Origin of the sequence: Vreelandella zhaodongensis (genome assembly GCF_013415115.1) — a bacterium.
GTDB classification, from domain to species: Bacteria; Pseudomonadota; Gammaproteobacteria; order Pseudomonadales; family Halomonadaceae; genus Vreelandella; species Vreelandella zhaodongensis.
In genome coordinates, this window is sequence record NZ_JACCDD010000001.1 from 346029 (window position 1) to 461371 (window position 115343).

Annotated in this window: 101 protein-coding genes (2 of these 101 cut by a window edge); 75 read left to right on the forward strand and 26 right to left on the reverse strand. The window is 53.0% G+C overall.

Translation table 11 applies throughout. The features are described from left to right. From HZS79_RS01510 to HZS79_RS01530, 5 genes are all read left to right on the forward strand, one after another. Positions 1–114, forward strand: partial view of a DNA polymerase III subunit delta' gene (locus HZS79_RS01510; RefSeq protein WP_162217611.1) — the 3' end only. It extends 870 nt beyond the left edge of the window; only the last 114 of its 984 coding nucleotides appear in the window; its start codon lies beyond the left edge, outside the window; it ends in the stop codon at positions 112–114. A gap of 36 nt (positions 115–150) precedes the next feature. Continuing rightward, positions 151–486 (forward strand): PilZ domain-containing protein, encoded by a 336-nt coding sequence (locus tag HZS79_RS01515; RefSeq protein ID WP_179926877.1) that lies wholly within the window; start codon positions 151–153, stop codon positions 484–486. A gap of 96 nt (positions 487–582) precedes the next feature. Then, positions 583–1425, forward strand: a complete 843-nt coding sequence (locus tag HZS79_RS01520; protein WP_179926878.1) for a TatD family hydrolase — start codon at positions 583–585, stop codon at positions 1423–1425. A 30-nt stretch (positions 1426–1455) separates the two neighbouring features. Further along, positions 1456–2022 carry a DUF1285 domain-containing protein gene (locus HZS79_RS01525; RefSeq protein WP_179926879.1) on the forward strand — a complete coding sequence of 189 codons (567 nt, stop codon included), beginning with the start codon at positions 1456–1458 and terminating at the stop codon, positions 2020–2022. Further along, positions 2019–4226: a UvrD-helicase domain-containing protein gene (locus tag HZS79_RS01530; RefSeq protein WP_179926880.1), complete on the forward strand. Its 2208-nt coding sequence runs from the start codon at positions 2019–2021 to the stop codon at positions 4224–4226. Before HZS79_RS01525 ends, HZS79_RS01530 begins: the two co-directional genes overlap by 4 nt. A gap of 39 nt (positions 4227–4265) precedes the next feature. Here HZS79_RS01530 and HZS79_RS01535 read toward each other — a convergent pair whose 3' ends face one another. Then, positions 4266–5930, reverse strand: coding sequence for a 4Fe-4S dicluster domain-containing protein (locus HZS79_RS01535; RefSeq protein ID WP_179926881.1), 1665 nt, complete (start codon positions 5928–5930; stop codon positions 4266–4268). 421 nt (positions 5931–6351) lie between these two features. Here HZS79_RS01535 and HZS79_RS01540 point away from each other — a divergent pair, with 421 nt between their 5' ends. From HZS79_RS01540 to HZS79_RS01600, 13 genes are all read left to right on the forward strand, one after another. Further along, positions 6352–7101: an electron transfer flavoprotein subunit beta/FixA family protein gene (locus HZS79_RS01540; RefSeq protein ID WP_179926882.1), complete on the forward strand. Its 750-nt coding sequence runs from the start codon at positions 6352–6354 to the stop codon at positions 7099–7101. Positions 7102–7115: 14 nt separating this feature from the next. Beyond that, positions 7116–8042, forward strand: a complete 927-nt coding sequence (locus tag HZS79_RS01545; protein WP_162217618.1) for an electron transfer flavoprotein subunit alpha/FixB family protein — start codon at positions 7116–7118, stop codon at positions 8040–8042. A 231-nt stretch (positions 8043–8273) separates the two neighbouring features. Beyond that, entirely contained in the window at positions 8274–8885 is a 612-nt protein-coding gene (locus tag HZS79_RS01550) for a superoxide dismutase (protein ID WP_009722060.1), read from the forward strand. A 383-nt stretch (positions 8886–9268) separates the two neighbouring features. Further along, positions 9269–9490, forward strand: a complete 222-nt coding sequence (gene nrdH, locus HZS79_RS01555) for a glutaredoxin-like protein NrdH (protein WP_162217619.1) — start codon at positions 9269–9271, stop codon at positions 9488–9490. A 9-nt stretch (positions 9491–9499) separates the two neighbouring features. Next, positions 9500–9949: a class Ib ribonucleoside-diphosphate reductase assembly flavoprotein NrdI gene (gene nrdI / locus HZS79_RS01560; protein ID WP_162217620.1), complete on the forward strand. Its 450-nt coding sequence runs from the start codon at positions 9500–9502 to the stop codon at positions 9947–9949. Next, positions 9916–12129, forward strand: a complete 2214-nt coding sequence (gene nrdE / locus HZS79_RS01565; protein WP_179926883.1) for a class 1b ribonucleoside-diphosphate reductase subunit alpha — start codon at positions 9916–9918, stop codon at positions 12127–12129. Before nrdI ends, nrdE begins: the two co-directional genes overlap by 34 nt. 43 nt (positions 12130–12172) lie before the next feature. Beyond that, positions 12173–13144, forward strand: a complete 972-nt coding sequence (gene nrdF / locus HZS79_RS01570) for a class 1b ribonucleoside-diphosphate reductase subunit beta (protein ID WP_038485235.1) — start codon at positions 12173–12175, stop codon at positions 13142–13144. 354 nt (positions 13145–13498) lie between these two features. Beyond that, positions 13499–14281, forward strand: coding sequence for a DUF3450 family protein (locus HZS79_RS01575; RefSeq protein ID WP_162217622.1), 783 nt, complete (start codon positions 13499–13501; stop codon positions 14279–14281). Continuing rightward, entirely contained in the window at positions 14278–15648 is a 1371-nt protein-coding gene (locus HZS79_RS01580) for a MotA/TolQ/ExbB proton channel family protein (protein WP_179926884.1), read from the forward strand. Before HZS79_RS01575 ends, HZS79_RS01580 begins: the two co-directional genes overlap by 4 nt. Before the next feature lies 1 nt (position 15649). Further along, on the forward strand, positions 15650–16192 hold the full coding sequence (locus HZS79_RS01585; RefSeq protein ID WP_162217624.1) for a MotA/TolQ/ExbB proton channel family protein: 543 nt from the start codon (positions 15650–15652) through the stop codon (positions 16190–16192). Continuing rightward, positions 16185–16592 carry an ExbD/TolR family protein gene (locus HZS79_RS01590; protein ID WP_162217664.1) on the forward strand — a complete coding sequence of 136 codons (408 nt, stop codon included), beginning with the start codon at positions 16185–16187 and terminating at the stop codon, positions 16590–16592. Before HZS79_RS01585 ends, HZS79_RS01590 begins: the two co-directional genes overlap by 8 nt. Continuing rightward, the gene (locus HZS79_RS01595; protein ID WP_179926885.1) at positions 16589–17353 is read left to right on the forward strand and encodes an energy transducer TonB; all 765 of its coding nucleotides are present in this window, start codon (positions 16589–16591) and stop codon (positions 17351–17353) included. The genes HZS79_RS01590 and HZS79_RS01595 overlap by 4 nt, the downstream gene beginning before the upstream one ends. Before the next feature lie 67 nt (positions 17354–17420). Further along, the gene (locus tag HZS79_RS01600) at positions 17421–18515 is read left to right on the forward strand and encodes a heme biosynthesis protein HemY (protein WP_179926886.1); all 1095 of its coding nucleotides are present in this window, start codon (positions 17421–17423) and stop codon (positions 18513–18515) included. Between the two features lie 72 nt (positions 18516–18587). Here the strand turns inward: HZS79_RS01600 and xthA are convergent, their stop codons facing one another. Both xthA and HZS79_RS01610 read right to left on the reverse strand, forming a co-directional pair. After that, a complete protein-coding gene (gene xthA, locus HZS79_RS01605) occupies positions 18588–19421 on the reverse strand; it encodes an exodeoxyribonuclease III (protein ID WP_179926887.1) in 834 nt (277 codons plus the stop codon). Then, a complete protein-coding gene (locus tag HZS79_RS01610; protein ID WP_162217628.1) occupies positions 19421–19669 on the reverse strand; it encodes a hypothetical protein in 249 nt (82 codons plus the stop codon). The genes xthA and HZS79_RS01610 overlap by 1 nt, the downstream gene beginning before the upstream one ends. Positions 19670–19814: 145 nt before the next feature. On the opposite strand from HZS79_RS01610, the gene rhlB reads away from it, so the two are divergent. Continuing rightward, complete coding sequence (gene rhlB, locus HZS79_RS01615) at positions 19815–21089, forward strand: ATP-dependent RNA helicase RhlB (RefSeq protein WP_162217629.1); 1275 nt, start codon at positions 19815–19817, stop codon at positions 21087–21089. Between the two features lie 5 nt (positions 21090–21094). Further along, positions 21095–23224 (forward strand): ATP-dependent DNA helicase DinG, encoded by a 2130-nt coding sequence (dinG, locus tag HZS79_RS01620; protein ID WP_162217630.1) that lies wholly within the window; start codon positions 21095–21097, stop codon positions 23222–23224. Positions 23225–23319: 95 nt separating this feature from the next. Here the strand turns inward: dinG and HZS79_RS01625 are convergent, their stop codons facing one another. Beyond that, on the reverse strand, positions 23320–24393 hold the full coding sequence (locus HZS79_RS01625; RefSeq protein WP_162217631.1) for a 3-deoxy-7-phosphoheptulonate synthase: 1074 nt from the start codon (positions 24391–24393) through the stop codon (positions 23320–23322). 367 nt (positions 24394–24760) lie between these two features. Here HZS79_RS01625 and rpoE point away from each other — a divergent pair, with 367 nt between their 5' ends. The 12 genes from rpoE (at position 24761) to acpS (ending at position 35866) form a co-directional block, all read left to right on the forward strand. Further along, on the forward strand, positions 24761–25363 hold the full coding sequence (gene rpoE, locus HZS79_RS01630; RefSeq protein WP_162217632.1) for an RNA polymerase sigma factor RpoE: 603 nt from the start codon (positions 24761–24763) through the stop codon (positions 25361–25363). Between the two features lie 301 nt (positions 25364–25664). Continuing rightward, complete coding sequence (locus HZS79_RS01635; RefSeq protein ID WP_162217633.1) at positions 25665–26405, forward strand: sigma-E factor negative regulatory protein; 741 nt, start codon at positions 25665–25667, stop codon at positions 26403–26405. A 123-nt stretch (positions 26406–26528) separates the two neighbouring features. Continuing rightward, positions 26529–27416 carry a MucB/RseB C-terminal domain-containing protein gene (locus HZS79_RS01640; protein ID WP_238401371.1) on the forward strand — a complete coding sequence of 296 codons (888 nt, stop codon included), beginning with the start codon at positions 26529–26531 and terminating at the stop codon, positions 27414–27416. A 145-nt stretch (positions 27417–27561) separates the two neighbouring features. Further along, positions 27562–27966, forward strand: a complete 405-nt coding sequence (locus HZS79_RS16955; RefSeq protein WP_179926888.1) for a SoxR reducing system RseC family protein — start codon at positions 27562–27564, stop codon at positions 27964–27966. An 80-nt stretch (positions 27967–28046) separates the two neighbouring features. Further along, the gene (locus HZS79_RS01650; RefSeq protein WP_179926889.1) at positions 28047–29462 is read left to right on the forward strand and encodes a DegQ family serine endoprotease; all 1416 of its coding nucleotides are present in this window, start codon (positions 28047–28049) and stop codon (positions 29460–29462) included. 191 nt (positions 29463–29653) lie between these two features. Further along, entirely contained in the window at positions 29654–31471 is a 1818-nt protein-coding gene (lepA, locus tag HZS79_RS01655; RefSeq protein WP_162217637.1) for a translation elongation factor 4, read from the forward strand. A 15-nt stretch (positions 31472–31486) separates the two neighbouring features. Further along, on the forward strand, positions 31487–32290 hold the full coding sequence (gene lepB, locus HZS79_RS01660) for a signal peptidase I (protein ID WP_162217638.1): 804 nt from the start codon (positions 31487–31489) through the stop codon (positions 32288–32290). A 64-nt stretch (positions 32291–32354) separates the two neighbouring features. Beyond that, positions 32355–33047 (forward strand): ribonuclease III, encoded by a 693-nt coding sequence (rnc, locus tag HZS79_RS01665; protein WP_162217639.1) that lies wholly within the window; start codon positions 32355–32357, stop codon positions 33045–33047. Beyond that, positions 33044–33943, forward strand: coding sequence for a GTPase Era (era, locus tag HZS79_RS01670; RefSeq protein WP_162217640.1), 900 nt, complete (start codon positions 33044–33046; stop codon positions 33941–33943). Before rnc ends, era begins: the two co-directional genes overlap by 4 nt. An 8-nt stretch (positions 33944–33951) precedes the next feature. After that, a complete protein-coding gene (gene recO / locus HZS79_RS01675; protein ID WP_179926890.1) occupies positions 33952–34644 on the forward strand; it encodes a DNA repair protein RecO in 693 nt (230 codons plus the stop codon). 36 nt (positions 34645–34680) lie between these two features. Then, a complete protein-coding gene (gene pdxJ / locus HZS79_RS01680) occupies positions 34681–35487 on the forward strand; it encodes a pyridoxine 5'-phosphate synthase (RefSeq protein WP_179926891.1) in 807 nt (268 codons plus the stop codon). A gap of 1 nt (position 35488) precedes the next feature. Beyond that, the gene (acpS, locus tag HZS79_RS01685; protein WP_162217643.1) at positions 35489–35866 is read left to right on the forward strand and encodes a holo-ACP synthase; all 378 of its coding nucleotides are present in this window, start codon (positions 35489–35491) and stop codon (positions 35864–35866) included. 24 nt (positions 35867–35890) lie between these two features. Here acpS and HZS79_RS01690 read toward each other — a convergent pair whose 3' ends face one another. Continuing rightward, complete coding sequence (locus HZS79_RS01690) at positions 35891–38593, reverse strand: ATP-binding protein (RefSeq protein ID WP_179926892.1); 2703 nt, start codon at positions 38591–38593, stop codon at positions 35891–35893. A gap of 91 nt (positions 38594–38684) precedes the next feature. Between HZS79_RS01690 and cysM the strand changes: the two genes are divergently transcribed. The 7 genes from cysM (at position 38685) to rluF (ending at position 48666) form a co-directional block, all read left to right on the forward strand. Continuing rightward, positions 38685–39581, forward strand: coding sequence for a cysteine synthase CysM (gene cysM, locus HZS79_RS01695; protein ID WP_162217645.1), 897 nt, complete (start codon positions 38685–38687; stop codon positions 39579–39581). Between the two features lie 4 nt (positions 39582–39585). Further along, positions 39586–41052, forward strand: a complete 1467-nt coding sequence (gene rlmD / locus HZS79_RS01700) for a 23S rRNA (uracil(1939)-C(5))-methyltransferase RlmD (RefSeq protein ID WP_179926893.1) — start codon at positions 39586–39588, stop codon at positions 41050–41052. A 70-nt stretch (positions 41053–41122) separates the two neighbouring features. Further along, positions 41123–43399, forward strand: a complete 2277-nt coding sequence (gene relA, locus HZS79_RS01705) for a GTP diphosphokinase (protein ID WP_162217647.1) — start codon at positions 41123–41125, stop codon at positions 43397–43399. Next, positions 43399–44238, forward strand: coding sequence for a nucleoside triphosphate pyrophosphohydrolase (gene mazG / locus HZS79_RS01710; protein ID WP_179926894.1), 840 nt, complete (start codon positions 43399–43401; stop codon positions 44236–44238). The genes relA and mazG overlap by 1 nt, the downstream gene beginning before the upstream one ends. A 33-nt stretch (positions 44239–44271) precedes the next feature. Then, a complete protein-coding gene (gene ppc / locus HZS79_RS01715) occupies positions 44272–46920 on the forward strand; it encodes a phosphoenolpyruvate carboxylase (protein ID WP_179926895.1) in 2649 nt (882 codons plus the stop codon). A 65-nt stretch (positions 46921–46985) separates the two neighbouring features. Then, positions 46986–47531 (forward strand): DUF924 family protein, encoded by a 546-nt coding sequence (locus HZS79_RS01720; RefSeq protein WP_179926896.1) that lies wholly within the window; start codon positions 46986–46988, stop codon positions 47529–47531. Positions 47532–47616: 85 nt separating this feature from the next. Beyond that, the gene (rluF, locus tag HZS79_RS01725) at positions 47617–48666 is read left to right on the forward strand and encodes a 23S rRNA pseudouridine(2604) synthase RluF (protein WP_179926897.1); all 1050 of its coding nucleotides are present in this window, start codon (positions 47617–47619) and stop codon (positions 48664–48666) included. A 74-nt stretch (positions 48667–48740) separates the two neighbouring features. Here rluF and HZS79_RS01730 read toward each other — a convergent pair whose 3' ends face one another. The 3 genes from HZS79_RS01730 to HZS79_RS01740 are packed head-to-tail and all read right to left on the reverse strand — an operon-like array spanning position 48741 to position 51117. Next, entirely contained in the window at positions 48741–49400 is a 660-nt protein-coding gene (locus HZS79_RS01730; protein ID WP_179926898.1) for an anthranilate synthase component II, read from the reverse strand. Further along, positions 49397–50821, reverse strand: a complete 1425-nt coding sequence (locus tag HZS79_RS01735) for an anthranilate synthase component I family protein (protein WP_162217653.1) — start codon at positions 50819–50821, stop codon at positions 49397–49399. The genes HZS79_RS01730 and HZS79_RS01735 overlap by 4 nt, the downstream gene beginning before the upstream one ends. A gap of 2 nt (positions 50822–50823) precedes the next feature. Then, a complete protein-coding gene (locus HZS79_RS01740) occupies positions 50824–51117 on the reverse strand; it encodes a Trp family transcriptional regulator (RefSeq protein ID WP_162217654.1) in 294 nt (97 codons plus the stop codon). 107 nt (positions 51118–51224) lie between these two features. Here HZS79_RS01740 and HZS79_RS01745 point away from each other — a divergent pair, with 107 nt between their 5' ends. After that, positions 51225–53072, forward strand: a complete 1848-nt coding sequence (locus tag HZS79_RS01745) for a monovalent cation:proton antiporter-2 (CPA2) family protein (RefSeq protein ID WP_179926899.1) — start codon at positions 51225–51227, stop codon at positions 53070–53072. A 29-nt stretch (positions 53073–53101) separates the two neighbouring features. Here HZS79_RS01745 and HZS79_RS01750 read toward each other — a convergent pair whose 3' ends face one another. The 9 genes from HZS79_RS01750 to HZS79_RS01790 form a co-directional block, all read right to left on the reverse strand. After that, the gene (locus tag HZS79_RS01750) at positions 53102–53671 is read right to left on the reverse strand and encodes a hypothetical protein (RefSeq protein WP_162219969.1); all 570 of its coding nucleotides are present in this window, start codon (positions 53669–53671) and stop codon (positions 53102–53104) included. A gap of 43 nt (positions 53672–53714) precedes the next feature. After that, positions 53715–54539 carry a class I SAM-dependent methyltransferase gene (locus HZS79_RS01755; RefSeq protein ID WP_162219968.1) on the reverse strand — a complete coding sequence of 275 codons (825 nt, stop codon included), beginning with the start codon at positions 54537–54539 and terminating at the stop codon, positions 53715–53717. Positions 54540–54600: 61 nt separating this feature from the next. Continuing rightward, entirely contained in the window at positions 54601–56304 is a 1704-nt protein-coding gene (locus HZS79_RS01760) for an AMP-binding protein (RefSeq protein WP_162219967.1), read from the reverse strand. A gap of 58 nt (positions 56305–56362) precedes the next feature. After that, positions 56363–57271: a hydroxymethylglutaryl-CoA lyase gene (locus HZS79_RS01765; protein ID WP_179926900.1), complete on the reverse strand. Its 909-nt coding sequence runs from the start codon at positions 57269–57271 to the stop codon at positions 56363–56365. Positions 57272–57281: 10 nt separating this feature from the next. Beyond that, complete coding sequence (locus HZS79_RS01770; RefSeq protein WP_179926901.1) at positions 57282–59321, reverse strand: acetyl/propionyl/methylcrotonyl-CoA carboxylase subunit alpha; 2040 nt, start codon at positions 59319–59321, stop codon at positions 57282–57284. Beyond that, positions 59318–60151: an enoyl-CoA hydratase/isomerase family protein gene (locus HZS79_RS01775; protein ID WP_179926902.1), complete on the reverse strand. Its 834-nt coding sequence runs from the start codon at positions 60149–60151 to the stop codon at positions 59318–59320. Before HZS79_RS01775 ends, HZS79_RS01770 begins: the two co-directional genes overlap by 4 nt. A gap of 11 nt (positions 60152–60162) precedes the next feature. Further along, entirely contained in the window at positions 60163–61770 is a 1608-nt protein-coding gene (locus tag HZS79_RS01780; protein WP_162219963.1) for a carboxyl transferase domain-containing protein, read from the reverse strand. A 10-nt stretch (positions 61771–61780) separates the two neighbouring features. Next, positions 61781–62950: an isovaleryl-CoA dehydrogenase gene (locus HZS79_RS01785; RefSeq protein WP_162219962.1), complete on the reverse strand. Its 1170-nt coding sequence runs from the start codon at positions 62948–62950 to the stop codon at positions 61781–61783. 45 nt (positions 62951–62995) lie between these two features. Further along, on the reverse strand, positions 62996–63448 hold the full coding sequence (locus tag HZS79_RS01790; RefSeq protein ID WP_162219961.1) for a MerR family transcriptional regulator: 453 nt from the start codon (positions 63446–63448) through the stop codon (positions 62996–62998). A gap of 366 nt (positions 63449–63814) precedes the next feature. On the opposite strand from HZS79_RS01790, the gene HZS79_RS01795 reads away from it, so the two are divergent. The 8 genes from HZS79_RS01795 to mmsB all read left to right on the forward strand — a co-directional run bounded on the left by HZS79_RS01795 (position 63815) and on the right by mmsB (position 72126). Next, entirely contained in the window at positions 63815–64603 is a 789-nt protein-coding gene (locus HZS79_RS01795) for an ABC transporter ATP-binding protein (RefSeq protein ID WP_162219960.1), read from the forward strand. Further along, positions 64600–65349, forward strand: a complete 750-nt coding sequence (locus tag HZS79_RS01800) for an ABC transporter ATP-binding protein (protein WP_162219959.1) — start codon at positions 64600–64602, stop codon at positions 65347–65349. Before HZS79_RS01795 ends, HZS79_RS01800 begins: the two co-directional genes overlap by 4 nt. Before the next feature lie 125 nt (positions 65350–65474). Beyond that, positions 65475–66698: an ABC transporter substrate-binding protein gene (locus HZS79_RS01805; RefSeq protein ID WP_162219958.1), complete on the forward strand. Its 1224-nt coding sequence runs from the start codon at positions 65475–65477 to the stop codon at positions 66696–66698. Between the two features lie 89 nt (positions 66699–66787). Further along, on the forward strand, positions 66788–67675 hold the full coding sequence (locus HZS79_RS01810; RefSeq protein WP_162219957.1) for a branched-chain amino acid ABC transporter permease: 888 nt from the start codon (positions 66788–66790) through the stop codon (positions 67673–67675). Positions 67676–67677: 2 nt separating this feature from the next. Next, on the forward strand, positions 67678–68670 hold the full coding sequence (locus HZS79_RS01815; protein WP_162219956.1) for a branched-chain amino acid ABC transporter permease: 993 nt from the start codon (positions 67678–67680) through the stop codon (positions 68668–68670). A gap of 232 nt (positions 68671–68902) precedes the next feature. Beyond that, on the forward strand, positions 68903–70057 hold the full coding sequence (locus tag HZS79_RS01820; protein ID WP_179926903.1) for an acyl-CoA dehydrogenase family protein: 1155 nt from the start codon (positions 68903–68905) through the stop codon (positions 70055–70057). Positions 70058–70077: 20 nt separating this feature from the next. Further along, the gene (locus HZS79_RS01825; protein ID WP_179926904.1) at positions 70078–71193 is read left to right on the forward strand and encodes an enoyl-CoA hydratase/isomerase family protein; all 1116 of its coding nucleotides are present in this window, start codon (positions 70078–70080) and stop codon (positions 71191–71193) included. Positions 71194–71217: 24 nt separating this feature from the next. Beyond that, positions 71218–72126 (forward strand): 3-hydroxyisobutyrate dehydrogenase, encoded by a 909-nt coding sequence (gene mmsB / locus HZS79_RS01830; RefSeq protein WP_338017249.1) that lies wholly within the window; start codon positions 71218–71220, stop codon positions 72124–72126. Between the two features lie 148 nt (positions 72127–72274). On the opposite strand, the gene HZS79_RS01835 is transcribed toward mmsB, so the two are convergent. Beyond that, entirely contained in the window at positions 72275–73195 is a 921-nt protein-coding gene (locus tag HZS79_RS01835; RefSeq protein ID WP_179926905.1) for a ketopantoate reductase family protein, read from the reverse strand. 527 nt (positions 73196–73722) lie between these two features. On the opposite strand from HZS79_RS01835, the gene HZS79_RS01840 reads away from it, so the two are divergent. From HZS79_RS01840 to HZS79_RS01850, 3 genes are all read left to right on the forward strand, one after another. Next, positions 73723–74526, forward strand: coding sequence for a restriction endonuclease (locus HZS79_RS01840; RefSeq protein WP_179926906.1), 804 nt, complete (start codon positions 73723–73725; stop codon positions 74524–74526). A 178-nt stretch (positions 74527–74704) separates the two neighbouring features. Beyond that, on the forward strand, positions 74705–75232 hold the full coding sequence (locus HZS79_RS01845; RefSeq protein WP_179926907.1) for a GNAT family N-acetyltransferase: 528 nt from the start codon (positions 74705–74707) through the stop codon (positions 75230–75232). A 1114-nt stretch (positions 75233–76346) separates the two neighbouring features. Then, positions 76347–77249: an extracellular catalytic domain type 1 short-chain-length polyhydroxyalkanoate depolymerase gene (locus HZS79_RS01850; protein WP_179926908.1), complete on the forward strand. Its 903-nt coding sequence runs from the start codon at positions 76347–76349 to the stop codon at positions 77247–77249. Between the two features lie 116 nt (positions 77250–77365). On the opposite strand, the gene lhgD is transcribed toward HZS79_RS01850, so the two are convergent. After that, on the reverse strand, positions 77366–78580 hold the full coding sequence (gene lhgD / locus HZS79_RS01855) for an L-2-hydroxyglutarate dehydrogenase (protein ID WP_179926909.1): 1215 nt from the start codon (positions 78578–78580) through the stop codon (positions 77366–77368). A 64-nt stretch (positions 78581–78644) separates the two neighbouring features. Further along, the gene (glaH, locus tag HZS79_RS01860) at positions 78645–79607 is read right to left on the reverse strand and encodes a glutarate dioxygenase GlaH (RefSeq protein WP_179926910.1); all 963 of its coding nucleotides are present in this window, start codon (positions 79605–79607) and stop codon (positions 78645–78647) included. Positions 79608–79953: 346 nt separating this feature from the next. On the opposite strand from glaH, the gene proA reads away from it, so the two are divergent. From proA to HZS79_RS01920, 12 genes are all read left to right on the forward strand, one after another. Next, entirely contained in the window at positions 79954–85173 is a 5220-nt protein-coding gene (gene proA, locus HZS79_RS01865) for an anti-phage protein ProA (protein ID WP_179926911.1), read from the forward strand. A 96-nt stretch (positions 85174–85269) separates the two neighbouring features. Then, a complete protein-coding gene (locus HZS79_RS01870) occupies positions 85270–85896 on the forward strand; it encodes a LysE family translocator (protein ID WP_179926912.1) in 627 nt (208 codons plus the stop codon). A 63-nt stretch (positions 85897–85959) separates the two neighbouring features. Next, complete coding sequence (locus HZS79_RS01875; RefSeq protein ID WP_179926913.1) at positions 85960–86451, forward strand: GNAT family N-acetyltransferase; 492 nt, start codon at positions 85960–85962, stop codon at positions 86449–86451. Positions 86452–86853: 402 nt separating this feature from the next. Continuing rightward, entirely contained in the window at positions 86854–87765 is a 912-nt protein-coding gene (locus tag HZS79_RS01880) for a hypothetical protein (protein ID WP_179926914.1), read from the forward strand. A 269-nt stretch (positions 87766–88034) separates the two neighbouring features. Further along, on the forward strand, positions 88035–88625 hold the full coding sequence (locus tag HZS79_RS01885; RefSeq protein ID WP_179926915.1) for a class I SAM-dependent methyltransferase: 591 nt from the start codon (positions 88035–88037) through the stop codon (positions 88623–88625). A 52-nt stretch (positions 88626–88677) separates the two neighbouring features. Beyond that, positions 88678–89058: an NUDIX hydrolase gene (locus HZS79_RS01890; protein WP_179926916.1), complete on the forward strand. Its 381-nt coding sequence runs from the start codon at positions 88678–88680 to the stop codon at positions 89056–89058. 14 nt (positions 89059–89072) lie between these two features. After that, a complete protein-coding gene (locus HZS79_RS01895) occupies positions 89073–89618 on the forward strand; it encodes a DUF6624 domain-containing protein (protein WP_179926917.1) in 546 nt (181 codons plus the stop codon). Positions 89619–89968: 350 nt separating this feature from the next. After that, on the forward strand, positions 89969–91282 hold the full coding sequence (locus HZS79_RS01900) for a S8 family serine peptidase (RefSeq protein ID WP_179926918.1): 1314 nt from the start codon (positions 89969–89971) through the stop codon (positions 91280–91282). Between the two features lie 72 nt (positions 91283–91354). Continuing rightward, complete coding sequence (locus tag HZS79_RS01905) at positions 91355–91594, forward strand: hypothetical protein (protein ID WP_009724600.1); 240 nt, start codon at positions 91355–91357, stop codon at positions 91592–91594. A gap of 195 nt (positions 91595–91789) precedes the next feature. Beyond that, positions 91790–92194 carry a DUF2784 domain-containing protein gene (locus HZS79_RS01910; RefSeq protein WP_179926919.1) on the forward strand — a complete coding sequence of 135 codons (405 nt, stop codon included), beginning with the start codon at positions 91790–91792 and terminating at the stop codon, positions 92192–92194. Between the two features lie 66 nt (positions 92195–92260). Beyond that, the gene (locus tag HZS79_RS01915; protein ID WP_162219994.1) at positions 92261–92854 is read left to right on the forward strand and encodes a LemA family protein; all 594 of its coding nucleotides are present in this window, start codon (positions 92261–92263) and stop codon (positions 92852–92854) included. 25 nt (positions 92855–92879) lie between these two features. Continuing rightward, entirely contained in the window at positions 92880–94859 is a 1980-nt protein-coding gene (locus HZS79_RS01920; protein ID WP_179926920.1) for a M48 family metallopeptidase, read from the forward strand. 111 nt (positions 94860–94970) lie between these two features. Here the strand turns inward: HZS79_RS01920 and HZS79_RS01925 are convergent, their stop codons facing one another. Continuing rightward, complete coding sequence (locus HZS79_RS01925) at positions 94971–96884, reverse strand: DNA topoisomerase III (RefSeq protein WP_179926921.1); 1914 nt, start codon at positions 96882–96884, stop codon at positions 94971–94973. A 194-nt stretch (positions 96885–97078) separates the two neighbouring features. On the opposite strand from HZS79_RS01925, the gene HZS79_RS01930 reads away from it, so the two are divergent. Further along, complete coding sequence (locus tag HZS79_RS01930; RefSeq protein WP_179926922.1) at positions 97079–98326, forward strand: ABC1 kinase family protein; 1248 nt, start codon at positions 97079–97081, stop codon at positions 98324–98326. A gap of 82 nt (positions 98327–98408) precedes the next feature. Continuing rightward, the gene (locus HZS79_RS01935) at positions 98409–100229 is read left to right on the forward strand and encodes an SEC-C domain-containing protein (protein ID WP_162218492.1); all 1821 of its coding nucleotides are present in this window, start codon (positions 98409–98411) and stop codon (positions 100227–100229) included. 7 nt (positions 100230–100236) lie between these two features. On the opposite strand, the gene HZS79_RS01940 is transcribed toward HZS79_RS01935, so the two are convergent. Then, entirely contained in the window at positions 100237–101604 is a 1368-nt protein-coding gene (locus HZS79_RS01940; RefSeq protein WP_162218491.1) for an AmpG family muropeptide MFS transporter, read from the reverse strand. Between the two features lie 118 nt (positions 101605–101722). Between HZS79_RS01940 and HZS79_RS01945 the strand changes: the two genes are divergently transcribed. The 6 genes from HZS79_RS01945 to HZS79_RS01965 all read left to right on the forward strand — a co-directional run bounded on the left by HZS79_RS01945 (position 101723) and on the right by HZS79_RS01965 (position 106218). Continuing rightward, complete coding sequence (locus HZS79_RS01945) at positions 101723–102241, forward strand: FKBP-type peptidyl-prolyl cis-trans isomerase (RefSeq protein WP_162218490.1); 519 nt, start codon at positions 101723–101725, stop codon at positions 102239–102241. 180 nt (positions 102242–102421) lie between these two features. After that, positions 102422–102547: a cytochrome c oxidase subunit CcoM gene (gene ccoM, locus HZS79_RS16860; protein ID WP_274380163.1), complete on the forward strand. Its 126-nt coding sequence runs from the start codon at positions 102422–102424 to the stop codon at positions 102545–102547. A 340-nt stretch (positions 102548–102887) separates the two neighbouring features. Beyond that, positions 102888–103274: a hypothetical protein gene (locus HZS79_RS01950; RefSeq protein ID WP_238401433.1), complete on the forward strand. Its 387-nt coding sequence runs from the start codon at positions 102888–102890 to the stop codon at positions 103272–103274. Positions 103275–103387: 113 nt separating this feature from the next. Continuing rightward, positions 103388–104434, forward strand: coding sequence for a GGDEF domain-containing protein (locus HZS79_RS01955; protein ID WP_340159007.1), 1047 nt, complete (start codon positions 103388–103390; stop codon positions 104432–104434). Positions 104435–104755: 321 nt separating this feature from the next. Then, positions 104756–104938 (forward strand): hypothetical protein, encoded by a 183-nt coding sequence (locus tag HZS79_RS01960; RefSeq protein ID WP_179926923.1) that lies wholly within the window; start codon positions 104756–104758, stop codon positions 104936–104938. Positions 104939–104988: 50 nt separating this feature from the next. Beyond that, a complete protein-coding gene (locus HZS79_RS01965; RefSeq protein ID WP_218927910.1) occupies positions 104989–106218 on the forward strand; it encodes a PqqD family protein in 1230 nt (409 codons plus the stop codon). Positions 106219–106370: 152 nt separating this feature from the next. Here the strand turns inward: HZS79_RS01965 and HZS79_RS01970 are convergent, their stop codons facing one another. Beyond that, positions 106371–108101: a proline--tRNA ligase gene (locus HZS79_RS01970; RefSeq protein ID WP_179926925.1), complete on the reverse strand. Its 1731-nt coding sequence runs from the start codon at positions 108099–108101 to the stop codon at positions 106371–106373. Positions 108102–108348: 247 nt separating this feature from the next. Between HZS79_RS01970 and HZS79_RS01975 the strand changes: the two genes are divergently transcribed. Next, positions 108349–108783 carry a hypothetical protein gene (locus HZS79_RS01975; protein WP_162218486.1) on the forward strand — a complete coding sequence of 145 codons (435 nt, stop codon included), beginning with the start codon at positions 108349–108351 and terminating at the stop codon, positions 108781–108783. Positions 108784–108894: 111 nt separating this feature from the next. Here the strand turns inward: HZS79_RS01975 and HZS79_RS01980 are convergent, their stop codons facing one another. Beyond that, a complete protein-coding gene (locus HZS79_RS01980; protein WP_179926926.1) occupies positions 108895–110097 on the reverse strand; it encodes a benzoate/H(+) symporter BenE family transporter in 1203 nt (400 codons plus the stop codon). Positions 110098–110244: 147 nt separating this feature from the next. Between HZS79_RS01980 and HZS79_RS01985 the strand changes: the two genes are divergently transcribed. Further along, a complete protein-coding gene (locus tag HZS79_RS01985; protein WP_162218484.1) occupies positions 110245–110832 on the forward strand; it encodes a helix-turn-helix domain-containing protein in 588 nt (195 codons plus the stop codon). Here the strand turns inward: HZS79_RS01985 and nfo are convergent. Then, positions 110802–111677 (reverse strand): deoxyribonuclease IV, encoded by an 876-nt coding sequence (gene nfo, locus HZS79_RS01990; RefSeq protein ID WP_179926927.1) that lies wholly within the window; start codon positions 111675–111677, stop codon positions 110802–110804. The genes HZS79_RS01985 and nfo overlap by 31 nt on opposite strands. A gap of 36 nt (positions 111678–111713) precedes the next feature. After that, positions 111714–112481, reverse strand: coding sequence for a glycerophosphodiester phosphodiesterase family protein (locus HZS79_RS01995; RefSeq protein ID WP_179926928.1), 768 nt, complete (start codon positions 112479–112481; stop codon positions 111714–111716). 189 nt (positions 112482–112670) lie between these two features. Here HZS79_RS01995 and HZS79_RS02000 point away from each other — a divergent pair, with 189 nt between their 5' ends. Continuing rightward, positions 112671–113648 carry an NADPH:quinone reductase gene (locus tag HZS79_RS02000; RefSeq protein ID WP_179926929.1) on the forward strand — a complete coding sequence of 326 codons (978 nt, stop codon included), beginning with the start codon at positions 112671–112673 and terminating at the stop codon, positions 113646–113648. 233 nt (positions 113649–113881) lie between these two features. Further along, positions 113882–115343, forward strand: the 5' portion of a protein-coding gene (locus tag HZS79_RS02005) for an SLC13 family permease (RefSeq protein WP_179926930.1). It continues 389 nt past the right edge of the window; the window shows 1462 of its 1851 coding nt (coding positions 1–1462); it begins with the start codon at positions 113882–113884; its stop codon lies beyond the right edge, outside the window.

Sequence of the window (115343 nt, forward strand, 5' to 3'; positions counted from 1 at the left end):
CTGTTGGACTATGCCCGAGAGCAACGCCGCTTATTCGCCGTTGGTGCTAACCCGAACCCTCAGCTGGTGTTAGAAGCGTGGCTGGTGCGCTGGTCGACGCTGCTTCGTTCCTAGGGGCTTTGCCAACGGGCTTTTCGCAACGAGGCTGTTATGACGGTTCAAAAAGCACTTGCTTTGACAATACCGGATATACCGACGCTGCTTTCCGCGTATATGCCTTTTCTGGATAGGGGCGGTATTTTTGTTCCGACCAAAGCGCCCTATAAGCTTGGTCAGCAGGTTTATCTGTTGCTGGCATTACCAGGGGAGAGTGAGCGCCTCTCTATCACCGGGCATGTGGTGTGGGTGTCTCCTGAAGGTGTGAGTGGGCGACGAATGCCTGGTATTGGTGTTCATTTCAGTCAGCAGAACCACGCAGTACGCGATCGAATTGAGACGTTGCTGGCGGGGCAGTTAGATAAAGCACCTCCCTCTTTTACGCTTTGATAGAACTAATACACTTCGATGGTACCGAGTTAGCACCGCAATAGCACTGAACAAGGCCTACCCCTTTATCTGTTTACGAGAATTTAAGAGAGCTGCATGTTTGTCGATTCCCACTGTCATTTAGACCGTTTATCTGAGCAAACTCATGATGGCGATATTGCCGCAACGCTGGCGGCCGCTCGCGCAGCCAACGTGAGCCAATTCTTGGCCATTGCGGTGACACTTGAAGATATGCCTGAGTTGGCGGCGATTGCCCGAGAGCACCACGACGTGGTTATTTCGGCTGGGCTGCATCCGCTGCATCCGCTGCATCAGGCCCCGAAAGAGCCAAGCGTAAGCGATATTGTTGATGCTGCTGAGCAGTACGGTGCAGTCGCTATTGGTGAAACAGGTCTGGATTATCACTATCGGGATAACGTGCCTGTGGCGGTTCAGCACGAGCGCTTTAAACGCCACTTAATGGCGGCTAATGAGCTGGAATTGCCGGTTATTATTCATACTCGTGAAGCGAAAGAAGACACGTTAGCACTGCTGCGCGAGCACACTAATCCAGACGTAGGTGGTGTATTGCACTGCTTTACTGAGGATTTAGATATGGCTCGTGAAGCTGTACGGCTTGGGTTCTATATTTCGTTATCGGGTATTATTACGTTCCGCAATGCTGCGTCGCTTAGAGAGATAGCAAGAAAGCTACCTCTCGATCGGCTGCTTATTGAAACCGATAGCCCCTATCTGGCACCTGTTCCTTATCGCGGAAAGCCCAACGAGCCTGCCTGGGTGGTTGAAGTGGCAGAGTGTATCGCTAAGGAGCGGGGTATCAGCGTTGATGAAGTAGCGATGCAAACCACCGCCAACTTTTATCACCTATTCCGCGCTGCTGTGCCCGATGCGCCTGATAACGTAAAGGAAGCGTTAGCGCAGTCAGGTTTAGTGGTATAAGAGCTGAACGCACAGCCAGGGAGGTAAGCGATGAATATTGATCGGCTTATGCAGCAATTTAACGGTTCGGCGACGATTCCCCCCGTTGAACAGTGGCAGCCGGCCTTGAGTGGCGATATTGATATCGTTATCCAGGCTGATGGCACGTGGTTGCATGAAGGAAAGCCGTTTGCGCGCCTTGCCATACCGCGGTTGTTAGCGAGTCTATTACGACGTGATACCGATGGGTATTGCCTGGTAACGCCGGTTGAGCGCTGGCGTGTCACGGTGATTGATTGCCCATTCGTAGCGGTAGAAGCAGACTTCCACGATGATGCCTGGTGGTTAAAGACCCAGTTTGACGACGTCGTTCGTGTGGATGCAGAGCATCCCCTAAGTCTCTCCAAAACGCCAGAGGGCGACCTTGCGCCTGAGTGTACCGTTCGCTTTGGATTAGCGGCACGCTTGCATCGCAATGTGTATTACCGATTGGTAGAGCTGGCCACGCTGCACGAAGAAGAGAACGGAGAGTGCCAATGCCGACTCTATAGCGCGGGGTCTTGGCATGTATTAGGTCAGTTTACTGCCAATGGTGCGATGCCAGGCGAGGCCACGTGAAGTTAACCGCTGAACAGCAAGCCGTTGTCCATCATGGTGAAGGGCATGCACGCGTCGCCGCAGTTGCTGGTGCTGGCAAAACCACCACCATGGCAGCAAGGGTGCTTCACTTGCTGGCGTCCGGTGTCTCTCCGAAACGGATGCTAGTGCTGATGTTCAACCGCTCAGCCCGAGACGATTTTCAGCGCCGTTTGGTTAGTATGACTCCCAAAGGACAGCCATTGCCTGATGTGCGCACCTTTCACTCCCTTGGTCATCGGTTGACGCAGAGCCTTTGTCGCTGGGGCGCACTCGCGCCAAGACGTCTACTATCTGCCGACTGGCAGTTAGAGCGTCTTTTACGCCAAGCCAGCCTGAATGTACTTAGCGGTGAGGTCGAGCGGCGTGATGCCGCACTGGAAGGGGATCGGCTAGAAGCGCTTGCCCATTTCTGTGGGTTGGTAAAAGCGGAAATGCTATCTGCGGATGCGCTCTACAAACGACTTAATTACGAGCCGGATACTGACTACTTTCCCAGGGCGTTTGATGAGGCCGAACGGCTGCTGCATGCCGAAGGCGTCATGACCTATGCCGATTTGCTATATCGCCCCCTACAAGCTTTGGAAGCAGACCACTCGTTACGTGGTCGCGTTGAAGGCTTCCTTGATCATGTCATCATTGATGAATATCAGGATATTAATACTGCTCAGCAGCGGTTGCTCGCCGTGCTGGCGGGCTCCAATGCTAATGTGATGGCGGTTGGTGATGCGAATCAGTGCATCTACGAATGGCGTGGCGCGCGTCCTGATACCATGCTGGAAAACTTTACGGCGATGTTTGGCAGCGCTACTGACTATCCGCTTTCCATTACGTTTCGCCATGGCCACGCGCTAGCGCTAACCGCTAACCATGCCATTATGGCTAACCAGCGTCGTCCGGATCAGCTCTGTTTAGCGGATTCTAATAACCCTGAAACCCACATATCCGTCGGGCAGGGCAGCCGACTGCTGCTCGATGCCTTGGTCGATTGGCAGGCGCAGGGACGCGCACTGAGTGATGTTAGCTTGCTGGTACGTAGCTGGGCGCTTTCGGTGCCCTTTCAGCTGGCGCTGTTACAGGCGGGTATTCCGTTTCGTCTACAGCGAGAAGATCGTTTTGTTTTTCGACTCCCCCTAGTGCAGGCATTGGCAGGCTATTTGAAACTGTCTCGTCGCCCAGAGCTGTTGCGCGATCCCGAGCAACTGTTGTTGCTTCTGTCGCAGCCAACCCCTTTTGTCGCCCGCGAGGGGCTTCAGCGGTTAGCCTATCAGCTGGCCAGCACCCAGCGCTGGCCAGAGCGCCACGAACCGGTGCTAACCTCCCTCAAGCCGCTACAACGTCGCACGCTCAAAAAACGCTGGGCGCTGCTATGCGAACTCCCCAAATTGGGTGCCTGGCCGCCTGCGAAGCTGCTGAGCCATGTGGTGGAGACGATTGATGCGGAAAAAACCCTAAAACGAGCAGCCGCAAGGCGCGACAAGGGCGAAGAGGACGTTCGCCTACTGGACGTGCTGATTGAGCAGGCCGATAGCGTGAAAGATCCAGACGCGTTTATCGAGCTGCTGGAGCGTCCAGTAGAAAATCAAGCGGGCGGCGTTCTGATTAGCACGGTTCACGGAGCCAAAGGCCTAGAATGGCCGTTGGTCGCCGTCGCCGGGGTAAACGAAGAGGATTTTCCGCACTACAGCCGCGATAACCCGCTTAATGATGAGCGGCTAGAAGAAGAGCGGCGGCTGTTTTATGTCGCGATTACGCGCGCCCAAGAGCAGCTGCTGGTATTGCATGATGGTGGAGTTCACCGGCCTAGTCGCTTTATTGCGGAAAGTGCCTGGCAGGACAGCCTGCGTATGGCGTCATGTCTGTCGCGTCAAGATCCTCCCGAAACGGCTGTGCAAGTCACATCGCCGAGCTTGGTGAGACGCTATCTTGAGCGATTAGGGCGAACGGATATTGAGCTAGCAGCGCCACAGGTCAATGAAGCGGCGGCAGGCTATCAGGACGATACGCATTTTTATCCAGGGCAACGCTTGATGCATGCCGTGTTTGGAGAAGGGGAGGTGGCATCGGTGGAAGGCAACCCCTCCGACCCGGTCATCGATGTGCGCTTTGCTCAGGCAGGTCGGCGTCGTCTAATTGCCCGGCGTGCGCCGATCGAGCGAATAGAGCCGCCAGCGCAGCCAGCATAACTGGCCGCGCAGGATAACTATCTAGCAGAGCAGAGCGGTTTACATATTGGGATAGTTAGGCCCGCCGCCGCCTTCTGGTGCTACCCAGGTAATATTTTGGGCTGGGTCTTTAATATCGCAGGTTTTGCAGTGGACGCAGTTCTGGAAGTTTATCTGGAAGCGTGGCTTGCCTTGATCATCTTCCACCACTTCATAAACCCCCGCAGGGCAGTAGCGTTGGGCCGGTTCTGCATAGGTTGGCAGGTTGTCGCGAATTGGCAGCTCTGGGTCTGCAAGGCGCAGATGGCAGGGCTGGTCTTCTTCGTGGTTCGTGTTGGACAAGAAGACAGACGTCGATTTATCAAAGGAAAGCTTACCGTCGGGCTTCGGGTAATTAATTTTTTCGAACTCAGAGGCAGGCTTCAGTGCGCCGTGATCGGTGGTGGTGTCGTGAACATTAGGCAGCTTATTGCCCAGTAATTGATTGGCGAAGTTATAAGCACCGCCGCCTACCGTGCCATATTTATGGATAGCAGGGCCAAAGCTTGCGCTCTCTTTCAGCTCCTCATAGGCCCAGCTGGCTTCCCACTTCTCAGTGAAGCTAGCTAGCTCCTGAGCACCTTCATCGCCACCTTTAATGGCCTCAAAGACGCTCTCAGCAGCCACCATGCCGGATTTCATGGCGGTATGCAGTCCCTTGATTTTGGCAAAGTTCAGTGTGCCCGCATCGCAGCCAATCAATAGGCCACCAGGGAACGTCATTTTCGGTAGGCAATTAAAGCCGCCTTTCGTAATGGCGCGCGCGCCATAGGCAACTCGTTTGCCGCCTGCTAAATACTGGCTAAGCACCGGGTGATGCTTCATGCGCTGGAATTCGTCAAAAGGTGACAGCCAGGGGTTCTTATAGCCAAGATCCATAATAAGGCCAACGACGACCTGCTGGTTTTCCGCGTGATAAAGGAACCAACCGCCGTGAGTGTCTTTTTCAAGCGGCCAGCCCGAGCCGTGAAGCACAAGCCCTGGTTCATGTTTATCGGCGGGAACATCCCACAATTCTTTTAAGCCAATTCCGTAATGCTGTGGGTCGCGGCCGGCATCCAGCGAGAACTCTTTGATTAACCGTTTACCCAGGTGGCCGCGAGCACCTTCGGCAAATAGCGTGTACTTGGCACGTAGCTCCATACCTGGCATATGGCCATCTTTGGGTGTGCCGTCTGCGCTGACGCCCATGTCGCCAATGAGAATGCCACGTACTGCATCGTCTTCGATAATCACTTCCTGGGCAGCAAAGCCAGGGAAAATTTCCACCCCAAGGGCCTCGGCTTGCTCGGCCAGCCAGCGACACAGGTTGCCTGCGCTAATCACATAGCGGGTAAGTTCTCCGCCGGTGTTATGCATGCTTTTCGGTACAAGGGCATTAGGAATTTTTTGCGCTTTCTGCGCATCTTTCAGCAGATAAACATCGTCACGAACGGCCGGCGTGTTGAGCGGTGCGCCGCGCTCTTCCCAATCAGGAAATAGTTCTGCCAGTGCGCGAGGCTCAAAGACAGCGCCAGAAAGAATATGGGCGCCGACTTCGGAGCCTTTTTCTACCACACAAACCGTCAATTCTTGTTCCGCTTGGTTCGCCTGTTGCATTAGACGACAAGCGGAAGCTAGGCCAGAGGGGCCAGCACCAACAATGACTACATCGAAGTCCATGACATCGCGTTCAACATTTTCCACCCGGCTTCTCCTTATTCTCATAAGTGCCATTATTTACCAAAACTAGCCTGTGTGAACGTCAAATGAGCGTTATAAGAACTAGCTTATAAAAAGATGGCCTTAATTTTAAACGGTCGTTTGCTTCTGGTTATGCTCCATGATAGGCATAATACCCTGGTGAGGTCACCCCTACGATGGCAAAAGCACCATTTATCCATGGAGTTTGCATCACTGCTACGACCAAGGCCGTAGTTAATCGGTGTTGTCGCTAGTCACTAGGTTGTGGCAAATTGATAGGGTTTTTCATTTACAGACCTATCAAACGCTTGCATGAATTTTTAAGGTGTCGTTTTAAATTAACGTCGCCCCTATTGAAGCGGCATCAGTTGTTACGATGCCGGGACAGGCTAACGGCTTCCATCACAAGCCAAGCGAGGAATCTATGAAAGTACTCGTCGCGGTTAAACGCGTCATCGACTATAACGTCAAAATCCGCGTGAAAGCGGACAACTCTGACGTTGATCTTACCAACGTCAAAATGGCGATGAACCCCTTCTGCGAAATTGCTGTAGAAGAAGCGGTGCGCCTTAAAGAGAAGGGTGTTGCGACAGAAGTCGTGGCCGTTACCGTAGGCCCTAAGGCGGCGCAAGAGCAGTTACGAACCGCTCTGGCGCTTGGGGCAGACCGTGCTATTCATATTGAAACCGACGAGCGGGTTGAATCGCTTGCGGTGGCCAAGTTACTGGCTAAAGTTGTTGACGAAGAGCAGCCTGGTTTGGTGATTCTCGGTAAGCAGGCCATCGATACCGACAACAACCAAACGGGTCAGATGCTTGCTGCGTTGACCAACCTTCCTCAGGGTACTTTTGCCTCTGAGGTTGCTGTTGACGGTGACAAGGTGAATGTCACTCGGGAAATCGATGGTGGTCTGCAAACCGTTGCGCTTTCTCTGCCCGCTATCGTTACCACCGATTTGCGTTTGAACGAGCCGCGTTACGCGAAGTTACCCGACATCATGAAGGCCAAGAAGAAGCCTCTGGACGCCAAAACGCCCGCTGATTACGGCGTTGAAGTGGCCTCCAAGGTTAGCCTGCTCAAGGTGGAATCCCCGGCAGAGCGTAAGGGCGGTGTCAAAGTCGCCTCAGTAGATGAATTGATCGACAAACTGAAAAACGAAGCCAAAGTGCTTTAATAGGAGCTGATCTCATGAGCATTCTGGTACTTGCCGACCTCCATGAAGGTCAGTTGGCGGGCGCGACCGCCCATGTGGTGGCTGCTGCCAAAGCGATTGGTGGTGATATTGACGTGCTGGTTGCCGGTGAAGGCGTCCAGGCAGCCGCTGATGCTGCCGCAAAGCTTGATGGCGTAAGCAAAGTCCGCGTCGCTGATAACGCGGTATACGCCCATCAGCTGGCTGAGCCAATGGGAGCGTTGCTGGTAGAGCTGGCTGGCGATTACAGCCACGTACTGGCTAGCGCCTCTACCACAGGCAAAAACGTACTGCCGCGCTTGGCTGCCTTAAAAGATGTTAGCCAGCTGTCCGACGTGATTGGCGTTGAGAGCGCTGATACTTTCCTGCGTCCCATCTATGCGGGCAACGCCATCGCCACAGTAAAAAGCGACGATGCACTGAAAGTCATGACTGTGCGTACTACCGCGTTTGACGCGGTCGAGAGCACGGGCAGTGCCTCGGTAGAAGCGGTAGAGGTGGTGGTCGAAAATGGTCAGTCTAGCTTTGTTAAGCAAGAGCTGGCGCAATCCGATCGCCCAGAACTTGGTGGTGCCAAAGTCGTGGTTTCCGGTGGTCGCGGAATGGGCAACGGCGAAAACTTTAAGCTGCTCGACGGTATTGCTGACAAACTGGGTGCCGCCATTGGCGCATCACGAGCTGCCGTAGACGCAGGGTTTGTACCCAACGATATGCAGGTTGGCCAAACCGGTAAGATTGTAGCGCCTGAGCTGTATATTGCCGTGGGTATTTCCGGCGCGATTCAGCACTTGGCAGGCATGAAAGACTCTAAAGTGATCGTTGCGATCAACAAAGACGAAGAAGCACCTATCTTCCAAGTTGCTGACTATGGGTTGGTGGGCGATCTCTTCGAGATTCTTCCGGAGCTTGAAAGCAAGCTATAAACCACTGAATCTTAACTGGCTAAAAGCCGACTTCGCCAGAAGTCGGCTTTTTTATTGGCGATGAATTCGATAAACTGCCAATAGTTGACTAAGGTACTGGGGTATATGACGTACCGGATATAAATAATCGCTGTTCACGGTAATAAAAATGGCCGTGATGGTTGAAAAAGGTGGGGTAAGACCACACTTAGTTAAGTGAACGCAACAAAAGCCACTTAAGGAGAAGTTAGCATGGCACATACACTTCCAGAATTACCGTACGCCTATGATGCGCTTGAGCCGAACATTGATGCGATGACGATGGAGATTCACCACTCTCGTCACCACAACACTTACGTCACCAGCCTAAATGCTGCGCTTGAAGGCACGGGTCTTGAAGACGTGCCGGTAGAAGAGCTGGTTGCGAATCTTGACCGTGTACCTGAAGAGAAGCGTCAAGCTGTCATCAATCACGGTGGCGGCCATGCCAACCACTCTATGTTCTGGCAAATGATGTCACCGAATGGCGGCGGCCAGCCCCAGGGTGATGTGGCAAAAGCCATTGATGCTGAGCTAGGTGGCCTTGACGCCTTCAAGGAAGCTTTCAAGAAAGCGGCATTGGGTCGTTTCGGTAGCGGTTGGGCATGGCTCTCCGTTACACCTGAGAAAAAGCTGGTCGTTGAAAACACACTGAACCAAGACAGCCCGCTAATGCACGGCAACACGCCGGTATTAGGTCTGGATGTTTGGGAGCATGCTTACTATCTGAAGTTCCAAAACAAACGTCCTGATTACGTAGAAGCTTTCTTCAACGTAATTAACTGGGAAGATGTTGAGCGTCGTTACCAGGCTGCTATCGCCTAAATTCACGTGCTGTGAGAAAGGCGCCAAGCTAGTTGGCGTCTTGTATAAAAACCGCCTCCCTTTGGGAGGCGGTTTTTTTTTTGGAATGGGCATGTGAGAGGGCGTCTGAACGAGCGATTGGAAGGGGCTTGGGAAGGGGGATGAGAGGGTGCTTGGAAGGGTGCCTGAAGCCGTTCTTGGAACTGTTTTTTAAGCAGCTCCGCCGGTGCTGCTGGGTATGATATTGGGTAAGAGCTGTCAATAACCTGTGGATGAAAAATACCATATATGCTTGAATTGATTTTCTCATGGTCTATATATAGTATGCGTTGTGTCTTCCAGAGAGGGCGAGCACAAGATGTGCTCTACCCGAAAAACACCGCTATGAAAAGGAAAAAATAGCCATGGATATCCAAATTTATAGCAAGCCTGCTTGTGTTCAATGCACCGCTACCTACCGTGCGCTGGATAAGCAGGGTCTAGAATATACCGTTATCGATATTACTGCTGAAAGCGGTGCCCAAGAGCAAGTGGAAGCGCTGGGTTATCGCCAGTTACCGGTCGTCGTCGCGGGTGAAGATCATTGGTCCGGTTTCCGCCCTGACCGCATTCAAGCACTAGCGTAAAACGTCGCTATGCAAACCGCTGATGTGGAAGCTGAGCGTGCTGTTTCGTTGGTTTATTTTTCCACTAAGTCAGGCAATACCCACCGTTTTATACAAAAGCTTGGCTTAAGCGCCCAGCGGCTGCCGCTAAACCGCGAAGATCCAACGCCACGCGTAGAGCAGCCCTACATATTAGTGACACCTACCTATGGTGGCGGCTATGCCGAAGGGGCAGTGCCGGGGCAGGTGATCCGGTTTTTAAACGATGAGCACAATCGACACCTCATGCGGGGTGTTATTGCCGCTGGAAATACGAATTTTGGTGAAGCGTACGGGTTGGCAGGGCGAATCATTGCCCAAAAGTGCCAAGTGCCGCTGCTTTATCGATTTGAACTGTTTGGCACTGACGACGATGTCGCCAAGGTCCGCAAAGGAGTAGAAGAGTTTTGGAAACGTCAAGCTCAGTCTCTAACAACGTAGCCTCTAACAACGTCGCTACAAAAAACTCGGCAGAAACAAAACGGCCTACTGCGGGGGCATCCGAGGCGCGTACTTTGGACTACCATGCGCTCAACGCGATGCTGAACCTATACGGTGCCAACGGTGAATTGCAGCTCGATAAAGATCGCGAAGCCGCCCGTCAGTATTTCCTGCAGCACGTTAACCAAAACACCGTGTTCTTCCACTCGTTGGAAGAAAAGCTCGATTACCTAGTAGAAGAGCAGTACTACGAGGCAGACATGCTGGCTCAGTACAGCTTTGCCTTTATCAAAGCGCTGTTCGAGCAGGCATACGCCTATAAATTTCGTTTCCCGAGCTTCTTGGGTGCTTTCAAGTATTACACTAGCTACACGCTGAAAACGTTTGACGGTAAGCGTTACCTTGAGCGCTATGAAGACCGCGTTTGCATGGTGGCGTTGACGCTGGCGCGTGGCGATGAGGCATTGGCCAAGTCACTGGTTGATGAAGTGATTAGCGGTCGTTTTCAGCCAGCTACGCCGACTTTCCTGAACTGCGGTAAACAGCAGCGCGGCGAGCTGGTTTCCTGCTTCCTGCTGCGTATTGAAGACAACATGGAGTCGATTGGTCGCTCGATTAACTCAGCGCTCCAGCTCTCCAAGCGCGGCGGCGGCGTTGCCTTCTTGTTGACGAATATTCGTGAGTCCGGCGCGCCCATTAAGCGTATTGAGAACCAGTCGTCGGGCATTATCCCGATCATGAAGCTGTTGGAAGATGCCTTCTCTTATGCTAACCAGCTGGGCGCGCGCCAGGGTGCCGGTGCGGTCTATCTGAATGCTCACCACCCCGATATTCTGCGTTTTCTCGACACTAAGCGTGAAAATGCCGATGAAAAAATCCGTATTAAAACGTTGTCGCTGGGCGTGACGATTCCGGATATTACCTTCGAGCTAGCCAAGCGCAACGACGACATGTACCTGTTCTCTCCCTATGATGTTGAGCGGGTTTATGGCGTGCCGTTTGGTGATATCAGCGTGACCGAGAAGTACCATGAAATGGTTGCTGATGCGCGCATCCGTAAGCACAAAATTAATGCGCGTGCGTTCTTCCAAACCCTGGCTGAATTGCAGTTCGAATCGGGCTACCCGTATATCATGTTTGAAGATACGGTCAACCGTGCGAACCCGATTGCCGGTCGTATCAATATGAGCAACTTGTGCTCTGAAATTCTCCAGGTGAATACGCCCACCGAGTACGACGACGATCTTGGCTATCGTCAGATCGGTCAGGACATCTCCTGTAATCTTGGCTCGATGAACATCGCTAAAGTGATGGACTCAGGCGATATTGGCACCAGCGTTGAGATTGCCATTCGTGGCTTGACCGCGGTTTCTGAGATGAGCAACCTGCGCAGTGTACCTTCCATTGCGGAAGGTAACGCCAAGTCTCGAGCCATTGGCCTCGGGCAAATGAACCTGCACGGTTTCCTGGCGCGCGAACACATTTATTACGGTTCAGAAGAGGGCTTGGACTTTACCAATCTCTACTTCTACTGCGTGGCGTTCCATGCGATTCGTGCGTCTAACCAGCTGGCGATTGAGCACGGCGAAGCCTTTGCCGGGTTTGAGGACTCCACCTACGCATCGGGCACGTTCTTTGATAAGTACACCGATCAAGCATGGCTGCCGCGCACCGAGAAAGTGCGTCACCTGTTCGAGCGTAGTGGTATTGCACTACCTACCCAGGACGAGTGGCAGGCGCTAAAGGCCTCGGTGATGGCGCACGGGCTGTATAACCGTAACTTGCAGGCGGTGCCGCCCACGGGCTCTATCTCATACATCAATCACTCCACCTCCAGTATTCACCCGGTGGCAGCGAAAATTGAGATCCGTAAAGAGGGCAAGCTGGGGCGTGTGTACTATCCGGCGCCATTCTTGAATGAGGCGAACTTCGATTATTTCCAGGATGCCTATGAAATTGGCCCTGAGAAAATTATCGATACCTATGCGGAAGCGTCTAAACACGTTGATCAGGGGCTTTCGTTGACGCTGTTCTTCCCTGATACCGCCACCACGCGGGATATCAACAAAGCGCAAATTTACGCGTGGCGTAAGGGCATCAAGACGCTTTACTACATCCGTTTACGCCAGAGCGCGCTTGAAGGTACGGAAGTAGAAGGCTGCGTCTCCTGCTCGCTGTAATCGTATATCGCTTTTATTAGATCATGTTGGTGAGAGAATTCTGATGACCACTATGCAACGCTTATCGCGGGTCGATGCGATCAACTGGAACCGCCTTCAGGACGATAAAGACCTGGAAGTGTGGAACCGCCTGACCAGCAATTTCTGGCTGCCAGAAAAAGTGCCGCTCTCCAACGATATTCAGTCGTGGAATACGCTGACACAGCAGGAAAAACAGCTGACGATTCGCGTGTTCACTGGCCTGACGCTGCTCGATACGATCCAGAGCAGTGTGGGCGCGCCAGTATTAATGGAAGATGCACGCACACCCCATGAAGAGGCGGTTTACACCAATATCGCCTTTATGGAGTCGGTGCATGCGCGCTCTTACAGCTCGATTTTCTCGACACTGTGCGCGACGCGTGATGTAGATGATGCGTTTCGCTGGAGTGAGGAGAACCCGACACTGCAGGCGAAGTCTGAGTTGATCCTTGAGCGCTACCGCTCTGACGACCCGCTAATGCGTAAAGTAGCTAGCGTTTTCCTTGAGTCGTTTCTGTTCTACTCGGGTTTCTACCTGCCGATGTACTGGTCGAGCCACGCCAAGCTGACCAACACGGCTGATCTGATTCGTTTGATCATTCGTGATGAAGCCGTGCACGGCTACTACATTGGCTACAAGTTCCAGCAAGCGCTGGCAGAAGCCACGCCCGAGCGCCAGCAAGAAGTGAAAGACTACGCTTATGAGCTGCTGCTAGAACTTTACGACAACGAAGTGCGCTACACCGAATCTCTCTATGATGAGGTAGGCTTGACGGAAGACGTGAAGAAATTCCTTCACTACAACGCCAACAAAGCGCTGATGAACCTCGGGTTTGAGCCGCTATTCCCTAGTAGCGTCACCGACGTCGACCCGACCATTATGGCGGCACTTTCTCCGAGTGCTGATGAAAACCACGACTTCTTCTCCGGCTCCGGCTCTTCCTACGTGATCGGCAAGGCCGTCGCCACCGAGGACGACGACTGGGCGTTTTGAGCATATCGACGGCGGTTTCAGCTACATTATTAGCTTAATAAAGAAAGGAGGACGCGGTGCCGGAAGAGAGGCAAAAAAACTGCCATTGGCACCGCCAACCAAATAGCAGGTTGTGGTTGCTGCTTAGACACGTTTTCCCGATATCTTTACTTCAGGGCGCCACTAGGCGTCCTTTTTTATTGGGGGGGGGCGGTCGGCGTCGAAACACCATCAAATGCTAATGATAAAGATTGTCATTTATTCTATTAGTGTTAGGCTATGCACTGCTTAAACGAAACGCAAATCGTTCTTATGCATAATTTGTTTCTAGCGCGCCGTTAATGGCAGCGTGTTAATCAGTAACGGAGACGTAACGTGCTGAAAAGGCCTTTCTTCGCCTTGCATGGGGGCTGGCTTGCCGGGGTGCTGGTCAGCGGTACGCTAATGGCAAGCGATGAGACAGTGGATCAAGCGGCCCAGAGTGTCGAGGCCCAGCAAGCGCAGTCCGTAATTCAGCAGCAAATTGATGAGGCGGATGACGCCACGCGTTCAGCGATTGAAGAGCTGCGCCACCTAGAGCGGGAAACCCGCCAGATGGAAGCGTCCAACGCTGCTCTAAGCGGTCGCTTGGCCAGTGAGGCCGAGCGCCAGCAGCGCCTTGGCCAAGCACTTGATACGTTAAGTGACACCCGCGCCGCGCTGCCTGCGGTTGAGCAGGACATGACGGAGCAGCTGATCAGCTGGATTGAGTCTGACCTGCCATTTCTGAAGGCTGAGCGTTTGGCGCGTGTTAAGCCTGATCAACAACAGCCGTCTGAGAGTGCGGAGCGCATTGCTAATTTGCTGGAAGCGTGGCGAGCCGAGCTAGCATACGGCCGCGAGGTTGATAGCTGGCGTGGCCGTTTGCAATTGGCAGAGGGTAATCCGCGTGAGGTGGAATACCTGCGTGTTGGCCGAATCGGTTTTTACTACCTAACCCCTGACGGTCGAGAAGGAGGTGTGTGGGATAAAGCGAGCGGTGAGTGGCAGGGGCTTGATGAACGTGCTCGCCGTCAGGTGCGCAACGGTCTGCGTATTGCCGACGATCAGCGCACGCCAGAATTGCTGCGTTTACCGCTTTCTATTATTGCTAACGACCACGCAGGGGGCCAGCAATGAGTCTGTTGACACGCCAACGAGGTGCGCGCAGCACGGCTATCTGTTTAGCGCTACTGGCAAGCTTTCTGGGCAGTAGTGTGGCGCTGGCGCAAACTGACAGTGTTAGTTCGTTACGTGAAGCCCGCGAAGCCGCTGAGGCGCGTGATCAATCGCGCTTACAGTCGTTTCTTAATAATCAAGAGGCGCTGGATGAAGCGTTAACAGAGGCTCGGGCTGCGCATCAAGCTGCAGCAGAGCAGCAGGCAGCGTTAGCCGAACAACAGCAGGAACAAGTGCAACAGGCTCAAGCGTTGGCTGAGCGACAGGAAGAGCAGGGCGAAGCACTTACCTCGCTGTTGGCGGATTTGTCACGGCACAGTGAAGAATTACGCAACGAGCTAGGCGGTGACAGCTGGTTAACGCTAGATGCTAATGCCTTACCGCCGCGCCTCAATGAGGTCGAAGTGCTGGAGCGCCAGCAGATCGAAGCCGTTGTAGATAGCTTAGCGATACTTACACGGAACACCGGGCGTGCCGAACGTTTTGAGTCGCCGGTGGCCGATGCCAGTGGCGAAATTGAGCTGCGCAGTGTCGTACGCCTGGGCGATTTTGCGGCGTTTACCGAAACAGCGCTGCTCAGAAAAGGCCAGGATGATGGAGGTTTGGCCGAAGTGCCGCGTACTCCTGCCGAAATTAGCGATGTACTGGCGGCTTATCATCAAGGCGAAAGCCGTGTGTTTGCCATTGATCCTACCCAGGGTAGCGTGCTGCAAGCCCTTGCTCAACGGCCAAGCCTCTGGGAGCGGTTCCAGCAGGGCGGTTATGTCGGTTATGTCGTAGTGGCACTGGGTGGCTTTGGCCTATTGGTGGCACTAGCTCAGTACCTTTATTTAGTGATCGTCAGTGCCCGGGTGCACCGTCAGCGTAAAGCGTTGGATCAACCAAATGCCAATAACCCGCTGGGGCGCGTGCTCCAGCGCTTCAAGGAGTTGGATAAACACCAAACGCCGGAAGCACTGGAAGCGAGGTTAGATGAGGCGGTGTTGGCTGAGCTACCGCGTATCGAACGTGGCCAGCCTATCGTTAAGTTGTTGGCGGCCATTGCACCGTTGCTAGGCTTGCTGGGTACCGTGACCGGTATGATTGTCACCTTCCAAGCGATTACCGTGTTTGGTACCGGTGATCCGCAGTTAATGGCTGGTGGTATCAGCCAGGCGCTGGTAACAACGGTACTGGGGCTTGTGACAGCGGTGCCACTGCTGTTTGCACAGACGGCCTTGTCGAGCCGGAGTCGCTTGATTACCCAGGCCATTGAAGGCGAAGCAAGCGCTACCTTGGCTGACCATCTCGAAGCGCAGTCAACGGCTAATGCGCAAGCGGTGACCTAATATGCCCACGTTACCTCTTTGGCTTGAGCCCGTTGAGCGGCTGCTTGATGCCGGTGGTGCCGTTTTAGTGGTGCTGGCATTTGTTGCTGTGCTGGTATTTGGGATGGCAATAGAGCGCTGGTGGTATTACCGCTTTAGCTGGCGGCGTGCCCGCCGCCAACTGATTCGTCGCTGGACGGCACGCAGTGATCACCGTAGCTGGAGTGCGCGCACGCTACGCAATGTCTGGACAGAGACACTGGTGGCTAAACTGCGTCGCCCACTGCCATGGATCAAATTGCTCGTGGCGCTATGTCCACTGTTAGGTTTGCTGGGTACCGTCACCGGTATGATTACCGTGTTCGATAGCCTTTCTCTTAGTGATACCCATCAGGCGCGGGCAATGGCCGATGGTGTTGCCCGTGCCACGCTGCCCACCCTAACCGGCATGGCGATTGCGGTGGTGGGGCTGCTGTTTATTAGTCGTTTAGAGCACGTGATTCGTCGCGAAGATCAGCGGTTACACGACCGCTTAGCTCGTGCCTTGGAGGAGAATGATGCGTAGACGCCGTTCCATAGACACCACGGCTGATAGCAATGAAGTTAACCTGACGCCGATGCTGGACGTTGTCTTTATCATGCTGATCTTCTTTATTGTGACGACCAGTTTTATTAAAGAGAGCGGTGTGGAGATTAATCGCCCTGAAGCGGCAGCGGCAAGCCCGCGCCCAGATGCGCAGGTGCTGATTGCGGTGACGCCGGAAGGAGCCGTTTGGGTCGATGGTAAGCCAGTCGATGTTCATCGTATTGGCCAGCAGGTTGCCGGTATGTTAAGTGATGATGGCTCCGTTGTTATCCAGGCCGACCGGGAGTCCACCACTGGGTTGTTGATTGAAGTGATGGACCGTCTCAAGCAGGCGGGCGTTGAGCAGATCGCCGTGGCAGCGAGCCGGGGTGCACCATGATTCGCCATGCCCTCTCGATACTGGGTGGCATTGTGTTAGCCGTTGGCTTGTTTTGGATGTTGGCGCTACTGGTAACGCCCCCAGAGCGCTCGCCGGAGACGCCGATAATGGCCATGTCGATGACCATGATAGAGGCTCCAGAGGTGGCGCCAGAGCAGGAAGCGTCACCGCCTGCACCTGCCGAGGCGGCGCCAGCACCGCCGCCGATGCCCATGCCTGCACCAGCACCTATCGCTGAGAGTACGATTGCGTTGCCTGAGGTAGAGCTTCCAGAGGAGCCAGTGGAGCCGGTTGAGCTGGAGAGTGAGTTGCCAGAGCTAACGGAAATTACACCCGAACCAACCCCGCAACCCGCGCCGAAGCCGTCTCCAAGGCCATCGCCAAAACCGGATCCTGCGCCACAGCCAGCAGAAACGGCAGCGCCATCTCCTGCGCCAGCGGTAGCGCAGCGTGAGGCCGCGCCAGAGGCTAAGCCCGTGTCATCGAATGAGCCTGTTAGTGTTGGGCAGGTCGCCCCAACCAGTCGTGTTAACCCTTCTTATCCGCCGCGTGCTCAGCGGCGTGGCATGGAGGGCTTTGTGGAGGTCGAGTTTGTTATTCGCCGAGATGGTAGCGTCGATAACGGCACGATTCGCGTCACGCGGGCACAGCCAAGGCGAGTATTTGAAGACGCTGCCCGCGAAGCGATTGCACGCTGGCAGTTTGAACCCGGTCAGCAGCTTCGCCGCGCCACGCAGCGCATTGAGTTCCAGTTGAGATAGTAGCTGAAATAGCAGCTGAGATAGTCAGTAGAGACAGCTTGTTGAAAATGCCAGTCGAGGAAAAAGTATGCAGCGTTGGGTGGGAATCGTCGTTTTAAGCGCGCTAAGTGTCATGGCGCACGCGAACGAACCGCTGCCGGGTGACATTGTTCGTGATCTTAACGGGCTACAAAGCCAGTTAGCGGAGCAGCCCAGCGGCGAGGCTGATAGCGATGTGCTCAAGCGTATTGCTAATCATGCCCGATCCCAGGCTACGCGTCTTGCCAGCGGCAATCGTGCCGACCAGTGGGCAAGTGCGCTATATCATCAGCTCGCCGCGAGTGCGTTAGTGCGTCAAGGGGATCACCTTGCGGCTGCTGACGAGTTAGCCAGTGCACAGCGGCGCCCTAGTGTGCCTAACAGTCAAATCCTGCGCTGGCTGCGTGATGAGGCGTCACTACGCCGTGCAGGGGGGCAGCGTACGGAAGCCATCACGCTGTATGACCAGTGGCTAACGCAATCCCAGGGCAATCCTCATTATGACGAATCTGCATGGCGACTCGTTCGCTTATTAGCCCAAGAGGAGCGCTGGGATGCTGCGGCTGACTGGCTGTCGCCGCTACTGCAAAAAGGCGGTTTAACTGACACACAGCAGACACTAGCCACCGTGGTATTACGCAACGCGGGACAAAACGAACAAGCCCTCGGTTGGCTAGTGAGTGGTTTGAACGCACAGAGCGAGCCTGATGCTTGGCGTCAGGCAGCAGGGCTTGCCCAGCAAGCAGGGCAGGCCGGTGTGGCTGCTGGCGTGTGGGAGATGGCGTGGCAGTTGGGTAAGCTCACCGCGACCGAGGATCGCTTGACGTTAATTCGCCTGCATTTGGCGGGTGGAACGCCAGCCAGAGCGGGCGAGCACTTGGACGCGGCGATTCAAGAAGGCGCTTTGCCACGTGATGAAGAAACGCTAAGGCTGCTGGCGAGCGCGTGGCAGCAGGCCAAGGATATCGAAAAGGCGCTGAGTGCTTGGGAGGCGCTTGCTGAGAGCACTCAAAAAGCTGAAGACTGGCGGCAATACGCACAGCTTGCTTACCGCTGGGGGCAAAATGGTCAAGCCGAGCAGGCGTTTATCAAAGCGGTGAACCTTGGCGATGATCAAGCAGGGCAGTGGTTGTCGAATTTTTGAAGGGTGAGAATCCCTCAAGACGCCCCTTGAATGACGTAAGGGGCGAGCTTATGTGAGTTTGGCGTGTTTTGCTTAGTCTGTTTGGGCAAGCGTCAGCGCAAAATCACTCCAGGTGGGAGCGTGATCGGAAGGACGCTCCATGCCGCGCAGTTCATAATCAATGCCTGCACCGGTGACGCATTCGGCAAGCGGTTTAGACACCAGAATGTAGTCAATGCGCAGGCCGCGTTTTGGCTCACGATCAAAGCCCTTTGAGCGATAGTCAAACCAGCTGAACCACTCGCCGTTATTGGGGTGGCACAATCGATAGCTGTCGCTGAGGCCCCACGCTTTTATGCCTTCAAGCCATTCGCGCTCGATGGGCTGAAAACTGGCTTTGCCCTCGCGCAACCAGCGTTTGCGGCTCGGTTCACCAATGCCAATATCCTGGTCTTCCGGCGATATATTGAAATCACCCATAATCGCTAGCTGTTCGTCGGGGCGGTGCTGGTTTTGAAGCAGGCTTGCCAACTGCTGATAGAAGCGTTCTTTATGAGGGAACTTGGTTGGGTGTTGCAAATTTTCGCCTTGTGGGAAGTAGCCATTCCATACAGTGACGACTTTGCCATTGTCGGCAAGTAGCCGCACACCAATCATCCGACGCTGGGCGTCTTCCTCATCATCAGGAAAGCCATAAAAAACCGCTTGGGGCTTTTGCCGGCACATTAGGGCAACCCCGTAATGGCCCTTTTGGCCGTAATAAAAAACGTGATAGCCCATAGCTTCAACGTCAGCCAAGGGAAACTCACTGTCTTGTACTTTGGTTTCCTGCAGGCCAATGACATCTGGCTGCTGTGTGTCGATCAGCGCTTGAAGCTGATGCAGACGTGCCCGAATGCCATTGATATTAAACGAGACCAAACGCATTACGAGTGATCTCCCGACGGGTTGTCTCCTTCTTTGTCAGGATGGATAACAATGTTTTGCCCTTCTTGCTGGCGCGCCAGTTTACGCACCGCTTGAAGCTTGCGCTGTTGCTGCTTTTTCGCCACAAAACGTCGTGAAGAGGTCACCTGGTCAGGGTTATCATGGCGCCACTTTTTAAAATCTTTGCGGCGACCAGTACGGATAGTGACTTTATCCGCTAACGAACGAGTTTTTTTCTTACGCGTCATGTCGCGCTCCTTGGGTTAATTTATGCCTCATTCTAACAGGCAAGCGCACTCCTTCGACAGCAGGACGCGCTCTTATCGCCAACCCCTGGTACAATGCGCACTTCGTGATGCCTAACATCCACAGCAATGGACAGATACACAGCCTATGAGCGAGTCGGAACAGACCACAGCATCGGCCCAGAACCGCAAGCCTAAGCGCCGCCGTCGGAAACCGCGTCGTCGTCAATCGAACTGGGATCTTCGTCAGTTTCAGGTGCCCGCCGTTGCCGGCAAGTGGCGCTTTCATGACTTTGATTTGCCGCTGCCTTTAATGCGTGCCATTCATGCCCAAGGGTTTGAATACTGCACGCCTATTCAGTCAGAGGCGCTGCGCCACACGTTGCTGGGTGGCGATATTGTCGGCAAGGCACAGACAGGTACCGGAAAAACCGCTGCCTTTTTGATTTCGGTGATGGCTTATTTTCTGGAAGAGCCGACCCCCGATGGCCAAAAAACAGGCGCACCTCGTGCGTTGATTATTGCGCCTACCCGGGAGCTGGCGCTGCAAATCGAAAAAGATGCCAAAGCACTTGCTCGCTTCACGCAGCTCAATGTGGCCAGCGTTGTTGGCGGCATGGATTATCAAAAGCAGCGCGACAGCCTAGGCAAGAAGATCGATATTTTGGTGGCAACGCCGGGGCGCCTGTTGGACTTCCATCAGAAGCGCGATATCGACCTCTCTGAAGTCGAAGTGTTGGTATTGGATGAAGCGGATCGCATGCTTTCCATGGGCTTTATTCCCGATGTGAAGCGCATTATTCGCTATACGCCTAAAAAAGAGCAGCGCCAGACGTTCCTGTTCTCGGCAACCTTCACTGACGATATCTTGAGCCTAGCGAGTCAATGGACGCTTGACCCTGCCCACGTAGAGATTGAAGTTACCGTTGAGAATCAGGCAGATATCGATCAGCGTGTCTACCTAGTGTCTGATGATGACAAGCAGCGGCTGCTGGTTAATCTGCTAACGCAGGAAAGTTTCGAGCGAGTGATGGTATTTGGTAACCGCCGCGATCTCGTGCGTAAGCTAGATGATTTGTTGAAAAAAGCAGGCGTTAGTGTCGCTATGCTGTCTGGTGACGTGCCACAAAATCAGCGCATCAAGACATTGGAAAGCTTCCGTGAGGGAGACATTCAAGTGCTGGTGGCAACGGATGTCGCAGGACGTGGCATTCATATCGAAGATGTCAGCCACGTGATCAACTACACGTTGCCTGAAGATCCGGAAGATTACGTTCATCGTATTGGACGTACTGGGCGTGCAGGCGCCAAAGGCGTTTCAATTAGTTTTGTTGGCGAAGAAGACGCGTTCTCGCTGCCGGAAATTGAGCGCTACATTAACGGTAAACTGCCCTGTGAACATCCGCCGGAAGGCATGCTGTAACGCGCATGCTTGATAATGCGCTGAAAAGCGAAATTCAAGACGCCTATCGTCGCGTGGTGGAAAGGCTTGAGCTGACACCACGCTACGGTCAGCGTCTTATGATCGCAGAAATCGCCCGGACGCTAGGTGGCATTGAGCAGGATGGCGAAGGCAAGCGCACAAACGATAATCATGTGTGTGTACTGGAAGCGGGCACCGGAACCGGTAAAACGCTTGCCTACCTGATTGCCGCGTTGCCGATTGCCAAAGCGCAGGGAAAGCGGCTGATTGTTTCCACCGCGACGGTGGCACTGCAGGAGCAGGTGCTTAATCAAGACCTGCCTTCTCTTGCCGCTGATAGTGGTATTGCCTTTCGTTACGCTTTGGCCAAAGGGCGCGGCAGGTACGTGTGCGTTGCACGTCTTGATCAGGCGTTAGAGGGCACTGAGCCAAACCCGACGCTATCGTTGTTTGAGCAGTCACTTCAAACTCACAGTAGTGACTTTTCCGTACTAGCCACGGACATGGTGGAGGCTTACGGTAAAGGTGAATGGGAAGGTGATCGCGATACGTGGTCGGCGTCGATCGATGACGGTCATTGGCGGCAGCTAACGGTGGATCATCGCCAATGCACAGGTCGTCGCTGCGGTCATTTTGGTGCTTGTGCCTTTTTTCGTTCCCGTCGTGAACTGGAAAATGCCGATGTAATCGTCGCCAACCATGATCTGGTTCTCGCTGACCTGGCGCTGGGTGGCGGGGCTATTCTGCCGGATCCCGCCGACTGCATTTTTATTTTTGATGAAGGTCACCACCTGCCGGATAAAGCCCTTTCTCACTTTGCTCACCGTTTTGCGGTGCATGGTTGTTTGCGCTGGCTTAAAACCTTGAAAAGCAGTTTGACTGATCTGCACCAGGGGTTGGCGGCTCAGCCGACGATTGCGCGTTTGCTCGCGGGGTTACCTGAGTTGCTGCATAGCTTAGAGCCTGCCTTGGGCGATGTGTTTAGCATGGGTCACCAGCTGGCTGGGCGGGAAAACGGCTTGTCGGATGAGGAAGCCGGCCATCAACAGCGTTTTGAAAAAGGCCAAGTGCCGGAAGCACTTCGCGAACACGCCCAGCAGCTGTTAGTTATGTTTGCCACGCTGTCACGCAGTTTGGAGAGCATTAGCGACATCCTGCGCGAAAGCCTCGACCCCGATAAGCAAACAGGGCTGGATAGAGATCAAGCCGACACGTGGTTGCCGCTGATTGCACTGCTACATGGGCGTTCACTTGATGCCCATGCGCTATGGCAAGCCTTCAGTGAGCAGGATGCTGTCAATGCACCGCCCAGTGCCCGATGGATAACGCTTAGTCGTGTTGCGGGAGAGCCGGAAATCGAGTTTTCGGCAAGTCCCGTATCAGCGGCGCATACCCTTGCGAAACATTTGTGGGGGCGCTGTCATGGAGCGGTAGTAACATCAGCAACGCTTACCGCGCTGGGGCGTTTTGAGCGAATCCAAGAGCGCGCTGGGTTAGCAAACCGCTATCGCTATCAGGCGCTGCCGAGCCCCTTTGATTATGCCAATGCCATTCTGCGCGTGCCTAAAGAAGCGACCGACCCCAGTGATCGCGATGCCCATGAAAGCGCCATCGTTAATTTCGTGGCTCAATTGGGAAATAACGAAGCGGTGCTGGTGCTGTTTTCTTCTAGGGCGCAATTGCGGGCGGTGGAGAAAGCGCTGCCTGCGGCAACTAAAGAGCGAGTGCTGGCGCAGGATGCGTTGCCCAAACGTGAACTGCTTGAGCGTCATCGCGCGGCTGTCGATGACGGCAATGGCAGCATTATTTTTGGCTTGGCTAGTTTTGCTGAAGGTATCGATTTGCCCGGCGACTATCTTACCCATGTGGTGATTACGCGGCTGCCATTTGCGGTGCCTGATGATCCGGTGGGGGCCACGCTTGCCGAGTGGATTGAGAGTCAGGGCGGTAATCCGTTTATGCGGATTAGCGTTCCAGATGCGTCAATCAAGCTAGTGCAAGCCTGTGGGCGGCTGATTCGTAAAGAGAGTGACCGCGGTGTTATCACGTTGTTAGACCGGCGGGTGATTACTCGCCGATATGGCCAGGCATTATTAGATGCACTGCCGCCGTTCAAACGAGAAATCATGCAGTAATAAATGGTAATAAAATGCAGCAATCAAACGCCCCGCTAAGGCTAATATCCTTGCGGGGCGCTTATGCTGGCTAGTTGTTTCTTGCTGGGTTCTTACTATGCGACGCGTTTGGTGAGCACCGGAGCAAGTTTTTCGTTCATGCGGGTAAAGGTTTCGACCGTCGTATCCCAATCAATGCAGGCATCGGTGATGGAAACGCCATACGTTAGCTGGCTAAGATCGGCAGGAACTTTCTGGTTGCCCCAGCCAATGTTTGACTCAACCATCAAGCCAATAATGGACCTGTTGCCTTCCAAGATTTGGTTGGTGACATTTTCGAGCACCAGCGGTTGTAGTCCAGCATCTTTATTAGAGTTGGCATGAGAGCAATCGATCATAATGTTGGCTGAAAGGTCAGCTTTTTTAAGCTCTTTTTCAGCCAGAGCCACGCTGACGCTGTCGTAATTAGGCTTACCATTACCACCGCGCAACACAACGTGACCGTAAGCGTTACCGCGTGTGCGGATAATGGCGACTTGGCCTGCGTTGTTGATACCCAGGAAGTTGTGCGGGCTGGCAACGGACTGCAGGGCGTTAATCGCGACGTCGAGGCTACCATCGGTTCCGTTTTTGAAGCCGACGGGGCAGGAGAGCCCAGATGCCATTTCACGATGGGTTTGCGATTCCGTGGTGCGCGCACCAATCGCTGACCAGCTAATGCAGTCTTGCATATACTGGGGGGAAATCGGGTCTAACGCTTCCGTTGCGAGCGGCAGGCCAATCTCAGCCAGATCGACGAGTAGCTTACGCGCGATGTGGAGGCCTTCATCAATTTCGAAAGAGTCGTTAAGATGTGGGTCGTTAATTAACCCTTTCCAACCTACTGTGGTGCGGGGTTTTTCGAAGTAAACGCGCATGACAATGAAAAGGCTGTCGCTAACCTGATCCGCTAATTTGCGCAGACGACGTGCATAGTCCAGTGCGGCATCCACATCATGGATAGAGCATGGGCCTACCACGACGAGAAGCCGATGATCTTTACCATCGAGGATGTTTTGAATGGTATGGCGGCCCTCAATAACAGAGCGTTCCGCAGCTTCTGTCAGCGGAATAGTCTGTTTGAGAGCTTCGGGTGTAGTAAGAACATCCTGGGCTAGGACGTTAAGATTGCTAACCTGCTGATCCGACATCTTTCTACCTGTGCGTGCGCAATGGAATAATAGTGGCTCTACTATGGCGTGTCAGATAGGTAAAAATCAATTGTTGCGGAACTTGATCGCCAGGAAAAGTGTCACGGTCAAGATTTTAAGGGGGAACTGAGGTAAAGATCTTGGTAATACGGTAAGCGCTTGATGCCCCGCTAAGAACGCGCAACACTAGGTACTATTGGATACTTTTTTACACTGAATATGGTAGGCGAGTCATTCACTATCATCTGTCATCATGAAAATTAACTAATGCCCAAGGGACACTATGCTGCTTGCTGTGAAGGCCCACATGAAAGGGCGAAAAGAGATAGCGCTCGGCGTGCGTCGCACGAGCGGGAGGGGTGTGTGAATGGGCACTCGTGAAACAGACCAGCAGTTGGTGGAACGTGCCCAAAAAGGTGATACCCGCGCTTTCGATCTACTGGTGAAAAAATACCAGCATAAAATTATTGGGTTGATTGGGCGCTACGTACACGATCATTCTGAAGTGCAGGATGTGGCGCAAGAAGCCTTTATCAAAGCGTATCGGGCGCTTGGCAAATTTCGTGCTGAAAGTGCGTTTTATACCTGGATGTACCGCATTGCGATCAATACGGCTAAAAACCATTTAGTATCTCGCGGGCGTAGGCCGCCAGGCAGCGATCTTGATATTGTTGATGCGGAAATTCTCGACCAGAGTGGTCGATTGGCTGATTCAGAGTCTCCGGAAGCGTCCATTGCACGAGACCAGTTGGAAGCTGCTGTTTTCGAGGCAATTGAAAAGCTGCCGGAAGATTTGCGCACGGCAATCACGCTGCGTGAGCTGGATGGCCTTGCCTATGAAGATATTGCGCAGGTGATGCAGTGCCCGGTAGGGACGGTGCGTTCGCGAATTTTTCGCGCTCGTGAAGCGGTTGATGAATACATTCGGCCATTGGTGACGACTTCACGCAATAGCCGTGAAAATGAATAGCCATAAAGGGGTGTGGTTAGGGGTGGTCGAGACGTTGTTTATTCACATTAAATTACGTTTTTTCATTTTTTGTGAACTGTCTGGCAGGTGAGGCGTCATATAACCTGACTAGCTTGATTGATTCGAGTAAGCGCCAAGAAAACACTGTGTATGCGGCGTGTAAATTAAAACAGCCTGTTAGCTTGTGTTTTGTATTTGGCGATTTGAAACAAGGTCTTGGCCTGCGAAGTTGTTGTGATGTAAGCACTCATTAGCAGTGTTATCGCAGCGCTTCTTCTAATACAGTGTGAGGGTGTGAAGTATGAGTCAAAACACACGGGAGTCGCTTTCGGCATTGATGGATAGCGAAAGTGATGAGCTTGAACTGCGCCGAGTGTTGAAGTCATTGCCCGATGATTCTGATGCGGCGGAGACTTGGCGGCGCTACCATTTAGCGCGCAGCATGATGCAGCGTGAGCGCGGTGTAGATGTCAGTGTTGATCTCTCTGCTGGCATTATGAATCGACTGCGTGACGAGCCTGCCCCAACGCTTCAAGATGATACCGTTGTGACTCCTGCTCGCTCAGGAGGGCTTTCCTTTGCACGTGGTGCAGGTGTGGCAGCTGCCGTATCGCTTATGGTGATTACTGGTGTGCAATTTTTCGGTGGCGACAGCACTCCGGCTGGTGGCTCTCAAAGCGCTGACGGCATGGCTGCTGTTCAGCCAAATGCAGTGCCCCAAGTGCAGCCAGTGAATCTATCGGCTTCTCAACCAGCCTCCATGACCCCACCCAGGATGCCAGTGTTTGAGCAGACGCCATTTCGTATTAATGGCCAAGCTGGACAAGGTGGTTTAATGAATGTCAGCGAAGCTGGCTTCTCCACACCTGCTGCTCCTCAAGGTGATATGGCGCAACAACCAACCTCGATTGATGTTGACCAGATCCGCTTGCTGCAGTCTTACCTGGAACAGCATGCCCAAGGTGCTGCAAGTGGCAATGGAGAAAACTGGATGCCGCTAATGCGCTCCTCGTCAGTGACTGAGCCGCTAGGACAGCGCTAATTCAACTCACTGGAAATTTTATTCTATTACAGGGTGAGGGCCGTCGTGGCAGCAGTCGTATCGTGTAGGTGCTCTTCACGGAGAGGCAGGTTGTTGGCAAGCCTATGTTTTGTAGGCGCTAGCTTGCTGCCTCAGACGGTTGTCGCTGAAAGTCCTTCGCCGTTCTCCTGTGCAGAGGTGTTAAGCCAGCCCAGCCCTGCGACCACCCAAGAGTGGTTGGTGATGAGCATGCAGGCAGGACACTGTGTCGATTTCCAGGCGCGGGCAGTGTCCATAGATGCCCTAGGCGTGCGTACGCTTGCTCTTTCTCACCGTATCCGAGACGGCGTCCGGCAGCAGGTCGTTCAGCACTTGGATGGCCCATCCATTAATGTTGAGCGTCGCTCAATTGCAGGTTTTTTCGCCTGGTTTCCTTCAGAAGCACCTGAGTCTGAGTCATCTCCGGCTCGCTGGGCAGCACAAGTGTCGGAATATTATGAAATATCTCAGCAAGACGATACCAGGGTAGCTGAGCGTGATGCAGTTGCACTGCAATTCTCCCCCCTCGACAATCAGCGGTATTACCACGCTTGGTGGATTGATAAAGAAACGGGGTTGTTGCTGAAACAAGTGATCAGCGACGCGCAGGGGCGTGTACTCGAAACGTTCCAGGTGACTCAGCTACACTCGCCCAGTCTATATGATGGTGATGTCGCCCGTGGCGCGGAAGTAGAAATGGCTGACCACCCTTGGCAGGTAGGCTGGTTGCCTGAAGGTTTTGTTGAGCAACCTTCGGAACAAGGTCAGCAGCAAGATGGTCAGCGGGTTTACAGCGATGGAATGGCTGCTATTAGTGTGTTTGTAGAGCCGTTAGAGCAGCGTCGCTTAGAAGAGCGTGTTCATAGACTGGGAGTTTCGACGGCGGTTGTGTCACAGGTTGTCATTGATGGTCAGGACTGGCAGTTAATCGTGATTGGTGAGCTGCCTTTAGAGCCGTTACAGCGCATCGCCAATTCAATTACGTTTGAGTAAGTGCTCGGTATAAATTGTCGGTCCACTAACTTCTTCATGTTTATCGTGGTTCTGTTGCGTTAAATGATTGTCTCTCTGGCGCTAACGCTACTGGGTAAATGTTGTGAACAGTGTAGATTGTAGTTCTCTTGTACGTACTGGCTCCGTGATCGCCCATTCTGCTAATGGACTGGTGGTTGATGCGTCGCTCAAGGCTGCTTGTCAGCAATGTGCCGAAGGGCGTGGCTGCGGCGTAGGTTTGTTTGTCCGCAGGCGGCAACGCATGGTGATTACTTTTAATGCCCCGTCTTCCCAAAACAAAGCGCGCTACCCAATAGGTAGCTCAGTCTCTTTTGCCCTAACAAAAAGTGACGTCAGCTTACTGGCGCTTCTTGTTTATGCGTTCCCGCTTTTTTTAGCACTGGGTATCACCGCTATTGCATCTAGTGTTTGGCATAGCGAATGGGTTGCTGTGGCTCTTTTTTTCGTAGCACTGATCGCGAGTATTGCGTTACTCAAGTGCCTCCTAAGGGGGCGGGCGGAACGCTTTCGTCCGCGTTTGGTCAGTTAGTTATCCTGTAACTCGCCAAGAGTTGCACTCCCTTGTGTTTAGTACTGATAAATAGTACTTGCTTAATTAGGAGTTGTTGCATGAAGCGCTTGGTTCTTACCCCCACACTGTGGCTATGTTTTGTCGTCTTTCTAATGATGGGCCACAATGCCCAAGCTCAGAGTTTGCCAGACTTTACGGAGTTAGTAGAGAACGCAGCCCCTGGTGTCGTTAATATTTCGACAAGCCGAACGATTCAGCGGGGTTCTGGCCCCTCTATTCAAGGGTTCGGCAGTCAGGATATTCCTGAGATATTTCGCCACTTCTTTGGTGATAACTTTCCAGCACCACCCAGCCGGGGGCAGGGGCCGAGGCGCAGTGAAGAGCGTCAATCCCTGGGCTCTGGTTTCGTTATCAGCGCCGATGGTTATGTGTTGACTAATGCCCATGTTGTTGAAGATGCTGATGAAATACTCGTGCGCCTAAATGACCGTAGAGAGCTAACGGCGGAGCTGATCGGCAGTGATTCCCAGACCGATGTTGCGCTCTTAAAAGTTGATGCCAATAACCTGCCAGTGCTCAATTTAGGTGATTCAGACGACCTAAGAGTTGGCGAGTGGGTGGCTGCGATAGGCTCGCCCTTTGGGTTTGATTACTCGGTGACGGCGGGTATTGTGAGCGCGATTAACCGCACGTTGCCACGAGATGTTTATGTGCCCTTTATCCAAACCGATGTTGCCATTAATCCAGGTAATTCAGGCGGCCCTCTGTTTAATCTCAAAGGGGAAGTTGTTGGTATTAACTCGCAAATTTTTACGCGTAGTGGCGGCTTTATGGGTCTCTCCTTCGCCATACCTATTAACGTAGCGATGGATGTTGCTGACCAGCTGCGAGACGATGGGCATGTTAATCGGGGATGGCTGGGAGTGATGATTCAGCCGGTATCCCGCGATCTTGCTGAGTCTTTTGGTATGGAAGAAGCCGTGGGAGCGTTGATTGCTGACCTTGATCCAGACGGGCCAGCGGCTCAAGGCGGTCTTCAAGCTGGCGATGTCATTCTGGAAGTTAACGGAGAGGAAGTTGAGCGCTCTAGCACACTTCCACGCTTGATTGGACGTGTCGCTCCAGGAAGTGATGTAGCGCTTACGTTAATGCGTGATGGTGAAGAAGTGACTGAAACACTAAAACTGGGCAGCTGGCCAGATGCGGATGCTGCTCATGCATCGGATAGTGATAGCCAGGTTCGCCTAGGGGTTTCCGTTGTGGAAGTGGATGAGGCGACCCGTGAGCGCCTGAATATTAGCGGTGGTGTAGAAGTTCGCCAAGTAGAGCCGGATAGCGTCGCTGCCCAAGCGGGACTTCGTGTAGGCGACGTGTTAGTCAGTATCGATCACCGCAGCGTATCGTCATCAGAAGAATTGCTCAGTGTTATAGAAGAATTACCAAGTGATCGTGCCATTCCTCTGCGTTTATATCGCGATGGGCGCTCCATGTTTGTCGCTTTACGCCTAGAATAAACCAGCGATTGTCCTTCCAGTCCGGCGGTTCTCGCCGGACTGCTGTTCCTATCACGCGCATATCGCTACAATAGCGCTATCTTTTTTGACGAACATTGGCAATTTGGTGGTGCAGGCAAACATTATGGCCTGTACGCGTTGGTAAATTTAGCCAACCACCCTTTGCGCACCCATAAGGTAGAGCACACTCGATGTCTCAAGACGTTTCCAGCGGAAAGCTCAAGCATATTAGAAATTTCTCCATCATTGCGCATATCGATCATGGTAAATCGACGCTATCAGATCGTTTGATTCAAACTTGTGGCGGGTTGACCGAACGTGAGCTCAAGGAGCAGGTGCTCGACTCCATGGATATTGAGCGCGAGCGTGGCATCACAATCAAGGCGCAATCGGTGACACTCGATTACACAGCTGCCGATGGTGAGGTATATCAGCTTAACTTTATCGACACGCCAGGGCATGTGGATTTCTCCTATGAGGTGTCACGTTCCCTGTATGCCTGTGAAGGGGCGCTACTGGTAGTAGACGCTGCTCAAGGGGTAGAAGCACAGTCGGTTGCCAATTGCTACACCGCAATTGAGCAGGGGCTGGAAGTGTTGCCGGTCCTCAATAAAATCGACTTGCCACAAGCCGATCCTGATCGTGTCGCGCAAGAAGTAGAAGAGATTATCGGCCTTGATGCGACTGACGCCTGCCAAGTGTCTGCGAAAAGTGGCATTGGCATCGATGCATTGCTTGAGCGCCTCGTACGCGATATTCCGCCTCCCAAGGGTGATCCTGATGCACCGCTTCAGGCACTGATTATCGACTCCTGGTTCGATAACTATCTGGGGGTGGTTTCGCTAGTGCGCTTGTTCGACGGCACATTACGCAAAGGCGAAAAGATCCGCATCAAATCGACAGGGCGCGATTGGAGTGCCACTGAAGTGGGTATCTTCACACCACTGCGCAAAGAAACCAATATTCTGCGTGCTGGTGAAGTAGGCTTTATTGTTGCCGGTATTAAAGAGATTCATGGCGCACCAGTGGGCGATACCATTACCCATACTAAGACGCCGGATGTCCCGCGGTTGCCTGGTTTCCAGAAGGTGAAGCCCCAGGTATACGCAGGGATGTTCCCAGTCAGTGCGGATGATTATGAAGATTTCCGCGATGCGCTTGAGAAGCTTGCGCTCAATGATGCTTCTCTTGAATATGAGCCGGAGAACTCGGATGCGCTGGGTTTTGGTTTCCGCGTCGGCTTCCTGGGCACGCTACATATGGAGATCATACAGGAGCGTTTAGAGCGCGAGTATGATCTTGATTTGTTGACCACAGCGCCAACGGTGGTTTACGAACTCGCCATGAAAAACGGCGATATTCAATATGTGTCTAACCCCTCCAAGCTGCCTGATATGGCAGATGTTGACGAGATGCGTGAACCTATCGTGCGCGCCAGCATTCTGGTGCCGCAGGAGTACGTGGGGAATGTGATCGCCGAATGTGAGCAACGTCGTGGTACGCAGCTGGATATGCAGTTCCTGGGTAACCAAATCCAACTAACCTATGAGCTGCCCATGTCGGAAGTGGTCATGGACTTCTTCGACCGCTTGAAGTCAATCTCTCGTGGCTATGCATCACTTGAGTATAATTTTGAGCGTTTTGAAGCGGCTAAGTTGGTGCGCCTGGATGTGTTGATCAACGGTGATAAAGTCGATGCACTGGCTGTCATCATCCACCGTGATCATGCGCATAGCCGTGGTCGTTTGCTCGTTGAAAAAATGAAGGAGCTGATTCCGCGCCAGATGTTCGATGTGGCGATTCAAGCGGCAATAGGCGGGCAAGTAGTGGCACGCTCGACGGTGAAAGCGCTTCGTAAAAACGTTACAGCTAAGTGTTATGGCGGTGACGTGAGCCGTAAAAAGAAACTGCTTGAGAAACAGAAAGCCGGTAAGAAGCGGATGAAACAAGTGGGGCGTGTAGAAATTCCCCAGGATGCTTTCCTTGCTGTGCTCAAGGTAAACGACTAGGGATACTGACCCCACATGGATTTTTCATTATTACTGGTAATCGCCGTTGCACTGTCTGGGACTATTTACTTACTGGATATGCTTTGGCTAAGGCCAAAGCGCCGCAAGCAATTGGCGGCAGCTGAGGCGGCGACCACGGAAGGCCTGGATGCACCCACCCGTGAAAAGCTGCTGAAAGAGCCCTGGCCGATTGACTACTCGCGCTCGTTTTTCCCCGTTCTGCTAGTGGTGCTAGTGGTGCGCAGCTTTATTGTTGAGCCGTTTCAAATTCCATCTGGGTCAATGAAGCCAACGCTGGAAGTAGGTGACTTTATTTTGGTCAATAAATTTGCCTACGGTTTGCGTTTGCCTGTGGTGCATCATCGCTTCCTAGAAGTAGATGACCCAGAGCGAGGTGATGTGATGGTTTTCCGTTTTCCGGAAGAGCCGGCAGTTAACTTCATTAAACGCGTAGTGGGATTGCCCGGAGATAGTATCCGCTATGAAGGTAAGCAGCTGTATGTGAATGGCGAGGCAGTTACCAAAACATTGGTAGAAGAAGGTCCTGAGCGTTCACCGCAACAGCTATTATTAGAAGAGCAGTTAGGTAGCGTTAGTCACTATATTTATAATAATCCTCGTGATCCGGGCCCTCAGATGCGCGAAATTATAGTACCCGAGGGGCATTACTTTACGATGGGCGACAATCGTGATCATTCCAACGACAGTCGTTATTGGGGATTTGTGCCTGAAGACAATATTGTTGGCAGGGCATTTGCGGTATGGATGCACTGGGATGGCGGTTTGCCAAGTTTTACCAGTGTACGGCGTATTGAATGAAACAACGTAGTTTGCAACTGGTTAATGCTGTCATATTAGTTAACGTCAATGACGTAGGAGCACTGTGAGTAATTCCTTAACCGCTATTTGCCGACGAATCGGCCATACCTTCGGCGACCTCACGCTGATGGAACTGGCCATGACCCATCGCAGCTTCGGTGGTCGTAACAATGAGCGCCTGGAATTTCTGGGTGACTCAATCGTCAATTTTGTAATCGCTGAGGCACTTTTTCAGCGTTTCCCACAAGCCAGAGAAGGGCAGCTGTCACGCCTTCGCGCGCGCTTGGTAAAAGGCCAGACACTGGCTGAGCTGGCTCGCGAAATGGAGTTCGGCGCATGTTTACGGCTGGGCTCAGGGGAAATGAAGAGCGGTGGTCATCGGCGTGAATCTATTTTGGCGGATGCAGTAGAAGCCGTTATTGGCGCTATTTACCTCGATGCTGGTATGGACGTTGTGCGTCAGCGGGTATTGGCATGGTACGCCGAGCGCCTTGATAACATTTCACTGCAAGATACTCAAAAAGATCCCAAAACACGTTTGCAAGAGTTTTTGCAATCGCGTCAGGCAGCGTTACCACGCTATGAAGTAGTCTCTGTAAAGGGGGAGGCGCATGCCCAGACCTTTACCGTGGAGTGCTACATTGATTTGCTAACCGAGCATACCACTGGTAAAGGCCCCAGCCGCCGCCATGCTGAGCAACAAGCGGCTGAAGAAGCGCTATCCCACCTTGAAAAAAAACCTGGAGACAACTCATGAGTCAAACCTGCGGCTTCGTGGCCATCGTTGGGCGGCCCAACGTAGGCAAATCAACCCTCATGAATCGCATTCTAGGGCAAAAAATCTCGATCACCTCGCGCCGTCCCCAGACGACACGGCATCAGGTGATGGGTATCAAAACTGTCGATGAGACGCAGTTTATCTATGTTGACACGCCCGGTATGCACATCATGTCGAAAGACCGCAATAAAGCGATTAATCGCTTTATGAACCAAGCGGCGACCCAGGCGTTACGTGATGTTGACTGTGTGGTATTTATCATTGACCGCACCCGCTGGACGGATGAAGATCAAGCTGTTCTAAAGCGGCTCGAGCACGTTAAAGCGCCGGTGATTTTAGCGGTCAATAAAGTGGATCGCTTAAACGACAAAGGTGATTTGTTGCCCTGGTTAGCCGATGTAGGTGCTCGTCGCGAGTTTGCTGCGGTGGTGCCTATTTCTGCCAAACACGGTACCCAAGTAGATACGCTGGAGGAGGAAGTGGCCAAACACTTACCCGAAAGTGTTCACTTCTTCCCAGAAGACCAGGTAACGGATAAGAGTCTGCGCTTTATGGCGGCTGAGCTGGTGCGTGAAAAAGTAATGCGCCAGCTAGGTGATGAATTGCCGTATCAGATGACCGTGGAAATTGAAGAGTTTCGTGAAACTGAGCGTGTGACGCATATCAGTGCTCTCATTCTTGTCGAGCGTCAGGGGCAAAAGGTCATCTTGATCGGTGAGAATGGTGATCGTATTAAAAGCATCGGTCGCGAGGCGCGCCTAGATATGGAACGCGCATTGGGTACCAAAGTAATGCTTAACCTGTGGGTGAAAGTGAAGCGTGGCTGGTCTGATGACGAGCGAGCGTTGAAAAGTTTGGGTTACGATCTCGATTGAGTGCTTCAATGACGGCGGAGCCCGCGTTTTTATTGCACCGTAGGCCTTACCGTGAAACCAGCGCGTTGGTCGATTTGTTAACGCTCAATCATGGGCGAATCCGTGCCGTTGCTCAAGGCGGACAGCGGCCAGGCTCCAAGTCTCGTCAGCGGCTGCAACCCTTTACCCCTTTGTTTGTGACGTGGCGTGGTGAGCGTGAGCTGAAGCGATTAATGCTGATGGAGTCGCGAGGCCACACGGCTCTGCTAGCTGGAGAGGGGCTGCTGTGTGGCTTATATGCCAATGAAATAGCGACACGACTACTCCCGTTAGAATTTGCCGCCCCAGAGGTATTTGCTTTTTATAGCGCGCTGTTAGAAGCACTGCCAGCACCGGCTGAGCGCGCCTTGGCGCTACGGCGCTATGAGTGGGCACTGCTCGAAACGCTTGGGGCTACGCCGCGTTTCTGTACTCAAGATGGCGGCGCGCTTGACCCGCAAATTCGTTATCGCTTTGATGCGGAAAGTCGCTCTTTTATACCTGCAGAGCAGGGTATAGAAGGACGGACACTGCGCTATATTGATCAAGGTGATTGGCAGCCTGTTGGTCTGGCGAGTGCTTTGAAAGCCGTTATGCGGGCAGCGCTGGCGCCTCACCTGGGGTCCACTGCTTTGCGCTCCCGTGAACTCATGCTTGATTTGGCCCGCCGCCGACAGCGCTAGGTGGGTATTTTGTTGTCACTTATTTGGAGATACGCGATGCATCCCCCGCGCATTTTGTTAGGCGTTAACATCGACCACATTGCGACACTGCGCCAAGCACGAGGTACTCGTTACCCCGACCCGGTGCAAGCAGCGTTGTTAGCAGAAGAAGCAGGAGCTGACGGGATAACGGTTCACCTGCGCGAAGATCGACGCCATATTCAGCCCAGAGACGTGCGCCTGTTAGCCGAAGTTCTCAACACACGCATGAATTTAGAGATGGCTGTCACGGAAGAAATGCTGCTGCTCGCGGAGGAGATACGTCCGGCGCATGTGTGTTTAGTGCCAGAAAAACGTGAAGAGCTCACTACTGAAGGGGGCTTGGACGTTGTTGGTGGATTTGATCTTATTGCCGATGCTTGCCGACGTTTGAGTGCTATTGGCTGCGATGTATCGTTATTTATCGATCCTGAAGAAGCGCAAATTGATGCGGCTGTCCGTGCTGGCGCACCCACAATTGAGCTTCATACGGGGACCTATGCCGAGGCAAAGCCAGGGAGCGATGCCGCTAACGCTGAGTTTGAACGCCTAAATATAGCAGCTGTTCACGCTGTTTCGGCGGGCTTAGTGGTCAACGCAGGCCATGGTTTGAATTATCACAACGTTGAAGCGGTTGCCGCACTCCCAGGTATTAACGAGCTTAATATCGGTCACGCGATTATTGCTCGCGCTCTGTTTGTCGGGTTGAAAGACGCTGTCCAGGAAATGAAACGCTTGATTATTGCTGGCCAAGAAGCTGGCTTAATGGCAGCGCTAGATGCTCACGATCATGAGCACCACCATAACGGATGCTGCAGCCACTAACATGATTGTTGGAATTGGGTCCGATATTGCGCGGGTTGACCGCTTTGCCCGAGCAATGAAGCGTCATGGGCCACGCTTTGCCCAGCGTATTCTGGGGGCTGACGAGCAAGCTGCCTGGCAGGCAAAAGGGCAGCCTGTTAGCTATTTGGCCAAGCGTTTTGCAGCGAAAGAGGCTTATGTCAAAGCATTGGGGCTTGGCCTCAGAAGCGGAATGCAATGGTGCGATATTCAGGTGATTAACGATACGCTGGGTAAGCCAAGTCTGAAGCTAAGTGGTGAGGCGCTTCGCCTGTTTCAAGCGAGTGGCGCCTCTGCTACCCATATAACGCTAAGCGACGAGGCGGATTATGCGGTGGCTTTTGTTGTACTTGAGCGCTAGCAATACAGAGCTTACCTCCGGGGGCTAGCGCGCATTTATCGTATCCCGTTGTTCACAAAGCCGTTTTATAGCGCCATAAAGCTCATCAAGTAAGCTTTCAGCATGGTTTAGCCCGCTGGTGCGCAAGCGAGTTTCCAGTGTTTCCACCGTTAACGCAAGTTCAGGCGCACCACAGTAGCGGCTTGCACCATTCAGTGCATGCACATGATCCAGCAAGACGTTTAAATTCTGGTTGTCAAAAGCATCACGTATCTGCTCCTCACATTCCGTCAAACTGTCGATAAGGCGCTTCAACTGCTCTTTAGCGAGATGTATTCTGCCGCCGGTCAGTCTTGCCCCCAGTTCAAGGTCAATAACTGGTAGCATCGAAGGCGGATAATAAGCGCGGTTTGTGTCATTGTCCGGCACAGTGGTTCCTTGATCAGCGTGTAGCGTCACGCCTAAAAAGCGCTGTAGTTGCTGTTGCAGCTGCGCTTCATTAATAGGCTTAACCAATACATCGTCTAGACCCTCTGCCAGCCACTGCTGGCGCTCAGCGCTGAGTACATGAGCCGTTACGGCAATAATCGGACAACGTGCCCAGCTATTGCTAATTCGCCTTAACGCCTTAGTGGTTTGAACGCCGTCCATATCGGGCATTCGAATATCCATGAGCACCATATCGGCTTTATGTTGGCGCGCATAATCGAGCGCTTCCTGGCCGCTAGCTGCTAATACAATATGAATATGGTCAGTTTCGAGGAGGGCTTTTAATAGCTCCCGATTGGACGCGTTGTCATCCACGATCAAAATGGTCGCGGTGGGGGCGGGAAGGAGCTTAGTTGGTGTTGCTGATTGAGGCAGGCTGTCTTGTACAGGCTGCAGCATTTTCTTTAACGTTGTGGTTAATTGCGCTCTGGTAAACGGTTTACACAGCATGTCGCCTCCATGGGGCAATTCCCATGGGGGTGTTTCAAAGCTTGCTGTGCTTGCCAGGATTAGTGTTGGGCAGGATGCTTTAGCTATCACCGTTTGCCAATATGTCTTTCGCTCACCAACGAAATCATCGTGATCCAGACCAAGTATAAGCAGCGTCTCATTACCCGACTCAATAAAGGAGACCGGGGTGGCACCCCAGCGTTCGAGGAGGTGCTCTAGCACGTGGCGCGTAGGCAAATGAGGTTCATGCAGGCGTACGATAGATGCATCGAACGCTAGCTCTTGAGGACGCTCCTTAGCCATATCGGCCAGTAGCGGTAGAGTAAACGAGAAAGTCGCCCCCGCCCCCAGTTCACTATCAACCGAAATCTCTCCACCCATGCGTTGAATTAGCTGTCGGCAAATCGTTAGGCCTAAGCCACTGCCACCGAATTGCCTGGAGTGGCTCGGCTCTGCTTGGGAAAAAGCGCTAAACAGCGTCTCCTGTTGCTCCTCACTCAGGCCAATGCCGGTGTCGCTAACGCTAATGTTCAGAACAACATGCTGACCCTCCTGGCTGTCCAGCATGACACGGATAATTACCTCGCCTTCCGTTGTAAATTTAAGTGCATTGCTGATTAGGTTATTAAGGACTTGGTGAATACGTAGCGGATCGCCGCATAGCGAAGAAGGCACATCGTCGTACACCATTGCCACCAAATGCAGGTGTTTACGTTGAGCTTCAGGCGCATGCAGGCCAATCACTTCATCGACCAGCGTGACAATATCTACTTCAACTTCTTCTAACTTTAACCGGTCGGCCTCTAGTTTTGAGAAGTCCAGTACGTCATTAACGAGCATCAATAAATTGTCGCAAGCACGATGGACATGTTCCAGCCACTCTTTCTGTCGTGGGTCGAGTGATGAACGTCCTAACAAACGACAAAAACCAATAATGCCATTTAACGGCGTGCGGATCTCATGGCTCATGTTCGCTAAAAACTCAGACTTCACGGCGTTGGCACGTAATGCACTCCGGTGGGCAAGATCGAGCTTGATATTTTGCTCTTCAATCGTCTCCATGGACTCTTGAAGCTCACTGGTTGCTTGTTCAATTTGGCTTTGCATTTCATGTTGAGCCTGGCGGAAATGTTCCGCCAGGCCATTAACATGCTCAGCAAGCAGCTTGAACTCGGTTGGGCGAGCAGAGGCTAAAAAGAGCCGATAGTCACCCCGTGACAGGCGGTAAAGGGCTTGGTTTGCCTCTTCGATAGGGCGAGTAGCGTAGCGACTGATTGCAAAAGCCACTAAAAAAAGCAGCAAACCTAACAACATCCCACCTAAGCTGAGGCTGGCAATAAGCTTGTAACGCTCTAGGGTAAGGGTGCGTATGTCTATTTCAGCTTCCAGCCAGCCCGTGTTTACAGGGTTAAAATATTGGCCAGGTGAGGTGCTGAGAGGTACCTGTAAACGCCAAATATTGTCATCCATCGTTACCGAGGTAGATATGGGAACATTTAGGCGTGGAGGTGAAGGCATCGAGCGTCCGAGCACTAGAAGGCGGTTACCCTGCTCGTCGAAAAGTGTCACGGAACGTAATCCTTTTTGCTCAAGTAGCTGCCTGGCAATTTCTTCGAGTCGAGGCAAATCACCTTCTTCCATGGCGCTTCCCAGGCTTGGTGCCAGCAATTCACCAGCGCTCATCAAGCGCTCTTTTAATACATCACGGCCAGACATCTCACTTTGCACCACCAGTAGTAGTGCCATAATGGCGTAGACCAGCAGTGGAAAAACTAGTAGCGCAAACAACAGACGCGTATTCAAAGACATGAGAGAAGCTCGTTGATTCAGTGTGGTTGCCTGTCAAGCTAACGGCAGCACCGATATAATGCAGCATAATGGTGACGAGAAGGAATGTACGATGAATTATCCCACGCTTGAAGATGTAGTTGGCAATACACCGCTGGTTCGCTTAAAGCGCATTACCGCCGGTCGCAATAACACACTACTGGCCAAGCTTGAGGGTAATAACCCTGCGGGCTCAGTAAAAGACCGTCCGGCACTCTCTATGCTGAGTGAAGCGGAGGCCCGGGGGGATATCACCCCAGGCGATACGCTGGTTGAGGCAACGTCGGGCAACACCGGCATTGCGTTAGCCATGGCTGCTGCCATCAAAGGCTACAACATGACGCTGATTATGCCTGAGAATGCGTCAGAAGAGCGTAAGCAGGCGATGGCCGCCTACGGTGCCACACTCATTTCAGCCAGCAAAGAAGGAGGCATGGAGGAAGCGCGGGATATTGCCGATGCGATGATTGCCAAGGGAGAAGGCAAGCCTCTCAATCAATTTGCCAATCCAGATAATCCGCTGGCGCACTATCGCACAACGGGGCCAGAAGTATGGCGGCAAACAGGTGGTGAAATTACTCACTTTGTAAGTTCCATGGGCACAACGGGCACCATTATGGGGGTTTCTCGCTATCTCAAAGAGCAAAATCCAGCGATCCAAATTGTAGGCTTACAGCCCGCGGATGGGGCGAGTATCCCCGGTATTCGTCGCTGGCCAAAAGAGTACCTGCCGTCAATTTTTGAAGCACCACGGGTCGATGTCACCCTTGATATCGGCCAGCAAGAGGCCGAGGAGCATATGCGTCGATTGGCTCGAGAAGAGGGTATTCTAGCGGGGGTCTCTTCAGGTGGCAGTCTGGCAGGTGCACTGAGGATTGCAGAACAAACCGAGAACGCTGTTATTGTTTTTATTGTCTGTGACCGAGGTGATCGCTACTTGTCCACGGGCTTATTTGCCCCAGAGGTATAAATAGATGGCTATGTTGGGTAAACGGCGGCCACCTCGCCCCACTGCAGGACACTCGGGGCTCGTACGCAAACCAAACCGTAAAGCTGAGTCAAAAGAGTCCGCATCAACAGCGCTGACGATTGAGCGTCTTGCCCATGATGGGCGAGGTGTCGCACATAATGCGGCGGGCAAAACCGTGTTTGTAGATCAAGCACTGCCTGGGGAGCAGGTAGACGCTGCTGTACACGTTACCCGTAAACGGTATGACGAAGCCCATATCAAGACACGACTGACGACATCGGAACAGCGGGTTGAACCGCCGTGTCCTTACTTTGGACAGTGTGGAGGTTGTGACCTACAGCATTTAAACATTACCGCACAGCGTCAGCATAAGCGTGATGTAGTGACAGAGTTAATGGCGCGCCAGGGCATTACACTAGGCACCATTACTGCGTTAAACGGCGCTAGCGAACATTACCGACGTCGTGCACGTCTAGGTGTGAAGGTGGATGGGCAGGGCAACGTACTGCTAGGGTTTCGAGCACCCCACAGCCATCGCCTGGTTGATATTGAGCAATGTCATGTGCTGGTGCCAGCGCTTAACGCATTGATTCTTCCGTTACGCCAGCTATTGGCAACGCTTGAGGCTCCCCGTCTCGTTGGTCATGTTGAATTACTGGCGACCCATGAGGCGATAGTGATATTGGTGCGTCAGTTAAAAGCACATGAGCAAGATATGGCTCGCTGGCAGCGCTTTGCAGAGCAGCAGCAAATTTCGCTAGGCACTTGGTTAGGGCGGGAAACGGCTGCGTTTCACTGGAATGGTGCGCAAAACGCCGTGGAACCCGTGCTACAAGAAGTGCTCAATCTTGATGAGATGGAGATTCGTCGAACGAATTTTCACCAGAAAGGCCTTGATTTTGCAGGCACTAACGCCCCCAGCGTACTAACATTACACTTCTTGCCCGGTGATTTTTTACAGGTTAATGCTGAGGTTAACCAAAAAATGGTCGCCCAGGTGGTTGAATGGCTAACACCCATGCCAGGGCAACAGTTGCTTGATCTGTTTGCGGGGATTGGTAATTTCAGCCTGCCGCTCGCCGCAGTGGGTGCCCAGGTGACTGCGGTAGAAGGTAATCCGACGATGGTGGAGCGGATTACCGCTAACGCCATAGCTAATCAATTAGATGTGAGTGCCCTACAGGCAGACTTAAGCAATGCTGACACGGTTCAAAACCTTCTAAGTGAATGTCAACAGATTGATGCGCTTGTGTTAGACCCTCCCCGCAATGGTGCGGAGGCAGTTTGCCAAGCCTTGGGCCGCTACAAAATACCGAAGGTGGCCTATATTTCTTGCGACCCAGCAACGCTTGCACGTGATGCGGCACATCTTGTGCATGCAGGTTATCGCGTTAAGCAAGTCGCAGTGGCAGATATGTTTCTACACACTGCCCATCTGGAAACACTGATGCTATTCGAATACGTGGGCTAGGTTGCCCATTGTATCAAGCCTCGGTGAGGGCAATTGGATGGCCCTCACCCTGAAAGGATGAGTCATTGTCATGGTGAAAGTGCGTGAAGACCAGCCGCTCACTAACAGCGGGAAGGTGGACATACAGCAGTGGCTTACGCGCCTTCAAGAAGACGTACGCCTACGTGAACCTGAGCGCCTACTGCAAGCCTGTGAGCTTGCTGAACAGCTAGAGCTTGAGGCACCACGTACCCATCGCGTGTGGCTCTCGCCGGGTTCGAGTTTTCGTATGGGGCTTGAAATGGCCGACATACTATCCGAGCTCAAGCTCGATCAGCCCACGCTGGAAGCCGCCGTACTGTATCGCGCTGTTCGTGAAGAGCTATTGAGTTTGGAAGCAGTCACGAAACGCTTTGGTGAAGAAGTATCTACGCTGATCGAAGGCGTTTTGCAGATGGCCGCTATTAGCTATCCATTAGCGCCCAACCATGGCATGGGGCAGCATAATCAGCAGGAAAATCTGCGCAAGATGCTGGTGAATATGGTCAGCGATGTACGCGTTGCACTGATCAAAATTGCTGAGCGTACGTGTGCACTTCGTCAAGTAAAAGACGCCCCCCGTGAAAAGTGTCTGCAAGTGGCACGCGAAGTGGCCGACATCTACGCGCCGCTCGCTCACCGTTTAGGCATTGGCCAGCTTAAATGGGAGCTTGAGGATCTCTCATTTCGCTATTTGCACGAAGATGAATATAAAGCAATTGCCAAGTTATTAGCAGAAAAGCGCCTAGACCGAGACCGCTATATCCACGATGTCGTCGAAACACTTAAAGGCCTGATGGAAGCCCAGCACATTCACCGTTATGACGTTGATGGTCGGGCTAAGCACATTTACTCTATCTGGCGCAAAATGAAGCGCAAACGGATTGATTTTTCCCAGGTACACGATGTCCGAGCAGTGCGTATTCTGGTGCCTGAAGTGGCGGACTGCTACACCGTGCTGGGGATTGTTCACTCCAGTTGGCATCATGTCCCCAACGAGTTTGATGACTATATCGCCAATCCGAAGAAAAACGGCTACCAGTCGCTGCACACCGCGGTGATGGGGCCAGAAAATAAGGTGCTGGAAATCCAGATTCGAACCTTCGCCATGCATGACGAGGCGGAGCTGGGTGTGTGCGCACACTGGCGCTATAAAGGTCATGATACCAACGCCAAAAGCCGTAGTTATGAAGAAAAAATTGCTTGGTTGCGGCAGGTGCTTGAGTGGCAGGATGAAGTAGGTGGCTTTGGTGATCTACGTGAAGGACTCTCTAGCGATGTGGCTCCTGATCGCATCTATGTCTTTACCCCCGATGGCCATGTTATTGACCTGCCGCGTATTGCTACGCCTATCGATTTCGCTTACCGAGTGCATACTGAAATTGGTCACCGCTGCCGTGGGGCCAAGATTAATGGTCGGATAGTACCGCTTACCTACAAGTTAAAAACCGGTCAGCAAGTCGAGATTCTAACGGCCACTAAAGGAGGCCCCAGCCGCGACTGGCTAAACCCCAGTTTGGGTTATGTGCGCACCTCGCGGGCGCGAGCCAAAATCCAGGCATGGTTTAAGTACCAAGCGCGCGACCAGAACCTGGAGGAAGGGCGGGCGCTGTTCGAGCGGGAGATGCGTCGCTTAGACGTTGAAGGGCTTGATCTTGCCAAGCTTGCTGATGCTGTTAACTACCAAAATGCCGACGATATGTATGCGGCTCTTGGTGCGGGAGATCTGCGCATTGGCCAAGTGCTTCATCAAGCTCAGCAGTTGTTTGGTGAAACGGACGATCAAGAACAGTTAGATCGGCTGCTGGCGAAGCCCCGTCGTCAGCCAAGCAAAGCAACGAAAAGCGATATCACAGTGCTGGGGGTCGGTAACTTAAAGACCAGCATGGCTAACTGCTGTCGGCCAGTGCCAGGTGAGCCGATTGTCGGTTTTATTACACAAGGTCGCGGCGTCACCGTCCATCGCCAGGACTGCAGCAACATCCTGCAATTGCGCATGGAAGAGCCCCAGCGCATTATCGAAGTTGAGTGGGGCGAACGCGCCCACACCCGTTACCCCGTCACTATTGAAATTCAGGCGTGGGATCGCTCCGGCTTACTTCGCGATGTGACTGGGCTGCTAGGCAACGAAAAGGTTAATGTATTAGCAGTGAATACGCTGACGGATACTGACGAGGGGATTGCGCGATTACGCATCACGCTGGAAGTCGATGGCCTTGAATCGTTAGGCCGCCTGTTTTCCCGTATCCAGCAATTGCCCAACGTCACCGAAGTGCGCCGCCTGCGCAATGCCGACCCAGAGAAGAACGCCCGAAGAGGAGGTGCCTGATGCGTTATAGCGTAGATGACCTGCTGATGTTGATGGCGGTGCTTCGCGATGCGGAACAGGGGTGCCCTTGGGACATTAAGCAAGACTGGGACAGCATCGTCCCCCATACGCTGGAGGAGGCTTACGAAGTTGCTGACGCTATTGAGCGGCGCGCTTTTGATGAACTGCCTAGCGAACTGGGCGACCTGCTGTTTCAAGTGGTGTATTACGCCCAGTTTGGTGCCGAGGAGCAGCGCTTCGATTTTCACGATATCGTCGATACGCTGACTGCGAAGATGCTGCGACGTCATCCACATGTATTTCCCGATGGCACGCTAGCGTCACGACGCCCACCTGGCATGAGTGCTGAGGATGTACAAACCCAGCAAGTCAATTCGCGCTGGGAAGCACTCAAAGCCAACGAGCGTGCTGAACGTGCCCAACAAAGCACTCCCTCAGTGCTTGATGACGTTCCGCGCACGCTGCCTGCGCTTAGTCGCGCAGCAAAGCTCTCGAAGCGTGCCGCCCGGGTTGGGTTCGATTGGCCGGATGCCCGCGGTGTGTTGGACAAAATCCGTGAAGAGCTGGATGAAGTCGAGGAAGCTCTTGCCGAGGGCAACCAGCAGCACGCTCAAGAAGAAGTTGGCGACCTGCTGTTTGCAGTAACCAATTTAGCGCGCACCTTGGGGGCTGACCCCGAACAATGCTTGCGTACCACAAATACCAAATTTGAGCGCCGCTTTCGCTACGTAGAGCGCGAGCTTGCCGCCGATGCGCGTCCGCTAACCGACGCCTCGCTGGATGAAATGGAAACACACTGGCAAGCCGCTAAAGCACAAGAAAAAACGCTTACCCCTTAACAACTAATGCGACCCCGCAAGGAGGCCATGCCAATGAGTCACGACCTACACGAATCGCTGCGTGATAACGTGCGTATTCTCGGTGATAGCCTGGGCCGTACGATTGCCGATGATTTAGGCCAATCATTTGTTGATAAAATTGAAACGATTCGTGCCCATGCCAAGCGAGGACGTCAGGGCGATTCATTGCAGCAGCGTGAGCTCATTGAATATCTACGCCAGCTGCCCGAACGGGATCTGTTACCAGTCACTCGCGCGTTTAACCAGTTTTTAAACCTTGCCAATATTGCTGAACAGCACTACCGGGCGCGTTTTCGCCGAGTGGAGGACTACAAGCCAGGCTCACAGCCAGTACTTGGTGAACTGCTAAGCCGTGCACAGCAAGCGGGTAATTCGCCCCGTAAGCTAGTAGAAACCCTGGCCAGTATGCGCGTTGAGTTAGTACTGACTGCCCACCCCACAGAAGTTATTCGACGCACGCTGATTCAGAAATATGATGCTATCGACGAATGCCTGACTGCGATTGAAAGCTCAGACGACTATCCCGAGCGTGGGACCCGCGCCCAGGGGCGCTTGGAAGAGTTGATCAGCCAGGCGTGGCATACCGATGAAATTCGTCATGAACGGCCAACCCCCGTTGATGAAGCCAAGTGGGGGTTTGCGGTTATCGAAAACTCCTTGTGGCAGGCAGTGCCAGACTTCCATCGCGATTTGGATAATTTATTGCTCGATACTGCCGGAGAGCGCTTGCCGTTGGATGCCGCGCCAATTCGCTACGCTTCCTGGATGGGCGGTGACCGAGATGGGAATCCAAATGTAACGGCGCGGGTGACGCGAGAGGTGCTGTTGTTGGGCCGGTGGATGGCCGCCGATCTCTATTTGCGCGATCTTGAGCAGCTGAAAACCGAGCTTTCTATGTGGAAAGCCAATAGCGCTTTGAAGGCAGAGGTAGGAGAGGTTGCCGAGCCTTACCGCGAGCTGCTCAAGCGGCTGCTTCACAAGATGGAAGCCACACGCGATTGGGCAAAAGCAGAGCTGGATGGTCGTAACTATGACGGCGGACCGATTATTGAAACCCGCGACCAACTCTACGCACCGCTGCTGGCATGCTACCGCTCACTATGCGATGTCGGGCTGGATACCATCGCAAACGGTGCATTGCTGGATACCTTGCGCCGCGTGGCGGTGTTCGGTGTCACGCTGACCAAGCTTGACCTTCGCCAGGAGGCCAGTCGCCATGCCCAGGTGATAGAAGAGCTCACCAGTGCGTTGGGCTTGGGCCACTACCAGGAGTGGAGCGAAGCACAGCGGCAAGAGTTTCTGCTCGCTGAGCTTGAATCACGGCGGCCGCTAATACCGCGCCGCTGGGAGTGTTCGGCAGAATCCCGCGAAGTGCTCGATACCTTCAAAGTAATCGCCCAAGAGCATGCAGAAGCGCTGGGTACCTATATTATCTCGATGGCTGCCGAGCCTTCGGACGTATTAACCGTTGCGCTGTTGATGAAAGAGGTTGGGGGGCAAGTCACGCTGCCCATCGCACCATTGTTTGAAACCCTAAACGACCTTGACCATGCGGGCGATGTTATCGATCAATTGCTGGCGCTCCCCGGCTACCGCGCCCTGGCAAAAGATCGCCAAGAAGTCATGATTGGCTACTCAGACTCTGCGAAAGACGCCGGACAACTTGCCGCTGCCTGGGCACAGTACCGTGCCCAAGAGTCGTTAGTCGCTGTATGTGACAAACATGGCGTAGATTTAACGCTCTTCCATGGTCGCGGTGGCACCGTTGGCCGTGGCGGCGGTCCGGCTCATGCGGCGATTCTCTCCCAGCCGCCAGGCTCAGTGAATGGCAGCCTACGGGTGACCGAGCAAGGTGAGATGATTCGCTTTAAGTTTGGTCAGCCAGATATCGCGCTGCGCTCTATGGAAATATACGCCTGTGCGGTTATGGAAGCGACGTTATTGCCACCGCCCGCACCTGAACCTCAGTGGCGTGAAGAGATGGACCAGCTGGCGAAAGTGGCCCATGCCGCCTATGTTGGCGTAGTGCGTGAAGATCCCGATTTTGTCCCGTACTTCCGCGCGGTCACGCCGGAAGGCGCACTCGGTAGGCTGCCGCTCGGTTCTCGGCCAACCAAGCGTCGCCAGGATGGTGGCGTGGAAACCCTACGAGCAATTCCGTGGATTTTTGCGTGGACGCAGATTCGCTTGATGCTGCCCGCTTGGTTAGGCAGCGGTGAAGCGTTCTCGCGGCGCCTGGAGGAGCCAGGTGGCCGAGAAGTACTGCAAGAAATGCGCAGTCAGTGGCCCTTTTTTGGCACCTATCTCGATATGTTAGAGATGCTGTTGGCCAAAGCGGATGTCGCGATTGCCGCTTACTATGAGCACCGCCTCGTCGACGAGCCTTCACTGAAAGCGCTGGGTAAGAAGCTACGTGAGCGTTTTGAACGGCTTGAAAACGTAGTGCTGGATATCCTTCAGCAAGAAAAACTGCTTGAGAACACACCGCTTATTCGCCAAGCGATTGATGTGCGCAATCCTTACATCGACCCGCTTCATGGTTTGCAAGCGGAGCTTCTACAGCGTAATCGGGACGCCGACGGTGCCATTAGTGCAGACCTCTCTCGTGCGCTCATGGTGACCATGGCAGGTATTGCGGCAGGTTTACGCAATACGGGCTAAGAAAAGCGTGCGCCGTCACTACGGGTGGCGGCGTCGTCATCACCTTACGAGGAATTGGGGGCGCGATGATAAAGGATGCTCAGTCAGTACTATCGTTTTGGTTTAATGAATTGACACCAGCGCAGTGGTTTAAAAAAGACACGTCGATGGATCAACAGATTGCCCAGCGGTTTGGCCCTCTGCTGAGCAAAGCAGCTGCCTGTGAATGTTATGAGTGGCGCAGTACCGCTCAGGGTCGGCTAGCTGAAATTATTGTATTGGATCAGTTCTCACGCAATATTTACCGTGATGACCCCCGCGCCTTTGCTAATGATGCGTTGGCCTTAGCGCTTGCACAGGAAGCCGTTGCGCTAGCGGTGGATAATGCACTGTCCCCAGTCGAACGTAGCTTTTTATACATGCCTTACATGCACAGTGAGTCTGCCGCTATTCATGAGGTGGCAATGCAGCTGTTTGATCAGCCTGGGCTAGAGAACAACTTGGATTTCGAGATTCGCCACAAAGCGATCATTGACCGCTTTGGTCGTTATCCGCACCGAAACGAGGTGTTGGGCCGAGCATCTACGTCAGAAGAGAACGAGTTTCTTAAACAGCCTGGATCAGCTTTTTAGCTGGTTTTTTGAAAGCTGGTTCTAAAAGTTAGCTTTTAAATTTAGCTTTTTTGTCACTTCACCACACATTTGCCTATGGCGTTTTATGTCGTTACGAAAATCTACCCGCATTAATAAATACATCAGCGAAAGCGGTTTGTGTTCCCGCCGAGAGGCTGACCGCTATGTTGAGCAAGGCAACGTTTGGATTAATGGACGTCGGGCAACGACAGGCGACCAAGTGGTGCCGGGTGATCGGGTTAAGGTCAACGGTCAGGACATTGAGCCTCAGGAAGAAGAGGATTTAGTACTTATTGCGTTGAATAAGCCGGTGGGGATTGTCAGTACCACCGAGTCCAGCGAAAAAGACAATATTGTTGAATTCGTGAAGCACGGCACGCGCATCTTTCCTATTGGGCGGCTGGATAAAGACTCACAGGGACTTATCTTTCTGACCAATAACGGCGACTTGGTTAATAAAATTCTGCGCGCCAATAATAACCACGAAAAAGAGTATGTGGTAACGGTCAATAAGCCGATTACCGATGAGTTTGTTGCGGGCATGCAAAAGGGTGTGCCGATCCTGGGGCAGGTGACGAAAAAGTGTAAAGTGACCAAAGCGTCGACGTTTGTGTTCACTATTACGCTGGTGCAAGGGCTGAACCGCCAGATTCGCCGTATGTGCGAGTATTTTGGCTACGAGGTGACCCAGCTTGTTCGCACGCGAATAATGAATGTCTCCCTCCAAGGGTTAGCTCTAGGTGATTGGCGGGATTTAACCCCTAAAGAGATTGATACCATTGTCGCGCTGACAGAACGCTCTGAAGCAGTGCCTGAAAAGAGCCAGTCCGCACGGCCTGATTACAGTTCGGGGGCAGGCGCTAACAAACCTAAAAAAACAGCCACAAGGGGGTTGCAGAAACAGGGTCGCCAGAAACCGGCTAAGCCGGGTGCTAAAGCGGTTGGGAGCAAACCGCCGCCGAAAGGTAAAAAAGCCGCCAGCGGTAAAGTGCGTACCGGCCCAAAGGCTAGTGCGTCGGGTAAGCCACACCCTAAGGCCAAAGCTGCTGGCGCGGGTAAGCCTAGCGTAAAAGGCAAAGCCGGGGCTAAGCCAGTTGGTAAAGGCCGTGTTAGTCGCCCGAAAGGAAGGCGTTAGATAGTAGGGCGGGCAGCCCTGGGGGCCCGCCTTTATTTAGCGCCTAACCTATTGCATACCTACAAGCTGATGGATCAGGCAAATAAGAAGTTAGCAATTAGTTCTTTGCCACCTTCTGTGGCGAACGATTCGGGGTGAAACTGAATGCCGTGAATGGGGTAATCACGGTGCTTTACGCCCATCAATTCAAACTCACCCACTGTATGCCAGTGGCTGCGTTGCTCAAACTTGTCAGCACCTAGCGCGCCCACGGTTGCGGTCACTTCCAGGCAGTCGGGCAGGGTGAGCGCGTCCGCAATCAATGAGTGATAGCGCATCACCTCTAGCTGGTCGGGTACGCCATTAAATACCGAGCGATTGTTGTGGTTGATCGGACTGATCTTGCCATGCATCGGCAGTGGTGCTTTTACCACCTTACCGCCAAAGACGTGCACAATGCCCTGCATGCCGAGGCACACGCCCAGCAGTGGCGTGGTTTTGCCTAGTTTCTCGATGACTTCGGCACATACGCCGAAATAGCGCGGATCATCCGGCGAGCCCGGGCCAGGAGAGATAATAATGCGATCAGGCGCCATGGCTTCTATCGCTTTTAAGTCGATTTGATTGTTGCGCTTAACAATAATCTCGAAATGAGGCAGCTCGCCGCGATTCTTCTCCGTGGTTAAAATCTCACCAATAAACTGATACAGGTTATAGGTGAATGAGTCGTAGTTATCGATAATTAGCACCTTCATGCTTGGCTCTCCATGTCCATATCCGCGCTCATAAAAGGGGCAAGGGCTTTTCGGGTGCCAGCAAATTTGCGGCGAATTTCTTCGTATTCATCCTCGGCGTTGCTATCAAACACGTTGCCGCCACAGGTTTGCACGTAAGCGCTTTCACCGTTTACAAAGACCGTACGAATGGGAATCGCGAAGGTGCAGTCGCCGTTAAATGAGAACTGACCAACCGCGCCGCCGTAGGGGCCGCGCCCGTCAGTTTCTAAGTCATCGATAATTTTCATTGCTTCGATTTTTGGCGCGCCCGTCAGTGTTCCCGCAGGAAAGTTGCTGGCAAGCGAGGTAAACATATCTTCGCCTTCGGCAATGATGCCGACAATTTCGCTGGAGATATGCTGGACGTGGCTAAAGCGTTTGATGTCCATCAGGCTACGCACTTTCACTGTGCCAAACTGCGCCACCCGGCCAATATCATTGCGGTGAAGATCCACAATCATATTGTGCTCAGCAATCTCTTTGGGGTCGTTAAGTAGCGCGCGGGCTAACTGGGTATCTTCTTGTGGCGTCTTGCCGCGCGTGGTGGTGCCTGCCAGCGGGAAGGTCTCCATCTCACCCTGGCGTAGCCGGAACAGAAGCTCGGGGCTGGCGCCAATCAGTTTCTGTTCGCCGAATTTCACGTAGTACATCTGTGGCGACGGGTTAATAGTGCGCAGCTGATCGTAGAGCGCCAAGGTGTCGCCTTTAATACTAAAGCGCTTTTTAAAGCCGACTTCGCACTGGAAAACTTTACCGTCGATGATGTCCTGCTTCACCTTGGCCACCGCCTCGGCGTGCTCTTCGCGGCTCATGGTGTCGCCCAGCGCGGTAATGTGCAACGCGCCTGGGGGTAAGTCATCAGCATCGATCAAGGTCTGCAGAAACTCGTACCGGCTGTTGTCGTAATAAAAATAGGTCACTTCCCCAGTCATTTTATCGAGGATCAAACCGTCTTTATAAAGACCAAACCGAAACGTGTCGAAATCGTCGCTAGCTTTCAACGTTAGCGAAGGCTCAAAGTACTGCATGGCGTCATAACCAAGATAACCGCTTAGCCCACCCGCATACTTACGAGAAATAATATTCTGCGGAATCAAGCTGCGCAGCAGCTCATAAGGGTTATCGCTTGGATAGTGGTTTGCATTGCCGTCACGATCTTCAATAGTTAACGTGCTGCCGTTAGCGTAGAGCGTGTATTCCGGGTCAAAGCCAATAATAGAGTGGCGTGCCATGTGGCTATCTTCGCCTAGTGATTCCAGCATGTAGCAGGTATCAAAGTGACGCTCAATTTTTTGAAACAAAGCAAAAAAGTCACAGTCCGCCGCCAGGGTAACGTAGTGAGGCTTGCGCGGCAGCGTAAAAGGCTGCGGGCCTGATGAAGCAGGCGTAATCGTCGTCATGATTAATCGGTCCGTGAAGTGGGTGACGGTATGGATGAAGGGAACGTTGAAGCAGGTAACGTGGTTAAGGCGCGTGAACCTCGTGAAACCGTGGCAATACCAACGCCCAGGGTTTCGGCAATTTTGCGGTGGGGGACACCTTCACCCAGGAGCCTAAAAATTTGCAGGCGCTTGCTGATTTCTTGGTACTCAGCGGGCGTTAACAAGCTGGCTAGTGCTTCGTTCATTGCCTCTGGAGAGTCAATGGCAAGTAAATAGCGTACTAAATCAGCCTGATGGTCATCATCAAATGACATAGAGTGGTGCCATTAAAATAAGTGAATAAGATACTGTACTAGCGTACTAGTACAGTATCTTATTGCTCAGCGAAGTCAAGCCGTTCGCGTCAATTTGAGGAAACCCAATGACTGGCTACTTTATTCAAGCGTTTATCTACCTTATCGCAGCGGTGATAGCCGTTCCCCTTGCCAAGCGGTTTGGGCTTGGTTCGGTGCTTGGCTACTTGGTGGCAGGGGTGATGATTGGACCTGTGTTGGGGCTGGTAGGGCAGGAGACCACAACAATTCAGCATTTTGCTGAGTTCGGTGTGGTGATGATGCTGTTTTTAGTCGGTATGGAGCTCGACCCAAAAGGGTTGTGGGCTATGCGGGTGAGCTTGATAGGGATGGGTGGTTTACAGGTGGTGATAACAGCCGCTGCAGGTACCGCTATTGCCTGGTGGCTGGGGCTTGCTTGGCAAACATCTCTAGCCATAGGCTTAATTTTCGCGCTTTCCTCAACGGCGATTGTGCTGCAAACCCTAAACGAAAAAGGACTCACGAAAACAGAAGGGGGACGCAGTGCGTTTTCGGTGCTGCTATTTCAGGACATTGCGGTGATTCTGATGTTGGCCTTGATTCCGCTATTGGCGCTGCCCGAGCTGATGGGAGAAGGAGGCAATTATGCTGAACACGGCAGCCTTAGTCTTGTCGAGGGCATGTCTGCATGGCTCCACGGGCTAGTGGTGGTTGGGGCTATCGGGATCGTGATTATTGGTGGGCATTACCTTGGGCCTATACTGTTTCGCTATGTGGTTTCCTCAGGCTTGAGAGAGGTGTTTACGGCTGCCGCTTTAATGCTGGTTATTGGCATTGCTGCGCTGATGGGGATTGTCAATTTGTCTCCAGCGCTTGGTGCGTTTCTAGCCGGTATCGTACTCGCTAACAGCGAATTCAAGCATGAAATTGAAGCCAATATTGAGCCGTTTAAAGGGCTCCTGCTAGGCCTGTTTTTTATTACGGTAGGAGCAGGGATAAACTTTCAGGTATTTGCCGAGCAGTGGCCAACGGTAGTGGCGCTCGTAATCGCCGTTATTCTTGTAAAAGGCATCGTCTTGTTTGGTTTAGCATTACTGTTTCGTGTTCGAAGCAGTAATGGCTGGTTGTTCACGTTAAGCCTTGCCCAGGCAGGGGAATTTGGATTTGTGCTGCTAACTTACAGCGTGCAGAGCAACGTTATTCCTGTTGATGTATCGCAAGTGTTATCCCTGGTGGTTGCTTTTTCAATGTTTGTGACACCGCTGTTATTTATTGTTTATGACCGCTATGTAGTACCGCATTATCAAAATACAAATAATGAGTTGCGCGATGCCGATAAGATCGAAGAACAAGCGCCGGTGATCATCGCCGGTGTTGGCCGCTTCGGGCAGGTTGTTTGTCGTCTGCTAAGAGCAAACAATATTCCCATCGTGGCCTTGGATCTCGAGATTAAGCAAATTGAACTCCTTCGCCATATTCGCATTAAGAGCTACTTTGGTGACGCCAGCCGTTCAGACCTTTTAGAAACTGCGGGTATTGAGCATGCGCGAGTGATGGTGGTGGCGATTGACGATCGCGAGCGCGCTGTTGATATGGTGAAACACGTCAAACAGTACTATCCCAACGTTTGGGTATTGGCACGGGCATTTGACCGCGGTCATGGGTATCAGCTTCGTGAAGTGGGTGCCGACGATGTGACCAGAGAGGTTTACCACTCTGCGCTCGAGCTGGGCGGGCATACGTTAACGGCTATGGGTGTGCACCCTATGCGTGCCAAGCAGATGATCGACTCGTTTGAGCAACAAGAAAAAGCCCATGAGGATGAGCTGTTTGAGGCCTGGAAAGAAATTGAAGAGGGCATTAGCTTTAGCCCGCGATACGGCGAATTGTTTATGAAACTGGAAGAAGCGCTGAGCACGTCAATGCACCTTGGAAGGCACGAGCCAAAAGACTAAAATTCCGCGACACCACCCGAAGAAAACCGCTAAAATGGCAGGTGCAGGGAAGCGCTCAACATATTGAGGTGGCTGAGGGTGGGGGCGTCAATACGCTCGTACTCAAGACGGCTTACTAAGCGATTATTCGTCATGGTGGCACCGAAACCTTGTAGAAAGGCAGTGCCGCCGTCGCTATCAAGTGGCTGGTCAGCTTCGCCGCGCCACTCGGTGAAGCCTGACTTGGCATACACGCTAAAGGCACCCAGCCGAACACCAGCAACAACGGCACCGCCGAGGCTGAGGGTATCCATAATCACTGGGTTAACGCTGGAAGAGATGGGGACTTCTTCACTTTCGCGGTAGGCAATTTCAGCGCCAATGTCTAGCCTAGGCAATTGCCATGGGCTATATCCTGCCGTAAGACGAAATCCGCTGGTGTATGTGTCCAGGCTACTTAAATCGCTGCCTTCCAATACCACGCCGTTGCCTAGTTTGAGCAGTTCACTGTCTGGGCTCGCGTAGGCCATGACGGGAATGCCATCGCTCGCATAACAGCCCATCAGGGGCAGTGTTGAGCCAACAATGCTGTATAGCAGGGTGCTTGCCAAGCGTTTCATTGGCGTTCCTCGTATCCTTATGCTATTGCGTTATCTGACTAGACTAGCAACGGGCGCTGATCTCTACCACGTTAATTGCGTTATTTGATAAGTTTTCTAGCAAATTTTTGCCCATATCTAAAAAACGTTCGCCAAATACCCATTGGGGGGAGAGCACGGCGACGGTGTTAGTTTGCTCTTTTTTCCGTTGTCGCTGACGCCACTCAAGCGCAGTGTTGCTCCAATCTTCACTGTGCTGAATCTGAAAGCTGTTTGCTTCCAATAAGCCTGTCAGTTCGCTCATCGTGAGCAAGTGTGAGTGCTCTGGCGATGCTGCCCAAGGAACCGGATAGCGTAGATCAGCAAGGTTTTCTCCGCTGACCACTTCATGCATGACAAGCTGGCCGCCTGGGCGAAGTACGCGGCGGCTTTCGGCAATAACGCGAGCCGGGTCGGGCATATTCATCAAGCTGTGCTGAAACAGCACTGCATCAAAGGTGTTCTCTGGAAAGGGTAAAGAGCAGGCATCTCCGGTGACCCAGCGAAGTGGTGAGTTGGCCGGTGAGGCCGATAAGTCAGTCAGCGCCTGGTTAAGGGCGTTAAAGCGGTGGGTGATATCTAAGCCGGTAAGTTGAAAACCTAGCGTTGCCCCTTGGCGCATTAACCCGCCTAATCCTGAGCCGATATCAAGCACATTCTTGTGTTGCGAAAGATCTAGCAGGCTAAGCAGCTTTTTCGAGGCGGCAATGCCCCCGATATGTAGCTGGTCTAGCGGGGCAAGTTGGTGAAGTGTAGGGCCATCGGGGTAGTGGGTACGAATTTGGCTAAGAATGTCGCCATCGCGTAACCCTTGGTGGTAGTGCTCGGCTAGCCGCTGGTGAGTGGACATATCGGTGTCTCAAGGTCATACAAAAAACAACGCCGACCTATGGTCGGCGTTGATTAAAGGGTTATTTTTGATCCTCAAGCCCAAGCTCTTGGATGGAGATTTCGCGCATTTTAAATTTCTGAATTTTACCGGTTACCGTCATCGGGAACTCATCAACAAATTTAAAGTAGCGGGGAATCTTAAAGTGAGTGATTTTGCCTTTGCAGTACTCGCGCAGGTCTTCTCCAGTGACGTCTCCTGCGCTGCTGTTGAGCTTCACCCAAGCAATTAACTCTTCGCCATACTTCTTATCCGGAACACCGGTGACCTGTACTTCTGAAATCGCAGGGTGGGCGTATAAGAACTCTTCGATCTCTTTAGGGTACACATTCTCACCGCCGCGAATCACCATGTCTTTAATGCGGCCAACGATCTGGATATAGCCTTCCTCGTCCATGGTGGCAAGGTCGCCCGTATGCATCCAACCAGCTTCGTCAATGGCTTCAGCTGTGGCTTTGTCATTGTTCCAGTACTTGAGCATCACACTGTAGCCACGGGTGCATAGCTCGCCAATTTCACCACGGGGCAGAATGCCGCCGTTGCCAGGATCGACGATCTTGCTTTCCAGGTGGGGTTGGGTGCGGCCAACGGTGGAAACGCGCTTTTCAATGGTGTCGTTAGCGCCGGTTTGGGTGGAAACCGGGCTGGTTTCTGTCATGCCGTAGGCGATCTGTACGCCTTTCATGTTCATCTTTTCGATGACCTGCTTCATGATTTCTGCAGGACAAATAGAACCCGCCATAATGCCGGTGCGCAGCGTGGAAAAATCAGTAGTGGCAAAGTCGGGGTGCTCTAGTTCGGCGATGAACATAGTGGGTACGCCGTACAGCGCGGTGGCTTTTTGCTCGTGTACCGCTTTTAGCACTTTACCGGGATCAAACCCTTCATCTGGATAAATCATGGCTGCGCCGTGGGTCATGCAGCCCAGGTTGCCCATCACCATGCCAAAGCAGTGGTAGAGCGGCACGGGTATGACCAAGCGGTCTTCGCTGGTAAAGCCCATGCTTTCGGCAACAAAGAAGCCATTGTTGAGAATGTTGTGGTGAGAGAGCGTCGCGCCTTTCGGAAAGCCCGTTGTGCCCGAGGTGTACTGAATATTGATCGGATCATCAAACTGCAGCGTTGCCTGCAGGTCATCGACATCCGTCTGGCTGACCTTATTGGCTTCCTGAATGAAGTCTTCCCAACGCCACATGCCACGATGCTTGTCACTGCTCAGGTTAATGATGCACTCAAGATCAGGCAGCTTTTGTGCTTTTAGCTGACCCTCCGCGCTGTTGTTTAGCTCAGGCGCGAGTTCAAACAGCATGGCGGTGTAATCAGAGCTTTTGAATTGATTCGCAGTGACTAAAAAGCGCGCGCCGGATTGATTGAGCGCGTAGTCCAACTCATGGGTGCGGTAGGAAGGGTTAATATTTACCAGAATCGCGCCAATCTTGGCGGTGGCAAATTGGGTCAGGGTCCATTCATAGCAGTTAGGTGCCCAGATGGCGACTCGGTCGCCTTTTTTAACACCAATGGCTAACAGTGCGCGGGCACAGCGGTTAACTTCTTCCTGAAGCTGGCGATAACTCCAGTGAATGTTCTGATGAAGGGCGATCAGCGCGTCGTTGTCGGGATACTGTGCGGCGATTTGGTCAAATTTATCGCCAATGGTCATGCCCAGCAGCGGTTTATCTGCGGTGCTGCTGGTGTAGCTAGGTAGGGTGTGTGCAGGTGATGCCATGAGTATCTCTCCGAAGTCTTTTTTTTGTCTAAACGGGAAAGCAGGTGGCGTCTAATTATTATTGTGTGCCAGTGCCTTTGGCCAACGCGACTTTAGAACTGGGCTTGCGGCCAAGCTGTTGAGTGATCCAGACGCCGGTATCAATGACTGCCTGGAGGTCGATGCCGGTGTTAATGCCCAGCCCCTCAAGAAGATAAAGCACGTCTTCCGTGGCCACATTGCCGGAGGCACCTTTGGCATAAGGGCAGCCACCAAGCCCCGCTGTCGCTGCGTCAATCACGCCCACGCCTTCTTCCATAACGGCATACAAGTTAGCTAGCGCCATGCCATAGGTATCGTGGAAATGGGCGGCTAAATGCTCAATGGGCACCTGCTGGCGGGCAGTTTCAATCATCCGCTTGGCGGCTAGCGGCGTGCCGACACCGATGGTATCGCCCAGGGAAATTTCATAGCAGCCCATCTCATAAAGTGCTTTCGCTACCTCGGCGACTTTTTGGGGTGAAATATCCCCTTCATAGGGGCAGCCCAGCACGCAGGACACATAACCACGCACCCTTACGCCTGCTTCATTGGCTCGCACAAGCACTGGCTCAAAGCGGGCCAGCGACTCAGCAATAGAGCAGTTGATGTTTTTCTGAGAGAACGCTTCAGAGGCGGCGCCAAATACCGCCACTTCCTCAACGCCAGCTGCCAGCGCGCCTTCTAGCCCCTTCAGGTTCGGGGTTAACGCCGAGTAAACCACCCCAGGTTTGCGAGCAATGCCATGCATAACTTCGCTGGCATCGCCCATTTGCGGTACCCATTTAGGCGAGACAAAGCTGGCGGCCTCAATATGGGTAAGGCCAGCGTTAGCCAGCCGCTCGATCAGTTCTATTTTAGTGGCGGTGGGCACCAGAGTGCCCGGTTCGTTTTGAAGACCATCGCGGGGGGCCATTTCAAACAGTTTAATAGCGGTAGGTAGTGCCATCGGTTAGCTCCTATTCGCTGGGGGCAAAGTCGAGTAGCACGTCACCCTGGCTCACGGTATCGCCGGACTGGAAGTGGAACGTCTCCACGCTACCATCGGCAGGCGCCGTCATGGTGTGCTCCATCTTCATCGCTTCCATGACCATTAGCGGCATGCCTTTCTCGACTGCCGCGCCAGGTTCAACCAGTAACGCTACCACGGTGCCGTTCATGGGAGCGGTCAGCGTTGATTCGGCTTCATGGTGGCCGTGATCGATGGCATCAATGCGCCGCCAGAAGAGGCGTGTTTCGCCACTGGGTTCAGCCATCACCACAACATGGCCATCGCGTCGTGCCTGTAGGCGACGGCGGTGGCCGTTTAGCGTGACGGCGACAGCATCGCCTGTCAGTGATTGTAGGCTAGCGGTCAACGTTTGATCACCGATGGTCAGATTCCAAAGCGATTCGCCGCTTTCGCGCTTACCTTCAACAATCACCACCGCTTCGTCGCTGTCGGCTGCCTGGGCACTTGCCGGGTCACACAGCGCAATACGAATCGTATGTGGGGCATTCAGGCGGAAGCCGTCGTGGCGATCCCATGGGGAGTCGCTTTCGCACTCTTGAGCCAGTTGGTTCAGGCCGATCAGCGCGGCGCTGGCATAGGCGTCGGTCGAGTAGCTGCGCGGAGCAAACAGTGTGGCTTCATTGCGTTCGATAAAACGCGTGTCGAGCTCGACGTTTTTAAAGCCAGGGTGATTTGCCAAGCGTTGCAGGAAAGCGCGGTTAGTCACGACGCCCTGTACATCCAGCGCCGCCAAAGCGCGGTTGAGAGTGGCTAGCGCCGCATCACGGTCAGCGCCGTGAACAATCAGTTTGGCCAGCATAGGGTCGTAGTGCATGGAAACAACATCGCCGCTTTCTACGCCGCTGTCTAAACGTACCCGATCGCTATCTAAGTCGGCACCTTCTAAATCCAGTGCGAAGCGAGTTAATAAACCAGTAGCCGGCAGGAAGTCTTGCTCTGGGTCTTCGGCATAAAGGCGTGCTTCAAAACTATGGCCGGTGATGGTTAGCTCGTCTTGCGTGCAGGGTAGCGGTTCGCCCATGGCAACGCGCAGCTGCCATTCGACTAAATCCTGGCCGGTAATCATTTCAGTGACGGGGTGCTCAACCTGTAGGCGTGTGTTCATCTCCATAAAGTAGAACGAGCCGTCGGCGTCGAGCAGGAACTCCACGGTACCTGCACCCACATAGCCAATTTCTTTTGCGGCGCGAACGGCAGCATCACCCATCGCGCAGCGCAGTTCTGGCGTCATGCCGGGAGCGGGGGCTTCTTCAATGACTTTTTGATGGCGGCGTTGAACGCTGCAGTCCCGCTCGAATAGGTACACGCCGTTGCCATAGCGGTCGCAGAATACCTGTACTTCTACGTGGCGGGGCTGCACCAGATATTTCTCAATCAGCATGCGGTCGTCGCCGAATGCGGCTTTGGATTCACGTCGGCAGCCATCAAGCGCTGCTTTAAATCCTTCGCCGCTTTCAACCACACGCATGCCTTTACCGCCACCACCGGCGCTGGCTTTCAACATCACTGGATAACCGATTTTGTCGGCTTCGCTGCGTAACAGGGCGTCATCTTGGTCATCGCCATGATACCCAGGCACCAGCGGCACGCCCGCATTGGCCATACGGGCTTTTGCGGCAGATTTGTCACCCATTGCGGCAATCGCCGACGCGGGAGGACCCACAAAGATGATGCCCGCCTGCTCAAGAGCTTTAACGAACCCACCGTTTTCTGAAAGAAAGCCGTAGCCAGGGTGAATAGCGCCGGTGCCAGTGCGTTTGGCCGCGTCAATGACCGCGTCAACATTAAGGTAACTTTCGCGGGCGGCAGCGGGGCCTAAGCGAACGGCTTCATCGGCTTCGCGGACATGGCGAGCCGTGGCATCGGCGTCTGAATAAACGGCAACGGTTTTTAGCCCCATGCGGCGGGCGGTGCGCATCACGCGGCAGGCAATTTCACCGCGGTTGGCCACTAGCAATGTGTCGAATTTAGTGTGATCAAGCGTCATGAGCGTGGCTCCGCAGCATTGTTGTGTTCTTGAAAGCCAGACGGTTGCGTCCAGGCTGGGCGGCGCTTGTCAAAAAAGCTAGCTAAGCCCTCTTGGCCTTCTTGGCTCACCCGCAGTTTGGCGATCACCTGGCAGGTGTGCTCTCGAGTGGTATCGCCGTCGGGTGCTTGGGCCACGTTTGCCAGCAGCGCTTTAGTCGCCCGCTGGGCTTGGGGAGAGCCGCCCAGAAGGGTGTCGAGCATAGCGTCTATGGCGCTATCCAACGCATCGTGTTCAACGACTTGGTGGGCTAAGCCGAGTGCCAGCGCTGTCGGTGCATCCATCACTTCAGCGGTGAGTGCGTAGCGACGCATTTGGCGCTCGCCGAGTGCGCGCTGCACATAGGGGCTAATCACCGCAGGCGATAAGCCAATTTTCACTTCCGACAGGCAGAATTTAGCTTTATCTGAAGCGACTACGACGTCACAACAGGCAGCAAGACCTACTGCGCCGCCAAAGGCCGCCCCCTGAACGCGGCAAACGGTAGGGCAGGGAAGAGTGTCTAACCCATGCATCAGTGCTGAGAGCTTGCGAGAGTCGGCTAGGTTATCTTCCAAGTCGTAATCGATCATGCGCTTCATCCAGTTAAGGTCAGCGCCTGCAGAGAAGCTTTTACCTTCGGAGCCAAGCACCACTACCCGAACATCCCCCGCATTGGCCAGCGTATGCAATTCGTTTAGATGGGCGTTCAGTTCAGCGATCAGGCTGTCGTCAAAGGCGTTATGCACCTCTGGGCGGTTTAAGGTCAGGCGCGCCACGCCCTTTTCGATCAGTAGCGTTGAGTAAGCCATAGTGTTCGCCCTTACATCCGGAACACGCCGAAGCGCGTCTCTTCTACTTCAGCATTCATGGCAGCGGCTAGAGAAAGCCCCAGTACATCGCGGGTCTGAAGTGGATCAATCACGCCATCGTCCCATAAGCGGGCGCTGGCATAGTAAGGATGGCCCTGGTGCTCATACTGGTCACGGGTAGGTTGTTTGAAAGCCTCTTCTTCCTCTTTGGTCCACTCTCGGCCATCGCGCTCGTACTGTTCACGTTTGACCTGAGAAAGCACCCCCGCCGCCTGCTCGCCACCCATGACCGAAATACGTGCATTGGGCCACATAAACAGCAGGTTAGGGTCATAGGCGCGGCCACACATACCGTAGTTGCCCGCGCCGAAGCTGCCGCCAATCAGAACGGTAAATTTTGGTACTTTGGCACATGCCACGGCGGTCACTAGCTTCGCGCCGTGCTTAGCGATGCCTTCATGCTCGTACTTGGAGCCGACCATGAAACCGGTGATATTTTGCAGGAATACCAGTGGAATCTTGCGCTGAGCGCATAGCTCGATAAAGTGCGCACCTTTTACCGCGCTCTCTGAAAACAGCACGCCGTTGTTAGCTACGATGCCAACTGGGTAGCCGTGGATATGCGCAAATCCGGTGACTAGCGTGTCGCCGTAGTAGCGTTTGAACTCATCAAAGTCAGAGCTATCGACAATCCGCCCGATGACTTCGCGAACGTCGTATGGCTTTTTGAGGTCAGTGCCGACAATGCCGTAAAGTTCGCTAGGGTCGAGTTTGGGGGGCTTGGGCGCTTGCATGGCTAATTTGCCACGCTTTTGCCAATTTAAACGGGACACACAGGCGCGAGCCAACTGCAGGGCATGGGCATCATTTTCAGCGTAGTGATCGGCCACGCCGCTTACTTTTGCGTGAACATCTGCACCGCCAAGGTCTTCTGCGCTGATGCTTTCACCTGTCGCTGCTTTCACCAGCGGCGGGCCGCCCAAGAAAATCGTGCCTTGTTCTTTAACGATGATTGATTCATCTGCCATGGCAGGTACATACGCGCCGCCAGCCGTACAGGAACCCATGACAACTGCTATTTGCGGAATGCCCTCTGCCGACATGGTGGCCTGGTTATAGAAGATACGACCGAAGTGATCGCGATCGGGGAACACTTCATCCTGACGGGGCAGGAAAGCACCGCCGGAGTCCACCAAATAGATACACGGCAAGCGGTGCTTGCGGGCGATTTCTTGGGCACGCAGGTGCTTTTTCACCGTTAGCGGAAAGTAAGTGCCACCTTTTACCGTAGCGTCGTTGGCCACAATCACGCACTCAACGCCAGATACTCGGCCAATGCCTGTGACAACACCTGCCGCAGGTACGTCGCTATCGTAAACGTGATGGGCTGCCAGTGCGGAAAACTCTAAAAATGGCGAGCCTTCGTCAATTAAGTGATCGATACGGTCACGCACAAATAGCTTGCCGCGGCTCTCGTGGCGTTCACGCGCCTTGGGGCCGCCACCCTGGGCGACGGCAGCGGTTAGTTCTCGTAGCTTGGAAACTTCCCCTAGCATGGATGCGGCGTTGGTTTGAAAGACATCGCTGCGGGGGTTGATCTGTGTAGAGAGAGTGCTCATGGCGCGGCCCTTACTTTGTTTCGGTGAACAGTTCGCGGCCAATCAGCATCCGGCGAATTTCGCTGGTGCCCGCGCCAATTTCATACAGTTTGGCATCGCGTAGAAGGCGACCAGTGGGGTACTCGTTGATATAGCCGTTGCCCCCCAGTAGTTGAATGGCATCTAGCGCGACTTGGGTGGCTTTCTCTGCGCAGTAAAGAATCACGCCAGCGGCGTCCTTGCGAGAGGTTTGGCCGCGGTCGCAGGCACCTGCAACGGCGTATAAGTAGGCGCGACAGGCGTTCAGCGTGGTGTACATATCCGCCACCTTGCCTTGCACCAACTGGAACTCGCCGATTGACTGGTTGAACTGCTTACGCTCATGAATGTAGGGCAGTACGACATCCATCGCGGCCTGCATAATACCGATAGGGCCAGCAGCCAGTACGGTGCGCTCGTAATCCAAACCGCTCATTAATACGCGAACCCCTTTACCGACGTCACCCAGTACGTTTTCAGCAGGTACTTTGCAGTCTTGGAAAACCAGCTCGCAGGTGTTGGAGCCGCGCATGCCAAGCTTGTCGAGTTTTTGCGCAGTCGAGAAGCCAGGCATGCCTTTTTCGATGATGAAGGCGGTAATGCCTTTGGAGCCTGCTTCCGGATCAGTTTTGGCGTACACCACCAGCACGTCGGCATCGGGACCATTGGTGATCCACATTTTATTGCCGTTAAGAATATAGTGATCGCCATCTAGCTTGGCACGCAGTTGCATTGACACGACATCAGAGCCTGCGCCTGGCTCTGACATTGCTAGTGCGCCAACGTGGTCGCCGCTTATCAGCTTGGGCAGGTACTTCTCTTTTTGTTCGGCGGTAGCGTTAATCTTTAACTGGTTGACGCACAGATTTGAGTGCGCGCCATAGGAAAGTGCAACGGAAGCGCTCGCCCGAGAGATCTCTTCCATGGCGATACAGTGGGCAAGATAGCCCATGCCGCTACCGCCATCTTCTTCAGAAACGGTGATTCCTAACAGACCCATGTCACCAAATTTTTTCCATAGATCGTTAGGAAATTCGTTGTTGCGGTCGATTTCAGCGGCGCGGGGAGCAATTTCGCTAGCGGCAAAGGCGTTGACCTGCTCGCGCAGCATGTTCAGTTCGTCGTCGAGGCCGAAATTGAGTTCTGAATAGTGTGAAAACATGGTCAATCACCTTGTCATTATTAAGTGGAGTAATAAGGTTTCTATTTAGTGCAGTGTTTCGATAGCAGAAGAGGCGGTGGACTGCTTTGGGTTACCGCTCTCTTCTTCGTCCTGTTTTTCGTTTAATTCCTCCAGCGCTTGGCGACAACGAATTTCAGCGCTTTCAAGCTCCAACTGCACCATGGTGATGTCTTTCATTTGCTGCTCAAGAGCGGCTTTACGTTCGCTTATTTTGCTCAGCATCAGATGCAGCTGCTTTTCGCTACCGCTGCGGGTTTCATCCCATAGCTCAAACAGTTCACGAATCTCAGCGAGAGAAAACCCTAGCCGTTTACCACGCAGCGTTAACTTCAGGCGCACGCGATCCTTGCTGCTGTAAATGCGCGTTTGGCCGCGTCGGGAGGGATGAAGTAGCTCCTGGTCTTCATAAAATCGAATGCTGCGGGTGGTGATATCGAACTCGTTTGCCAATTCACTGATGGTGTAGGTTTTGCTCATGATCGTTGTTCTCGTCGATAGGGGGATGTCCCTATGGAACACTGACCATGAGGCTAAAACAAGTTTACGTTAACGTAAAGCTGAAGTTTCGATTTTTTAATTTTCTGATATATTTTGTAAATGCATGATAATAAAGATTTTTAAAGACTTTGCTGGGCTACCGTTGAAGATCCGTAGACCAAAGTTGTAATTGTAATACCCTGCAAGTGATTGCTAGTTTGCACCTACACCTTACGTTCAGGTAAGGGTGAGTTGCCGGCTAACGAGTGCCATTCAAACGTTGATGAAGCTGGCAGTGAGCCAGTATCAAAATGCTCGGACACAGCAACACCCGAACACAAGAACAAAAAAGAGGCTTAACATTTCATGCGTGCAGACGATGTTCTCAGTGGGCCAGTACTCGAAACCCGAGGGCTGACCAAAGAGTTTCGCGGCTTTACCGCCGTTGACAACGTTAATCTCCAAGTTCAAGAAGGGCACATCCATGCTCTGATTGGTCCTAACGGGGCTGGAAAGACCACCGTTTTTAACCTACTCACTAAATTCCTACCGCCTACCCGTGGTGAGATCCTCTATCGAGGCCAATCCATCACCAGTAAAAAATCCAATGAGATTGCACAGCTAGGCCTGGTGCGTTCGTTCCAGATTTCAGCAGTGTTTGCCCACATGACGGCGTTGGAAAATGTCCGCGTCGCGTTGCAGCGGCAGCTGGGCACCTCCTTCCACTTTTGGAAATCAGAGAAGTCGCTTGATCACCTTAATGAGCGAGCGATGGAGCTGTTGGATGAGGTGGGCCTGAGGGAGTACGCCGATACCTTAACAGTGGAAATGCCTTACGGTCGCAAACGCGCGCTAGAGGTTGCCACGACGCTAGCGCTAGACCCCACCATGATGCTGCTCGATGAGCCGACCCAGGGCATGGGGGCTGAAGATGTGGATCGTATCGTGGCACTGATCAAGCGTGTATCAAAAGGGCGCACGGTATTGATGGTGGAGCACAACCTTAGCGTGGTGAGCCGCCTTTGTGACCGTATTACGGTACTGGCGCGTGGGGCGGTGTTGGCGGAAGGCGATTATGAAGAAGTTTCCCGTAACCCATTGGTGCGAGAAGCCTATATGGGCAGCGAAGCTGCTGAAGAGGAGGCAGCCGTATGAACACTGCTGAGGCCTATGAAACCAATGAGTTTGCAGACTCCCAAACGTCTGAAATGCTGAGGGTGAAAGACCTGCACGCGTTTTACGGTGAGTCGCACATTCTGCACGGCGTGAATTTCGATGTTAAGCGTGGCGAGTTGGTCACTCTGCTGGGTCGCAATGGCGCTGGGCGTAGCACTACGCTGAAATCGATTATGAATATGGTGGGGCGGCGTACCGGTTCTATCGTCATCAACGGCAATGAAACCTTGCGTATGAAGCCGCACCATATCCCGCGTCTTGGTATTGGTTACTGCCCCGAAGAGCGCGGTATTTTTGCCAGTCTGGATGTGCACGAGAACTTGCTACTGCCCCCGACGGTTCGCTCTGGCGGCATGAGTTTGGATGAAATCTACAGCATGTTCCCGAACCTTTATGAGCGGCGTAAAAGCCAGGGTACGCGGCTTTCCGGTGGCGAGCAGCAGATGCTGGCCATGGCGCGGATTCTGCGAACTGGTGCAAGGCTGTTGCTGCTGGATGAAATTACCGAAGGCTTGGCACCCGTTATCGTGCAAAAGCTCGGTGAAGTACTCATGCAGCTTAAAGAGCGGGGCATGACCATTGTGTTAGTCGAGCAGAATTTCCGTTTCGCAGCGCCATTAGCAGACCGCCATTTTGTGATGGATCACGGCCAGATCGTTGAGGAAATTAGCGCGGCCCAGCTTCCTTCACGACGAGAACATCTCAATACCATGCTGGGGGTATAAAGCAGACCCAAAATAATAAAGCTGGACGAGTAACACGCGCAGTACCAAAACATTAAACGCTTAATACGCACTTCATTAGTACGTCGTAACACAACAACAAAGGCCCCACGGGCCAGGAGACGAACATGACCTTTATCAAAAAAACACTGACCGCCAGCATCGCCGTTGCTGCCGCCACTACGATGGCTATGTCCACTGCCCACGCTGAGATAAGCGATGGTGAAGTCAGGATTGGTTATTTGGCAGATATGTCAGGTACTTATCGTGACTTGGCTGGCCCGGGTGGTCAAAGAGCTCTGGAAATGGCCGTGGCAGATTTTGGCGGTAGCGTGAATGGTGCACCTATCGTTGTCTTCAGCGCCGATGACCGCAACAGTGCCGACGTAGGTGCCAACACAGTGCGTGAGTGGATTGACCAACGTAACGTGGACATGGTGGCAGGCTTGGTGGCATCTTCCGTCACGATTGCTGTTACCAGGGTGCTGGAAGAGAACAATGGGCTAGGCATTGTGTCTGGTTCGGCAGCATCCAGCATCACGAACGAACACTGCACGCCAAACCACATTCACTGGGTATATGACACCTATCCTCTAGCGAATGGTACGGCGCAGGCGGTTGTTGAGCAGGGTGGCGATAGCTGGTTCCTGCTAACAGCGGACTATGCCTTTGGTCACGCGCTGGAAGGTGATGTGCGTCGCGTAGTTGAAGAGAGTGGTGGTGAGGTAGTGGGTGGGGTTCGTCATCCGTTCCCGACCAGCGATTTCTCTTCCTACATTCTGCAGGCGCAAGGATCGGGTGCCAAAATTGTCGGCTTGGCTAATGCTGGCGCTGACACTGTTAACGCGATCACCACGGCCAGCCAGTTTGGGCTTGTGCAAAGCGGCCAGCAGTTAGCGGGTTTGCTGATTTTCCTCAACGACGTACACGCGCTAGGTTTGGATGCCACCCAAGGCCTGTTGCTAACGACTGGCTGGTACTGGGACATGGATGAGGAAGCTCGCGAGTGGTCCGAGCGTTACTACGAAGAAATGGGCCGTATGCCAACCATGGTACAAGCGGGTATTTATTCCAGCACCATGCATTATCTGAAGGCCGTAGAAGCCGCGGGTACCGACGATCCTGAAGTGGTTCGCGCTCAAATGGCCGAAATGCCGGTGGAAGACTTCTTTGCTCGCAATGGCTCCATTCGTGAAGATGGACGCATGGTGCACGATATGTACCTTGCCCAGGTGAAATCGCCGGAAGAGTCTACCGGTGAGTGGGACCTTTACGAAATCCTCAGCACGATTCCTGCCGATCAAGCTTACCGTCCTCTCTCTGAAAGCCAGTGCAAACTGGTTCAGAACTAAGACGTTATTGAAAGCGCTTCTAAAAATACGCAACACGCAGGGGTGGCAGCAGGCGCTGCCACCCGCTTGGCGGCGAGGAGAGTCATACCATGACGATGATATTCGGCGTGCCATTGGCCGTTTTCATGGGCCAGCTAACGCTTGGGCTTGTGAATGGAGCCTTTTACGCACTGCTTAGTTTGGGCCTGGCGGTCATCTTCGGCCTACTGAAGATCGTCAACTTTGCCCACGGGGCACAATATATGCTGGGAGCTTTTGCCGCGCTGTTGGGCTTCCGCTACCTAGGTATTAATTATTGGTTGGCGCTAATTTTAGTGCCACTGGTGGTCGGTGGTTTTGGCATGTTGATGGAGCGCTTCTTGCTGCGTCGTATTGCTCATTTAGACCATCTCTATGGGTTACTGCTGACCTTCGGGCTGGCGCTGATTTTTGAAGGCACGCTGGTTAACTTTTTCGGTGTTTCTGGTGCGCGTTATGCCACTCCGGAAGTACTTCAAGGCGGGCTTAATTTAGGCTTTATGTTCCTGCCTACCTACCGCGCTTGGGTGTTGGTTGCGGCGTTAGCAATGTGCTTGTTCACGTGGTTCATGATTGAACGCACCCGCTTAGGCGCATACCTGCGGGCGGGTACTGAAAACTCTGAGCTGATGCAGGCATTTGGGGTCAATGTGCCGCTGTTAATCACCCTGACGTACGGTTTTGGTGTGGCGTTAGCGGCGTTCGCAGGTGTGTTAGCGGCACCGCTCTATCCTGTTTCGCCCACCATGGGCTCTAGTTTGTTGATTGTGGTGTTTGCTGTGGTGGTGATCGGTGGTATGGGGTCGATTATGGGGGCGATTCTCACTGGTCTGGGCATGGGTGTTATTGAAGGCTTAACCAAAGTGTATTACCCCGAGGCATCCAATACGGTGATCTTCCTGGTGATGATCTTGGTGCTCATGTTACGCCCCGCTGGGCTATTCGGTAAGGAGGCTTAACCATGGCAGATTCTCAAGCAATCAAAGCGCCATCCGCAGTCCAAGAGCGCCAAAAAAGAGCCGATATGCGCCGTAATTTATTCTATATAGCGCTTATCGCCATCGGGCTGGTTGCACCCTTTGTGGCCTATCCTGTCTTTTTAATGAAGATTCTCTGTTTTGCGCTATTTGCCTGCGCCTTTAACTTGCTACTGGGATACGCAGGGCTGCTCTCGTTTGGTCATGCAGCGTTTCTAGCGACAGGTGGCTACGTCACCGGTTACCTGCTGGCCAGTTACCCAGGATTAACGCCTGAGCTTGGTATTATCGGGGGAACCCTGCTGGCGACGGTGCTTGGGGGGCTGTTCGGTGTGCTCGCCATACGCCGCCAAGGCATTTATTTTGCCATGGTCACCCTAGCGTTGGCGCAGCTGGTGTACTTCATGTTTGTGCAAGCGCCGTTTACCGGTGGTGAAGATGGCCTGCACGGCGTGCCGCGTGGCGAATTGTTTGGGTTTATCAGCCTGCGCAGCAACTTAGCCATGTACTACTTTGTGTTTGCGGTCTTTTTATTCGGCTTTGCGCTTATCCAGCGTACCGTGCACTCACCCTTTGGGCAGGTGCTAAAAGCTATCCGTGAAAACGAACCGCGCGCTATTTCCCTGGGTTACAACGTAGATGCCTACAAACTGCTGGCCTTTGTGCTGTCAGCAGCGCTTGCGGGCTTAGCAGGCTCTACCAAAACCGTGGTGTTCCAGCTGGCTTCACTAACCGATGCCCATTGGCACATGTCGGGTGAAGTGATTCTGATGACGTTGCTGGGTGGTGTGGGCACGCTATTGGGTCCATTAATGGGGGCTGGGATTGTGGTTAGCTTGCAGCACGTGCTGGCGCAGTCGCCGTTAGGTAACTGGGTAAATGTAATACTGGGGATTATCTTTGTGGTTTGCGTACTTAGTTTCCGCAGCGGCATCGTGGGCGAACTCACTAAAATGTATCGCAAAAATTTCAAATAACTGTTTCTGTCCGATGATTGGGTGCCCCGGGGCACCCTTTTTTCTGCCTGAACAACGGCTCTACGCCAAAGGTAGTGGGATAAGCGGTTGCGCAGGCTAGGGTAAAAATATAAGTTAACGTAAACGTCAACATTGTGAACGACGACAATTGCCAATAACGACAAAAGCCAGCGTCTGACTATCCAGCGCCTAGTAAGGCACTGCCAGGTCACGCACGCTGCGGAGATTCGCCATGAATTTTGAGTTAAGTGAAGACCAGGTCGCTTTTTCCGATATGGCCCGGGCATTCGCCCAGAACGAGTTAGAGCCCCACGCCGCACAGTGGGATGCTGAATCGTTCTTTCCTGTTGATGTCATCCGCAAAGCGGGGGAGTTAGGTTTTTGTTCGCTGTACGCGCCGGAGCGCGTTGGCGGGCTTGGTCTTTCCCGTCTGGATGCCAGCATCATTTTTGAACAGCTTTCCATGGGTTGCACCTCAACCACCGCTTATCTCACCATTCATAACATGGTGACGTGGATGCTGGCCGACTTCGGCACGCCAGAAGCAGTGGAACAGTGGGGCGAAAAGCTCGCCACCGGCGAGCTGCTGGGGTCTTACTGCTTAACTGAACCCAATTCAGGCTCCGATGCGGCCTCGCTTAAAACCACGGCCAAGCGTGATGGCGATGACTACGTATTAAACGGCAGCAAGATGTTTATCTCTGGCGCAGGTAGCACTGACTTCCTGGTGGTCATGGCGCGTACCGGCGGTGAAGGCCCTGGCGGCATTTCTGCGTTCGCGGTCGATGCCAAGGCAAGCGGCATCAGCTATGGCCGTAAAGAGGAAAAAATGGGCTGGAACAGCCAGCCAACCCGCATGATCACCTTTGAAGATGTGCGTGTGCCCGCCAATCATCTGTTAGGCAACGAAGGCGATGGCTTCAAAATTGCCATGAAAGGGCTGGACGGCGGGCGTATCAATATCGCCACCTGCTCAATCGGCACCGCCCAGCAGGCGATCAACAAAGCCCGCGAATATATGCTGGAGCGTAAGCAGTTTGGTAAGCGCCTGGCAGACTTCCAAGCGCTTCAGTTCCGTTTGGCGGACATGGTGACTGAACTTGTCGCGGCCCGCCAGTTAGTGCGCATGGCAGCAACAAAGCTGGATGCGGGTCACCCCGATGCCACCACCTACTGCGCTATGGCTAAGCGCTTTGCGACTGATGTCGGTTTTAAAGTATGTGATGAGGCGCTTCAGCTATACGGTGGTAATGGCTACATTAAGGAGTACCCGATGGAGCGCTATGTGCGAGACACCCGCGTGCATCGCATTCTGGAAGGCACCAACGAAGTCATGCGGCTGATTATTTCCCGCCGCGTGCTATCTGATGGTGCTTCTGAGCTGTAGCCAACCACAAGGACAATGGAATGAGTAGCGTACTGTTTGCTGAACACGCCACCCAAGATGGTCATGTTATTGGCGAGATCACGCTTAACGCCGAGCGTTCGCTGAATGCCCTGACGTTAGAGATGATTGAAGAGATTTTGCCACGCTTGCAGGCGTGGCAAACCGATGAGCGAGTCGTCGCTGTTTTGCTAGACAGCGCCGGTGAAAAAGCGTTTTGCGCCGGTGGCGATGTCGTCAACCTCTATAAGGCGATTACAGGCGAGGGCGAGCCAGATTTTCCTGAGCGCTTCTTTGAACACGAGTATCGCCTGGACTATCTGCTGCACACCTATCCGAAGCCTGTGATTTGCTGGGGCAGCGGTATTGTAATGGGCGGTGGTATGGGGCTGCTTAGCGGTAGCAGCCACCGGATCGTAACGGAAACCTCCCGGCTAGCAATGCCAGAAGTGACCATTGGCCTATACCCGGATGTAGGTGCAAGCTGGTTCTTAAACCGTCTGCCGAATGGCACTGGCCGCTTCTTAGCGATGACCGGCAGCCAAATTAATGCGCCGGATGCCGTCCATCTCGGCCTTGCTGATCGCGCGATTGCCAGTTATCACCGCGCTGAGTTGGCTCAAAAATTGATGGACGCCACCTGGGGTGAGGGCAAGCAAACCGACGCCCATGGTGTGGTTAACAGTGTGCTGCGCGAATTTGAACAAGCCTCTCAAGAGGTATTTGCCGAGCTGGAATCGCCGGTTCACAAATCCGCCGCATTGATTCGTGAGCTAATGGATCACGACACGGTTGAGCAAGCCGTGGATGCCGTGCTGGCAGTGAGCAGCGACGACAAATGGTTCAGTAAAGCGCAGAAAACGCTTTCCCACGGTAGCCCCGTATCAGTGAAACTGATTGATGAGCAGCTAAAGCGCGCCAAGCACATGTCGTTGGCTGAGGTGTTTCAGTTTGAGCTGGCGCTTTCAGTGCAGTGTTGCCGTCATCAGGAATTCCCCGAAGGCGTGCGTGCGCTGTTGGTCGATAAAGATGGCCAGCCTGCGTGGAAATATCCAGATGTCGCGTCAGTCGAGCAAGCATTTATCGATGAGTTGCTGGCTTCACCGTGGGAAAAGAGCCCCCTAGCAGATCTTCGCTAATCCATTTTTCAGTCAATATTTCTAATAAGGACAACAAAGATGACCACCGTCGCGTTTATCGGTTTAGGCAATATGGGCGGCCCCATGGCGGCCAACTTGGCGAAAGCGGGCTTTAACGTTCGCGCATTCGACCTTTCTGATCAGGCCTTGGAAGCAGCGAAATCTCAAGGCTGTGAAGTAGCGGCTTCTGCCAAGGCAGCAGCCACCGATGCAGATTTTATTATTTCCATGCTACCCGCAGGTAAGCACGTGCGTGGGTTGTATGTAGATGGCAACGAACCACTGTTTGATGTCATCAAAAAGAGCGCCTTGGTGATCGACTGCTCGACCATTGACGCGGATACCGCCCGCAGCGTGGCTGCCGCTGGCGCTGAAAAAGGCGTTGGCTTTGTCGATGCGCCGGTGTCTGGTGGGGTAGGCGGAGCACAAGCGGGCACCTTGACCTTCATTGTTGGCGGTAGCGCTGCACAGTTTGAACAGGCCAAGCCCGTACTCGACGTGATGGGTAAAAATATCTTCCACGCTGGCGACCACGGCGCAGGGCAGGTGGCCAAAGTGTGCAACAACATGCTGCTTTCCATCCTGATGGCGGGCACTTGTGAAGCGATCAACATGGGCGTCAAAAACGGCCTGGACCCTGCGGTGCTCTCCGAAATTATGAAGCAAAGCTCGGGGGGCAACTGGGCGCTAAACGTTTACAACCCTTACCCCGGCGTGATGGAAAATGCCCCCGCCTCGAAAGGCTACCAAGGCGGCTTCCAGGTGGACCTAATGATCAAAGACCTGGGCCTCGCCATGGATGTTAGCCAACAAAGTGCCTCACCGGTGCCTATGGGCTCCGCCGCACGCTCGCTATTCACCCTGCATAAAGCAGGTGGCAACGGCAAACTCGACTTCTCCAGCCTGCTGCAGTTTTATCAAGATAAGGCGTGAGGAGTGAAGAGTAAGGAGTTGGCGTGAGGAAGGAAGAATAGTTATGGTTTTGTAGTGCGTGGTAAGCGAAGCGCACCCGCAAAGCAGTGCGCAGCACTGCCGGGGCTGGTTGGTGCGGCACAGCCCTGGCAGCCCGGTGCAAGTGCAGCTAAAAGCGCGCCTCCAACATCGCTAACTCATCATCAAGCGTTTGCAACACCCCACACGGCACTCCATGACGCTCGGCGCTCTCAATCAACGGCCCTAAAATCGCCCCGCGCTCGGTGGGGCGTTTAGCCTCAACATCCTGAAGCATTGATGCCTTGTTGTTAGCGGTGTTCTCCACCACTTGCCATACCAACGCCAACCACGCGTCTTTACCTTCGCCACCCTTCGGTGGCGCAATGCTTTCCTGCTCTAAAATCGCTGCGACCTCTGTTACCACCGCTTTCACGCGGCCTGCATAAGCGTCATCGCGCAGCTCACCATTGCGCACGCCATTGAGCGCGACCAATGGGTTGATCGCCGCATTCACCGCCAGCTTCTGCCACAAACGCTGGCGTATATCGCCCACCGCCGTTGCGGTAAAGTTTGCCTCACTCAATAGCGCCGCTAACGCCTCCGCCAAGCCCGCGTGCTGATTATCTAAATCACCAATAAACGTAGGCCCGCGCCCCGCGTGAACCACACCACCACCCCAAGTGAGGTAAGCACCCTGAGTAGTGGTCGCACACAGCACTGGCCCAGGCCACGTTTGTGTAATACGTGGTTGTGCCAAAAAACCGTTCTGCCACAGCACCAGCGGGGTCGTGGGCGCAACCACATCAGCAATGCTGGCAAGCGCCGCCTCGGCAGCCATGGCTTTGGTCGTGATATGCACGAACCCAGGCGCGGGCAGTGGATGAGAGGCCAGCTCGGCAACCGTAACGCTCGCTAGCCGCAGAGTTCGCTCTTCGCCCTCTGGTGTTGTCAGGTGTTGTTGTTCAGGCAATGCACGTCGGCCAATCAAGGTGACGTCAGTGAAGGGTAAAAGCGAATGCGCCAACAGGCGACCAATAGCCCCCGGGCCAAGTATCCAATGGGAAGTCATCGTTGATTTTTAGCCATCAGTAGCGGTGTTATCGCCAAGCTTACCGTGTTCCGCATAAGGAAATGAAGGTGAGGTGAGCAGCAGCTTCACTGCATCGGCTTTTTTGTTTTGTTGATGGAAGAAGCTAAAAGGCGTTATGAGCGAACAGGCTCTAGACGTGGCAGAAGACCGCAATGCGCGGCTAATGACTAATGACGGGCTGAAGGATTATCTGCTAGCGTTAAGGCTAAGAAGATTTTGTGTGAAAGTCTGAGTCGCGTTACAGGGAAGAGGGGAGCTCGTGTATAGCTCCACGTGCAATGTCGGCTTGCGACCCTGAGTTACAGAAGCGGTATGCTGGTTCAGCAGTGTTATGCAGCTGGCACGATAATCTATGTTATGCTGCCTACTTATACTTAATTTATTTAAATTTCAGTGGGATAGGGCGTAAATGAAAGGCGGTATAACCTGAATGAACGTGCTCGGGTTCATTCAGGTTATGTAGAGGGGCGTATAATCACTGTTAGCCAACATGTAAGAGTTACGTAATGACACAGGAATGGTTTGATTTCCAAGAACGTATAAAAGATCACTTCGTATCTCTTGGAGCCGAGGCGAAAACGAACGTTCGCATTCAAGGCGTACGCACCTGCCATGATATCGATGTATATGTGCAAACCAGGTACCTCGGTGAGAATCTAGTTTGGTTGGTTGAGGCGAAGTATTGGGAAAGCAAAGTTACAAAAGCACAAGTATTAACCCTTCGGACTATTGTTGATGATATTGGCGCGGATCGGGGCTTTATAGTTTCAAAAGTTGGCTTTCAAAAAGGCGCTCTGGATGCTGCCGATAAAACAAATATCAAGCTAAAAACGTTCGAGGAGCTAATATCTGATACGCGGGGGTTTGCTGAATCCGAGATACTTAGAACTTATCTGGAACGAGTAAATCTTCTTGAAGATAGGTACTGGTCGCACTCAAAACGTACAAGAATTGAGTACGGGCTTCGTCATGACGTTATCGACAACGTATTCACCTTCACGGGACAAGAGCTCCTGACAACTGCAAGAAGTGCAATAATTGCAGCTGAAGATCGTAATTACCCTATTAATCTACAGATGGTTTTAACTGAGCACAAAGGCGAGGCCTTCGCTGAAAATTTTCAGCAGCTATGTAATTGGCTCAACTTAAACCTAAATCACTTAGATGAACGTCTTCTCAAAGCAGAGTGGAGCATGTTCGAGAACGGAGATTACCAACCGCGCACTGGCCGGACTAAGAAGAGAGACCTTTACACTACGGAACTTATGGCTAAAGCCATGATGAGTGGAACTGAGAAGGGTAGCGGCTAACAAGTTGCTGCACGCGGAAAAATTACTCGCTGCGCTCCTTATTTTCCGGTGAGCAAGGCGTTATATCAACACTACCTAAAAGGCCGCTCCTGGCCGGATGCTGACCAAAGCGCTGGTAACAAGCCTATAACGCCCCTTAACCAACCAAAACCTGGGCACCATGCAGCGAACCACCCATATGAATGATTTCAATATCAAATTACTAACCCCCAATGATTGGGCGCTGTACAAGTCGGTCAGACTGGAATCGCTCTTGGATTCTCCTGATTCGTTTGGCTCTACTTATGAGCAGGAATCGGCATTGTCAGATGCTGATTGGCAGTCGCGCTTGGATCTTAAAGCACGGGGGCTTGATGCTATGCCGTTAGTTGCACAGCGGGGTGGCCGGGCGGTGGGGCTTGCTTGGGGGGTGATACATGCGCCAGATGTGGCAACCGCTCACATCTACCAAATGTGGGTTTTGCCTGCGGTGAGAGGGGAAGGCATTGCAAAGGCGCTTCTGCATGAGATGACAGCCTGGGCGTTGGGAAGAAAGTGTGACCAGATCGCGCTCGCCGTCACAACAAGCAACGCAGCGGCCGTTCGCTTGTATCAGTCGTCTGGGTTCATAGCGATAGACCAGCCCACGCCACTTAGAAATGGTTCAGTTCTTATGGTGCAGCCCATGGCGTTGAATTTGCACAGTGTTGTGGAAAGTACTATTTAAAAAGTTTAGGCGCAAAAAGAGCGCTAGAAACAGGCCTTATAACGTGTTGTTTAATGGAGTGTCATCAATTTATTAAACGCCGTAAAATATTATCTTGATGCTTTTTGTTTTAAGTTTTGTTCGATACTTTTAAAATTAAACAATACTATGTTCGCCAGCGCACAGTGAGGGTGCCTTTTAGGGTCTATCTTGAAGTTAAGCGGGACAAGGGAAGTGTCTAAACAAGGACGTTGCGCCATGCGCTGCCAGGAAGGTAGCGCCACTAATATTCTCTTCATTCGGTGTCGCAAGGAGTGCGGCACCACTTTTTATTTATTGTTCCAATTAAGACACAGCGTTAGATTTCCATGTTAAAAGAGTTATTGTTGTTTCTTTGGTAAAGTATTAAATATTTCTCAGGTTATATAGCCCCATTCTGTATTTAAAAAATTATAATACTACGTTCGCCAGCGCACAGTGACTTTGTCTTTTAAAGTCCATCCTAACGGTGAGCGTGGCAACGGAAGTGCCTAAACAAGAACGTTATGCTATGCGCTGCAAGGAATGCGGCGCACCTTTCTTATCGCACATCGAGTCTTCGGTCGTATATCACTTCTCGTCCCGCGCGTTGTCCTTGCCATTAGGTGCCGTCGCCTGTCTACATCCTCGGTTGAGTAAGGTACCGACATCCTGGCTTATTTATGTACATGACGAATGGCGAGCCAACATACCTGTCGTGCCTAAAAGAGGATTTATGAGTAAAGGATCGCGCGAGTCTGCATTTAAGTCGATCCACTGTAAGGAAAACGTTATGAAAATTATCTTCGCCCTAACGCTTGGAACGATAGCTTTGCTCTTGGCTGTTACCGCTAACGATTCGTTAAGCGCTCGAATCTTGCTTGCTGCGTTGGGCTTTGCATTGTATGCGGTGGCGCTGAGTTCAGGGGGAGGTCGGGGTGAACTGAAGACATCATCTTGGCCTAGTAAGCCGAGCAAACCAACGGTAGGGCAAATCACCCGAACCCAAAGAAAGCAGCTTAAACTCCAGGAAGAACTATCCTGAATGGTGCTGCCCGCCGCGGACTTTCTCGGCAAGCAGCATGATGCGCAATATGAAGTTGGCAATGGAGGCCTTATGCCGAGAACATCAGCTAGCCAAGACCGTCTGACCGATTTGAAAGAATTCGGCGCTGACCCAGGGGCATTGCATGCGGACACCTATATCCCGAAGAACTTCTCGAAGAACGGGCCGCTCGTCGTAGTGCTGCATGGCAGCACCCAGTCGGCAGAGGGCTATGATCTCGGATCAGGTTGGTCGGCGCTTGCCGACGAATGCGGGATAGCACTTCTGTATCCAGAGCAAAGGCAAAGTAATAATCCGGTCAGCAGCTTCAATTGGTTCAAATCTGGCGACAGCCGACGTGGGGCAGGCGAGCCACTTTCTATTCGTCACATGATCGAGCAGGTCGTTGATGATCATGAGATTGACCCTTCGCGAGTCTATATCACGGGGATGTCCTCGGGTGGCGCCATGACGTCTGTGATGCTTGCAACCTACCCAGAAGTGTTTGCGGGGGGGGCGATTATCGCCGGGTTACCTTACCGCAGCGCTGACAATTTGATGGAAGCGGTCGTTCGCATGAAAGGATTTGGCGGCCCGTCAGATAGTAAGCTCGATGAGCTGGTACGCGGAGCCTCGACATTCGATGGCCCTTGGCCAACGATTTCGGTCTGGCATGGCAGCAGCGACACGACCGTCGATAATTCAAACGCTGACTCCATCGTTCGGCAGTGGCAGAAAGTTCACAAGGTTGAAGGGCCGCCGACACGAGTGGAGCAGGTGGATGGTTTTCCCCGACAGGTCTGGTGCAACGTAGGCAGGCAAGAAGTGATCGAGGAGTACATCATCGAAGGGATGGGCCACGGCACGCCGATCATGGCCGGTGGTGATGAAGGCCTCGGTGAAGAAGACAAGTACATGCTGGAAGTCGGCATTTCTTCGACCCGCCACATCGCGCATTTCTGGGGCCTAACCTAGTCCGTGAAACCAGCAGTTGAGACAGCAGTTGAGAAAGCAGTCGGTAAACGGTGGCTGGGCATCGTTCGCCGCCACCGTTTCGGCGCTTAAGCAAAAGCCGAGTACACCTCGCGGCGCTAGCTCACCATTGCGGCGGTTGGTGCAACCTGTTGCTTAACTTTCTCCACGATATACGCCCCAATAGGGATAGCGGAGGTTGCTGCAGGCGAGGGGGCGTTGCATACGTTGACGGTACGTGGCGTGTTGACGAACAGGAAGTCGTCGACCAGTTTGCCATCGTTGGACACCGCCTGGGCGCGCACGCCGGCAGGGTAAGGCTCAAGATCTGCGAGCGTTAAGCTCGGGCAGTACTTACGTACCTGCTGGAGATAGCCTTTTTTGTAGAGTGAGTTCTTAAACTCGGTCAGCCCTGGGCGCAGGTTGTCTTTCAACACCTGGCGGATGCCACGGTGGCGTAACATGGCTAGCGTATCGGATAACGACACGTCGGTTTTCCGGTAGCCTTCACGCTTCCAGGCCAATACCGCATTGGGGCCGACCGTCACGCTGCCGTCGATCATGCGCGTCAGGTGCACACCAAGAAACGGCATCGAAGGATCAGGAATTGGGTAGATCAGATGGTTGACGATTTGATTGTGCTGCGCGGGAAGACGGAAGTACTCGCCGCGGAACGGGCAGATAGTGAAGTCCGGTTCGATACCTAGCATACGCACCACTCGGTCTGCCATCAGACCTGAGCAGGACACCATGTAGCGGGTAGAAAAATCTCCCTGATTGGTGGATACCACCACCTCGTTGGTTCGCTCACTTAAGCCGGTCACCGACGTGGCGTAGCGAATCTCACCGCCTGCGGCTTCGAACTCACGGCCCATGGCAGCCGCCACTTCTGCATAGTTAACGATACCGCTGGAGGGGACAAAGATACCACCGACGCCCGTGATGTTAGGTTCTCGTTCTTGCAGTTCCTCTGCCTTCAGCCAATACCGCTCCAAGCCATTAGCCTCCGTGCGCTCCCACAGTGCCTTCATGCGCTCAAGTTCGAGATCATTGGTGGCGACCAGCAGTTTTCCGCATTCGTCGTAGGCAATGCTATGTTCGTCACAAAACGCTTTGGTGGCGAGGTTTCCCTCTAAACAAAAACGCGCCTTTAAGCTGCCGGGCGTGTAGTAAACCCCCGCATGAATCACACCACTGTTGTGGCCTGTTTGATGGCGGGCAGGGCCATCCTCTTTCTCGACCAGCAGCATCTTCTTGTCAGGGTAGGCGCGGATAAGCTGCATGGCAGTCGACAGCCCAAGAATGCCGCCCCCGATAATAATGTAGTCGTACATAGGCGTCTCGGTAGCCAAGGGAAAATGGCCACCGTCATGGCGGTGGCCGACTTATTTTAGATGATTATACCTGGCGTGGCTGGCGCAGTGTTTTGGCATGGGTGAAATAACCACGCTGACGCATCAACTCACGGCGCAGATCAGGGTGCGGGGTGAAGCGATCACGTCCATGCAGCCAGAAGTGATTGTTAATCAGCAGGAAGCTGCCGGTAGATACCGGAATCGATAGCTGATGTTGACTACCTTCCAGCGAATCAGAAAGATTGGCTAGCCAATTACCTTCCTCGAAGTTCTTCGGCTGAACAAATTGGTCAATGTAGGCCATGATCGGGCGACCCTCGGTATCCACATCGAACACGGGGTGATAGATGTCGCGATCAACATTCTTGCTCGGCGGCGCGGTCCAGCGCATGTCACGACGCGCCAGTGGGTGAGAGTAGAACGCGTCTAATCCTTCCCAGTCATCGAGGTGCAGCAGTAGCGAGTTGCCACCTTGCATGTTTTGTTCGTCGACTTTCATCATCAACACGTAGTCGGTGTCCTGCTCCACGAATGTGCCGTCGTTATGCAGCTCCATCACGCGGTGTGGCTGACGTAGATAGCTGTCTGAGTTATCGACGTTCTTCACCACAAAACGCGCATAGTACTGGCCGCTCATGGCGTCGTAGTTGGAGCGCCCCATCAAGTGAGCCACCGCCGTGGCGAATATCACCATGTTGTCTGCCTGCTCAACCTGATCCAGCCCCTCTGGCGTGACCAGAAACGCCCCCGTATCCCGATCCACCATGGTATCGATCAACACCGGTTGTAAGGTGTTCTTGCATAGGTCGTCAAGAACCTTGGCCACCCGGAAGCGTAGGAAAGACTTATATTCCAGTGCCTGAACCGGCCATTCCGACACGGCGTCAAGAAACGCTTGCACTGTCTCTTTTGGGAAGCTCAGTTGCAGTAAGCGGTCCGACTGTGGTGAGCGGCCAAGGGTGAAACCATAATGCTGCTGTGCGGGGATAGTGGCTGGAGCGTTCATTGGACGCCTCTCTTTAGCAAAAGAATGAAAAAGAACCGAATTCAAAATAACCTACGCTTAAAAAATATCTACATTTTTATATTTCGTCAACGTTTTGTGATTATCTCATTAAAAATATCCGGCGATGGTTTTTTTGTTATTGATGGTTTTTTAGTCATGATTTTGATTTCTAAAGAAAAAATGAGGTTTTTTCTGTTGGCGGCGCCTTGAAGAGCAGGCCTTTGCTACCAAAGGCTTGATGCATGACGTGATTTGAGACGCTTACTCTGAGGTGCAGCAAGCTCAATGAGGTGTAGTATTTAGACAAAAGAACACCAGCGACTAATTTTTATCTTAAGGAAAGCCCATGCCTAACCAGGAAACCTCTGTACTCAAGATTCACGCGACGCTGGTGGAAAAGATCAACTTTGCCTGCCACCAAAGTGCGTTTGCGGTGCTACGGGAATTGCAGATTGAGAACCTGAATGAAGAGCTGGCTCTCTCTGATCTTTCCATTGTGCTGGACGCATCGCCCGCTTTTTTGAAGCAGAAGACCTGGACGGTGGATCGCTTGGCAGCGGGCGGGCGTCTGGCGCTAAAGGACCGGGATCTTGAGTTGGATGGTGGTTTCCTGTTGGGGCTGACGGAGTCCATGCGCGGAATGGTGACGCTTAGCGTTCGCCAGGGTGAGGAGGTCTTGACGGAGTGCGCAATACCGGTGGAGCTACTGGCCTGTAATGAGTGGGGTGGCGCTGACTACATGCCTGAACTGCTGGCTGCGTTTTGCACCCCCAACGACCCAGCGGTAGATCGGTTGCTGGGGCAAGCTAGCCAGATTTTGCGTAAGGCTGGCAAGCCGGATCAAATTAATGGCTACGAGTCCGGCAGCCGTGAGCAGGTATGGCTAATGGCCTCGGCGATTTATACCGCCATTCTAAGAATGCAATTGGGCTATGCGATGCCGCCCGCCAGTTTCGAGAATAATGGTCAGAAAGTTCGCCTGCCCAACCAGATTGAAAGCGCCAAGGTAGCCACTTGCCTAGACACCACCTTACTATTTGCAGCGGCTCTTGAGCAGGCTCAGCTGAACCCGTTGGTGGTGATTACCAAAGGGCACGCGCTTGTGGGGCTATGGTTAGAAAAGGAGGATCTAACCAGCGTGGTGGTTGATGAGGCGGAAACCTTACGCCAGCGAATCCCCTTGCAAGAACTCATCTTGATTGAAACGACCTTGACCACGCAGCATCCCGCCCCACCTTTTTCCAAAGCGGTGGAGTCAGGGAATAAGCAAGTGTCGTTAGACAAGGATAGCGAGTTTATTGCAGCGGTGGATATTCGCCGGGCGCGTGCTCATCGTATCAATCCGATTAGCCTGACGTCTCAGCCGGAAAACGCTGTCAACGCGAGTGATGAAACCGACACGTTCGAGCCGTTTTTAGAAGATGCCCCCAGCCTGCCTTCATCAACGGTGCACATAGAAGAGGACGTATTTGAAGATTCGCCTGGCGGACGGTTAGAGCGTTGGCAGCGCAAACTTCTCGACCTCTCAGCACGCAACCCATTGCTTAACCAAAAGCCAAATAAAACCAGCTTGCCACTGGTTTGTGGAGACCCCGCTGCACTTGAAGATGTATTGGCCACCGGTGCGCGTATTTCTATTGCGCCGTTTCCGAGGCTTCAGGCTCAAGATCAGGATGAGGATATTCATCGCCAACGCACGGGTGAAGATCTTAAAGACGTTTACTCTCGCGATGCACTGGCTAAGAAACAAGTATTGGTGGACCTCACTAAAGAAGAGCTAGAGAAGCGCTCGGTGGACATTTACCGCAGGGCGCAAACCTCCTTAAAAGAAGGGGGCTCTAATACGCTGTTTCTGGCAGTAGGCTTTTTGCTATGGAAGCCGAACGATAAAGGTAGCCGTCGTTATCGTGCCCCGTTAATTCTGCTACCAGTCTCGCTTGAGCGTAAGTCGGTGCGTAGTGGCGTGAAGATGGTTGCTAGCGATGATGAGCCTAGGTTCAACACCACGCTGCTGGAACTATTGAAGAAAGATTTTGCTATCGAGATCAAAGGCCTTACTGGCGCATTGCCCGAAGATGAGAGTGGCGTCGATGTGGTCAGCATCTGGAACCGTGTACGTCATGCCATTAAGGATGTGCCTGGTTTTGAGGTGGTCGAAGACGTTGTGTTGGGACATTTCTCCTTCGCCAAGTACCTGATGTGGAAAGATCTGATGGATCGCTCGGAGGCGCTGAAGGAAAGCCCCGTAGTGAAACACCTACTAGATACGCCACGTGAACCCTACGAAAGCGATATTCGTTTTGTCGATGCCAAGGATATCGACCGCGAGTACACCCCCGCCGATTTATTGACGCCTTTACCGGTGGATTCGTCCCAAATGTCGGCGATTGCCACGGCGGATAGGGGCAAAGATTTTGTCATTATCGGGCCGCCAGGTACTGGTAAGAGCCAGACCATCGGCAATCTGATTGCCCATATGTTGGGCAAAGGTAAAAAAGTACTGTTTGTTTCCGAGAAAACCGCCGCGCTGGAAGTGGTGCACCGTCGCCTGAAAGATATTGGCCTGGGGCAGTTCTGTTTGGAGCTGCACTCCAATAAAGCGAAGAAAACGGATGTATTGGATCAGTTGCGTACTTCCTGGAATAGCGCTTCTCAATCATCAGTGAGTGACTGGAAGGCAGAGGGAGAGCGCCTTAAAACGCTGCGTGATCGTTTGAATCATGTCGTCAATGCCCTACATCAGCGCCGTGGTAACGGCCTAACGGCGCACTATGCCATGGGCATTAAAATACGCGATGCCGATTTAGCCGCGAAGGTGAAACTGAGCTGGGCCAGCGCTGACGCTCACGACGAAAAACAGTTGGAACAGCTGCACGAAATGGCTGAACTGTTGCGCGTGCAGGCGAGCGCCGTGGGGAATTTAGTCGATCATCCACTGCGTGCTGTCAGCAACCATGATTGGCGTCCCCAATGGCAGGAAGATGTGGTGAGCGTCGCGAGGCATTTGCAGGTCAGTGCAGGAAAAATGAAGCAGGATGTGTCGGCACTGGAAAAGGCGCTGGGCGTTAGCTTAGGCACGCTAAATCTGGCCAAGCTTTCGGCCGTGGCGGAATGCGGCCAAGTGCTGCTAGATGCCTATCGCCAGCAAGCCTCTTTTGCTCTGGAGCCGGATGCGCCGGATCGTCTTGATGCGCTGGAAGAAGCGGTTATCCAGCTTAAAGCTTATATCGCTACCCAGGAAAAACTAAGCTGCACCTATGCACCACTGGCTTGGAAAAACCTGGATGCAGCGGCGCTAGGCACTGCCTGGAAAGCCGCCAACGAGACGTGGTGGCCCAAACGCTGGTTTGCCAAGCGTAGCGTGGTGAAGCAAATGCGTGAAGGGGGAGCCCAGGGTGCTCCAAATCCCGACAATGACATTCCAGTGCTGAAGCAGTTACGCGAAACGGGCGACAATATTGATCGCTTGGACGTTGTACTAAAAGGGTTGCGAGGCTGGGACGCTTACAATTCTGACCCCGAGGCTATGGATGCCTTGAAGCTATTGGGTAACCGTGCCCGAGTAGCTGTGGGTAAGCTGGCCGATGATGCAGAGTCGCTGGCAGCGCTACGCGGCAAGATTCGCACACTGCTCTACGATGCCAACGATTTGCTGGCACCGGAAGCGCCGGTAGGGCGGGTGATTAATGATGTTAAAGCAACGTTTGAGGCGTTCACGGCGCTCAAAAGTCAGTTTGAGGTACTGATCGGCTCAACGCTGGATGAGCATCTATCTGCCGAAAAGCCCGCTTTGGAAGCATTGAGCGCTCAGTGCCAGGAAATTGTCGATCATCATAGTTCTCTAAAAGACTGGTGTGCCTGGGTACGTCGCCGTTCCGAAGCGTTGGATTACCAGCTTGGGCCACTGGTAGAAGCGATAGAAAGTGGCAGCGTAGCGGCAACTGAGATCGAAGATGTCTTCGAAGCAGCCTATTGTACATGGTGGTCGTCAGCACTGATTGGTGAAGATGATGTGCTACGTACGTTCTCATCCCCAGAGCATGAAGCCGCCATCCACAATTTCCGCGAGTTGGATACTCGGTTCAGCGAGCTAACGGCTCAGTATATCGCGGCAAATTTGGCGGGCGGTATTCCGGATCAGGAGGGCATCCAAAAAAGTTCTTCCTGGGGCGTACTGCGCCACGAACTGCAGAAGAAAATGCGCCACAAGCCGGTTCGGGAAATGATGGAAACCATCCCAGATGCGATCACCTCCTTAGCTCCCTGTCTCATGATGTCACCGCTCTCTATTGCTCAGTTTCTTTCGCCAGGGCAGGCATTGTTTGATGTGGTGATTTTCGATGAGGCCTCTCAGATTACCGTGTGGGATGCGGTTGGATCGCTCGCTCGCGGTAAGCAAGTCATTGTCGCGGGGGACCCAAAACAGATGCCGCCGACCAATTTCTTTGGTCGCTCTGATGATGACCCTGATGGCGATGTGGATGGGGAAGGCGACCTGGAGAGCATTCTGGACGAGCTAATGGGGGCCAGTATTCCTCAGCGGGTATTGAACCTGCATTACCGTTCGCGCCGCGAGAGCTTAATCGCATTCTCTAACAGCCGTTACTACGACAACTCGCTGGTGACGTTCCCTGCTCCCGTGCACCCGGATAAAGGCGTTTCGCTCGTGCGGCCAGAAGGTTTTTATGCCCGTGGTAAAGCACGCCATAACCAGGGCGAGGCCAACGCAATTGTGGCTGAAATCGTTCGGCGACTAACCTCCGACGATGAAGCGGTGCGTCGCCAGTCTATCGGTGTGGTGACCTTCAATACCGAACAGCAGAGCTTGATTGAAGACCTGCTCGATAAAGCGCGCGGAGAAGATCCTGGTATCGAGTGGGCATTCTCCGACGACGAGCTGGAGCCAGTGTTCGTGAAAAACTTAGAGACGGTGCAGGGGGACGAGCGAGATGTGATCCTGTTTAGCATCACCTATGGCCCGGACGAGGCGGGGCATGTCACCATGAACTTCGGCCCACTAAATCGCAACGGCGGCGAGCGGCGATTAAACGTGGCCATGACTCGCGCCCGCTCTGAGATGGTGGTGTTTTCCACTTTGTCGCCAGAGCGTATCGACCTATCCCGCACCGCAGCTCGCGCGGTGGCAGACCTGAAGCACTTCCTGGAATATGCCGAACGCGGTGCCTCGGCACTGGGTGCCGCCACTCATGGCTCAGTGGGTGACTTTGAGTCGCCGTTTGAGATTGCGGTTGCCAGAAGCCTGCAAGAAAAAGGCTGGGTCGTACATCCGCAAATCGGCGTTTCGGCCTACCGTATTGATATGGGCATTGTTCACCCGGATAAACCAGGCATCTACTTAGCGGGCATCGAGTGTGATGGCGCTATGTACCACAGCTCTGCGTATGCTCGTGAACGTGACAAGGTGCGCCAGGGGATGCTGGAAGGGCTAGGCTGGACACTATTTAGAGTATGGTCAACGGACTGGTGGACGAATCGAGCCAAGGCAATAGATGCATTGGATGCAGCCTTGTCGCAGCAGTTGGAAAAAGCTCGATCAAATAGCTGAGGCTTTTAAGATGACAGAATAAGCGCCTCACAGGGTGCTCTAATTATTATGAAGCTTATGCTAACTTAGTCATGACGACTTCTAAGGTGCTGCCCTATGTCTATCGAGATTTGGTTTGCCTTTGCCCTTGCATCCGTGGCCTTGCTCGCTATTCCTGGGCCGACGATTTTGACGGTTGTCAGCTACTCCATCGCCCAAGGCCGACGCGCTAATATTCCGCTTGTCGCTGCGGTTGCTCTAGGCGATTCAACGGCGCTGGTTTTTTCGCTACTTGGCTTGGGTGCTGTTTTGGCTGCTTCGGCGTTTTGGTTCACCGTTATCAAATGGGTAGGCGGTTTGTACCTGCTCTATATGGGCATAAAGCTGTTGCGTGCTGGTATTTCATCGGTTCAGCCGGTAACACCCGCCGTATCAGGTTCACGCTGGAAACTGTTCACCAATACCTATTTGGTCACGGCACTGAACCCCAAAGGCATCATCTTTTTCGTCGCCTTTTTGCCGCAATTTGTTAACCCTGGTGCTAATGCGGGGCAGCAGTTGTGGATTTTGGCAGTCACGTTCGTGGCGTTAGCGACACTCAATGCCACGCTTTACGCGGTGTTCGCCTCATCTGTGCGCAAGATGCTTGCCTCGCGCCGCGCCCAGCGCCGTTTCAATGTCGTGGGGGGAACACTGCTCTCTTCGGCGGGTGTCTGGGCACTGCTGGCCAAACGACCTGCATAATAAGCGGCCTGCGTAATAGGCGGTTGGTGATTTTAGACTGTCAGGAAACCACCGGAATTAACCATGATCAGGAATGCCGTAAAGGACGATTCGTTAGCAATTGCGGAAATTTATAATTACTACATTGAAAATACCGCTACTTCTTTTGAAGAAAAGTCAGTATCGGGTACCGACATCCAGGGTAGGACTGAAAGTGTGCAGGGAGCAGGCTTACCTTGGATAGTCGCAATGGAAGACGGTGCTCTAGTGGGCTATGCCTATGCTACCAAATGGAAGGAAAGGAGCGCCTATCGGTTTGCAGTTGAAGTCAGCGTCTATCTATCCAATCACATACAAGGCCGAGGCTTGGGCACAACGTTATACGAAACTATTTTCTCTAAGCTCAAAGAAGCCGGGGTTCAAACGGTGATTGGCGGCATCACACTTCCAAACCCTGCAAGTGTTGCACTGCACGAAAAAATGGGCATGAAAAAAGTGGCTCATTTTGAAAAGGTAGGGTTTAAGTTCGATCACTGGCATGACGTTGGCTATTGGCAGCTAAATTGGAAAACCTGAGCGTAGCCCACCCGACAGCCCATGGTGAAAAATGCTAGGCGACTAATTTCTAATGACGGCAGCAATCATTATCTGCTAGCTTTAAGGCTAAGTGGATTTTGATATTTTCAGGTTGTTGAATAAAAGTAAGCGGAGTCGGTTACTGCGATTAGACACCTTGCTAGAAGTCCGTTCTCGACCCTTAGCGGCCCTTCCGGCAAAAGCGGCATACTGATTCAGCCGTGTTATGCAACCGGTACGATAATCTATGTTATGCTGCCTACTTATACTTAATTTCTTTAAATTTCAGTGGGATAGGGCGTAAATGAAAGGCGGTATAACCTGAATGAACGTGCCGTCGGGTTTATTCAGGTTATGTTGTAGAGGGGCGTATAATCACTGTTAGATGCTTATGAGAATTAAATGACCGATCGTGCAAACCGATATGCCGCCTTCGACAACTTTCGCGAAGGCTCAAAAGACCTATTCGAGGCGTATGCTAAATCTACGGAAAGTAGTTTGCGTTTAGATAGCTTATATTCGTTCTACGTCAGTCCGGGTGGAAGGTATGGAGGGAGAAACAAAAAAATCGTAGACGTCTTCTACGGCAATCGACCGTTTGATTCAATCACAGAAACTGGAGTCAACTTCCAAACTATCAGAAAATTAGAAACAGCACGCGGAGCCACTCTATCGTATCAGCGAACGGATGATGGGCTAGTGTTGTGTAGTCTAAGCCCCGCAGCCTCGGAGAACTTTCATCACCCTGAAGACTTTATTCTTCTGGATATGGTCAAGAACCCGACGGAACTGGAGCGTAAATCAAAGCGACACTGGAGAATGTTTCAGGCCTATATGGAGTCCACTTGTTTGGATGGAAAGCCGACCTTCTTTCAAAAGATATTGGTATTTTACCTTCGTAATTTTAAAGAGTTTGTTGCAGATAAAACTTTACAAAAGCGAAGAGCGTCGGTGTTTTTCAGAGAAATAGCTAAATATACAGTCACAGTCGGGCTGAGTGGATTTATTATTTTGATGGTTAATTGGTCTAAAGATTCTATCGATAGCAATCAAGCCTTGGAGAGACACCATGAAGTATTGAGCGTTTATTCTAATATAGCGGAAAATGCAAAGATAATAGCTAAGTCTTCCGAGGCAATTGATGCAAGAATAAAAATACTTGATCAGACGACAAGCGATAACCTTCAGTCGCTCAGTTTGACCATTCTGGAAAGCGCTTCAAGAATAGAAAGGTCTCTAGACTCTCTTAAAGAGGCAAACGAAACTCGTGCTAAAAAGGTCGAGGGTAAGGGTGCTCAACATGTGGGTGAATAATTATGGATCATCATCTAACAATTTGCTGCACACGGAAAAATTACTCGCTGCTCTCCAATTTTTCCGGTGAGCTAGGCGTTATATCAGTACTACCTACAAGACCGCTCTTGGCCGATTTAAGACCTCCGATTAATCTGGCGAAGTTCATTATATGCGTTAATCTTAAAACGTTAATTTTCTAAATTAGGTATACATAACATTTTGGCACCTTCTGAGGCTGACTAGTCGGCTCTCGTTTTAAAGCTGTTTAGATTGCTAAGGGGGGAGGTGTGAGCGAATCATTACGCGAGTTGCTGACCGAGTTAGAGCAATTTGGCCAGGAAAACGATGCTGCCATTGCTGATCGCCCGCATCGTATGCTCAATATCACCCGTGATACGGGGGAGTTTCTTTCAGTACTCACCCAAGCCTCGGATGCAAAACGAGTGCTGGAGATTGGTACCTCTAATGGCTATTCCACGTTGTGGTTTGCCCAGGCAGCTCAGAAGATTTCCGGGCACGTTACGACAGTAGAACTTTCCGAATACAAGTTCGATCTGGCAGCCACGAATTTTGAGCGCTCGGGGCTTTCTGACTACATTACCCTGCTGCGATGTGACGCTGGCGAGCTGCTGAAAAGCATGGATGATTCTTCGTTCGATCTGCTTTTTCTCGACTCTAACCGTTCGGATTATTTGCAGTGGTGGCCAACTATCAAGCGAGTTCTGCGAGAGGGTGGGCTTCTTGTGGTAGATAACGCCATTTCTCATGCAGACGAAATGGCTGCTTTTATAGAACTGGTATCGGCAGACCTCGATTTCACCACGTGCACCGTACCCGTTGGCAAGGGTGAATTTCTGGCAACACGCTGTGGTGGTTAAAGGCAGCCCTTATCACGGCTTGGCTAGGCCTAGATGAAGATGAGAAAACACTATGTTTCCTGTATCAATAAAAGGTGTTTTGATCTTACCCTCTGACGAGGTGGTGCTGGCGCTCAATGATCGCAAGGAGTGGGAATTACCCGGTGGGCGTATTGAGATTGGAGAGAACTCTACCGATTGCTTGGCACGGGAATTTAAGGAAGAGCTTGGTATCGATGTTGAGGCAGTTAACCTTGTCGATACTTACCTATTTGAAGTGATACCGGATAAATATGTGTTCATCGTCACTTATAGCTGTCGTTTGATTGGGCAATTTACCCCTGTATTGAGTCACGAGCATCACAAGATTGAAACGTTCCCAATCGATGATTTACCGAATAATTTGCCCATAGGCTATGCGAAGTCTATTCACCGCGCGTGCTGCGGGCGTTAACTGGAGAGGCTTGCATGGATCAACATCTGGCAGATGAATTGGTCGGAATGATGCAGGAAGACCAGCGGGTGCTGCGGCAGCTCTTCGATTCAGGTGAGCTGCCCTCTGAGTCATACCATCCGCGAATGAAATCACTTCATGAGCAGCACGCTGCCCGCCTGAAGGAGATCATTAGTAGTGACGGCTGGCCTGGTATGTCGCAAGTGGGGGAGGAAGCTGCCAAAGCTGCTTGGCTAGTCGCTCAGCATTCTGTTTCAGATCCTGAGTTTATGGTGAAGTGCGTCGGCTTACTAGAAGATGCAGTTGTTAAGAAAGATGTGATGGGTTGGCAGTTGGCATTCCTTCAGGATCGAGTGCGTACTTTAACTGGCAAACTTCAGTACTACGGCACCCAGTTCGATGTTGATGAAAATGGATGGCCCATCCCCTTTCCCATTGAAGATTCCGCTACGGTTAATGAACGCCGTGCGCGTCTCGGATTGAACTCCCTGGAGGAACGCCAGGAGCAAATGACAGAGCAAGCGCGGAAGCGCCGTGCCAATATTGAGCAAACCAATTAGCCAAACGCAGCACTCGAACGCTCTTGTATTCACTTCGCTCAGAGCGACGCGCGACGAAGCGCAAACGCCTTAATAAATCACACCTCGCCGCGCATCGAGCTAAACGAGCTCTTCACTTGTTAAACGGTGAGGTCGTCGACGGTATCATCCAACTGGCGAAGTTCGTTATGTGGGTTAAGCTGAAATCGTTAAGTTTCTAATTTAGGTGGAACCGGCGTTTTACGCGTTACCACCTTTCGAGGCCGACCCACCGGCTCGGATTGGTCGTCTGGCGCAGGCAGTTTTCTTACAACGCCTTGCCGCCGAATGCGACCAACATCTCCATAGAGCCAAGCGAAAAGGAACCTACGATGGCGACAAAACCTAAAGGTAATGGCGGCGGTAAGTCTACGGGGAGTGAGTCACTCAACTCTGTGTCGTGCGGAGCCGAACAGCTGCTATTAGCGGCACTGGAGCGGGGTAGCCACTGCCTTGAAACAGGTCGTTTTCTGATTAGTTACCGAGACGGGATGTTAGAGGAGGGCATCAAAACACTCAAAGACCGAAAATTTCGAGTCGCCGACGCCCGTGACTTTGCAGATCAAGCAGTTAGCTTGGAAGACGCCGGTGACGCTGAAGTAATGGTGTTTCCTGAGATCGGCGTCGCGCTCGTGGGCGGCGATGCCCTACAACAGCATGGGATGAGCGTGAATGATGCTGTTTTAACGGAAGGCCCGATCGAAATTATCGAGCCTGAATATTTTGCCTTCTCGGAAAACTCGGAGTATCTGCGCGGCTTTTTGCGGGCAGCGAGCACCATTGCTCACGATCTTGGCGTTGATCGTGGTGCGGGGGAAACCGAAGAAAATCTTGACGATGAAGTTATCGGGGCGACCTGGGGATTAGCTAAATGCAGGGTCCCACAAAGTAGTTGGAGTGGCGCCGGTATTAAGGTCGCCGTGCTAGATACGGGAATGGATTGTGGGCACTCAGACTTTGCCGACAGACCCTTCGACAGCCGCTCATTCGTAGGGCAGCCGGTTCAAGATATCAATGGGCACGGAACCCATTGTATTGGCACCGCTTGTGGGCCCAGGGCCTCCTCAGGAAGCACTCCAGGTTATGGTGTCGCTTTCGATGCGCGGGTTTTCGTTGGCAAGGTGCTGACCAACTCAGGCAGCAGCACTGGCGCAGGGGTGCTAGCAGGAATGAATTGGGCGATTGCCAATCGATGCGAGGTTATCTCGATGTCCCTTGGTAGTCAGAGCCCAGCGCAGGCAGCCTACACCCATGCCGGCGCGGCGGCACTTCGCAATGAATGTCTTATTATCGCCGCCGCTGGTAATGCTTCGATGAAAACGGGGGCGCCTGCCAATTCGCCAACCATTATGTCTGTCGCATCGCTTGATCCAAACTTAAGGCCATCCAGTTTTTCAAATTTTGGTAAGGTCGACATTGCGGCACCGGGGCGGGATGTGTTCTCGTCATGGCCTCGGCCGGTTAACTTTAAAACGATTAGCGGAACCAGTATGGCAACACCACACGTTGCTGGCTGCGCGGCGCTTTGGGCTCAGTCCGACTCCTCGCTGCGCGGAATGAATCTCTGGCGGCGACTGCTGTCTTCAGCACGGAAACTGCCATTTCCCGACGCCCGCGTAGGGGCGGGGTTGGTTCAGGCGCCCTAATGTCGGCAGATTCTCGCTGGGCAGATAACCCATGCGGTCCTGCTCAGGGAATAGATTTCGAAGGTAAAATCGATGGAGAAAATAGAGCTCTGGATAGTGACGATTTCAAGCGATCAATCGATTAAGGAAATAGCCACGCGCTTGAGTGAAGAAGGCTTAACCATTAGGGATGTGCTTGAGGAAATTGGCTGCATTACGGGATCAGCAGATACTGCCACAGCGGATCGGCTGAAGGGCATTGAAGGCGTGGTGGATATTGCGCCGGATATACAGGTCGAAGTGGGGCCGCCAGGCTCTGAAGAGACTTGGTAGGACTTGAGATAGGGCTGCTAGCCTAAGGGTGTGAGCACCAATGTTTGAAGTTGGCTTTGAAAACAGTTTTGAAGAGATTTTTTGAAGACAGTTTTTGCAGATAGTTTTTGAAGATAGTTTTTAAGACGGTTTGAAGATAGCTGAGTGCCTTGCCAAGCGCTTTATCAGCTGCTTAATCGCCCAGGGTGAATATCCATGTCACAACAGTCGCTGCTGTTATTGCTAGCAGACATCATTCTGGTCATTCACGTGCTATTCGTGGCCTTTGTAGTACTTGGCCTCTTTGCCGTGTATGCAGGTTATTTTCTTAACTGGCGTTGGGTACGACATCGGACGTTTCGCATCACGCATTTATGTGCCATTGGCTATGTGGTCGTGCAAACGTGGTTGGGTGCCATTTGTCCGCTTACCACCTGGGAAATGGCGCTAAGGGCAGAAGCAGGCGCCGCTACCTATTCAGGTTCCTTTATCCAACATTGGCTGCACAGCCTGCTTTATTTCACTGCGCCTGAGTGGGTATTTATACTGATTTATACGGCGTTCGGTAGCTTGGTGCTGGCCAGCTGGTTTGTTGTGCGGCCCATCAAACGCTCGCGTTAATACGCTTAAACGGCTTAGGTGTTATATTTTCTAACGTATAAATACTTACTCTAGGGAAGGGTTAAAATGCTCACCACGATCATTATCTTAGCGGTACTGGCGATTGTCGTATTTTATGTCATCGGCATTTACAACAAGCTCGTTTCGCTGCGCAATCGCTTCCAGAACGCGTTTGCCCAGATTGAAGTGCAGCTAAAGCGTCGACATGACTTGATTCCTAACCTCGTTGAGACGGCGAAGGGTTACCTCAGCCATGAGCGGGAAACGCTACAATCGGTTATCGAGGCTCGTAATACAGCCGCGGCTGGGCTGAAAGCAGCCGCAGCTAACCCAGGCAGTGCCAAGGCGATTGCTGACCTTGGCGGTGCTGAAGGTGCGCTAACTCAAGCAATGGGGCGGCTCAATGTTGTTATGGAAGCTTATCCGGATCTGAAAGCCTCGCAAAACATGCAGCAGCTATCAGAAGAGTTAACCAGCACTGAAAACAAGGTGGCCTTTTCACGCCAGTCATTTAACGATGCGGTAATGCAGTACAACACTTACCGGCAGAGCTTTCCCCCTGTGGCGGTGGCGGGCATGTTCGGACATGGTCAGGATGCTTCCCTGTTAGAGTTCGAAGACAGCGCTCAGATTCAGGCGGCGCCCAAGGTGTCGTTCTAAGCCACTGCGGAGGTAACAGGGACACATGGATTTCTTTACTGCTCAGGATCATGCCCGGCGCAAAACTGGGCATTTAGTTGTCTTGTTGATACTGGCTGTGGTGGCTCTCATTGCGGTGACGACACTGGCGGTTGCCATCGCGCTCCATTTTATGAACGGGGGCCAATCGGCGTCACACTCCAACCTCTCTTCCCAGGCTCTGTCTAGCCAGGGAATGTTGTCGTCTCTATCTATCGAGCTTGTTGCTGGTGTTGCTATTGCAGTGCTCGCTGTCGTGGTGCTGGGTGGCCTGTTCAAGCAGCGCCAACTAGGTCGTGGTGGCCGAGCAGTAGCGGAAGCGCTTGGCGGGCGCGAAATTAATATGAACACCCGCGATGCTGATGAGCGCCGCATTCTTAATGTGGTGGAAGAAATGGCCATTGCATCCGGAACGCCGGTGCCTTCCGTTTATGTCATGGAAGAGGAGGGGATCAATGCCTTTGCCGCAGGCCATCAACCCAGTGATGCGGTCATTGGTATTACTCGAGGCACGATCCGCAACCTGACGCGGGAAGAGCTGCAAGGGGTGGTGGCTCACGAGTTTAGCCACATTCTTCACGGCGACATGCGGCTGAATATACGGCTGGTCAGTGTGCTGCACGGCATACTGTTGATTGGCATGCTGGGTGGCATGCTGCTGCGCAGTATGCGTTTTCGGCGGATGGGCGGTGGCAAACGCGACAACTCGGCGGTGGTCATTTTAGGCCTAGGCGCGGCGCTGATGCTGATTGGCTACGCGGGCACTTTTTTTGGCAACCTTATCAAGTCAGCGGTCAGTCGTCAGCGGGAATACTTGGCGGATGCTTCGGCAGTACAGTTCACCCGTAACCCCCAGGGGATTGGTAACGCACTGGTCAAGGTGGGGGCTCATTCGCAAGGGTCATACTTGCAAGCATCACAGGCGGCGGAATTTAGCCACTTGTACTTCAGTCAAGGTGTGCGGCTGGGTCTTAACCAGATGATGGCGACTCACCCTCCCATCAAAGACCGTATTCAGCGGGTAATGCCAGACTGGGATGGCCGCTTCGAACCCAGCTGGCCGTCTCCACAGGCCGAGGACGAGACACCTGATTCAACAGATGAAAAGACGCGCCCAGGGTTAGGGCTCGGTTTAGGGTCTGAATCTGGCGTTAAAACCGGAGTGCTGGCCGCTGTCTTAACCGGTGCCTCCGCGCGCACGGCCATTACTTCTATTGGTCAGCCTGATCAACGGCACTTGGCCCAGGCGCGGGCGACGCTGGAGGCATTGCCAGAGCGGCTTCGAACGGCGGCTCATGAGCCTTATGCTGCTCGCGCGTTAATGTATGGGCTGTTGCTTAGTGAAGATCAGGCGGTACGTGAGCACCAGTTAGAGGCGTTGCAGCAAATCGCACTGCCGGATGTTTATCGGGAACTGACACAGCTAGCCCCAGACATGGTGAAACTGGATATACAGTTGCGTTTGCCGCTGGTTGAGTTGGCGCTGCCAGCGTTAAAGTCACTTTCGGTAGAGCAGGCTCAGCACTTTCGCCTCTGTGTTGAACGCTTGATCAGCGCGGATGGTCAAGTCAGCTTGTTTGAATGGACGTTGCATCAGCTGTTGTTGAATAACCTGACCGAGCAGGACAGTCGATCTTCTCATCTTAAATTGAGCGATGTGCAGCACGAGTGTCAGGCGTTGCTCGCAGTTCTCGCGGCGGCTGGTCAGGATGATGCCGATGAAATCACCGCGGCCTTAAAATCTGCGGAAAGTGAGCTTCCGTTCGCACTGCATGAAACAGGCGATGTGGGTGATATGCAGGCGCTTAGTCTGGTGGTGGAACGTTTGCGCCGCTTGCAGCCATTACATAAGCCAGCCCTACTACAAGCCATGGCGCGTTGCATTGAGCATAGTGGGCATATTCGCCCAGCTGAGGCTGAGCTGTTCAGGGTTATGGCAGATATTCTCGATTGCCCCATGCCGCCACTGTTATCAGATGAGACATAGGCAGCAGGTGAGACATAGGCAGCAGGTGAGACATAGTCAGCCCCGTGCGTTATAAATAGCTTGCGAGCTGCGCTTGGCTGACGTCCTGTCATTGCAATAGTGAAAGCACCATCAGCGTTGTTTGATAGGTTTACGTTTTACGTAGCGAGTGCGTTTGGTTTTAGTACTTTTCTTTGGTTTCGCCGGGCCACCGGCCTCGCCTTGGGCTGTCTGCAGGCTCTGCCTGAGCTTGGCCGCATCGCTGTGGGTGAGTAGACCACGTAGATCATCCAGGAGTGCTTGCTGAAACGCGCCGGGGTCATCCTGCTGTTCTGAGATCGCCCGAAGCCGTTGTTCCCAAAGGGCAGTGCGTTCTGGCGTGCTTACGGCGCTTGGCAAGGCGGCGACCAGCGCACAGCCGAGTTTAGTGGCACGCAGGGCTTTTTGCTGACGCACCAGGTAGCCACGCTGTACCAAGGTTTCAATAATACCTGCGCGGGTTGCTTCGGTGCCAAGACCATCGGTGTCACGCAGCGTACGCCGCACATTGGGGTCGTCTACGTAGCGGCCAATGTTCATCATTGCTTTAATCAAGCTGGCATCAGTGAACGGTTCCGGCGGGCGGGTTTCTTTTTCCTCAACGCCTGCGCCCAGCGCTTGGCAAGTTTCCCCCTGAGTGAGCGGAGGCAGTGGCGGGGTTTCGTCGCGGGTGGTGAAGAGTGGCTTCCATCCGTGATCAAGAATGCTCTGGCCGCGGGCACGGAACGCTTCATCCAGCAGGGTGAACTCTGCTTTCACCTCAAAGGTGCGCAGCGGCCGATAAAACTGCGCCATCACATTGCGCACAATCAACCGAAACACATGGCCTTCGGTGGCGGAAAGTTGGCTAAAGTCTGCGGGCTTGCCGGTGGGCGCTAGGGCATGGTGCGCGCCTACCTGTTTGTCGTTCCAGGCTTTGGAGCGCAGGGTAAAGTCGGCTCCATTCAGCCACTGACGCAGTATTTCATCGTTCTGGCAGGCGCTGCTTAAGCTACGTTGAGCCAGCGCTAGATGCTCTTCGGGCAGGTAGCGGCAGTCGGAACGAGGGTAGGTGATTAACTTGTGCTGCTCGTACAGCCGCTGGCAAATATCCAGCACCATCTGCGCGGAAAGCCCGTGGCGGCGGGCGGCATCTACCTGTAACGCAGAAAGCGAATAGGGCAGCGGCGGCGCTTGGCGTTTTTCCTGTTGATCGAGGGTGGTTAAGGTGCCCCGAGCGCCTGGAAGCCGTGCTGCTAACGCATCGGCGGGGGTGCGATCAATCAGCCGTCCTTGTTCATCTAGCGGCTGGTGCGCTTTGGGTACCCACCAGGCGCGCAGCTGGCCCTGGGCCACCTGTAAATCCACCCATAGCGGGTAGAACGGATGAGGCTTAAAATCACGAATGGCATTGTCGCGGCGAACAATCAGCCCCAGCACTGGCGTTTGCACACGACCAACGGAAAGCACGCCATCATGTCCCGCTTGGCGGCCGGTGAGCGTCCAGGCGCGGGTTAAGTTAATGCCGTACAGCCAGTCAGCACGAGAGCGCGCCTGGGCCGCTTGAAACAGCGGCTGGTATTCCATATTAGAACGCAGCTTGGCAAGTGCTCGGCTCACGGCCGGTTTGTTAAGATCGCTGATCAGCAGCCTCTGAACAGGGCCGCGATACTTCATGTACTCAATTACTTCCTGCACCAGTAGCTGGCCTTCGCGGTCAGGATCGCCAGCGTGCACCACGCTGGTGGCCTGCTTAATCAGCTTGCGAATCACAGTCAGTTGCCCACGCGCCTTGGAGCGCGGCATCAGTTTCCACTGCTGCGGCACAATGGGTAGCCGATCTAGCCGCCACTGTTTATCGGCGGGGTCGTAAGCCTCGGGCGGAGCCTGTTCCAGCAAATGGCCTAGGCACCAAGTTACCGTGGTGTCGCCGCAGACCATAGCGCCATCCTGGCGTTTTGCGCTGCCGGGCAGCGCGTCGGCAATAGCCCGTGCAAGGCTGGGTTTCTCGGCGATAATCAAGCGCATACGGTGTTTGGCCCTGGCATTTGGTAGCAACAAGTTGCCATGTTAGCAGAACCTGGCATGGGTTAGCGTGCTGCTCTTTTAAAGAGGAGTGCAGTGTTGTTTGAAAGGTGAGGCGGACGTTAGGTGTGTATAGTTTTTGTATAAAATTATCAAATTGAGTAAGCTGTCAGAAAGTAATTAATGAGGCGGTTTCCATGCGCGAACGCGGTAGAACACGACGTTTACTAGGGCTGGGTGCCCGCACCGGCGGGGCGTTGCTGAAAACTCGCTTAGGCGGTCAAGCCGATTGGCGGGCGTTGGGCGAAGCGCTGTTTGAAGGGCTTTCGGAATTGAAAGGCCCGGCCATGAAACTGGCGCAGGTTATGTCGCAGTGGGATGACCTACTGCCCCCAGACTTAGCTAATGAGCTCGCTCGTTTGCAGCGCCAGGCCGAACCCATGCCGTGGCCGCGTATTCGTGAAGCGTTGGTGCTGCAGTATGGCGATATTGACCAGTTTTTTAGCGATATTGAAGAGCGCCCGTTTGCTAGTGCTTCCATGGGGCAGGTGCATAAAGCGGTCACTCATGCAGGCGAAACCGTCGTATTGAAAGTGCAGTATCCTGGGTTGGCGGATGTGCTGGAAAGTGATCTTAAGCAGGTCAGGCGTATCATGGGCTTGGGGCGTTGGTTCAAAGTGCCCCAGGCACGCTTGGATGCACTGTTTGAAGAGTTAGCGGCGGGGCTGCGTGAAGAGTTGGACTATCACGCTGAAGCCAACGCGCTTGCCCGCTATCGCGAGCGTTATCAGGATAATCCCCAGCTGGTCATACCCGAGCCGCTGTTTGAACTTTCCGGTCAGCATGTGTTGGCAATGCGCTATGTGGGCGGCACACCACTGCGAGAATTAGAAAGCTTCGACGACGCTACCCGCCAGAAAGTCGCGGTGGCACTAGCTGATTGGATTACCGAGGAGCTGTTTACCTACGGTGAGCTGCACGCTGACCCCCATGCTGGTAACTTTGCCGCGGATGCAGAAGGGCGCTTGGTCATCTACGATTTTGGTGCGGTGATACCTGTACCTGAAGCGCGCTTAAAAGCCATGATGCAGCTGTTAGATGCCACCCTGGCTCAAGACCCGATGGCCATGGATGAGGCGCTCATGAAAATGGGTGGCCGCCAGGGGCAGGGTGCGCCGCTGGCGCTTTACAGAGAGTCAGCCGAGTGCGTGTCCCCGCTGTTTGCCCCTGGCGAGCAAGATTTCAGCGACGTGCGGGTACACCGCCGCCTGCGGGAGCTGACGCCAAAAGTATGGGCTGCCATGGATCGCTTACAACCGCCCGCAGACACACTGCTGCTTTCCCGCGCGCTTAATGGCCACTATTGGAACTTAGTACGCCTGAAAGCGCGGTTGGATATGCATTCCCGTACTGAACCACTGCTAAGTTGGGCCCGGACACCCTAACCAATTGCCACTGCGGGGGCGCTGTCGAATATGCTAAACTATCGCGCTTTTCAATAGCGTCATTAAGACAGTGGAGACGGCAATGCTGGCGGTATGGGTCGATCAACTGCTGGGATTTGCCTCTGGGGCACTCTCGGCAATCAGGCAGCAAGAACACTACCCCGATTTTATGACGTGGGTACGTGACAAAGGCGCGGATGCATTTAATGGCAATGTGGCCACTGCTCAGGCATTGGCACCTATTTTATGGTCCCAGACGCCGCTAGAGCGGCTGGACTTTGCCAGTGAGCCCTTGGCTACCCCAGGGCGCAACGAACCCTGTTGGTGCGACTCCGGACGCAAGTATAAGCAGTGCTGCTACCGCGTAGATTTCCCCACGGAAATTCCCGAGCAGATGATGTGGATGCTTTCCCTGCGGGAATGGAAAGGGGCCACCTTAAAAGCCGCGTTGGAGAGTCAGCAAGCTCCTCCTCAAGCGCTGTTGGAAGCTGGGCTGATTGCCGCTGAAAGTGGCCAAACGGGGCGTTCAATGCAGATCCTTGAGTCGCTGTTTGACGGTAGCGATTGGTCGCGGCTGCCGGAACAGGCCGAGCCTGCCTTTGAAATTCTGTTGGATATTTACCAAGAGCGTGGCTTTACCCGCAAGCGTGCTGATCTGCTTGATGACGTTATGGAGCGTGGCCCATTGTTCTTGCGTGGCGTAGCGCTTGAGCGGTTATGCTTGATGCATCTGGATAATGACGATTTAGACAGCGCCCGCGCCGCTTTCGTAAAAGCCCAGCAGGCGCTACCAGATTCACCGACGCTAGCTTACATTGAAGCCATGCTTCTGCTGCATGAAGGTCATGAGGCAGAGGCGAAAGAGCGGGCTAACTTCTGGTACCGCCGCTTGGTTCGCCAGGGTGATTTAGACGAAGAGCAGCTTGAATTCCTGGCAGCTCTAGCAGAAAACCCAGGCGCCACCTTAGCTGACCAGCTATTGAGCGCCGAAGAAGATATGGCGACGCCGCTGGTGTCGCTGCAGTCGTTGTTGGCCGCACTGACGACCGCTCCCAAACTTGATATTCACCAGGACGAAGAGAGCGGCAGGCTGCTGTATAACACCACCGCTCGTGAAGAAACCCTGTTTGCAGCTTGGCACGAACAGTTTCAGGTGTTGGTCGATGAAGACGTAGCTTTGGGGTTCCGCGACGACCCGTGGAGCAACGCGGTGGAGTGGATGTCAGCATTGTGCGCTCATCCGGAATGGCTCGATGCCCCCCAAGTGGTACAAGATCTCACGTTGGCGCTGACCAGCCGGTTTGGTAGCTTGCCGTGGATGGCTCCCGGTTTGTTAGAACCATTGGCGTTGCGCCTTTCCCGCTGGCTTGAACAGGCCCGTGCCGCAGGCGATGGCAGTTTGTGTTGGGATGATGCAGATAACGCGATGCTACTGCGCACAGGTTTGGCGCTGGTGGTGGGTATGGAGCGCGGTGCGCGTCAGCACTCCCGTGAGTTAGCTGAAGAGCTGCTCGCCATAGATCAGGAAGATAGCCTGGGCTTGAGAGAGCTGGTGCTTGACCAACTGCTGCGCGATGATCGAAATGAAGAAGCGCTAGCGCTAACCGATGAGCCGCAAAAAGATGATGGCTCGTTGGAGCTGGGACTATTGATGGGGCGCACGCTGGCGCTTTATCGCTTAGAAAAGTACGATTGCGCCGAAGCGGCACTGGCCGAAGTGGTTGCTCACAACCGCCATGCGCTGGAGCTAATTTGTGCAGAGAACCCGCGGCCTTCCATGCCACATGCAGATGGTCAGGTAGACCCTGGCTCCCGCGCGGAAGCATGGCAGTATCGAACGCTTATGCGTGACCAGTGGCGCACCACGCCAGGGGCCCTGGCGTGGCTTGACGATCACCGTTAGTCGTTTATTAGCTCGTTTTTATAACCGGCGTAGGTACCAGTTGCTTGTCTCGGCTTATCCAAATCGCTAGCGCAATGGCGGGTAAGCCGAGCAGGGTCGCGACGACAAAGAATGTAGCGTATCCCTGGGCGGTAACTACTAATCCTCCGAAGCCACTTAGAAACTTGCCTGGTAGCGTCATTAGCGATGAGAAGAGTGCATACTGAGTAGCGGTATACGCCCGCGAGGTCAGGCTGGAAAGGAAGGCGATAAATACCGCACTGGCTAGGCCATTGGCTAAGTTATCGCCCACAATGGCCATGACCAGCATGGGGAGCTGTTGTCCCGCCAACGCTAGCAGGGCGAACAGCAGGTTGGTCAGCGTGGCGGCGGCGGCACCAAAGATTAGCAGTGGCCCGATGCCGTAGCGTGCCACCAGTAACCCGCCAAGAATACCGCCAGTAATACTCATAGCAATGCCGAAAATATTGGTGACGTTGGCAATAGTGGCCAGTGAAAACCCTAAATCGATATACAGTGGGTTTGCCATAGAGGCCATTGCTAGGTCGCTAATTCGAAACACCGCGATAAATACCAAAATACCTAATGCCTTGACGCCATAGCGACGAAAGAAATCGGTAAAGGGGCACACAATTGCGCCAATTGCCCAGGCACCTAACCTGCGTAGTGCTTTGGGCTTGCCACGGCTAGCACGGATAAAGGCACGTACTTTCGGTTCGTGGATCAGTTGAACCGACAGCGAAGCGCGTTTTGGCTCTGGTCGAATAAGCACCGTAAGCACACCAATCCCCACTAAAGCGGCCATAGTGAGATAGGCGACATTCCATGACGCGGCGGAGGCTACGTAGAGTGCCCCCGCACCTGCCGCCAGCAGACCAGCTCGGTAGCCAATAATATAGGTAGAAGCCATTGCCGCCTGCATATCATCATCGGCAGATTCAATCCGGTAGGCGTCAATGGCGATATCCTGGGTTGCCGAGCCAAAGGCCACCAGCAGGGCAAAGGCGGCTACCCAGCCCAGGTTTCCGACAGGGCTTAATCCAGCCAAACCGATTAAGCCAGCGACAATCATACCCTGAGCAAGCAGCATCCAGCCGCGTCGTTGGCCAAACGTTCGGGTGAGTATAGGGAGTGCCAGCCGATCGACGATAGGCGCCCAAAAAAACTTGATCGAGTAGAGCATGCCGATCCAGGCGAAAAAGCCGATGGCGGCAACTTCCACACCGTCGCTGCGTAACCAGGCAGACAGTGTGGAAAACACCAGTAAGAAGGGTAGGCCCGCAGAAAACCCTAAAAACAGCATGGTGATAACAGGCGCTCGCAAGTAGATAGCGAGCGCAGCCAGCCAGCTACGCTGGGGGGTTGGGGTTGGCATGTTGATTAACACTCCAAAAAGAAAACGTCTGCGTCAAGGCCCGCTGAAAAACCTGGCAGTGATAGACTAGGCCTGACATCCATGACAAAGCCGACAGCTTACCGGAGAGGAGTTTTCCATGTCGATTACGGCACATCAGGTAGTGACCTTACATTATGTTTTAAGCGACGTTCTCAACGATGGAAGCACTCGTGTGCTTGACGACTCTAACGCGCGTGATAAGCCGCTTGAGTATCTTCACGGTCACGACAATATTTTACCTGGTTTAGAACGCGCGCTCGATGGAAAAGAGGCGGGTGCTGAATTGCGGGTTACGTTATCCCCGGTGGATGCCTATGGCATTCGCAATGAGGCGTTGGTGCAAGATGTTACCCGCGCCTCCTTTGGCAACGTAGCGCTAGAACCGGGTAGTCGTTTTCAGACCGAAGGTGAAGCAGGCCCACAAATTGTCACCGTGGTGAGTATCGATGGCGACATGGTGACAGTCGATACTAACCACCCACTGGCTGGCCATACGCTGCGCTATAAAGTGAATGTGTTAGCAGTGCGTGAGGCTACCCGAGCAGAATTGGCGAAAGGCCACCCGCTCCCCGAGGGCACTGAACACAGTAAAGTAGAAGATCGCAAAGTACTTTGACTGTCGGGGCTTTGATTACAAGTGTTTTGATTAGCAGCGTGTTTTACGCCTGAAAAACTGACCCATATCAAGTTCCTGAAAGGCCAAAAGTTACCCATTTGCAAAGCTTGACCCAGATCAGTTTCCCTTGCCGTTAACCCAGTACGATGGGGACATACATCACGGCGGGAGGAGTAGACCATGTACTGGGATGATGCGGTTATTTTTGGTCTCGTTACTGTTGCGCTAATGATTGCCTTTATGATCGGTTGGGTAGGCTTCATTGTCCGTGATCATCTTCGAAATGATGATCGTAAAAAGCCTTAACGTAACGAGCATGTCAGTCGTCAGGGGAGGGGGCTTACTTTTTAAAGTGAGCTTCCTGTTGCCGGCCCAAGTGGGCCGGCTTTTTTTGTTGGGTTACAGCATAGCCCGGTAAAAATACAGTTCGTTAGAAGCAGTTCCTAAGTAATTGGGTGAGCCCTCTGGTAAAGTGCCTTACATCATAATTAGGCACTGCATCGCTAGGGAACCGTTTGCTATGAACGCTGCCAGTTCAGTTTTTTCTATACGTCTTTACGCTAAAAAACACCCTAAGTTAAGTATAACCTGCGTCCTTCTGCTACTTAGCTGGCTATCAGTACCAGCCTATGCTCAGGCACTAAGCATGATTAATGGTGATGCGAAAAAAACGCTCTCTATTAACGACTTACGCCAAAAATCTGATATTACCCAGACTGTATTTGACCCTTATCAAGGGCGGGAAGTGGAAATGCGCGGGCTCGAATTTCGTCGTTTTCTCATTGATCAGTTTGGTGACGTACCGCCTGCCTTGCGCTTTACCGCATGGGATGACTACGAAGTGACGTTAGGCGGCTGGCATGACCCTAATTGGTTATTGGTGACTGAAGAGGATGGTAAGCCACTTTCATTGCGTTCACGGGGGCCGCTGCGGCTGGTCGAACAAGCTTACGATGATCAACGTGATGTCGAAAAGCTGCGTGAATTCAACGATTGGATATGGATGATTCGTAGTATCGAGGCTAAGTGGTGACACCTAAAGCACCGACTCCCTTACAGTCGACTCTATCATCCCCCGCTTATTCACCGGTAAAGAGAAAGAAGCGGCGCTATGTGACGTGGTTGTCATTGAGCTTAATGAGCTTTATGGCACTGATGGTAGTGATTGTTTATGAGGCGCGCTGGGTGTACCCAGAAATACAGGCGTACTTTAGCCAAACAGGCAATTTGACTGGACAGCAACTGGCGACTCGCTCCCGAGGATATTTGCAGGGTGCTCAGCAGCAATTGCTTGGTGAACAGCCTTTCGAGGCAGACAGTATTCAAACAATCAGGATAAATCTAGACCTTGCGTATGGATTGTTAGATGTCGAGGTGTATCGCCAAAACTACAGCTGCACCGCCCCCAGCTTGCAGACCATCAATGCGCTTTCAGATCGAATTTACCGAGGAACCGTGACATCGGTTGATGCTGCAAGCGAGCTACTAGAGCCTATCGATTGCTTAACACGCATTGAAATGAGCCAGCTTGATTTGCGTGGAATGGCCATCAATGCGTTTTCTGAAAGTACACGCCGACATAATCAGGTAGTGACCTACTCCAGCATGGTGATTTTTGCACTGGGGCTGCTGTTTTGGGTAATGCATGAGCGTCAATTGAGGCGGGCTGAGCGTGCCACAGAGCAAACCTTGGCCTGGATGGAAAGGGCGATGCGTGATCCATTAACAGGCATAGGTAACCGCAGCGCGCTTCAACAAGAAGTGATGGCTAAAGAAGGAACTTCCCTTGCTTTGATACTGGTCGATATTGACTTTTTTAAGCAGTACAACGATTCCATGGGGCACCCAGAAGGTGATCAGCTATTGCGTTGCCTGGCTAGCCTATTGAAAGACGTGCTTGGTGAGCAGGCGACACTTTATCGATTAGGTGGCGATGAGTTTGCCGCTTTATTGCCTTGCCAGAATGACTCTCTGTTAGGTGACTACTGTGATCGATTGACGTCCGGCTTACGGGGGGCCGATTTACAACACCCTGCGCACCCTGATAACAAAGGGGTAACGCTTAGCATTGGTGCCGTGCGCTTTGATGCAAGGGAAGATGCTTTCCCGCTTGCTTACTCAGAAGCCGATAAAGCGCTTTATCGAGTGAAGAGCGCAGGACGTGATGGTTACGAAGTTTCGTTAAAGGGGTGATGCTGAAAGGCTGGCAGCGGGCACACTTGAACAGGTAATTAGAGTCATCAGTACTCTTCGGTCGAAATATTCAAAAAAGTAAACAATGGGAAAGTGGCGCCCAGGCTATGGTGTCGAGTGCTCGTCAGGGCTAGGATTATTTTAGAAACAGTGTTCGTTAATATCCTTAGCGCATGGAAAGGAGCCTCGTGATGAGTCACGAAACTGATGACTTGCTTAAAAAGCGCCGTTCACGCCGTCAAGTACTTGCCAGCTTAGGGCTTGGAGCCGCTGCGCTCTATGTTGCCCCTACGCTGATGTCTATGGGGCAAGCTGAAGCACATGGGCGCCATCGTTCGCGACCGAGTCGCTCACGTTATTCCCGACCCAGTTATTCTCGACCTAGCTATTCTAGGCCTAGTTATTCTAGGCCTAGTTATTCTCGCCCCCGCTATTCACGCCCGAAGCGGTCACGCCATCACTATTCTCGGCCACAACGCCCCCGCTGGGAGCGCGATGGTGTGATTGAGATTCGAATAAGTCGTCTATTACCTCGCTGGTAAGGTGGTAACGTGATGACCACATCCGTCGTTGTCGACTATGCATTAGAAAATCTTGGCCCTTGCCTGCGTCTAGTCGATGCTCAACACTTGCTACCGGTTATTCATCGGGCTATGCCTGGCTGGCGGCTTATCCCTTGCGAGCCCCAGCAGCAAGCACCAGACATTTGTGTTTGGCGACATCCCGACGGTTTTTGGCAGGAAGCACCTGCGTTACCTGATGGTATGTTATTGGATACGCCGGTAGGCACTGCGTGCAGTGTTATTGCCGATGTGACGGGTGCCTATTTACACGGCCACCCTCAACTCATTGGTATTCACTGCGGGGCTGTGGAGATAAATAACCAGCTGGTTATATTTCCTGATAGTCATCGAGCGGGAAAAAGTACGTTAACAGCTGCGTTTGCTGCGGCTGGTTGCCGAGTGTTCGGTGACGATGTGCTGGCACTGAATAGCAGTGGCGAGGGTATTGCGTTGGGTGTTGCCCCTAGGTTGCGCTTGCCATTGCCTGAAACCCTAGCGCCCGAGTTTCATCAGTTTGTTGCTAACCACCTTGGCCCACATGATGACCGATACGGGTACTTGGCGTTGAGCGATCAGCAGCAGGCACAGCATGGTTCTAAAAGTCCGTTAGGTGGTGTGTTACTGATTGATCGAGATACGACACTTACCGCTCCGCAGCTCGTTCCGCTTCAGCCTGGAGATGGGTTGTGGCAGCTGTTGCAGCAGAATTTTGCAGAGCATGAATCAGACCAAACGCTGATCGAGCGTTTTTTGCCGTTGCTTCAACGTCTGCCCTGTTTTTTGTTGCGGTATCGAGATGCCTATGAAGCAGCTCAATGGTTGACTGCCCAATGGGCAGATACATCCTTACCAGCGAAGAGAATGCACCCAGCTGATTCTGAGGAGCTTACTAGCGCTACCTCTACAGCAGTGGGTAATCAACAGGTCGCACTAGAGGAAAACGATAAGCGCTGTTGGCAGGCCTGCAAAGCGGCGTATGAGTTTCCATTGGGTGATGAGCTTTTTGTCATTGCTAAAGAGGGTGGAGCGATTCATCGTCTAAATGTTACTAGTCGAGCGGTGTGGGCGCTGTTGGAGCACGAAGCTCTGAGTATAGATGAGATTACCGATACATTAGTGGCGTTTTTTGCTGGCGCCAATAGGGAAAGTGTAGAGCGCGATATCTCTCATTTGCTAGGGCAGTTAGTACACGCAGGGCTTGTTCAAACTGTCCCAGGTTAGCGCTGGCCGGCACGTCATGTAATGTTTTAGCGGCGACGCCCATTTTTGAATTTGGCACTGGCAGGCAACTTAACGGATGTTGCCTGCCAGTGCCTCTCGTTGGCCACGACGCGGTTCTAAACAGTGCAGCGTGGCGTGGCCATCAGAAATAATTATGCGCTGATAAGTCCTGCTTTCTGGCGTAGGAAATCAACAATTGTGTCAGCAGGAACCATGGTGGCTTCGCTGTCTCGGCGGCCTTTGTATTCCAGCTCGCCGTTATCCAGACCACGGTCACCAATCACCAAGCGGTGGGGGACGCCCATCAGCTCCAGGTCGGCAAACTTAACACCGGGGCGTGTGTCACGGTCGTCAAGCAGTACGTCTAAGCCCGCCGCTGTTAACGCTTGGTAGAGGCGTTCTGACTCTTCGCGCACACGCTGTGATTTGTGGGCATTCATGGGCACCAGTGCCACCTGGAACGGGGCGATGGCGTTTGGCCAAATAATGCCTGAGTCATCGTGGTTTTGCTCAATGGCGGCAGCAACCACACGGGTAACGCCGATACCATAGCAGCCCATCCACGGATGGCTGGTTTTGCCGTTGTCACCCAGTACCGTCGCGTTCATTGCTTCCGAGTACTTTTGTCCAAGCTGGAAGACGTGGCCCACTTCGATGCCGCGTTTGATAGAGAGCGTGCCTTTACCGTCCGGCGAGGGGTCACCTTCTACGACATTACGAAGGTCGGCGACTTGAGGCAGAGCCGCATCGCGTTCCCAGTTGATGCCGAAGTAGTGCTTGCCATCGACGTTTGCGCCTGCGCCAAAGTCACTCATTAGCGCCACGCTGCGATCAATAATGACCGGCATTTCCAGGCCAACAGGGCCTAGCGACCCAGGACCTGCACCAACGGTTGCACGAATCTCTTCTTCGCTTGCCATAGTTAGCGGAGCCGCTACCTGGGGCAGGTTTTCGGCTTTGACTTCGTTGAGCTCATGGTCCCCACGAATTAGCAGGGCAATTAAGCCACCTTCGGCGGCATGCACCATCAATGTCTTGATGGTCTTCTCGATGGACAGGCCATGCTGCTCTACCAGGGCGGCAATCGTCTTAGCGTCTGGCGTATCAACCAGGCGCATCTCTTCGCTGGGGGCTGCGCGCTCGGCGTTGCTGCCGAGTGGTGCGGGCAGCGCCTCAGCTTTTTCCATATTAGCGGCGTAATCGGATGCGTTGGAGAACACGATGTCGTCTTCACCCGAGTCGGCTAGCACGTGAAACTCGTGTGAGCCAGTGCCGCCAATTGAACCGTTATCGGCAATGACAGGGCGGAAGTCGAGACCCAGGCGAGTAAAGATGCGTGAATAGGCATCATACATGGTCTGGTAGGTGTCTTTGAGAGAAGCTTCGTCCAAGTGGAAGGAGTAGGCATCTTTCATAATGAACTCGCGAGAGCGCATCACACCGAAGCGAGGGCGAATTTCATCACGGAATTTTGTCTGGATTTGGTAGAAGTTAACCGGCAACTGCTTGTAGCTGGCAATCTCTTTACGTACCAGGTCGGTAATTACTTCTTCATGGGTAGGACCTACGCAATAATCCCGCTCGTGGCGGTCTTTCAGGCGCAGAAGCTCTGGGCCGTACTGCTCCCAGCGGCCAGACTCTTGCCACAGGTCGGCAGGCTGTACCGCTGGCATTAGCACTTCCTGAGCGCCTGCGCGGTTCATTTCTTCGCGTACAATGGTTTCTACTTTGCGCAGGGTGCGCAGACCAAGAGGCAGCCACGTATACAGGCCGGAAGTGAGACGACGTATCATACCGGCGCGCAGCATTAACTGGTGGCTGATGACTTCAGCGTCGGCCGGGGTCTCTTTCAATGTCGCAATTAATAATTGGCTGGCGCGCATGGGCGTGAGTATTCCTTGGTTGTAGGAGAATGCTGAATCGTTAAGTAGTCGAGTGCTTAATCTTGCGTTTAATATGGCATTGTACGGCTAAGCGAGTAAGGCGGCAAAATACCACGTTAGCAGTTTGGAGTGTCCAGGCGTTTAAGTGTGTTAAACTTGTCAAGTTTTGTGGCTCGATAGCAGCAGTTAAAAACAAAAGTATCACTTTCTGTCGCTATCGGTACGTTAAGATTTTGAGGGAACCTTCATGCAACAAGCAGTGCGCCGTTGGTTAACGGGGGCCGTTGTAGGTGTCTCCATTGTGGCATTAAGTGGTTGCGGGACGATTTTTTATCCCGAGCGAAAAGGTCAAATGAGCGGTAGCGTAGATCCCGTTGTGGCTATCGCCAATAGTGTAGGGTTGCTGTTCTTTATTGTGCCGGGCGTTATTGCCTATGCCGTGGATTTTTCTAATGGCACGATTTATTTACCCAGCACGAGCAGCGCATCGGTAGATGTCCACCGCTTAGACGATGCCATGGATGTTGCCGCGTTGGAAAAGCTGCTTTCTGATAAAGCAGGCCAGCCGGTGAGCTTAGAACATGAGCTGATGGTAATCGAAGAAATGGATAGCCTGGATGAAGCGCTGGCGATGGTGCGTATGTCGGGTGTGCTGGATGAAGAGCGCCTAGGCACTATGTAACAGGCACTATGTAACATATGTATATGTAACTATGTAATAGCGGTGAATATAGTGCTGGCACCAGAAAAATGCCCCCTGCAGCTTTGCTGCAGGGGGCGTAATAGCTGGTTGTTATCTATTACGATTAAATCTGAGTACGATTAAACCTGCTACAAGCCCCCAGAAAGCGCCGCCAATCCCCAGTAGGCTGATGCCTGAGCCAGTTAGCAAAAATGTGACAATGGCTGCATCTCGATGCTCACTTTTTTCAAATGCGCTCGCCAATCCGCTACTGAGAGTTCCCAACAGGGCAATGCCCGCCAGTGCCATCACTAGCGTGGTGGGAAGTGCATTAAATACGCCAGTCACAGTGGCGCCAAACATCCCCATGACAATGTAGAAAACGCCAGCAGCAACACCGGCGGTATAACGCCTGTGTGGATTGGCGTGGGCGTCTGGCCCCATGCACACGGCTGCGCTGATGGCCGCCATATTGAGTGCATAACCACCGAACGGGGCAAGCAGTAACGTCGTAGCGCCGGTCCAGCTAATTAGTGGCGAACTATTCGGTCGGTAGCCCGCTGCCCGCAATACGGCCACGCCAGGTAAATTTTGGGTGGCCATGGTAATGACAAACAACGGTATGCCGATGCTAATCAGCGTGGTCAGGGAAAAGGCCGGTGCAGTGAATACTGGCACTGTGGGTGTTAATGGCACTCCCTGGACATTTAGCTGCCCCTGCCATATTGCGACGACAATGCCTGTCAGCAGCACGCCGGGTACGGCCAGCGTTGGCCAGAGGCGTCGGCCAGCCACCCAGGCTGCCAGCATGGTCAGCGGCAATAGCCACTGGTTTTCCATTTCGCTAAACAGTGCTAGGCCAAAGCGTAGCAAAATGCCCGCCAATAAAGCGGAGGCAATTGCGCTTGGGATATAACGCATCAAGCGTTCGAATAGTCCCGTTACGCCACACAGTGTCATCAATAGTGCGGAAAACAGAAAAGCACCAATGGCTTCTTCAATGGGAATACCAGGGAGGTTAGTCGCCAGGAACGCCGCCCCAGGAGTAGACCATGCCGTGAGTAGGGGCATTCGATAGCGTAACGATAGCCCTAATGAGGTGATGCCCATGCCAATTCCAAGTGCCCATAGCCAGGAGCTGATTTGAGCAGTGCTAGCTCCAGCGGCCGCGGCCGCTTGGAAGATGATGGCGGCTGAGCTGGTGTAGCCAATCGTGACGGCCACAAAACCGGCAGTCACGGTCGAGACGCTGATGTCTTGCCAGAAGTTAGTTTTGCTCGTGTCGTTGGAATGCAGTGTTTGTGGCGCTTCCATGGGATTACCTCGCTAGCGCTTTTGTGCGCTATAGCGCACGGATGCGGAAGGCTAACATCGTGCGCAATAACGCACAAGCTTTGTGTGCCCCGTGTGCATTGCCGAGGGAATCGGTAAACTATCTGGGTGAATACCTAGGAGAGCCACATGGCAAGTGAGCCACACACCATTGCTGAACATATAGCGGGAACTGTTAAAAAGCTGCGCAAAGATCGCAGTTGGAGCCTTGACCGCGCTGCTGGTGAAACAGGGGTGAGTAAAGCCATGCTGGGACAGATAGAGCGCGGCGAGTCTAGTCCAACGATATCGACGCTATGGAAAATTGCTAGCGGCTTTCGGGTGTCTTTTTCAACCTTGTTTGATGGTGATAAGCCTGGGCTAGGAGAGCTACATCGGTACGGGTGGGAGTCAGTGTGGGGCGATGATAGCGCTGGCATGCAGGCGAGATTGCTATTCCCGTACGATCCGCTGCTGGGCTTTGAAATGTTTATGATTGAACTGGCGCCTGGCGCAATAAGTGAATCTTCTGCACATGCCAGCGGGGTGGTGGAGCATATTGTTGTAGTAGAGGGTGAGATGGAGTTGCGTATTGATGAGCGTTGGCAAACGCTGCGAGAAGGCGAGGGGCTGCGCTTTTTTGCCGACAGACCCCACGCCATGCGCAATAGCGCTGATACACGGCTAAGGTTTCATGACGTGATTCACTATTTGCCAGGGGCGGCTTCCGGCACCTGAGCGCCGGGGACTTGAGAGCGTAACCAGTTGAGCTCATCGGCCCAAATGGTGGGGTCGATGGTTTCCAAAATCATTGGAATACCGTGAATACGATGATCCTGCATAATTGTCGTAAACGCATCTAACCCAATATTGCCTTTGCCTAAGCTGTGGTGTCGGTCAACGCGACTGGCGAAGGCGCTCTTGGCATCGTTCAGGTGCATGCCGCGCAAATACTCAAACCCAACGACTTGGCCTAGCTCGTCGAGCGTGGCTTCGGTGGCTTCAGTGGTGCGTAAATCATATCCAGCGGCGAAGGCGTGGCAAGTATCAATACAAACCCCAACACGGGATTTATCGTCAACGTGAGCAATGATTTCTGCTAGGTGCTCAAAACGCCAGCCTAGGTTGGTTCCTTGGCCAGCGGTGTTTTCGATGACGGCTGTGACTCCTTTTGTATGTCCCAAGGCTTCGTTAATGGAGTCAGCGATGCGTTTGAGACACTCAGTTTCGCTGATTTTGTTCAGATGGCTGCCAGGGTGGAAGTTCAGCAGTGTGAGGCCTAGCTGTTCGCAGCGTTGCATTTCATCTAAAAATGCCGCGCGGGATTTTTCAAGCCCAGCGGCCTCTGGATGGCCTAAGTTAATCAAGTAGCTGTCGTGGGGCAAAATCTGCTCAGGGCTGAAACCGTGGGTTTGGCAGGCCTGTTTAAACGCGGCAATGGCGTCATCGGTTAACGGTTTGCCTTTCCATTGACGCTGGTTTTTAGTGAAAAGTGCAAAGCCATTCGCGCCAATTTCTACCGCGCGTAACACAGCTTGGTCAGCGCCACCTGCTGCGCTTACATGAGCACCGAGATAGTGCATGGTATTCCTTAGATATTATGTAGAGGATAGGTGAATTTAACCGTGGGGGTGTCGATTATTCAAATAGCGTTGGAAGACTTCAGGTTCATCGGTAATCGCGCTGGCTATTCCCCAACTCCAGCGGCTTTCGAACGCACTTGGATCGTTGGCGGTGTAGCATAGAATTTCATAACCATCACGGCGCATGGCTGCAGCCTGGGTGTGTTTTAAGCGCGGCCAGTGAGGGTGAATGCTAAAGGCATCGATGGCCTCGCATTGGTCACGCCAGGTAGGCGGTGCGCTGCCAAAAAGTACGCCTAGCGCGAGTGCTTCTTTTGGCGCAGTGTGGCGACATCGAGCCAGCGCGCTGGCGTCAAACGATGACACGATCAGCCGTTCGGGGGGCAGTGCTGCTAATACGATTGGCAGCACGGTATCGACCAAAGCGATGGGGTCGCGGCCTTTGTTGACTTTGATCTCTAAATTTACTCCCATACCTAGCTCGTTCAATAGCGTCAACATGGCCTCAAGACTGGCCATTTTTTCACCTGCAAACGAATCGCCAAACCAACTGCCAACATCCAGTTTCTGAGCTTGCTGCCACGTCAGGCTGGCTAGTTCGCCACGTCCATCTGAGCATCGATTGATATCGCTATCGTGCCAAATAACCGGCGTGCCATCGCCAAGGAGTTGCACATCCAGTTCAACCCAATCAGTGCCTGCTTGATGGGCGGCGCGCACTGCCGTTAAGGTGTTTTCAGGGGCTGCGGCAGAGTAACCGCGATGGGCAATAAGTGCCGGTAACGAGATTGCTGGATGCGTCATAGCCCGTCCGTTAGTGAGTAAACGATAAGCGTTGTAGCCAACATTTTAGCTAGCTTAGCATGAGTGCATGACAGCAGTGTGTCGAACACTGGAGTGGCCAAACGCTCTAATGGCTTGATTTAAGGTGCGCAACGCGGTTGGATAGCTGGATAAGCTATTTTCAATAATTAACAATAGGAGGCCGTTTTAATGTCCAAGCGTATTCAGTTTTCTAAAACCGGTGGTTCGGACGTGCTGGAATGGGTCGATGTCGAGCCTAAAGCACCCAGTGCAGGCGAAGTGCGCATTGCTAATAAAGCTGTGGGCCTTAATTTCATTGACATTTATTTTCGAACGGGGCTCTATCCCGCGCCTTCAATGCCCTCTGGCCTGGGCACGGAGGGCGCTGGTGTTGTTGAATCCGTAGGAGAGGGTGTTACCCACCTAAAAGAGGGCGACCGCGTTGCCTACGCACAAGCGCCTTTAGGTGCTTACGCTGAGCTGCATACGCTATCGGCAGATAAAGTCGTCAAACTACCCGACTTTATCGACTTTGAGACTGCCGCTGCCAGCATGCTGAAAGGATTAACGGTGCAGTACCTGCTGCGCCAAACCTATGCGCTTAAAGGCGGTGAAACCATCCTGTTTCACGCGGCCGCCGGGGGCGTCGGTTCAATTGCCTGCCAGTGGGCCAAGGCGCTGGGTGTTAAGTTAATTGGTACCGTTAGCTCAAAGGAGAAAGCTGACCTTGCTATGGCCAACGGCGCGTGGGCGACAATCAATTACAGTGAAGAGAATGTCGTCGAACGGGTGCGCGAACTAACCAATGGCGAAATGTGTGACGTGGTTTATGACTCCGTGGGTAAAGATACCTGGGAAATGTCGCTGGACTGCCTAAAGCCACGTTCGTTGATGGTGAGTTTTGGTAACGCTTCCGGCCCGGTAGACGGGGTGAATATTGGCATCTTGAATCAGAAAGGCGCGCTGTTTGTAACGCGCCCAAGCCTAAACGGCTACGCTGACACCCGTGAGCGTCTTGAAATGATGTGCGACGATTTTTTTGCCATGATCGAAAGTGGCAACGTGCGTATTGATGTCGCCAATCGCTATCCGCTCCAGGACGTAGGCAAAGCGCAGGATGCTTTACAGGGCCGTAAAACCACTGGCTCGACTATTCTGCTGCCTTAGCCCGAATGACGGTGGAGCGAAAGCGGCGGTGGCTCAGTCGCTACCTAAACGTGTCTTTGATGGCGTTAAAACCTGGCCTTGCCAGGTTTTTTTGCTGTTGCCCACCCCTGTTGTCGTGCTGTTTTCCTGGGGCTATACGGTCGTATAGTCATCGTCTACCGTATTGCAAGGTAATTGGTGAATTCGTCGAGCGTCCCAGCATATGGATGTGAACATTGGGAGAGGGACATCGTATGAACATTGAAAGCATTGGACTTGCCCCTAGTACGCTTGTCTTTATCGTTTTAGGGATAACGCTTGCCGCTTTTATGTGGGGGCGGTTTCGCTACGACTTAGTCGCACTGGCGGCGTTGCTGGGCTCGGTAATGCTTGGGTTGGTACCCGCTGATCAGGCTTTTATGGGGTTTGGGCATCCAGCGGTGATTACGGTGGCGGCGGTATTGGTACTTAGCCGTGGGTTTGAGCGCTCTGGTGTGGTCGATATTATCGCCAACCAAGTGTTGAAAGTAGGCGAACGACTGCTACTGCAGCTGTTGGTGTTGGTCGGTACAGTGGTGGTGCTGTCTGGGGTGATGAATAACGTAGGGGCACTGGCGTTGCTGTTGCCCGTGGCGATGCGGCTTGCTCGTGAACATAATACATCGCCCTCACTGCTATTAATGCCGCTGGCGTTTGGTTCGCTGCTAGGCGGTCTAACCACATTAATTGGCACACCGCCCAATATTATTATTTCCGCTTATCGAGGGAGCGTCACCGGTGAAACGTTTGGCATGTTTAGCTATACGCCCGTTGGTGCTTTAGTCGCGATAGTCGGGTTGTTGTTTATTGTGCTGATTGGCTGGCGCTTGACACCGAAACGTAGCGGTCAAGCCTCTACCGATGAGATGTTTGATACGGCGAATTATTTGGTCGAACTTAAGGTGTCAGGTGATTCCAAAGCCTGTGGGTTAACGCTCCATCAGCTTTACGACGAACTAGAAGAGACTATTCCTATCTTGGCGGTAGTGCGTGACGATAATCGCCGTGCAGGCTATTCATTTTATGGAGTGCTGCAAGAGGGCGATATCCTACTACTGGAAGCAGGCCCAGATGAGTTGAAGTCGCTGGAAGACAAGGTGGGGTTGAGCGCCATTGCCGATCCAAAGGAGCCAAGTGACAGTAGTTCCGTTGATGCTGAGAAGGAAGAGGACGCGTCCAATAAAGAGTCTCCCCAACCGGTGGATACTGAAGGTTTGCAGCTAATTGAAGCGGTGGTGCGTAACGATTCAATCATGGTCAATCGCAGTGTTCGTCAACTGAGGCTAAATCAGCAGTTTGGCTTGCACTTAGTGGCAGTCGCGCGTGACGGCGGACGTTTAAAACAGCGCTTGCGGGATATTCGCTTTCAAACCGGCGACGTACTGCTGTTACAAGGCAGTGAAAATGAAATTGCAGATAGCTTATCAACCTTGGGGTGTTTGCCGCTCGCTAACCGCGAGTTGCACCTAGGTCAGCCCCGAAAACTGGCGATGTCGATCGGTATTTTTGCGTTAGCAATTTTGGCAATGCTATTTGACTTGCTGCCAGCCGCTGTTGCTATGAGCACTGCTGCGTTAGTGTCGTTGCTTATTGGGGTACTGCCTCTTCGAGAAGGCTACCAGGCAATTGATGGTCCTGTCATTGTGTTACTAGCCGCCATGCTGCCCGTTGGGGAGG

Bases quoted from the DNA above. Each gene is read 5' to 3' on its own strand.
- HZS79_RS01755 (WP_162219968.1), bottom strand. From the start codon at position 54,539: ATGTCCACTCACCAGCGGCTAGCCGAGCACTACCACCAAGGGTTACGC.
- HZS79_RS01770 (WP_179926901.1), bottom strand. From the start codon at position 59,321: ATGACGCTTGATCACACTAAATTCGACACATTGCTAGTGGCCAACCGC.
- HZS79_RS01820 (WP_179926903.1), top strand. From the start codon at position 68,903: ATGAATTTTGAGTTAAGTGAAGACCAGGTCGCTTTTTCCGATATGGCC.
- HZS79_RS01900 (WP_179926918.1), top strand. From the start codon at position 89,969: ATGGCGACAAAACCTAAAGGTAATGGCGGCGGTAAGTCTACGGGGAGT.
- HZS79_RS01580 (WP_179926884.1), top strand. From the start codon at position 14,278: ATGAGTCTGTTGACACGCCAACGAGGTGCGCGCAGCACGGCTATCTGT.
- HZS79_RS01905 (WP_009724600.1), top strand. From the start codon at position 91,355: ATGGAGAAAATAGAGCTCTGGATAGTGACGATTTCAAGCGATCAATCG.
- ppc (WP_179926895.1), top strand. From the start codon at position 44,272: ATGAGTCACGACCTACACGAATCGCTGCGTGATAACGTGCGTATTCTC.
- HZS79_RS01815 (WP_162219956.1), top strand. From the start codon at position 67,678: ATGGCAGATTCTCAAGCAATCAAAGCGCCATCCGCAGTCCAAGAGCGC.
- HZS79_RS01940 (WP_162218491.1), bottom strand. From the start codon at position 101,604: ATGCCAACCCCAACCCCCCAGCGTAGCTGGCTGGCTGCGCTCGCTATC.
- HZS79_RS01850 (WP_179926908.1), top strand. From the start codon at position 76,347: ATGCCGAGAACATCAGCTAGCCAAGACCGTCTGACCGATTTGAAAGAA.
- lepA (WP_162217637.1), top strand. From the start codon at position 29,654: ATGTCTCAAGACGTTTCCAGCGGAAAGCTCAAGCATATTAGAAATTTC.
- HZS79_RS01590 (WP_162217664.1), top strand. From the start codon at position 16,185: ATGCGTAGACGCCGTTCCATAGACACCACGGCTGATAGCAATGAAGTT.
- HZS79_RS01525 (WP_179926879.1), top strand. From the start codon at position 1,456: ATGAATATTGATCGGCTTATGCAGCAATTTAACGGTTCGGCGACGATT.
- xthA (WP_179926887.1), bottom strand. From the start codon at position 19,421: ATGCGTTTGGTCTCGTTTAATATCAATGGCATTCGGGCACGTCTGCAT.
- HZS79_RS01740 (WP_162217654.1), bottom strand. From the start codon at position 51,117: ATGTCATTTGATGATGACCATCAGGCTGATTTAGTACGCTATTTACTT.
- HZS79_RS01805 (WP_162219958.1), top strand. From the start codon at position 65,475: ATGACCTTTATCAAAAAAACACTGACCGCCAGCATCGCCGTTGCTGCC.
- pdxJ (WP_179926891.1), top strand. From the start codon at position 34,681: ATGCATCCCCCGCGCATTTTGTTAGGCGTTAACATCGACCACATTGCG.
- HZS79_RS01935 (WP_162218492.1), top strand. From the start codon at position 98,409: ATGCTGGCGGTATGGGTCGATCAACTGCTGGGATTTGCCTCTGGGGCA.
- HZS79_RS01960 (WP_179926923.1), top strand. From the start codon at position 104,756: ATGGGCGCCATCGTTCGCGACCGAGTCGCTCACGTTATTCCCGACCCA.
- HZS79_RS01890 (WP_179926916.1), top strand. From the start codon at position 88,678: ATGTTTCCTGTATCAATAAAAGGTGTTTTGATCTTACCCTCTGACGAG.
- HZS79_RS01595 (WP_179926885.1), top strand. From the start codon at position 16,589: ATGATTCGCCATGCCCTCTCGATACTGGGTGGCATTGTGTTAGCCGTT.
- HZS79_RS01835 (WP_179926905.1), bottom strand. From the start codon at position 73,195: ATGACTTCCCATTGGATACTTGGCCCGGGGGCTATTGGTCGCCTGTTG.
- ccoM (WP_274380163.1), top strand. From the start codon at position 102,422: ATGTACTGGGATGATGCGGTTATTTTTGGTCTCGTTACTGTTGCGCTA.
- HZS79_RS01930 (WP_179926922.1), top strand. From the start codon at position 97,079: ATGCGCGAACGCGGTAGAACACGACGTTTACTAGGGCTGGGTGCCCGC.
- HZS79_RS01795 (WP_162219960.1), top strand. From the start codon at position 63,815: ATGCGTGCAGACGATGTTCTCAGTGGGCCAGTACTCGAAACCCGAGGG.
- HZS79_RS01690 (WP_179926892.1), bottom strand. From the start codon at position 38,593: ATGTCTTTGAATACGCGTCTGTTGTTTGCGCTACTAGTTTTTCCACTG.
- HZS79_RS01745 (WP_179926899.1), top strand. From the start codon at position 51,225: ATGACTGGCTACTTTATTCAAGCGTTTATCTACCTTATCGCAGCGGTG.
- HZS79_RS01920 (WP_179926920.1), top strand. From the start codon at position 92,880: ATGGATTTCTTTACTGCTCAGGATCATGCCCGGCGCAAAACTGGGCAT.
- dinG (WP_162217630.1), top strand. From the start codon at position 21,095: ATGCTTGATAATGCGCTGAAAAGCGAAATTCAAGACGCCTATCGTCGC.
- relA (WP_162217647.1), top strand. From the start codon at position 41,123: ATGGTGAAAGTGCGTGAAGACCAGCCGCTCACTAACAGCGGGAAGGTG.
- HZS79_RS01785 (WP_162219962.1), bottom strand. From the start codon at position 62,950: ATGTTTTCACACTATTCAGAACTCAATTTCGGCCTCGACGACGAACTG.
- HZS79_RS01790 (WP_162219961.1), bottom strand. From the start codon at position 63,448: ATGAGCAAAACCTACACCATCAGTGAATTGGCAAACGAGTTCGATATC.
- HZS79_RS01650 (WP_179926889.1), top strand. From the start codon at position 28,047: ATGAAGCGCTTGGTTCTTACCCCCACACTGTGGCTATGTTTTGTCGTC.
- HZS79_RS01540 (WP_179926882.1), top strand. From the start codon at position 6,352: ATGAAAGTACTCGTCGCGGTTAAACGCGTCATCGACTATAACGTCAAA.
- rlmD (WP_179926893.1), top strand. From the start codon at position 39,586: ATGGCTATGTTGGGTAAACGGCGGCCACCTCGCCCCACTGCAGGACAC.
- lepB (WP_162217638.1), top strand. From the start codon at position 31,487: ATGGATTTTTCATTATTACTGGTAATCGCCGTTGCACTGTCTGGGACT.
- HZS79_RS01895 (WP_179926917.1), top strand. From the start codon at position 89,073: ATGGATCAACATCTGGCAGATGAATTGGTCGGAATGATGCAGGAAGAC.
- HZS79_RS01545 (WP_162217618.1), top strand. From the start codon at position 7,116: ATGAGCATTCTGGTACTTGCCGACCTCCATGAAGGTCAGTTGGCGGGC.
- rhlB (WP_162217629.1), top strand. From the start codon at position 19,815: ATGAGCGAGTCGGAACAGACCACAGCATCGGCCCAGAACCGCAAGCCT.
- HZS79_RS01515 (WP_179926877.1), top strand. From the start codon at position 151: ATGACGGTTCAAAAAGCACTTGCTTTGACAATACCGGATATACCGACG.
- HZS79_RS01980 (WP_179926926.1), bottom strand. From the start codon at position 110,097: ATGGAAGCGCCACAAACACTGCATTCCAACGACACGAGCAAAACTAAC.
- HZS79_RS01810 (WP_162219957.1), top strand. From the start codon at position 66,788: ATGACGATGATATTCGGCGTGCCATTGGCCGTTTTCATGGGCCAGCTA.
- HZS79_RS01520 (WP_179926878.1), top strand. From the start codon at position 583: ATGTTTGTCGATTCCCACTGTCATTTAGACCGTTTATCTGAGCAAACT.
- nrdI (WP_162217620.1), top strand. From the start codon at position 9,500: ATGCAAACCGCTGATGTGGAAGCTGAGCGTGCTGTTTCGTTGGTTTAT.
- HZS79_RS01730 (WP_179926898.1), bottom strand. From the start codon at position 49,400: ATGAAGGTGCTAATTATCGATAACTACGACTCATTCACCTATAACCTG.
- HZS79_RS01995 (WP_179926928.1), bottom strand. From the start codon at position 112,481: ATGACGCATCCAGCAATCTCGTTACCGGCACTTATTGCCCATCGCGGT.
- rluF (WP_179926897.1), top strand. From the start codon at position 47,617: ATGTCGTTACGAAAATCTACCCGCATTAATAAATACATCAGCGAAAGC.
- HZS79_RS01965 (WP_218927910.1), top strand. From the start codon at position 104,989: ATGACCACATCCGTCGTTGTCGACTATGCATTAGAAAATCTTGGCCCT.
- HZS79_RS01925 (WP_179926921.1), bottom strand. From the start codon at position 96,884: ATGCGCTTGATTATCGCCGAGAAACCCAGCCTTGCACGGGCTATTGCC.
- HZS79_RS01875 (WP_179926913.1), top strand. From the start codon at position 85,960: ATGATCAGGAATGCCGTAAAGGACGATTCGTTAGCAATTGCGGAAATT.
- acpS (WP_162217643.1), top strand. From the start codon at position 35,489: ATGATTGTTGGAATTGGGTCCGATATTGCGCGGGTTGACCGCTTTGCC.
- recO (WP_179926890.1), top strand. From the start codon at position 33,952: ATGACGGCGGAGCCCGCGTTTTTATTGCACCGTAGGCCTTACCGTGAA.
- HZS79_RS02000 (WP_179926929.1), top strand. From the start codon at position 112,671: ATGTCCAAGCGTATTCAGTTTTCTAAAACCGGTGGTTCGGACGTGCTG.
- HZS79_RS01975 (WP_162218486.1), top strand. From the start codon at position 108,349: ATGCAACAAGCAGTGCGCCGTTGGTTAACGGGGGCCGTTGTAGGTGTC.
- nfo (WP_179926927.1), bottom strand. From the start codon at position 111,677: ATGCACTATCTCGGTGCTCATGTAAGCGCAGCAGGTGGCGCTGACCAA.
- HZS79_RS01915 (WP_162219994.1), top strand. From the start codon at position 92,261: ATGCTCACCACGATCATTATCTTAGCGGTACTGGCGATTGTCGTATTT.
- rpoE (WP_162217632.1), top strand. From the start codon at position 24,761: ATGGGCACTCGTGAAACAGACCAGCAGTTGGTGGAACGTGCCCAAAAA.
- HZS79_RS01750 (WP_162219969.1), bottom strand. From the start codon at position 53,671: ATGAAACGCTTGGCAAGCACCCTGCTATACAGCATTGTTGGCTCAACA.
- era (WP_162217640.1), top strand. From the start codon at position 33,044: ATGAGTCAAACCTGCGGCTTCGTGGCCATCGTTGGGCGGCCCAACGTA.
- HZS79_RS01550 (WP_009722060.1), top strand. From the start codon at position 8,274: ATGGCACATACACTTCCAGAATTACCGTACGCCTATGATGCGCTTGAG.
- HZS79_RS01825 (WP_179926904.1), top strand. From the start codon at position 70,078: ATGAGTAGCGTACTGTTTGCTGAACACGCCACCCAAGATGGTCATGTT.
- HZS79_RS01765 (WP_179926900.1), bottom strand. From the start codon at position 57,271: ATGGCACTACCTACCGCTATTAAACTGTTTGAAATGGCCCCCCGCGAT.
- cysM (WP_162217645.1), top strand. From the start codon at position 38,685: ATGAATTATCCCACGCTTGAAGATGTAGTTGGCAATACACCGCTGGTT.
- HZS79_RS01585 (WP_162217624.1), top strand. From the start codon at position 15,650: ATGCCCACGTTACCTCTTTGGCTTGAGCCCGTTGAGCGGCTGCTTGAT.
- glaH (WP_179926910.1), bottom strand. From the start codon at position 79,607: ATGAACGCTCCAGCCACTATCCCCGCACAGCAGCATTATGGTTTCACC.
- HZS79_RS01625 (WP_162217631.1), bottom strand. From the start codon at position 24,393: ATGTCGGATCAGCAGGTTAGCAATCTTAACGTCCTAGCCCAGGATGTT.
- HZS79_RS01870 (WP_179926912.1), top strand. From the start codon at position 85,270: ATGTCTATCGAGATTTGGTTTGCCTTTGCCCTTGCATCCGTGGCCTTG.
- HZS79_RS01635 (WP_162217633.1), top strand. From the start codon at position 25,665: ATGAGTCAAAACACACGGGAGTCGCTTTCGGCATTGATGGATAGCGAA.
- HZS79_RS01950 (WP_238401433.1), top strand. From the start codon at position 102,888: ATGATTAATGGTGATGCGAAAAAAACGCTCTCTATTAACGACTTACGC.
- HZS79_RS01910 (WP_179926919.1), top strand. From the start codon at position 91,790: ATGTCACAACAGTCGCTGCTGTTATTGCTAGCAGACATCATTCTGGTC.
- mazG (WP_179926894.1), top strand. From the start codon at position 43,399: ATGCGTTATAGCGTAGATGACCTGCTGATGTTGATGGCGGTGCTTCGC.
- HZS79_RS01610 (WP_162217628.1), bottom strand. From the start codon at position 19,669: ATGACGCGTAAGAAAAAAACTCGTTCGTTAGCGGATAAAGTCACTATC.
- HZS79_RS01945 (WP_162218490.1), top strand. From the start codon at position 101,723: ATGTCGATTACGGCACATCAGGTAGTGACCTTACATTATGTTTTAAGC.
- lhgD (WP_179926909.1), bottom strand. From the start codon at position 78,580: ATGTACGACTACATTATTATCGGGGGCGGCATTCTTGGGCTGTCGACT.
- HZS79_RS01970 (WP_179926925.1), bottom strand. From the start codon at position 108,101: ATGCGCGCCAGCCAATTATTAATTGCGACATTGAAAGAGACCCCGGCC.
- HZS79_RS01840 (WP_179926906.1), top strand. From the start codon at position 73,723: ATGACACAGGAATGGTTTGATTTCCAAGAACGTATAAAAGATCACTTC.
- nrdF (WP_038485235.1), top strand. From the start codon at position 12,173: ATGACCACTATGCAACGCTTATCGCGGGTCGATGCGATCAACTGGAAC.
- HZS79_RS01775 (WP_179926902.1), bottom strand. From the start codon at position 60,151: ATGGCTTACTCAACGCTACTGATCGAAAAGGGCGTGGCGCGCCTGACC.
- HZS79_RS01760 (WP_162219967.1), bottom strand. From the start codon at position 56,304: ATGGCATCACCTGCACACACCCTACCTAGCTACACCAGCAGCACCGCA.
- HZS79_RS01880 (WP_179926914.1), top strand. From the start codon at position 86,854: ATGACCGATCGTGCAAACCGATATGCCGCCTTCGACAACTTTCGCGAA.
- nrdH (WP_162217619.1), top strand. From the start codon at position 9,269: ATGGATATCCAAATTTATAGCAAGCCTGCTTGTGTTCAATGCACCGCT.
- HZS79_RS01845 (WP_179926907.1), top strand. From the start codon at position 74,705: ATGAATGATTTCAATATCAAATTACTAACCCCCAATGATTGGGCGCTG.
- HZS79_RS01720 (WP_179926896.1), top strand. From the start codon at position 46,986: ATGATAAAGGATGCTCAGTCAGTACTATCGTTTTGGTTTAATGAATTG.
- HZS79_RS01800 (WP_162219959.1), top strand. From the start codon at position 64,600: ATGAACACTGCTGAGGCCTATGAAACCAATGAGTTTGCAGACTCCCAA.
- HZS79_RS01955 (WP_340159007.1), top strand. From the start codon at position 103,388: ATGGCACTGATGGTAGTGATTGTTTATGAGGCGCGCTGGGTGTACCCA.
- proA (WP_179926911.1), top strand. From the start codon at position 79,954: ATGCCTAACCAGGAAACCTCTGTACTCAAGATTCACGCGACGCTGGTG.
- HZS79_RS01985 (WP_162218484.1), top strand. From the start codon at position 110,245: ATGGCAAGTGAGCCACACACCATTGCTGAACATATAGCGGGAACTGTT.
- HZS79_RS01780 (WP_162219963.1), bottom strand. From the start codon at position 61,770: ATGAGCACTCTCTCTACACAGATCAACCCCCGCAGCGATGTCTTTCAA.
- HZS79_RS01735 (WP_162217653.1), bottom strand. From the start codon at position 50,821: ATGACGACGATTACGCCTGCTTCATCAGGCCCGCAGCCTTTTACGCTG.
- HZS79_RS01600 (WP_179926886.1), top strand. From the start codon at position 17,421: ATGCAGCGTTGGGTGGGAATCGTCGTTTTAAGCGCGCTAAGTGTCATG.